General features: G+C 60.3%; 104 protein-coding genes, 3 tRNA genes, 3 rRNA genes and 3 pseudogenes (2 of these 113 cut by a window edge). 51 read left to right on the top strand and 62 right to left on the bottom strand.

What is annotated here, in order from left to right; translation table 11 throughout:
* The 7 genes from IF103_RS09220 to IF103_RS09190 all read right to left on the bottom strand — a co-directional run.
* Positions 1-1,447 carry the 5' portion of an efflux RND transporter permease subunit gene (locus tag IF103_RS09220; RefSeq protein WP_202676040.1) on the bottom strand. 1,052 nt of this gene lie to the left of the window's left edge, so only the first 1,447 of its 2,499 coding nucleotides appear in the window; its start codon is at positions 1,445-1,447; its stop codon lies off the left edge, out of view.
* Between the two features lie 3 nt (positions 1,448-1,450).
* Positions 1,451-2,512 carry a WD40/YVTN/BNR-like repeat-containing protein gene (locus tag IF103_RS09215; RefSeq protein ID WP_202676039.1) on the bottom strand — a complete coding sequence of 354 codons (1,062 nt, stop codon included), beginning with the start codon at positions 2,510-2,512 and terminating at the stop codon, positions 1,451-1,453.
* Positions 2,513-2,564: 52 nt separating this feature from the next.
* Positions 2,565-3,932, bottom strand: coding sequence for a DUF1329 domain-containing protein (locus IF103_RS09210; RefSeq protein WP_023379969.1), 1,368 nt, complete (start codon positions 3,930-3,932; stop codon positions 2,565-2,567).
* Between the two features lie 14 nt (positions 3,933-3,946).
* Entirely contained in the window at positions 3,947-5,617 is a 1,671-nt protein-coding gene (locus tag IF103_RS09205; protein WP_104881936.1) for a DUF1302 domain-containing protein, read from the bottom strand.
* 85 nt (positions 5,618-5,702) lie between these two features.
* Entirely contained in the window at positions 5,703-6,827 is a 1,125-nt protein-coding gene (locus tag IF103_RS09200; protein ID WP_027907048.1) for an FAD-dependent oxidoreductase, read from the bottom strand.
* A gap of 139 nt (positions 6,828-6,966) precedes the next feature.
* Entirely contained in the window at positions 6,967-7,314 is a 348-nt protein-coding gene (locus IF103_RS09195) for a Rieske (2Fe-2S) protein (protein ID WP_023379966.1), read from the bottom strand.
* A gap of 3 nt (positions 7,315-7,317) precedes the next feature.
* On the bottom strand, positions 7,318-8,259 hold the full coding sequence (locus tag IF103_RS09190; RefSeq protein WP_027907049.1) for a VOC family protein: 942 nt from the start codon (positions 8,257-8,259) through the stop codon (positions 7,318-7,320).
* Between the two features lie 277 nt (positions 8,260-8,536).
* On the opposite strand from IF103_RS09190, the gene IF103_RS09185 reads away from it, so the two are divergent.
* The 6 genes from IF103_RS09185 (at position 8,537) to IF103_RS09160 (ending at position 14,281) form a co-directional block, all read left to right on the top strand.
* A complete protein-coding gene (locus tag IF103_RS09185; RefSeq protein ID WP_023379962.1) occupies positions 8,537-9,475 on the top strand; it encodes a LysR family transcriptional regulator in 939 nt (312 codons plus the stop codon).
* Positions 9,476-9,655: 180 nt separating this feature from the next.
* A complete protein-coding gene (locus IF103_RS09180; RefSeq protein WP_027907050.1) occupies positions 9,656-10,813 on the top strand; it encodes an alpha/beta hydrolase family protein in 1,158 nt (385 codons plus the stop codon).
* A gap of 463 nt (positions 10,814-11,276) precedes the next feature.
* Entirely contained in the window at positions 11,277-12,182 is a 906-nt protein-coding gene (locus tag IF103_RS09175; RefSeq protein ID WP_104882596.1) for a LysR family transcriptional regulator, read from the top strand.
* A gap of 151 nt (positions 12,183-12,333) precedes the next feature.
* Positions 12,334-12,750, top strand: coding sequence for a nuclear transport factor 2 family protein (locus IF103_RS09170; RefSeq protein WP_104881939.1), 417 nt, complete (start codon positions 12,334-12,336; stop codon positions 12,748-12,750).
* Positions 12,751-12,882: 132 nt separating this feature from the next.
* Positions 12,883-13,644 (top strand): SDR family NAD(P)-dependent oxidoreductase, encoded by a 762-nt coding sequence (locus tag IF103_RS09165; RefSeq protein WP_027609281.1) that lies wholly within the window; start codon positions 12,883-12,885, stop codon positions 13,642-13,644.
* Positions 13,645-13,723: 79 nt separating this feature from the next.
* Entirely contained in the window at positions 13,724-14,281 is a 558-nt protein-coding gene (locus IF103_RS09160; RefSeq protein WP_104881940.1) for a flavin reductase family protein, read from the top strand.
* Positions 14,282-14,298: 17 nt separating this feature from the next.
* On the opposite strand, the gene IF103_RS09155 is transcribed toward IF103_RS09160, so the two are convergent.
* From IF103_RS09155 to IF103_RS09145, 3 genes are all read right to left on the bottom strand, one after another.
* Positions 14,299-15,198: a helix-turn-helix domain-containing protein gene (locus tag IF103_RS09155; protein ID WP_104881941.1), complete on the bottom strand. Its 900-nt coding sequence runs from the start codon at positions 15,196-15,198 to the stop codon at positions 14,299-14,301.
* A gap of 207 nt (positions 15,199-15,405) precedes the next feature.
* Positions 15,406-15,660 (bottom strand): Atu4866 domain-containing protein, encoded by a 255-nt coding sequence (locus IF103_RS09150; protein ID WP_104881942.1) that lies wholly within the window; start codon positions 15,658-15,660, stop codon positions 15,406-15,408.
* Positions 15,661-15,687: 27 nt separating this feature from the next.
* A complete protein-coding gene (locus IF103_RS09145; protein ID WP_019099091.1) occupies positions 15,688-16,425 on the bottom strand; it encodes an SDR family oxidoreductase in 738 nt (245 codons plus the stop codon).
* A gap of 295 nt (positions 16,426-16,720) precedes the next feature.
* On the opposite strand from IF103_RS09145, the gene IF103_RS09140 reads away from it, so the two are divergent.
* The 4 genes from IF103_RS09140 to IF103_RS09125 all read left to right on the top strand — a co-directional run bounded on the left by IF103_RS09140 (position 16,721) and on the right by IF103_RS09125 (position 20,021).
* Positions 16,721-17,152, top strand: a complete 432-nt coding sequence (locus tag IF103_RS09140; RefSeq protein WP_104882597.1) for a DoxX family protein — start codon at positions 16,721-16,723, stop codon at positions 17,150-17,152.
* A gap of 57 nt (positions 17,153-17,209) precedes the next feature.
* A complete protein-coding gene (locus tag IF103_RS09135) occupies positions 17,210-18,133 on the top strand; it encodes an NADP-dependent oxidoreductase (RefSeq protein ID WP_104881944.1) in 924 nt (307 codons plus the stop codon).
* Between the two features lie 247 nt (positions 18,134-18,380).
* Positions 18,381-18,977 carry a phage infection protein gene (locus IF103_RS09130; protein ID WP_202676038.1) on the top strand — a complete coding sequence of 199 codons (597 nt, stop codon included), beginning with the start codon at positions 18,381-18,383 and terminating at the stop codon, positions 18,975-18,977.
* Positions 18,978-19,106: 129 nt separating this feature from the next.
* Positions 19,107-20,021, top strand: coding sequence for an AraC family transcriptional regulator (locus IF103_RS09125; RefSeq protein WP_104881946.1), 915 nt, complete (start codon positions 19,107-19,109; stop codon positions 20,019-20,021).
* A 301-nt stretch (positions 20,022-20,322) separates the two neighbouring features.
* Here IF103_RS09125 and IF103_RS09120 read toward each other — a convergent pair whose 3' ends face one another.
* Complete coding sequence (locus IF103_RS09120) at positions 20,323-21,273, bottom strand: GlxA family transcriptional regulator (RefSeq protein ID WP_104882374.1); 951 nt, start codon at positions 21,271-21,273, stop codon at positions 20,323-20,325.
* A gap of 119 nt (positions 21,274-21,392) precedes the next feature.
* Between IF103_RS09120 and IF103_RS09115 the strand changes: the two genes are divergently transcribed.
* The 3 genes and pseudogenes from IF103_RS09115 to IF103_RS09105 all read left to right on the top strand — a co-directional run bounded on the left by IF103_RS09115 (position 21,393) and on the right by IF103_RS09105 (position 23,711).
* Positions 21,393-21,806 carry an MAPEG family protein gene (locus IF103_RS09115; RefSeq protein WP_046613773.1) on the top strand — a complete coding sequence of 138 codons (414 nt, stop codon included), beginning with the start codon at positions 21,393-21,395 and terminating at the stop codon, positions 21,804-21,806.
* Positions 21,807-21,835: 29 nt separating this feature from the next.
* A complete protein-coding gene (locus tag IF103_RS09110; RefSeq protein WP_104881947.1) occupies positions 21,836-22,525 on the top strand; it encodes a GNAT family N-acetyltransferase in 690 nt (229 codons plus the stop codon).
* A gap of 217 nt (positions 22,526-22,742) precedes the next feature.
* Positions 22,743-23,711: pseudogene (locus IF103_RS09105) on the top strand (LysR family transcriptional regulator).
* Between the two features lie 19 nt (positions 23,712-23,730).
* On the opposite strand, the gene IF103_RS09100 reads toward IF103_RS09105, so the two are convergent.
* A complete protein-coding gene (locus IF103_RS09100) occupies positions 23,731-24,192 on the bottom strand; it encodes a RidA family protein (protein ID WP_058133611.1) in 462 nt (153 codons plus the stop codon).
* Between the two features lie 208 nt (positions 24,193-24,400).
* On the opposite strand from IF103_RS09100, the gene IF103_RS09095 reads away from it, so the two are divergent.
* From IF103_RS09095 to IF103_RS09085, 3 genes and pseudogenes are all read left to right on the top strand, one after another.
* A complete protein-coding gene (locus tag IF103_RS09095; protein ID WP_084296595.1) occupies positions 24,401-25,087 on the top strand; it encodes a hydrolase in 687 nt (228 codons plus the stop codon).
* Positions 25,088-25,254: 167 nt separating this feature from the next.
* Positions 25,255-25,636 (top strand): annotated as a pseudogene (locus IF103_RS09090) (helix-turn-helix domain-containing protein).
* A gap of 299 nt (positions 25,637-25,935) precedes the next feature.
* On the top strand, positions 25,936-26,139 hold the full coding sequence (locus tag IF103_RS09085) for a hypothetical protein (RefSeq protein ID WP_104882600.1): 204 nt from the start codon (positions 25,936-25,938) through the stop codon (positions 26,137-26,139).
* A 202-nt stretch (positions 26,140-26,341) separates the two neighbouring features.
* Here IF103_RS09085 and IF103_RS09080 read toward each other — a convergent pair whose 3' ends face one another.
* Together IF103_RS09080 and IF103_RS09075 are read right to left on the bottom strand one after the other, a co-directional pair.
* Entirely contained in the window at positions 26,342-26,863 is a 522-nt protein-coding gene (locus tag IF103_RS09080; RefSeq protein ID WP_104882599.1) for a DUF2199 domain-containing protein, read from the bottom strand.
* Between the two features lie 182 nt (positions 26,864-27,045).
* Entirely contained in the window at positions 27,046-27,975 is a 930-nt protein-coding gene (locus IF103_RS09075) for a LysR family transcriptional regulator (protein WP_104882601.1), read from the bottom strand.
* A gap of 190 nt (positions 27,976-28,165) precedes the next feature.
* Between IF103_RS09075 and IF103_RS09070 the strand changes: the two genes are divergently transcribed.
* The 4 genes from IF103_RS09070 (at position 28,166) to IF103_RS09055 (ending at position 32,048) form a co-directional block, all read left to right on the top strand.
* Positions 28,166-29,512 (top strand): dicarboxylate/amino acid:cation symporter, encoded by a 1,347-nt coding sequence (locus IF103_RS09070; RefSeq protein WP_202676037.1) that lies wholly within the window; start codon positions 28,166-28,168, stop codon positions 29,510-29,512.
* A gap of 19 nt (positions 29,513-29,531) precedes the next feature.
* Positions 29,532-30,431, top strand: coding sequence for a L(+)-tartrate dehydratase subunit alpha (gene ttdA / locus IF103_RS09065; RefSeq protein WP_104884014.1), 900 nt, complete (start codon positions 29,532-29,534; stop codon positions 30,429-30,431).
* Positions 30,428-31,036, top strand: coding sequence for a L(+)-tartrate dehydratase subunit beta (ttdB, locus tag IF103_RS09060; RefSeq protein ID WP_028945996.1), 609 nt, complete (start codon positions 30,428-30,430; stop codon positions 31,034-31,036). The genes ttdA and ttdB overlap by 4 nt, the downstream gene beginning before the upstream one ends.
* A gap of 142 nt (positions 31,037-31,178) precedes the next feature.
* Entirely contained in the window at positions 31,179-32,048 is an 870-nt protein-coding gene (locus tag IF103_RS09055; RefSeq protein WP_104882603.1) for an isocitrate lyase/PEP mutase family protein, read from the top strand.
* A 448-nt stretch (positions 32,049-32,496) separates the two neighbouring features.
* Here the strand turns inward: IF103_RS09055 and IF103_RS09050 are convergent, their stop codons facing one another.
* The gene (locus IF103_RS09050; RefSeq protein ID WP_023379959.1) at positions 32,497-33,264 is read right to left on the bottom strand and encodes an IclR family transcriptional regulator; all 768 of its coding nucleotides are present in this window, start codon (positions 33,262-33,264) and stop codon (positions 32,497-32,499) included.
* A gap of 87 nt (positions 33,265-33,351) precedes the next feature.
* Between IF103_RS09050 and IF103_RS09045 the strand changes: the two genes are divergently transcribed.
* Positions 33,352-34,497, top strand: coding sequence for an MFS transporter (locus IF103_RS09045; protein ID WP_104881948.1), 1,146 nt, complete (start codon positions 33,352-33,354; stop codon positions 34,495-34,497).
* Positions 34,498-34,513: 16 nt separating this feature from the next.
* Positions 34,514-35,155, top strand: coding sequence for a site-specific integrase (locus tag IF103_RS09040; RefSeq protein WP_202676036.1), 642 nt, complete (start codon positions 34,514-34,516; stop codon positions 35,153-35,155).
* A 96-nt stretch (positions 35,156-35,251) separates the two neighbouring features.
* Here IF103_RS09040 and IF103_RS09035 read toward each other — a convergent pair.
* From IF103_RS09035 to thrS, 9 genes are all read right to left on the bottom strand, one after another.
* Positions 35,252-35,328, bottom strand: a tRNA-Pro gene (locus IF103_RS09035).
* Between the two features lie 100 nt (positions 35,329-35,428).
* Positions 35,429-35,785: a MerR family transcriptional regulator gene (locus IF103_RS09030; RefSeq protein WP_011533210.1), complete on the bottom strand. Its 357-nt coding sequence runs from the start codon at positions 35,783-35,785 to the stop codon at positions 35,429-35,431.
* Positions 35,766-36,068 (bottom strand): integration host factor subunit alpha, encoded by a 303-nt coding sequence (ihfA, locus tag IF103_RS09025; RefSeq protein WP_003250679.1) that lies wholly within the window; start codon positions 36,066-36,068, stop codon positions 35,766-35,768. Before ihfA ends, IF103_RS09030 begins: the two co-directional genes overlap by 20 nt.
* 4 nt (positions 36,069-36,072) lie before the next feature.
* Entirely contained in the window at positions 36,073-38,454 is a 2,382-nt protein-coding gene (gene pheT, locus IF103_RS09020) for a phenylalanine--tRNA ligase subunit beta (protein ID WP_202676035.1), read from the bottom strand.
* A 31-nt stretch (positions 38,455-38,485) separates the two neighbouring features.
* Positions 38,486-39,502, bottom strand: coding sequence for a phenylalanine--tRNA ligase subunit alpha (gene pheS / locus IF103_RS09015; protein ID WP_023379798.1), 1,017 nt, complete (start codon positions 39,500-39,502; stop codon positions 38,486-38,488).
* Positions 39,503-39,613: 111 nt separating this feature from the next.
* Positions 39,614-39,970: a 50S ribosomal protein L20 gene (gene rplT / locus IF103_RS09010; RefSeq protein ID WP_003250671.1), complete on the bottom strand. Its 357-nt coding sequence runs from the start codon at positions 39,968-39,970 to the stop codon at positions 39,614-39,616.
* Between the two features lie 28 nt (positions 39,971-39,998).
* Positions 39,999-40,193: a 50S ribosomal protein L35 gene (rpmI, locus tag IF103_RS09005; protein ID WP_003250667.1), complete on the bottom strand. Its 195-nt coding sequence runs from the start codon at positions 40,191-40,193 to the stop codon at positions 39,999-40,001.
* A gap of 60 nt (positions 40,194-40,253) precedes the next feature.
* Positions 40,254-40,805 carry a translation initiation factor IF-3 gene (gene infC, locus IF103_RS09000; protein ID WP_013972005.1) on the bottom strand — a complete coding sequence of 184 codons (552 nt, stop codon included), beginning with the start codon at positions 40,803-40,805 and terminating at the stop codon, positions 40,254-40,256.
* Positions 40,805-42,727 carry a threonine--tRNA ligase gene (gene thrS / locus IF103_RS08995; protein ID WP_023379797.1) on the bottom strand — a complete coding sequence of 641 codons (1,923 nt, stop codon included), beginning with the start codon at positions 42,725-42,727 and terminating at the stop codon, positions 40,805-40,807. Before thrS ends, infC begins: the two co-directional genes overlap by 1 nt.
* Positions 42,728-43,063: 336 nt before the next feature.
* Between thrS and IF103_RS08990 the strand changes: the two genes are divergently transcribed.
* Together IF103_RS08990 and IF103_RS08985 are read left to right on the top strand one after the other, a co-directional pair.
* Positions 43,064-43,369, top strand: coding sequence for a hypothetical protein (locus IF103_RS08990; RefSeq protein ID WP_023379796.1), 306 nt, complete (start codon positions 43,064-43,066; stop codon positions 43,367-43,369).
* Between the two features lie 150 nt (positions 43,370-43,519).
* The gene (locus tag IF103_RS08985; protein ID WP_023379795.1) at positions 43,520-43,732 is read left to right on the top strand and encodes a cold-shock protein; all 213 of its coding nucleotides are present in this window, start codon (positions 43,520-43,522) and stop codon (positions 43,730-43,732) included.
* Between the two features lie 75 nt (positions 43,733-43,807).
* Here IF103_RS08985 and IF103_RS08980 read toward each other — a convergent pair whose 3' ends face one another.
* Complete coding sequence (locus IF103_RS08980; RefSeq protein WP_023379794.1) at positions 43,808-44,125, bottom strand: I78 family peptidase inhibitor; 318 nt, start codon at positions 44,123-44,125, stop codon at positions 43,808-43,810.
* Between the two features lie 288 nt (positions 44,126-44,413).
* Between IF103_RS08980 and IF103_RS08975 the strand changes: the two genes are divergently transcribed.
* A complete protein-coding gene (locus IF103_RS08975; protein WP_023379793.1) occupies positions 44,414-44,626 on the top strand; it encodes a hypothetical protein in 213 nt (70 codons plus the stop codon).
* Here IF103_RS08975 and IF103_RS08970 read toward each other — a convergent pair.
* The 5 genes from IF103_RS08970 to IF103_RS08950 form a co-directional block, all read right to left on the bottom strand.
* Positions 44,598-45,572, bottom strand: coding sequence for a nucleoside hydrolase (locus tag IF103_RS08970; RefSeq protein WP_104882672.1), 975 nt, complete (start codon positions 45,570-45,572; stop codon positions 44,598-44,600). The genes IF103_RS08975 and IF103_RS08970 overlap by 29 nt on opposite strands.
* 60 nt (positions 45,573-45,632) lie before the next feature.
* The gene (locus IF103_RS08965; RefSeq protein ID WP_202676034.1) at positions 45,633-46,781 is read right to left on the bottom strand and encodes a PQQ-dependent sugar dehydrogenase; all 1,149 of its coding nucleotides are present in this window, start codon (positions 46,779-46,781) and stop codon (positions 45,633-45,635) included.
* A gap of 24 nt (positions 46,782-46,805) precedes the next feature.
* Positions 46,806-47,123 carry a hypothetical protein gene (locus IF103_RS08960; protein ID WP_023379790.1) on the bottom strand — a complete coding sequence of 106 codons (318 nt, stop codon included), beginning with the start codon at positions 47,121-47,123 and terminating at the stop codon, positions 46,806-46,808.
* A gap of 197 nt (positions 47,124-47,320) precedes the next feature.
* Complete coding sequence (gene speB, locus IF103_RS08955; protein WP_027907813.1) at positions 47,321-48,295, bottom strand: agmatinase; 975 nt, start codon at positions 48,293-48,295, stop codon at positions 47,321-47,323.
* 25 nt (positions 48,296-48,320) lie between these two features.
* Complete coding sequence (locus IF103_RS08950; protein ID WP_023379788.1) at positions 48,321-49,400, bottom strand: extracellular solute-binding protein; 1,080 nt, start codon at positions 49,398-49,400, stop codon at positions 48,321-48,323.
* A 101-nt stretch (positions 49,401-49,501) separates the two neighbouring features.
* Here IF103_RS08950 and IF103_RS08945 point away from each other — a divergent pair, with 101 nt between their 5' ends.
* Positions 49,502-50,395 carry a LysR family transcriptional regulator gene (locus tag IF103_RS08945; protein ID WP_104882674.1) on the top strand — a complete coding sequence of 298 codons (894 nt, stop codon included), beginning with the start codon at positions 49,502-49,504 and terminating at the stop codon, positions 50,393-50,395.
* Between the two features lie 81 nt (positions 50,396-50,476).
* On the opposite strand, the gene IF103_RS08940 is transcribed toward IF103_RS08945, so the two are convergent.
* From IF103_RS08940 to IF103_RS08930, 3 genes and pseudogenes are all read right to left on the bottom strand, one after another.
* Complete coding sequence (locus tag IF103_RS08940) at positions 50,477-52,912, bottom strand: TonB-dependent receptor (protein WP_023379786.1); 2,436 nt, start codon at positions 52,910-52,912, stop codon at positions 50,477-50,479.
* 122 nt (positions 52,913-53,034) lie between these two features.
* Positions 53,035-53,907 carry a FecR family protein gene (locus IF103_RS08935; protein WP_252189432.1) on the bottom strand — a complete coding sequence of 291 codons (873 nt, stop codon included), beginning with the start codon at positions 53,905-53,907 and terminating at the stop codon, positions 53,035-53,037.
* A gap of 4 nt (positions 53,908-53,911) precedes the next feature.
* Positions 53,912-54,418 (bottom strand): annotated as a pseudogene (locus IF103_RS08930) (RNA polymerase sigma factor); the annotation flags it as partial.
* 135 nt (positions 54,419-54,553) lie between these two features.
* On the opposite strand from IF103_RS08930, the gene IF103_RS08925 reads away from it, so the two are divergent.
* Positions 54,554-55,042, top strand: coding sequence for an LEA/WHy family protein (locus IF103_RS08925; protein ID WP_023379785.1), 489 nt, complete (start codon positions 54,554-54,556; stop codon positions 55,040-55,042).
* Between the two features lie 18 nt (positions 55,043-55,060).
* Here IF103_RS08925 and IF103_RS08920 read toward each other — a convergent pair whose 3' ends face one another.
* The gene (locus IF103_RS08920; protein ID WP_023379784.1) at positions 55,061-55,324 is read right to left on the bottom strand and encodes a hypothetical protein; all 264 of its coding nucleotides are present in this window, start codon (positions 55,322-55,324) and stop codon (positions 55,061-55,063) included.
* A gap of 127 nt (positions 55,325-55,451) precedes the next feature.
* Here IF103_RS08920 and IF103_RS08915 point away from each other — a divergent pair, with 127 nt between their 5' ends.
* Positions 55,452-55,772, top strand: a complete 321-nt coding sequence (locus IF103_RS08915; RefSeq protein WP_027907811.1) for an ElaB/YgaM/YqjD family protein — start codon at positions 55,452-55,454, stop codon at positions 55,770-55,772.
* Between the two features lie 6 nt (positions 55,773-55,778).
* On the opposite strand, the gene IF103_RS08910 is transcribed toward IF103_RS08915, so the two are convergent.
* On the bottom strand, positions 55,779-56,396 hold the full coding sequence (locus IF103_RS08910) for a MiaE family protein (RefSeq protein ID WP_023379782.1): 618 nt from the start codon (positions 56,394-56,396) through the stop codon (positions 55,779-55,781).
* Between the two features lie 154 nt (positions 56,397-56,550).
* Here IF103_RS08910 and IF103_RS08905 point away from each other — a divergent pair, with 154 nt between their 5' ends.
* Positions 56,551-57,414 carry a universal stress protein gene (locus IF103_RS08905; RefSeq protein ID WP_023379781.1) on the top strand — a complete coding sequence of 288 codons (864 nt, stop codon included), beginning with the start codon at positions 56,551-56,553 and terminating at the stop codon, positions 57,412-57,414.
* Between the two features lie 70 nt (positions 57,415-57,484).
* Here the strand turns inward: IF103_RS08905 and rrf are convergent.
* The 5 genes from rrf to IF103_RS08880 all read right to left on the bottom strand — a co-directional run bounded on the left by rrf (position 57,485) and on the right by IF103_RS08880 (position 62,628).
* Positions 57,485-57,600: ribosomal RNA gene (rrf, locus tag IF103_RS08900) — 5S ribosomal RNA — on the bottom strand.
* A gap of 130 nt (positions 57,601-57,730) precedes the next feature.
* A 23S ribosomal RNA gene (locus IF103_RS08895) occupies positions 57,731-60,622 on the bottom strand.
* Positions 60,623-60,855: 233 nt separating this feature from the next.
* Positions 60,856-60,931, bottom strand: a tRNA-Ala gene (locus IF103_RS08890).
* Between the two features lie 6 nt (positions 60,932-60,937).
* A tRNA-Ile gene (locus IF103_RS08885) sits at positions 60,938-61,014 on the bottom strand.
* 77 nt (positions 61,015-61,091) lie between these two features.
* Positions 61,092-62,628 (bottom strand): 16S ribosomal RNA (locus IF103_RS08880).
* The 16S, 23S and 5S rRNA genes sit together here with 2 tRNA genes alongside, the layout of an rRNA operon.
* 596 nt (positions 62,629-63,224) lie before the next feature.
* On the opposite strand from IF103_RS08880, the gene rhtA reads away from it, so the two are divergent.
* Together rhtA and IF103_RS08870 are read left to right on the top strand one after the other, a co-directional pair.
* Complete coding sequence (gene rhtA / locus IF103_RS08875; protein WP_023379780.1) at positions 63,225-64,112, top strand: threonine/homoserine exporter RhtA; 888 nt, start codon at positions 63,225-63,227, stop codon at positions 64,110-64,112.
* Between the two features lie 189 nt (positions 64,113-64,301).
* Positions 64,302-64,583 (top strand): hypothetical protein, encoded by a 282-nt coding sequence (locus tag IF103_RS08870; protein WP_023379779.1) that lies wholly within the window; start codon positions 64,302-64,304, stop codon positions 64,581-64,583.
* Positions 64,584-64,632: 49 nt separating this feature from the next.
* On the opposite strand, the gene IF103_RS08865 is transcribed toward IF103_RS08870, so the two are convergent.
* Positions 64,633-66,441, bottom strand: a complete 1,809-nt coding sequence (locus IF103_RS08865) for an aminopeptidase P family protein (protein ID WP_202676033.1) — start codon at positions 66,439-66,441, stop codon at positions 64,633-64,635.
* A gap of 224 nt (positions 66,442-66,665) precedes the next feature.
* Between IF103_RS08865 and IF103_RS08860 the strand changes: the two genes are divergently transcribed.
* Both IF103_RS08860 and IF103_RS08855 read left to right on the top strand, forming a co-directional pair.
* Entirely contained in the window at positions 66,666-67,775 is a 1,110-nt protein-coding gene (locus tag IF103_RS08860; protein WP_202676032.1) for a DUF3182 family protein, read from the top strand.
* Positions 67,759-68,529 (top strand): alpha/beta hydrolase family protein, encoded by a 771-nt coding sequence (locus IF103_RS08855; protein ID WP_202676031.1) that lies wholly within the window; start codon positions 67,759-67,761, stop codon positions 68,527-68,529. The genes IF103_RS08860 and IF103_RS08855 overlap by 17 nt, the downstream gene beginning before the upstream one ends.
* Here IF103_RS08855 and IF103_RS08850 read toward each other — a convergent pair.
* Positions 68,508-68,888: a hypothetical protein gene (locus IF103_RS08850; RefSeq protein WP_027907621.1), complete on the bottom strand. Its 381-nt coding sequence runs from the start codon at positions 68,886-68,888 to the stop codon at positions 68,508-68,510. The genes IF103_RS08855 and IF103_RS08850 overlap by 22 nt on opposite strands.
* A gap of 87 nt (positions 68,889-68,975) precedes the next feature.
* Here IF103_RS08850 and soxR point away from each other — a divergent pair, with 87 nt between their 5' ends.
* A complete protein-coding gene (soxR, locus tag IF103_RS08845; protein ID WP_027907622.1) occupies positions 68,976-69,428 on the top strand; it encodes a redox-sensitive transcriptional activator SoxR in 453 nt (150 codons plus the stop codon).
* Here soxR and IF103_RS08840 read toward each other — a convergent pair whose 3' ends face one another.
* Complete coding sequence (locus IF103_RS08840; RefSeq protein ID WP_023379773.1) at positions 69,429-70,409, bottom strand: GlxA family transcriptional regulator; 981 nt, start codon at positions 70,407-70,409, stop codon at positions 69,429-69,431.
* A gap of 82 nt (positions 70,410-70,491) precedes the next feature.
* On the opposite strand from IF103_RS08840, the gene IF103_RS08835 reads away from it, so the two are divergent.
* Positions 70,492-71,040, top strand: a complete 549-nt coding sequence (locus tag IF103_RS08835; RefSeq protein WP_023379772.1) for a cysteine hydrolase family protein — start codon at positions 70,492-70,494, stop codon at positions 71,038-71,040.
* Positions 71,041-71,059: 19 nt separating this feature from the next.
* Here IF103_RS08835 and IF103_RS08830 read toward each other — a convergent pair whose 3' ends face one another.
* A complete protein-coding gene (locus IF103_RS08830) occupies positions 71,060-71,623 on the bottom strand; it encodes a helix-turn-helix domain-containing protein (protein WP_023379771.1) in 564 nt (187 codons plus the stop codon).
* Positions 71,624-71,706: 83 nt separating this feature from the next.
* Between IF103_RS08830 and IF103_RS08825 the strand changes: the two genes are divergently transcribed.
* The 7 genes from IF103_RS08825 to IF103_RS08795 all read left to right on the top strand — a co-directional run bounded on the left by IF103_RS08825 (position 71,707) and on the right by IF103_RS08795 (position 78,865).
* Positions 71,707-72,657, top strand: a complete 951-nt coding sequence (locus IF103_RS08825; protein WP_023379770.1) for a DMT family transporter — start codon at positions 71,707-71,709, stop codon at positions 72,655-72,657.
* A 150-nt stretch (positions 72,658-72,807) separates the two neighbouring features.
* Complete coding sequence (locus IF103_RS08820; protein WP_027907624.1) at positions 72,808-75,723, top strand: monovalent cation/H+ antiporter subunit A; 2,916 nt, start codon at positions 72,808-72,810, stop codon at positions 75,721-75,723.
* Complete coding sequence (locus IF103_RS08815; protein WP_023379768.1) at positions 75,723-76,067, top strand: Na+/H+ antiporter subunit C; 345 nt, start codon at positions 75,723-75,725, stop codon at positions 76,065-76,067. The genes IF103_RS08820 and IF103_RS08815 overlap by 1 nt, the downstream gene beginning before the upstream one ends.
* The gene (locus IF103_RS08810; protein WP_023379767.1) at positions 76,064-77,743 is read left to right on the top strand and encodes a monovalent cation/H+ antiporter subunit D; all 1,680 of its coding nucleotides are present in this window, start codon (positions 76,064-76,066) and stop codon (positions 77,741-77,743) included. The genes IF103_RS08815 and IF103_RS08810 overlap by 4 nt, the downstream gene beginning before the upstream one ends.
* Positions 77,740-78,228: a Na+/H+ antiporter subunit E gene (locus tag IF103_RS08805; RefSeq protein WP_023379766.1), complete on the top strand. Its 489-nt coding sequence runs from the start codon at positions 77,740-77,742 to the stop codon at positions 78,226-78,228. The genes IF103_RS08810 and IF103_RS08805 overlap by 4 nt, the downstream gene beginning before the upstream one ends.
* The gene (locus tag IF103_RS08800) at positions 78,225-78,503 is read left to right on the top strand and encodes a K+/H+ antiporter subunit F (protein ID WP_023379765.1); all 279 of its coding nucleotides are present in this window, start codon (positions 78,225-78,227) and stop codon (positions 78,501-78,503) included. Before IF103_RS08805 ends, IF103_RS08800 begins: the two co-directional genes overlap by 4 nt.
* Positions 78,500-78,865, top strand: coding sequence for a Na+/H+ antiporter subunit G (locus IF103_RS08795; RefSeq protein ID WP_023379764.1), 366 nt, complete (start codon positions 78,500-78,502; stop codon positions 78,863-78,865). The genes IF103_RS08800 and IF103_RS08795 overlap by 4 nt, the downstream gene beginning before the upstream one ends.
* Positions 78,866-78,877: 12 nt before the next feature.
* Here IF103_RS08795 and IF103_RS08790 read toward each other — a convergent pair whose 3' ends face one another.
* From IF103_RS08790 to IF103_RS08730, 13 genes are all read right to left on the bottom strand, one after another.
* Positions 78,878-79,090: a hypothetical protein gene (locus tag IF103_RS08790; protein ID WP_023379763.1), complete on the bottom strand. Its 213-nt coding sequence runs from the start codon at positions 79,088-79,090 to the stop codon at positions 78,878-78,880.
* Positions 79,087-79,557 (bottom strand): hypothetical protein, encoded by a 471-nt coding sequence (locus tag IF103_RS08785; RefSeq protein ID WP_023379762.1) that lies wholly within the window; start codon positions 79,555-79,557, stop codon positions 79,087-79,089. Before IF103_RS08785 ends, IF103_RS08790 begins: the two co-directional genes overlap by 4 nt.
* A gap of 376 nt (positions 79,558-79,933) precedes the next feature.
* Positions 79,934-80,128 carry a hypothetical protein gene (locus IF103_RS08780; RefSeq protein WP_023379761.1) on the bottom strand — a complete coding sequence of 65 codons (195 nt, stop codon included), beginning with the start codon at positions 80,126-80,128 and terminating at the stop codon, positions 79,934-79,936.
* 180 nt (positions 80,129-80,308) lie between these two features.
* The gene (locus tag IF103_RS08775) at positions 80,309-80,713 is read right to left on the bottom strand and encodes a TraR/DksA family transcriptional regulator (protein ID WP_023379760.1); all 405 of its coding nucleotides are present in this window, start codon (positions 80,711-80,713) and stop codon (positions 80,309-80,311) included.
* A gap of 290 nt (positions 80,714-81,003) precedes the next feature.
* On the bottom strand, positions 81,004-81,777 hold the full coding sequence (locus tag IF103_RS08770) for an enoyl-CoA hydratase (protein ID WP_023379759.1): 774 nt from the start codon (positions 81,775-81,777) through the stop codon (positions 81,004-81,006).
* Positions 81,778-81,790: 13 nt separating this feature from the next.
* Positions 81,791-82,918 (bottom strand): acyl-CoA dehydrogenase, encoded by a 1,128-nt coding sequence (locus IF103_RS08765; RefSeq protein WP_023379758.1) that lies wholly within the window; start codon positions 82,916-82,918, stop codon positions 81,791-81,793.
* A gap of 8 nt (positions 82,919-82,926) precedes the next feature.
* Positions 82,927-84,120, bottom strand: a complete 1,194-nt coding sequence (locus IF103_RS08760) for an acetyl-CoA C-acyltransferase (RefSeq protein ID WP_023379757.1) — start codon at positions 84,118-84,120, stop codon at positions 82,927-82,929.
* Positions 84,121-84,132: 12 nt separating this feature from the next.
* Positions 84,133-84,900: an SDR family NAD(P)-dependent oxidoreductase gene (locus tag IF103_RS08755; RefSeq protein ID WP_023379756.1), complete on the bottom strand. Its 768-nt coding sequence runs from the start codon at positions 84,898-84,900 to the stop codon at positions 84,133-84,135.
* 13 nt (positions 84,901-84,913) lie between these two features.
* Positions 84,914-86,560, bottom strand: coding sequence for an acyl-CoA synthetase (locus IF103_RS08750; protein WP_104881960.1), 1,647 nt, complete (start codon positions 86,558-86,560; stop codon positions 84,914-84,916).
* Positions 86,561-86,688: 128 nt separating this feature from the next.
* Complete coding sequence (locus tag IF103_RS08745; RefSeq protein WP_202676030.1) at positions 86,689-91,236, bottom strand: NEL-type E3 ubiquitin ligase domain-containing protein; 4,548 nt, start codon at positions 91,234-91,236, stop codon at positions 86,689-86,691.
* 152 nt (positions 91,237-91,388) lie between these two features.
* Positions 91,389-95,906, bottom strand: a complete 4,518-nt coding sequence (locus IF103_RS08740) for an NEL-type E3 ubiquitin ligase domain-containing protein (RefSeq protein WP_202676029.1) — start codon at positions 95,904-95,906, stop codon at positions 91,389-91,391.
* 97 nt (positions 95,907-96,003) lie between these two features.
* Positions 96,004-97,026, bottom strand: a complete 1,023-nt coding sequence (locus tag IF103_RS08735) for an AraC family transcriptional regulator (protein WP_023379753.1) — start codon at positions 97,024-97,026, stop codon at positions 96,004-96,006.
* Complete coding sequence (locus tag IF103_RS08730) at positions 97,023-97,883, bottom strand: LysR substrate-binding domain-containing protein (protein ID WP_027907629.1); 861 nt, start codon at positions 97,881-97,883, stop codon at positions 97,023-97,025. Before IF103_RS08730 ends, IF103_RS08735 begins: the two co-directional genes overlap by 4 nt.
* 134 nt (positions 97,884-98,017) lie before the next feature.
* Between IF103_RS08730 and IF103_RS08725 the strand changes: the two genes are divergently transcribed.
* Together IF103_RS08725 and phnX are read left to right on the top strand one after the other, a co-directional pair.
* Positions 98,018-99,124: a 2-aminoethylphosphonate--pyruvate transaminase gene (locus IF103_RS08725; RefSeq protein WP_023379751.1), complete on the top strand. Its 1,107-nt coding sequence runs from the start codon at positions 98,018-98,020 to the stop codon at positions 99,122-99,124.
* A gap of 38 nt (positions 99,125-99,162) precedes the next feature.
* Positions 99,163-99,990, top strand: coding sequence for a phosphonoacetaldehyde hydrolase (gene phnX, locus IF103_RS08720; RefSeq protein ID WP_023379750.1), 828 nt, complete (start codon positions 99,163-99,165; stop codon positions 99,988-99,990).
* A gap of 48 nt (positions 99,991-100,038) precedes the next feature.
* On the opposite strand, the gene IF103_RS08715 is transcribed toward phnX, so the two are convergent.
* Complete coding sequence (locus tag IF103_RS08715) at positions 100,039-100,596, bottom strand: NADPH-dependent FMN reductase (RefSeq protein ID WP_023379749.1); 558 nt, start codon at positions 100,594-100,596, stop codon at positions 100,039-100,041.
* A 157-nt stretch (positions 100,597-100,753) separates the two neighbouring features.
* On the opposite strand from IF103_RS08715, the gene IF103_RS08710 reads away from it, so the two are divergent.
* On the top strand, positions 100,754-100,972 hold the full coding sequence (locus tag IF103_RS08710; RefSeq protein WP_023379747.1) for a hypothetical protein: 219 nt from the start codon (positions 100,754-100,756) through the stop codon (positions 100,970-100,972).
* Here IF103_RS08710 and IF103_RS08705 read toward each other — a convergent pair.
* From IF103_RS08705 to IF103_RS08690, 4 genes are all read right to left on the bottom strand, one after another.
* Positions 100,956-103,205 carry an Orn/Lys/Arg family decarboxylase gene (locus IF103_RS08705; protein WP_023379745.1) on the bottom strand — a complete coding sequence of 750 codons (2,250 nt, stop codon included), beginning with the start codon at positions 103,203-103,205 and terminating at the stop codon, positions 100,956-100,958. The genes IF103_RS08710 and IF103_RS08705 overlap by 17 nt on opposite strands.
* Before the next feature lie 108 nt (positions 103,206-103,313).
* Entirely contained in the window at positions 103,314-104,072 is a 759-nt protein-coding gene (gene dnaQ / locus IF103_RS08700) for a DNA polymerase III subunit epsilon (RefSeq protein WP_202676028.1), read from the bottom strand.
* A gap of 51 nt (positions 104,073-104,123) precedes the next feature.
* Positions 104,124-104,570 carry a ribonuclease HI gene (gene rnhA, locus IF103_RS08695; RefSeq protein ID WP_023379742.1) on the bottom strand — a complete coding sequence of 149 codons (447 nt, stop codon included), beginning with the start codon at positions 104,568-104,570 and terminating at the stop codon, positions 104,124-104,126.
* Positions 104,571-104,614: 44 nt separating this feature from the next.
* Positions 104,615-105,373 carry a class I SAM-dependent methyltransferase gene (locus IF103_RS08690; RefSeq protein ID WP_023379740.1) on the bottom strand — a complete coding sequence of 253 codons (759 nt, stop codon included), beginning with the start codon at positions 105,371-105,373 and terminating at the stop codon, positions 104,615-104,617.
* A gap of 83 nt (positions 105,374-105,456) precedes the next feature.
* Here IF103_RS08690 and gloB point away from each other — a divergent pair, with 83 nt between their 5' ends.
* From gloB to IF103_RS08660, 6 genes are all read left to right on the top strand, one after another.
* Positions 105,457-106,236, top strand: coding sequence for a hydroxyacylglutathione hydrolase (gloB, locus tag IF103_RS08685; RefSeq protein WP_023379738.1), 780 nt, complete (start codon positions 105,457-105,459; stop codon positions 106,234-106,236).
* Between the two features lie 100 nt (positions 106,237-106,336).
* A complete protein-coding gene (locus IF103_RS08680) occupies positions 106,337-107,764 on the top strand; it encodes a transglycosylase SLT domain-containing protein (RefSeq protein ID WP_202676027.1) in 1,428 nt (475 codons plus the stop codon).
* Between the two features lie 244 nt (positions 107,765-108,008).
* A complete protein-coding gene (locus tag IF103_RS08675) occupies positions 108,009-109,838 on the top strand; it encodes an extracellular solute-binding protein (protein ID WP_027907631.1) in 1,830 nt (609 codons plus the stop codon).
* Positions 109,835-111,676 carry an extracellular solute-binding protein gene (locus IF103_RS08670; protein WP_202676026.1) on the top strand — a complete coding sequence of 614 codons (1,842 nt, stop codon included), beginning with the start codon at positions 109,835-109,837 and terminating at the stop codon, positions 111,674-111,676. The genes IF103_RS08675 and IF103_RS08670 overlap by 4 nt, the downstream gene beginning before the upstream one ends.
* A 1-nt stretch (position 111,677) precedes the next feature.
* Positions 111,678-112,751, top strand: coding sequence for a microcin C ABC transporter permease YejB (locus IF103_RS08665; RefSeq protein ID WP_023379731.1), 1,074 nt, complete (start codon positions 111,678-111,680; stop codon positions 112,749-112,751).
* Between the two features lies 1 nt (position 112,752).
* Positions 112,753-113,568, top strand: the 5' portion of a protein-coding gene (locus IF103_RS08660; protein ID WP_023379729.1) for an ABC transporter permease. It continues 204 nt past the right edge of the window; the window shows 816 of its 1,020 coding nt (coding positions 1-816); the start codon lies at positions 112,753-112,755; the stop codon falls past the right edge of the window.

The raw sequence follows: 113,568 nt of genomic DNA, 5'->3' as shown, positions 1-113,568 counted from the left end.
GCTGGGTGACGAAGGCATTGTCGCGGTTGTAGCGCGAATCGGCGCGCAACTCAGGCGCCCCCGCGTCGAGGTCGCCAACCTTCAGGTGCAGGCTGACGGCATACCCACCAGCGGCCATCAACGCCGCCACGGCGATGCAGGCACCAGCCCAGCGACGCTGGGTGAACAGGTCAAGAAAACGCCACAACGCCTGCTTGCGCGCCCCACTCGCCTGCGCTTCTTCGGCGCGCAGGCTACGCCGCGCGGCTCGGGCACTGACTCCCACGTACGAGAGCAATACCGGCAGCAGAATCAGGTTGGTGAAGATCAGCACCGCCACGCCCAGGCTGGCGATCACCGCAAGGTCCTGGATCACCTGGATCTGGATGATCATCAGCACAGCGAAACCCACCGCATCGCACAACAGCGCGGTCAACCCAGCCAGGAACAGGCGGCGGAAGGTAAAGCGCGCCGCCACCAGGCGATGCATGCCGCGTCCGATGTCCTGCATGATGCCGTTCATCTTCTGCGCGCCGTGGCTCATGCCGATGGCGAACACCAGGAACGGTACCAGCACCGAGTAAGGGTCGAGCGCGTAGCCCAGCAGCGGCAGCAGGCCGAGCTGCCAGATCACTGCCACCAACGAGCACACCACCACCAGTGCCGTGCTACGCACACAGCGGGTATACCCGTAGAGCACCACGGCGGTAATGGCGATTGCCACGGCGAAGAACAGCAGGATCTGCCGCAGGCCGTCGATCAGGTCGCCCACCACTTTGGCAAACCCGGTGATGTGGATCTGCACGCCCTGTGCCTGGAAGCGCTCGCGGAGGGTCTCAAGCTCGTGGGCGAACGCTGTGTAGTCCAGCGACTGACCGTCTGGGGTCTTCTCCAGAAGCGGCACGTAGATGATGCTCGATCGCTGGTCGAAGGCCACCAACTGGCCGATCTCGTTGGAGCGCTCGACGTTGCGCTTGAGCGCCTCCAGGCTCGCGGCGGCGCCATCGTAGCCATCGGGAATCACCGGACCGCCCTCCAGACCTTCCTCAGTCACTCCGGTCCAGCGGGTGGAAGGGGTCCACAGGGATTTCATCGCGGCGCGGTCGACGCCCGGCAGCAGGTATACCGCGTCGTTGAGCTGCTGCAGGTTGTCCAGGTAATGCTTGTCGTAGATGCTGCCGTGCGGGTTGGCCACGGCGATGCGAACGGCGTTGCCCAGCCCGGCCAGTTCCTGGCGGTGCTCCAGGTAGTTGTGAATGAATGGGTGATCCTGCGGGATCATTTTCTCGAAACTGGCGTTGAGGGTCAGGCGCGAGGCCTGCCAGCCGAGCAGCAGGGTTGCCGCCAGGCACAACAGCAGCACCCAGGCGCGATGGTTGAACAGCGCGCGCTCTAGCAGCGAGCCGGACGTGCTGTCGAAGTCATCGAGACGGCCGCTGGACGGCGCAGGTGAATTCATCGCGTGCATGGTTCAGTCCGCCGTGGTGGAAACGTTGGAAGCCGCCAGACGGCGGGTACCCGCCATTCCGACGGCGACGATGGCACCGTCTGCCGCGAGGGTGGCGGCGGTCAGCGGCAAGCCGTCGGAGACCGGCACAGGCTGCGCGGCGAAGGTGTCGATGCCGCTGCGCAGGAGCATGCCAGCCTGGTTGGCGAGCAAGAGCTGGTCACCGACGACGCGTATGCTGTTGAGCGAGGCGGGAATCGGGTTGGCCAGCGCCACGAAACTGTCTGCGCCGTCATCGGAGGCGAACAACGAGCCGCGCAATCCTCCGACCAGCAGTCGCCCGCTTGGCAGAATGGCGGCCGCGAAGTAGCTGCCATCGTAAGGGCCTTGCAGCGGTTCGAAGTGGGAACCGCTGTCGCGCGAACTCAACAGCAGGCCCTGCTCACCGGCGATGTACAGGTCGCTGCCCTGGCGCGCCAGGGCATACAGGTGCAAGCCACGTCGATTCGGCAAACGCCCCATGGCGGACTGCCAGGTCCGCCCACCATCGACAGTGCTCATGGCCAACCCGTAGGCTCCCACAGCAAGGCCGTGGCGTGCATCGGCGAAGCTCAGCGCCAGCAGCGGCTTGTCGGCGCCATCGGCGAGCAGCCGTTGCGCGGCGGCCACGCGCTGCTCGTCCGCGGATGCTTGGGCCGCTTGCAACTCCAGCGTCGCGGCGCGCTTGCCGTCAAGCTGCAAGGTCCAGTGCTCACCGCCGTCGGCGCTGTGCAACACCACCCCAGCGTGACCGACCACCCAACCGTGACGTTCATCGATGAACTGCACGGCGGTGAGGCTGACACTCACCGGTACGCTCATGGCCTGACGCCAGGTGGCGCCGTTGTCATCGCTGAGCAACACCACACCACGCTCGCCCACCGCCACCAGGCGCATACCAACCCGTGCCACGTCCTGCAGCACCGCACGCAGGGCTTGTGGCCCATGCACCGCGGGCTGCGAGAGTACATCCACGCCACTTCCGGCGAACGCCGGAGGCAGCCAGCAACAGGCGGCCAGCAGCCAGCTGTAGAGCATCTTGTTCATCGCACGCAACCTTTTGTTCTTGTAGTGGGTACAGCCCAGGCGCAGAGCCTGTTCAGCGCACGCCCTCACCGGCCATGGCGTCGGCGGTGAACACCGAGTCCTTGTAGGGCGGCACGATGCGGTACTGCTCGCTCTTGCCGGCGAACAGGTCACCTGCGAACCAGGCACCGGAGAGCAGGTCGTAGAAGCCATTGGTGAGCGTCACCACGCCAGGCAGGTCGGGTAGCACCACGGGTGACGTCCAGACCACCTTGGCCAACTGGTTTCGGGCGTCATAGCGCTCGCCCAGCACCGCGGCCCAGGTGTCTTCGTCGAGGTAGTAGGTACTGCGCGGCATCACGTGACGCTGGCCGTTCTTGAGGGTCGCCTGCACTTCCCACACGCGGTGCAGTTCCCAGCGGATGGCATCTGGGGCCAGGTGATGCGGGTCGAGCAGCGCCTCGGCGCTGGCAGCGGTAAAGACCTTATTGGCGTTGTAGGGGATGTACATTTCCTTCTTGCCCACCAGCTTCCAGTCGAAGCGGTCGAGGCGCCCGTTGAACACGTACAGCTCATCGAAACTCATCACACCGGCGGTGGCCGGGGTTGGCGTGTCGCAGCAGGCGTTGGGCAGGCGACGCACGCGGCGCTGGCCCGGCAGGTAGGTCCAGACAGCCGCTTTGTCGGCGTTAAGGTTCTCCAAGCCGGTGATGGCCTCACCGGCGCGCAGGGGTGGGCCATCGTTGGTCATGCGGATCGACCAGAACACGCCCTTGTCGCCACTGCCGCCCGGCAGGTACCAGGGCATCTGCAGGTCGGCGCGCGAGTCGTTGGTCAGCACATGCTTGCCGTCGGCGGTGGTCAGGTACTGCTTGAAGCTGGCATGCCACGACGCACCACGCCAACGCAGCAGGTGATTCCACATGGCTTGCACACCGTCGGCGGGGATCGGGAACGGAATACCTCCGGCCGCCCCTGTCGGCATCGGTCCGGCAGGGCCGTCCACAAGCGTGCCGCTGGTGGCATTGGCGAAGGTGGCGTCGTACACCGATTGTGGTGCGGCAGCGCTACGGTGGGTCGGGTAGACGTCCAGCCGGTAGCTGTCCGGGTACTTCTTGAGCATCGCCTGGATGCCTGGGGTCAGCTTGTCGGCATATTGCGCCATGTTCTGTGCAGTGATGGTCAATAGCGGTTTTTCACGGGCGAATGGATCGCCGCGCTTGCCGCCTTCCTTGTAGCCGGGGTCGGCCTGGGTATAACCGCCGGTCCAGGCCGGGATGCTGCCGTCGGCGTTACCGGCGCGCTCGCCGCCCAGCGGCGTCAAGGTGGTCTTGAGCGTGGCGGCCTGCTCGGCGGATACCGCGGCACAAGCGCCATGGGCGAACAGCAGCGAGACACTCAGGGCAGTGAACAGGGAAACGACTTTCTTGTTGTGTTTCATCGTGAAGTCCTCGGTCAGAAGGTGCGGCTGACGGTGAAGGCGATGAAGTCGCGGTCTTTGAGCGACTGTTCGAAGGTGTAATGGTTGTCGGCATCGAGGAAGGTGTTTTCCGGGCCGTAGTAGTGCGTGTAGGTCAGACCCAGGTTCCAGGTATTGAGGTAGTTGCCCTTCAGGCCGATGTTCAGGTCGCCGCCGTGGTCAGCGCCAAAACCGGTGCCCAGCGCCATGGATGCACCGTTGGTGTAGCTCGCTCCGATCGGCACCGAGAGGTCGAGGCCGGGGAAGATCTGCCGGTACATCGGCTCGAATACCAGGCGCAGGCTGGTGGCATCGCGGTCGGCATTGGGGTCGACGGCATCGGCGTTCTTGCTCACGCTCATCACCCGGTTCCAGGCGATTTCGCCAAGGAAACTGGACTCGGCAGCGATGACGTTCGGCTCCAGGCTGGCCAGCCACGAGAAGTTGGCGTGCAGAGTGCGACCGGTGGCGTAGACCGGGTTGTCGTCGTTGTCGATGACCTCCCCCGCCGCCAATGCATGCTGGTTGGTGGAAGCCAACGGCTGGTTCCAGCGCGTAGACAACTCACCTGCGAGGTTGAAGTTGCCCAGCGTGGTGGAGAAGCTGGCGCCCAGCGCCTCGATGCCTTCTGGATACACCCAGTAGAACTCGCCCGCCTTGCCGCTGACTGGGTCGAGGTTGGCGAAGTTCGGACGCACGTTCAGTTGCGGCGACTTGTCATGGAAGCGAATGGCGTAGACGCCCCAATCGACGGTCTCGGTCCGCCAGCGCAGCTGCACCCCGCCCTGCCCCGAATCCTTGGCTTCCTTGTCGTTGCCACGGAAGAATGCCAGCGGCTGGCCGCCGGGAAACACCGGCGCCCCGACGAACATGCGTTCACCGCCATCACCGAAGAAGTCGTCGGTGGAGAAGTAGCTGCCAGCCGCAGGCAAACGGTTGGCTTCCCACTCGAACTGGTAGTAAGCCCCAACGGATACATCCGGTGTCAGTTGCAACTGGCCGGAGATCTGCTGCACGGGTCGAATCAGCTCCTTGAACTGGGTGTTGGGCACCGACAGTCCCTTGACTACGTCCACCGGCGCCATGCCACCGGCAATGCCGTTCATCCCATAGAACAGGCTCTCGCCCCATTGCATGGCGTATTGGCCAAGGCGCCCGGATACCGGCATGTCGCCGATCTCGGTCTTGCCGAAGATGAAGGCGTCGAGCAACTCGCCCTTGCGTCCATGCAACGTGCGGGTGTCGTCGGTGAAGGCGTCGTAGTCGACCGAATAGCTGTTGGCGCGGTTGGGGTCGTTGTTGTCGGTGCCTTGGTTGTAGACATCGTCGTACCAGGCCGCGCCGCTGACCCGTGCACCGACGTTGTCGTAGGTGATGTCCAGCTCCGACAGCAGATCGAGGCGGTTGGAGATCAGGCCTTTGTCGAAGTTGCGGTCGCCGTCATCCAGGTTCAGCGCAGTCTGGCCCTCGGTGAGTTTGCCGCTGGCATCCTGGGTGCGCCAGGCGGCGCTGTATTTGAGCGTGTTGTCCCAGCGCACCCGCAGATCGGGGTTACCGGTCTCGAACTCGAAGGCCTGGGCCTGGCTGGTGGCCAGCGCCAGAAGCGCCAGGCCGATGGGTTTCAGCGCCGGCAGGGGCCGTGGGGTCGCACCTTTGCGAGTCAACATCGGGGTTTCCTCTTTATTGTTCTTGTCGGTCGGTGTTGGCGGAGAATCCGGTGCGCCAGCACGGGGGCGCACCGATTGCAAGGCGTCAGATCGGTCGTGCGGTGACATCCAGCATGTGCTTGACCAGGCCGATGCGGTCGAAGGAGGCGTCACCCTGGATCTCTTTCTCGCCGGCCAGCAGGGACTTCTCGCTGATGAACTTGCAGCGCTCGAAACGTCGGCCCATGAAGCGCTGCAACTGGGCGTCGAGACTGCTGCCTGCGGTGAGCTCCTCAGCCAGCACCACGGCATCCTCGATGGCCATTCCCGCACCCTGCCCCAGATGCGGCGTGGTGGCATGGGCGGCGTCGCCGATCAGCAACACGCGACCGCGATACCAGGGCTGGTCGACGAACACGGCTTCCAGCGGCTTGTACACGACCTCGCGACTGTCGCCGATTTGCTCGCGCAGCTCACCGATCAGCCCGCCGAATCCGACCAGGCGCTGGCGCAGGCCATCGGCCAGGGTGGCCGGCTCCATCCAGGGGTTGCCCGGCTCATGGGAGGTGGTGAACAGGTACATCAGGTCATCGGCCAGGGGCACCAGGCCGGCATTGCCTGACGGCCCCTGGTAGTTGGCCAGGTGGTCGATACCGGCAGCCCGCGGGAAGTTGTAACGCCACACCGACTGCCCGGTAAAACGTGGTTGGTACTGGTCACCGAACAACAGCTCGCGAATCTTCGAGTACAGCCCGTCGGCACCCACAACCAGCCCATAACGCCCCTGGCTACCATCGGTGAACAGCACGTCCACCCCTCCGCGATCCTGTTCGAAACTCTCCACCGAGGTACCCAGGCGCACCTCGGTGCCGAGTTCGATGGCGGTTTCGCTCAAGACCTTGTGCAGAGCGCGGCGGGAGATGCCGACATTGGCCGGGTACTGGGGGCCGGCCAGTCGCTGCCCGGGAATGCGCGCCAGCTGTTGGCCCTGGGCGGTATAGATGGCCACGTCTTCGAACGCGTAGGCGGCATCGAGATAGGCCTCGAGCAGGCCCAGGCGATGCATCTCACGCACGACATTACTTTGCTGAATGATGCCGACGCCATAGACGGTCCACTCGGTCTTGAGCTCGACCAGGTCGACCGCAATGCCCTTGCGACGCAGGGCAATGGCGGCGCACAACCCGCCGATCCCGCCGCCGACGACCAGCACTTTGTTCACAGTATTCATGGCATGTCTCACGTCTTGTTCTTGTTGTCCGCCCCGTCATGGGTGGCGGTCGTTTCCTGTGCCTGGGCACAGCTTCACGGCAGCGCCGGGCTTTGACCAATCGTGTCCTGGGATGCGACCTATCGCGCAGCGCGATAGATCAGTGGCCCAACTGCTCCAGCGGCACTAGCAGCCATCCGCCCGCCTCGTGGTGTTGCAGCACGTGCAAGGCCTCGCCGCGGCAAGGGCCGTGGACACAGGTACCGTCGTCGGGCCTGAAGCGCGCACCGTGCGCGTAACACACCACCCACTGGCCATCGGCACTGAGGAAACGGTCCTTGCGGTACTCCAGAGGCCCCCGCAGGTGCGGACACAGGTTGCGATACACCCGGACCTGCCCCCGGTAGCGAAGGGCGAACAGCGTGTCTTCGCCCTTGCCCTTGGGGTCGAAGCCGCGGGCCTGGCCTTCAACCAGCTCTTCGAGCCGACACAGCGCCATACGGCCCATGGCTCAGGCCTTTTTCGGGGGTGGGCCGCCGGGGGCCCATTTCTCCCGCGAGGTGAACAGGAACAACTGCGAGTTGTCCGCGGACATCGGCGCCTGGCGCGCCGCCCAGGCGTCGTCATGCTTGTCCATATCGGCGTCGTATTCGATGTGGCACCCCAACGGGCTGTTGAAATACCAGAACCAGTTGGAGCCGAGCAGGTGCCGGCCTGGGCCCCAGAAACTGGTCCAACCGTTCTGCTGGAAGCGCGTGCCGGCCAGCAACACTTCGGTGCCGCTGCCCATGTGGAAGGTAAAGTGCTCGCAGCCTTGCATGTGCGGCGGTGTCTGGATCATGAACAGGCAATGGTGATCATCCATGCCCGCGCTACGCATGAACGGGCCGACCCCGGTGAAGCTATCGGTGGTGACGAAGCCCAGGCGGTCGCGGTAAAACGCTTCGCCCTTGGCCGCATCTGGGACGAAGTACACCACGTGGGACAGCGTGCGCGGCAGCGCAGGCATGTCCGGGGTGATGCCGAGCTGGTTGAGCGGACGCTGCGGGGTGCTGCCCGGGGCGTTGGTCAGGTCCGCTGGCGCCTCGAAGGTACGCCGGCAGGTCACCTGGAAAGCGATGGCGAACCCCAGGTCATCGAAGGTATGCAGCGCGCCGCTGGCGTCGCGGCGCACTTCCCGGTCGCGGCCCAGTTCGTCGGCGATCGCTTCGAGGTCGGCCGGCTCGGCCACGCCATAGACCGTCTCGCGCAGCGATGGGGTCGGCCCCAAGGCCGGCGGCAAGCTTTCGTCATCGCCGCGACGGATGACGATCGCGGTCCCGTCCAGCGCTTCAAAACGGCCGCCGTCGGCGTCCAGGTGGACGGTGTCAAGGCCATAGTCACGCAGGCAAGCGGCACAGGCCTGGATATCGTCGACGCCGAACACCAGCGCGTCGAGACCAAGAATGTTCATGGCTACCACTCCATTGAAATTGTTATTAGGCGAGGCAGAGCTGCCGTCAGTGGGTCGTGGACGGCGCATCGGCCGCTCGACTGGAGCGCAGGTTGCGCGGCGCTGGGGTGGCATGACCAATCGCGAGTCAGGATGCGAGGCATCAGCAATCGCGATACCTGCGCGCAGGCCCATGGCGCCTGGCGTTTGCTCGGTCAAAGGCGGCTGGCGCTTGACGTATCGGCAATGCAGCGAGAAGGTATCGCGAAAATAACTACAAGAGCCGAGAGCTATCACCATGCGCTTTCACCACCTGGATCTGAACCTGCTGGTTGCCTTGGACGTCCTGCTCGAAGAGCAGAACATCACCCGCGCCGCCGAACGCCTGCACATGACCCAGTCGGCCACCAGCGGCGTGCTGGGGCGCTTGCGAACCTTTTTCGAGGACGAACTGTTGGTGCAGGTCGGCCGCAAGATGCAGCCCACGCCCTACGCCCTGGAACTGGCCAAGCCGGTGCGCGAGGTGCTGCTTACCATTCGATCCTCGATCACCGCCAAGCCCGTGTTCGAACCGGCGAGCAGCAAGCGTCACTTTCGCCTGGTGAGCTCGGACTACCTGATCAGCGTGCTGTTCGCCCAGGTCATCCAGAAGCTTCACCGGGTGGCGCCGCACATCACCTTCGAAATGATCAGCCCCGGCGACAACAGCGCCGAGCTACTGATGCGCGGTGAGGTGGACATGATGATCGTGCCCGAGCGCTACCTCATCGACGGCCATCCAGCCCAACTGCTGTTCGAGGAGGACCACGTCTGCGTCGTCTGGCGCGATAACCCGGAGGTTGGCGAGCAACTGACGCTGGAGCAGTACATGCAAATGGGCCACATCTCGGTAGGCTTCGGCCGCAACCGGCACCTGAGCATCGAGGACTGGTTCATGAACCAGTACGGCTTCAACCGCCGCCTGGAAGTGATCACCAACGACTTCAACACCCTGCCCCAACTGCTGGTGGGCACCTCGCGGATCGCTACGATGCACCGCCGCCTGGCCGAGCTGTACGCCGGTTACCTGCCCCTACGCATCCTGCCGCCACCGGTGAGGATCCCGGTGATGCGAGAGTTCATGCTGTGGCACCGCAGCATGGACGGCGACCCCATGCACCGCTGGCTGCGAGAGCGGATCTGTGACTTCATCCAGAGCGCCGAGCGACAGCCACAAGCCCTGCGCGCCACCGCCTGATCCGTAACCATCGCCCCGGCTAGCGCAACGCAGCCGGGGCATCGCGTTTGGCGATACCTTGCATCCCCGATCACGATTGGCCTCGGCCTGTCTTGTCTGCGTAACGTGCTGTCGAACCGCGCCCTGCGTGCCTGCCGCAATAGGGGCGCCGGACTCAACGACCGCAGAAGGACAACAACAATGTTCCGTTACTTCCCCACCAATTACGTCTGGAACCTTTCGGTGGACCTGGCCATCGAGATGGGCGCCCGCATGGGCGAAATCGAGGTGATGTGCGCCCCGCTGCAAGAAGCCGCCAAGCAACCCGACGCCGCCGGTACCCAGGCCTTCCGGGAAACCTGGTCGAGCATGGCCGACAAACTCTGCGCCCTGGCCGAGGAAGACGAAGCCGCCGGCCGGCGCCTGTCCGCTGGCGAGAAGTACAACCGCGCCGCGACCTACTACCTTACCTGCGAACGCCTGCAGGCCCACGCCGCTCCAGGGCGCGCGGCGCTGTACCAGCGCTTTCTGGAGACCTTCGCCCGCGGCATCGACCTGTCCCGGGAAAACTGCGAACGGGTCCAGATCCCCTACGAAGGCAAGCACCTGAGTGGTTTGCTGGTTCGCGCAGAAGGCGTCAGTGGCCCGGCACCACTGCTGGTGCAGGTCAATGGCCTGGACTCGACCAAGGAGATGAAATACCGCGTCGGCCTACCCACCTGGCTGGCCAAGCGCGGCGTGTCGTCGTTGATCATCGACCAGCCCGGCACCGGCGAAGCGCTGCGTCTGCACGGCCTGACTGCACGCTACGACAGTGAGCACTGGGCCAGCCGAGTCATGGACTGGCTGGAAACCCGCGACGATGTCGACGCCAAGCGCATCGGTATGGAAGGTGTGTCCTTGGGCGGCTACTACTGCCCCCGCGCGGTGGCCTTCGAGCCGCGCTTCGCCTGCGGGGTGGTATGGGGTGCCAACCATGACTGGCGCGACGTGCAGAAGCGCCGACTGGAGAAAGAAGGTGACTTCCCGGTGCCGCATTACTGGGCGCATGTGCGTTGGGTCTGGGGTGCCAAGGACATGGACGATTTCATGCGCATCGCCGAGAACGTGCACCTGGATGGCGTGCTCGATCGCATCCGCGTTCCGTTTCTGGTCACCCACGGCGAGCAGGACTCGCAGATCCCGCTCAAATGGGCGCACCGCACCTACGAGCAACTGGTCAATAGCCCGAAACGCGAACTGAAGATCTTCACCGCGCGCGAAGGTGGCGTACAGCACTCAAGTTTCGACAACAGCATCAATGCCGGGCACTACATCGCCGATTGGGTCGCGCAGACGCTCGGCGGGCGCACTGCTTGAGGCTTTTCGTGGTGTTAGGCGCTGCGTTTTGATGCTGGTTGAAAACGTGGGGGCATAAAAAAATCCAGTCACCGTTAAGTGACTGGATTTTTTAGGGATTTTTGGTCGGGACGGAGTGATTCGAACACTCGACCCCTTGCACCCATGCGTGTAGCAGGCCATAAACCCTGTAAACGTTGGATTAACCTCGGCTCTCGCTGCAATCGACCGCTCATGGGTGTCTGCAAGCGTTTCCAAGCGTCACGCAAATTTCACGCAGAACACTGCTGCACATCTCCGGCGTTCTGCCGCCCCTTCTCCCCTGTCAGATTGAAACCCCGCCAGGCCCTTCATGCTCGAGCGCCCACAGCCGAGCAGCCTCGGCAAACTCCAGCCATAATCGGCCGAGGGATCGACTCACCTGTCGACATAGTGATGCGCCCCAAATAGCATGCCTTAGTCCAATATTCCCGAGCTGGTAAAAATGATCTCAGATCCTGGCACACCAACTCTAGACCAGCTGAAAGTTCTCCTGACGGTCGTAGAGGTGGGAAGCTTCGCCGGTGCTGCAAGGAAACTGCATCGTGCAACGTCAGTGGTGAGCTATTCCATTTCCAATCTCGAGATGCAGCTCGGCGTATCACTTTTTGACCGCAAGACGACACGTAAACCACAGCTGACAGAGGCTGGACGCACAGTGTTGGCCGAAGCACGAACGATCATCAACGGAGTCAATGGGCTACGATCGAAGGTGTCTGGACTGTTGCACGGTCTCGAAGCAGAGGTGCATCTTGCTCTGGATGTAATGCTGCCAGCGGAGCGGGTGGTCGATGCGCTTAGGACTTTTAGACAGGTGTTTCCAACTGTGGCCTTGCATCTACATATGGAAGCGCTAGGTGCGGTCACGCAACTAGTACTTGAGAAAAAAGCCGGCATTGGGATCAGTGGCCCCCTGGACACGGGGTGGGATGGCCTTGAGCGTGTCGGCGTAGGCAGTGTTGAATTAGTACCCGTTGCAGCCCAGGCGCACCCACTTGCCCTCGCCGGCCGCAACGAGCCTGGTGCGGCAAGAAATCACGTCCAATTGGTGTTGTCAGATCGCTCAACGCTTACCGGGGACAGAGATTTTGCCGTAGTGAGCCCCCGCACCTGGCGGCTCGCAGACTTAGGCGCAAAACACATGCTACTCAAGGAAGGCATTGGCTGGGGCAACATGCCCTTACCTATGGTCCAAGCGGACCTCAATGCGGGACATCTTATCCATCTCGATCTTCCTGATTGCAAAGGCGGCTCTTACGCGTTTGACGCTATCTACCGGACTGATTCGCCGCCTGGGCCGGCTGGGCTATGGCTCATCAAACGCTTTGGCCAGCAAGCCGAAGCTCTCTAGACTTGTCGAATAAGTCGTATAAACCGTTCGATATTCTTCTGGTTTTTAGCCAGCCAGGCCCCTGTTAGGCTGTTGCTCATAGACCAGACACGCGCGCTTCGGTGCCTGGGCCTCAATAATCGCAAGACTCCGGTACTACAAAGGTGAACCTATGTGTTCAGCAGCCGAGCTTCTTCAACACCATTTCGAAATGTTTGTTGATGACCATGAAAAGTGGAAATCCCTAATCGCTCCAGACATCGTCTGGGAGCTGCCCTTCGCCCCGAGTCTCGGTCACCCGGAGAAGCTGGTCGGCCGCGAGCAAGTGCTCAATCACGTCGGATGGTTTGTCGGAGCGGTGGAGTCGTTTCGATTCCACAATCTACGTATTCAGCAATTCGCTGATCCACTATCTGCCGTCGCGCAAGTCAAGGCACAGGGGATCATCACTGAGACGGGTAAAACCTACTCACAAGATTATGTCCTGTTCGTTAGCGTTCGTGAGGGTAAGCTGACACATATTCGTGAGTACTTCGATCCTGTCCAGGCGGCTTACGCCTTGGACTCCGCCGTGGTGATGCCGGGCTAGCGGCGCTGCCGAGTGCACGAAAGAAGCAAAACTCCGACAGGCAAAGCAAGGTCGCCAAGGAGTCGAATGTCAAAAAGAGAGAAATTGGCACCGTCGAAAGCGACAACCAATTCCTGACTTGGAGACATCAAAATGACTGACTTCATCCCAACCCCAAACGAAGTGGCAGGCAAAGTGGTGCTGGTAACCGGCGCGGCTAGCGGCATCGGGAAGGCCATCGCCGAGCTCCTTCACAGCCGTGGAGCGAAAGTCATTGCCGAGGATATCGACCCGAAAGTCAACGCACTTGAACGTCCCGGCCTGGTTCCTTTCGTCGCCGATATCACCGTTGACGGTTCTGCCGAGCAAGCGGTGGCGTTGGCGGTAGAGAAGTTTGGCAAGCTGGACGTCCTGGTCAATAACGCCGGTCGCATCCTATACAAGCCCCTCGTCGAAATGACCCGTGAAGATTGGGAATGGCAGATGCAAACCAACGTGACGGGGGCGTTTCTTCATTCCCGAGAGGCGATGAAGGAGATGATGAAGAACAAGAGCGGCGCGATCGTGAACATCGCCTCGTACGCGTCCTACTTCGCATTTCCAGGTATCGCGGCCTACACCGCGTCCAAAGGCGCCTTAGCACAGTTGACTCGTACCCAGGCGCTGGAAGCGATTGAGCATGGCATTCGGGTCAATGCCATTGGCGTGGGAGATGTGGTTACCAACCTGTTGAACCACTTTATGGAAGACGGTCGTGGGTTCCTGCAAGAGCATGGCAAGTCCGCGCCGATCGGTCGAGCTGCAGCACCGGAAGAGATCGCCGAGATTGTCTCTTTCCTGGCTTCCGAGCGCGCCAGTTTCATTGTCGGTTCGGTGGTCATGGCCGATGGCGGCATGAGCGTCCCGGTAGGTTAATCCTTCGCCTTGTCCGCGTTGTGCTGCATTGGCAGCACAACGCGTTTTCTTGCTACCAGACCTATTCAACGGAGCCGTCATGACCGCACTTCGAAAATCCGACTTCCCTCTCATCAACGTTCGCCAGCATCTGGAAACCGGGCCCATAGTGCTCGTGACCTCAGCCTGGAACGGCGAAAGAAACATCATGACCATGGGCTGGCACATGATGATGCAATTCGATCCAGCCCTTGTTGGCTGCTACATCTGGTCGGGGAACCATAGCTACGAACTCATCCGCAACAGCCAGCAATGCGTGATCAACGTACCCACCCTAGAGCTGGCGGACCAAGTAGTCGCGGTGGGCAACAATACGGGCAGTGCTGTGGACAAGTTTGGCCAATTCGGTCTTACCCCGACAGCTGCGACGCGGGTTGAAGCGCCGCTGATAGCCGAGTGTTATGCCAGCTTCGAATGCCAGCTGTATGACTCGACGCTGATCGACGAGTACGGTCTGTTCATCTGGCACGTGGTCAAAGCGCATGTAGATCGCTCGGTGGAACAGCCTAGAACGCTGCACTACAGGGGAGGCGGTCAATTCATGGTGGCGGGGGAAATCTTGGACTTTCGCCAGCAATTCCGTTCCCAGAACCTCTGACTGGCGTAGCCCACTCACTATTTACGGTATTGAGTGGGCGTGACGCCAACCTCACGTTTGAACACCTGCGAAAAATGGCTTGGGCTGCTGTATCCGATCTCCAAGCCTATATCGATCACGCTCCGATCCGTTTCGACCAGGAGCTGCCGGGCTCTTGCCATCCGCAGTCTGATAAAGAACTGCGACGGGGAATAACCAGCGGCTTTTTTGAACAGCCGGCTGAAGTGGTACTCGCTCATCCCAGCTATTTCGGCCAAGTGCCCGAGATAGAATTCCTCAGCCAGATTCGCCTCCATCGCCGACAGCACACGGCGCAGCTTGTAAGCGGGCAATGCATTGCGGCGCAAGATATCGTCCGCTGAGCTGTCCAGGTAGCTGCGGGCAAGGTGAATGGCGATGCACTGGGCCAGCCCCTGAAGATAAAGAGGACTAGTCCTGTGCCCCGTCAGCTCCAGGCGAACTTGCTCCAGTAGAACGGACAACCCATCGTCACGCCCGCCCGAGACTTCACGTAGTCGAACCGCTTTCACAGACCCACCCAAGACCTCATGGATGGCTTTTTCCAGAAGCGGGATGCCGAGGTAGATATGCATGACTTCAAATGGTTCTGCACCGACTACGTTCCAGCGCATCTCGTAAGGCTGTGTCGAGGTAGTCAAGAAGAAATCACCTTTGGTTACCTGGCTACATTGCCAGTCGCCATCAAGCTCACGTTCCTGAACGGCAGCATTCCCAGAGATGATCCACACGAGCAAGGGCTCAGCTACGGCGGGCACGATAAAGCTCTCTTCCTTACGCTCCCGGTTAAAGATCTGCACCAACATATCCCGATCGGCCAGAACGTCCGAGGCGGCAAGCCGCTCACCCCGAATGTAAGCCTCCAAACCATGGGCTGAAGTCCGGTCTATGACATCCATGGAAATCGTCACCTCAGTCAGTACGCGGGCTCAAACGAGCCATCTTAGGCATTGGTCTCACAGGGTGTACGTGAAGTTCAAGCCTAGGCTTTCAACAGTGAAGGCTGTTCGCGGAACTATAGGGGACGCAAAGAACCCGCTCTGGATGCGTGTTCTTAAAGGAAAAAATCAAAAAAAAGCCGGAATGTCTCCATTCCGGCCAGCCCTTCAACGCTCGGGATAGAGAATCATCCCTGCGTGATACAGCACGTTGCTGCGAAACTCCCCGTCGGCAGTAAATCCGGTGTCATCCACATACTCGATGTGATCACCCTCTAGCCAGTATCGACCTTGGTACGCGCTTTGTTGCCCTCCGCGGGCCTCGTCATAGCGACCGCCAGGCAGGAGCTCATGGCGAATGTGACCGTCAGCCGTCACCCACATGCCAACGTATTTGTCCTGATCTCCAAGTGGTTCACCCATGGCATTTCCTCGCTGTCGACCGGACATTCAGAATGGACTTGCGGTTGGACGCACGATCAGTTCGCTGACATCGACATCCGCGGGCTGTTCTACGGCGTAGGCGATCGCCCGGGCAATCGCCGAGGCTGGAATCGCGATCTTGCGGAACTCGCGCATCTCGGCACGCCCACCCTCATCGGAAATGCTGTCGGCCAGTTCGGACTCGGTGACCCCTGGGGCAATGACGGTGACCCGGATGTCACCTCCCACCTCCTGGCGCAAACCTTCGGAAATGGCTCGTACGGCATATTTGGTAGCGCAGTACACCGCAGCGGTCGGGCTCACCGCGTAGGCTCCAATCGAGGCAATATTGATGATCTGACCGGCGCGCTGTTCTTGCATGAGCGGCAGCGTTGCGGCAATGCCATGCAGGACGCCGCGAATGTTCACATCGATCATCCGATTCCACTCATCTACCTTGAGCGCTTCGAGTTTCGAAAGCGGCATGACGCCGGCATTGTTGATCAGCACGTCGACGCGTCCGTGCAGTTCGACAGCGAAGTCGATAAAGGACTGCATGTCATCCAGGTTGGTGACATCCAGCGCCAGGACATCAGCGACACCGCCTGCTGAACGAATCTCCCTGGCCAGAGTTTCCAGGCGATCGGTGCGGCGGGCGCCCAGGACCACGCGAGCGCCTTTGCTGGCAAGCAGGCGGGCTGTCGCTTCGCCGATACCACTGCTGGCGCCGGTGATCACGATGACTTTTTGTTCGATGCCGTGCATTTTCGTACTCCTGTTTCTGGCTTAAGAGGCCACCGCCGGCAAGCAGGTGGTGAAGCAAGAGTAAGAAGACTTGGCTGGGCTGGGTTATCCGATTCCTGCGGTCAACATGCACGATCCTGCGTAAGCGGTTGGCGTTTGACGTCATGCAATGCCAGCGGGCGAAAAGCAAACACGCTTGTCTATTTCATCGAACGTAAACAACGAAATTAAGCGGCTATTCAGCTATGTGCGGCTGTTCCAAACTTACTCCTACCAGCGCTCCATTCCGGAATGCTTACATCAAGGAACGTATGCCATGCCTCACGCCACCACCATTTCAAGCTCAGCCTCTCATCCTTCGGCTGCAACAACTGGTGCCGTTGCACTATTGGGTCGCATTTTTCTGAGCGCGATCTTCATCCTCTCAGGCGTATCCAAGGTAAGCGCGCCGGCCATGATGATCGGCTACATCAGTTCAGTTGGTCTGCCGTTTCCTTCCTTAGCGCTGGCGCTTGCCATTCTTGTAGAAATAGCCGGCGGTGTAGCTCTGATCGCCGGCTATAAAACCCGTGTTGTCGCAGCAGGGTTGGCGCTTTTCAGTGTCCTCACTGCGGTGATCTTCCACAGTGCTCTGGCCGATCAAAATCAATTCATTCACTTCTTCAAGAACATCGCGATGGCCGGCGGTTTGCTGCAGATCGTGGCCTACGGCGCAGGCCGCTTCAGCGTGGACGCACGTCGCCAGTAACTGACGCGCGCTGCCAAACATCGACTAGATAAACCATACCTACAGACGGGGAAGTTCATGAAAGCTATACAAGTGGCAGAGTACGGTCAGGTTGAGCAGCTTGAGCTGATAGAGCGTGAAGAGCTGGTGCCCAACGATGACCAGGTTCTGATTGACGTTGCCGGGAGCGGAATCAATCCGATCGACTGGAAGATTCTCTCGGGGGCCATGAAGCAGTTCATCCCAATGTCCTTCCCCTATACGCCGGGTGTCGAGGTTGCTGGCACCATTGCAGCAGTTGGAAAGAATATTCATGAATACGCTGTGGGTGATGAGGTGTTCGGATTCATTGGAATAGTCGGTGGTTACGCCACTCAGGCTCTTGCAACGCCCGACAGGCTTGCGCACAAACCCGATGGGCTATCACTTCTTCACGCCGGTGGAATTCCTGCCGCAGCGCTTACTGCTTGGCAGGCGCTGCACGAACACGCCGAAATCAAGCCAGGCCAGACTGTTTTGATTCACGGAGCTGCAGGAGGGGTGGGTAGTTTCGCGGTCCAGTTAGCACGGCTGGCCGGCGCTCATGTAGTGGCAACGGGCTCAGCCAGAAACCGAGACTACCTCCAATCACTCGGCGCCCATCAGTTCATTGATTACACCGCACAACAGTTCGAGAACATCGTCAGCAATGTCGATACCGTCATTGATCTGATCGGCGGAGAAACTCAGGATCGGTCCTGGACGGTGATCAATCGCGGTGGGGCGTTAGTCTCGCCTGTCAGCACACCCAACGTGCAGAAAGCTCTTGAGTACGGCGTAGTCGGCAAAAACTTCGCAACCCGGTCGGACGGGCGCCAGTTAGCGGAGATAGCGAAATTGTTTGCTGAGAAGAAGCTACACGCCGAGGTTGAGGTCGTTCCGCTTTCCAACGCGGCTGAGGCTTTGATGCTAAGCCGGGGGGGACATACTCGCGGCAAACTGGTGTTCGATGTGAATCGGTGATTAACCTCGAAGGCCCTACGCTCGAGTGAATCTGCCAGAAGGCGGCCCTGCGCAGGAATATGCAAAAGCCTCGCAGGAACCAAATAACGGCCTGCTTATCGCCACCGTAATCTGAGCCCAAGCAGAAAGCGAGACCGCTTCTGCCGCCGGCCATCAGAGCGACCGAGCCTGCAACAAACAGGAATCCACGTCACGCTTTGCACTGACAACCGGCAACGAATCCATCGCAAATTACGGAGTCGCTGTCATGAAAACTGTACATTCAATGATGATTGGAATTGCCTTATCTGCTGTCAGTGCAAGTTCGATGGCACTGCCGGCCAAAGAAATTGGCCGTTGGACCAATCAGACCTGCAAAGAAGTGATGGCCCCCCTTGTGGTGGAGGGTGGTGCGGATCGTCTCGATGACCGCCGCGTGGCCGAGGGTGGTGCGGATCGTCTCAATGACCGCCGCGTGGCCGAGGGTGGTGCGGATCGTCTCGATGACCGCCGCGTGGCCGAGGGTGGTGCGGATCGTCTCGATGACCGCCGCGTGGCCGAGGGTGGTGCAGATCGTCTCGATGACCGCCGCGTGGCCGAGGGTGGTGCGGATCGTCTCAATGACCGCCGTGTGGCTGAGGGTGGTGCTGATCGCCTGAATGATCGCCGCGTGGCCGAGGGTGGTGCGGATCGTCTCGATGACCGTCGCGTGGCCGAGGGTGGTGCGGATCGTCTCAATGACCGCCGTGTGGCTGAGGGTGGTGCTGATCGCCTGAATGATCGCCGTGTGGCTGAAGATGGTGCGGAACGTATTAATGCCCGTCGAGTGGCTAAAGTCGATACGGATCGTGCCACCTATGCCTGACGTATATAGCCCATCCTACCGAGAGCCCGGCCCGCCGGGCTCTTGCATTTGAAGGGTGTCTATTAGCATCTACCCAAAAGACTGCGGACCAATTTATTCTCTGCAATAGAACCAGCCTAACGGGAGGTAATGGCAGTGGATGATAGGAACGAAGAGCTGACGCGTCTGAGGGCCGAGCTAGCATCAACCATGCATCGTTATGCTCCCACCTACGGCGTGTTTCAGACGGGAATTGCTCCGCTGCATTTCATACGCAGTGATACTCCAACCGATGTGATCCACACTGTACATAAGCCGGGGCTATGCATCGTTGTGCAGGGCCGTAAAGAGGTGCAGTTGTGGGAAGAAAGCTATGTCTACGACCCTTTGAACTATCTGGTCGTCTCGGTAACCCTGCCTCTAGCGGGTCAAGTGACAGAGGCATCCTCAGAAAAGCCCTATTTCTGCATCCGCCTGGATATCGATCCGGCAGAAATCGCTCAGCTGATCGCCGACGTCAGTCCTATCGGCGTGCCGAGCCAACAGCCCCACCGAGGGCTATATCTGGATAAGATCGATAGCTCCTTGCTCGATGCGATGCTGCGATTGGTACGTCTGTTGGATGTGCCATCGGATATCCCAGCGTTGGCACCGCTAGCACTCAGAGAAATTTTCTACCGGCTGCTCAAAGGCCAGCAGGGTCAGCGTTTACATGAGATAGCCATAACGGATAGCCAGACCCACCGCGTCACTCGGGCCATTGAGTGGCTGAACAACAATTATGCACAGCCCTTGCACATTGATGAGCTAGCGAGCTATGTCAATCTGAGTAACTCGACGCTTCACCATCGATTCAAGGCTGTCACCGCAATGAGTCCTTTGCAGTATCAAAAACAACTTCGCCTGCACCATGCACGCAGGTTGATGATCTCAGAGGGTATGGATGTTTCTACAGCCGGATTCAAAGTGGGCTATGAAAGTCCGTCACAGTTCAGCCGTGAATACAGCCGGATGTTTGGGGCTCCCCCGAGCCGAGATATCGCGAAGCTTCGGTCTCTCGGGTAAGGTGCTGCCGAAGGCTTGGCTAAAACAACCCTGATGACGGATATCGAGCAGAATGTGCTGCGGTACCTTATCGGCCGCTGTAATGGGTCGATAGCGGACAGTCGTGACCGGCTGCCCTCGACCCGTAGCAGCCATTCGCGGAGGAGCTATCAACCAACAGGGGACGATATTGATTGCACACCAGACGCGGCAACCGTCGCCCCCCTTATCTCCACCAAGAGGATTTTTTGAGTGTGCCCGCAGCACCGTATCGACAACGTTCTCAACTGAGCCAAGCGAAGAGGACTCGCTCACTTTGAAGCTACTCCGCGCGAAGCTCGCGCACGCCACGTCCCAGCCTTCTACGCAGCAGATTTCGCAAAGTTGCCGCATCGGAGTAGCCGACAAGTTCGGCGATTACCTCCAGCTCTTGGCCTTCAGCCACGAGCTGCTTAGCCCGCTCCACGCGAAGGTCTTGGAAAAATGCTAGCGGGGATTTTCCCAGTACCGCTTCAGAGCGGCGCTGCAATGTACGTGGATGTATGTGCAGCGCTGCTGCTGCGTGTTGCAATGAAAACCCACTGGCGAGATTTGTACGCGCCCAGCGTTCGAAGCGCTCGATCAGGGGATCGGCGTGGGCCAGGTAATCGGGAATGATGTATTGCGCTTGCGATGAGCGCGAGTCAATCAGCAGGAAGCGCGCCACTTGCGATGCGAGTTCTGGGCTAGCCTGGCGCACCAGCCATAGCGCCAGGTCGAGATGCCCCATGGCAGCCCCTGCGGTAGCTACGCCGGCGGATGCGACCACCATGCGCGTATCATCGAGGTGCACGCTTGGGTAGCGCTGCCGGAACAACGGGGCCAACGACCAGGTTGTCGTCGCAGGTCGTGCGTCCAGTAACCCGGCGTCCGCGAGAATGAAGGTACCCAGGCACGCTGCTGCGATGCCAATGCCTTCTTCATGCCACCGGCACAGTTGAACCTTGGCTTCCATGACGTCGCGGCGACTCAGCGCTTGAATCAACAGTTCCGGTTGCTTGGTGTTCAGTGCTGGAACCACCACCCAGTCCGGGCGACGGGCTGGGGTTTCAACTGTTGCCTTCAGTCCCAGGGCGGTACGTATGCGCCTGCGCACGCCTATGAGCCTGATATCGAAAGGTTGCGCGCCTGGTTTGCCCGCTGCGGCCAGTTCATTAGCGGTGGAAAGCGTATCCATCAGAGCGGCGAGCCCGGTATCGAATACACCGTCGAGGGCAAGAATGTCGATCTTCATGTCGTAAACGATCCTAAAAATGTCATTTAAGAACATAGCCCAACCACCCCGGAGGGGACAGACTTTCTCCATTCCGGCTTCTTCCCGGCCTTGGCCAGGCCACCCCATCGAGCTCCACCATGAAACCAACCGCAGAACTCTTCTTCCTTACGCTAACCGCATTACTTACAGGCTTAATGTGGGCTCCCTACATACTCGCGAGAATTCGCACGCGCGGGTTACTGGTCACCATGGGCAACCCCGTCTTGGGCGTTGCTCCAGAGGCGGAACCGGAGTGGTCGCGGCGTGCTCGCCTAGCTCACGCCAATGCGATCGAGAACCTTGCAGTGTTTGCCCCCCTAGTCCTAGTGGCCGCGCTCTTGGGCATTAGTACCCCAGCGACGGTGTTCGCCACCAAGCTATACATGGCCGCGCGCGTTGCTCACTACCTCGTGTATTCAGCAGGCATCCCGGTGGTTCGTACGTTGGCGTTTTTCGCCGGTGTAGCAGCGATGTTGATATTCGCTTTCACGCTGCTCAGTCACCTGGCTTGATTTCCCATTCTGCTACCGGAAAAGACACCATGAATGCTACTTACAGTGCACTCGACAACCCTGTTTGGAATGCAGTGAGTAAGGTGCAGCGCCAACTCAGCCTGACCAATTCCCTCGCCTGTCGCTATTTGCCCGCAGTCGCGCCTTTCGCGGCCACTTCCACGCTGACTGCTGAAGCGTTCCAGCAGCTTCGCGAGCTCATGGGCCAGGATGATCAAGTTATCGTGCAGTCGCTCACCACTCTGCCCCCCACCGAAGGTTTGAACCTGACCAGGCTGGGTGTTGTCCGGCAGATGATTGCACTGGGAATGCCATCTGGAGTGCAGGAAGACAACCTGCTTAGACTAGGCAAGGGTGACGTAGGTGACATGCTACGCCTTGCTCAGTCGACGCGCCCGGGCCCCTTTGGCAAACGCACACTTGAGATGGGCAACTACCTAGGCATTCGCGACCAAGGCCGCTTAATAGCAATGGCGGGCGAGCGCATGCGCCTGGAAGGATTCGTCGAAATTAGCGCGGTTTGTGTGGAGGGCACCCATCGCGGCCAGGGGTTGGCGGGCCTCCTGATGAACGCACTGCGGAGGAATATTGTATCGAGGGGGGAGATCCCTTTCTTGCATGTCCTCGACGACAACAAATCCGCCCTATCTCTCTACCGCCGCCTGGGGTTTGAAGACCGGGAGGAGTTTCTTCTCTATCGTCTGGACCACTGCGCCTAGGGGAACGCTAGCGAGCATCGGATGCGCAGAGCAGAGCGTCCGCTTCTGGCCGGTAGCTGCCCCCTGTGAGGGGCAGCTATGGGTCGAAGGCGGACGCTCGCGATTGACTGCGTTCAAAATAAGCTGGCATATGTCTCGGATTGAATGAGTGTGACTTACTCCCAGAATGGTGGGCAGACTAATCCCCTTCTCGTATCATTGCTCCTCCTCATCTGGAATGATTTTCGTGAAGCCTTCACCTGGAAGTGTCTCGCCGACCCAATCGAATTCTAATGGACCGAAATGGGATGCCGGAGAAGCTGTAAGCCAGCTTTCCTGGGACGACTTGCGTATCATCAAAACGCTGAGTGACTGTAGCAACCGCGCGGCCACGGCCAAGAAGCTCGGCATCAATGTGTCCACCGTCTCGCGCCGGGTCGCGCAGGTTGAGAAGACGCTTGGGGTCGCGCTGTTCGATCATCGTAAGGCGGGTATCTGCTGACTGCCGAGGGTACCGAACTGCGTGCACTGGCCGAGCGCGTTGAACTGGACATCGTCAGTGTCACCCGCAGGGTTTCCCGCGCCGGCCAAGGCCCGCTGGGGAAACTGCGAATCACCACCAGCGACTCGCTGCTGCTGTACTTTCTAACGCCGATCATCGCGGACTTCAAAGCCCTCAATGAGGGGATCACCGTTGAGGTATTAGTCGGCAACCAGACGTTGAGTTTGGCGAGGGACGAGTCGGACATTGCGATACGTGCGACCAAAAAACCGGCAGATACCCTAGTGGGTCGCAAGCTCGCCAACATCGCCTGGGCGCCGTATCGCAGCGTCAAGCAGGCAGCGATTGCCGACCCCTTCGCTGAGGGGCAGTCGTGGGTATCCTACTCGGGAGGCCTGTGCGGATTGAAGGCAACGAGCTACGTCGAATGTCGGGTGCCCTCTGAGTTCATCTCCTACCGCACCGATTCCGTGGCGGCTGCGAGCGCGGCTATTGCAGCAGGTCTCGGTTTTGGCTTCCTCCCCTGCATGCTGGGCGACATTACCCCAGGATTGGTTCGGGCAGCTTCAGGATGAGCTATGGTTGCTTACCCACCAGGACATCAGGAAATCCTGGCGGGTGAAAGCATTCATGACGTTCTGCGCCGCTGCCGTGGCCGACCTCAAACCGCTGGTCGAAGGTCAGCAGGCCATCCCGGTTTCATAGCGGAAACCGGGAGCACCGTTCATTTGGCGTGGGCGCCGATGACAGCTCGACACACGATCTCAATCAGCTGGGGACGCTGGGCGAGCCGCGATACACCGATGATATTGCTGGCCGCCTGCGGGCGTTCTGTGCCGTAAGCTGCCTTACGCACCTTGCCGACGACCGCAAATGCAGCGTCCATGTCCAGCACATATAGCGTTTCCTCAACGACATCCTGCATCGTGGCGCCATACAGGGCGAGCAACTTGGCAATGTTGTCGTAGGAAACCCGCATCTGTTCGCCCATTGACGAAAAATCGCTCGGACGACCGTCAGCATCTAGTGGCGCCGGCGCTACCAGGTTGCCTTCTTCGTCATGGTTGAACTGCCCCGAGATGAAAATCTCGTTCCCGACTCGCCGCGCCTGCGGATAGCCGTAGCCCTCTTCCCATGGAACGCCCCAGTAGGCGGTGTCGTCGTTGAAAGGTCGTGAAGCGGCCATTGGATTCTCCTTGGCGAAAAATGGATCGACGTGATCCGACTGGCCGAGATCCTAGCACCGGATTGGACGCTACCTGTGGTGCAGTTTTGCTCCCTCAAGAGCGCAACAATGCGCCGCCGTTTCACTGAGTGTTTCGCTATCTTGTGCTGGCACTCGGCGACAACCCGCCGGGGAAACTCTCGCCACCGTTCAACAAAAGGGAAGAACAATGAGCAATCCACACACTGAAGTCCTGACCCCGCTCAACAGCCAACTGATCTTCATCGATCAGCAACCGCAGATGGCTTTTGGCGTACAAAGCATTGACCGGCAGACGTTGAAGAACAACACCGTGGGCCTGGCCAAAGCAGCCAAGATCTTCAATGTCCCCACCATCTTCACCACGGTCGAAACCGAGAGTTTCTCCGGCCATACCTACCCCGAACTGCTCGCGGTATTCCCTGATGCGCCGTTGCTGGAGCGCACCTCCATGAACTCCTGGGACGACCAGAAGGTTCGCGACGCGCTGAAAAAGAACGGTCGGAACAAGATCATTGTTTCGGGCCTGTGGACTGAGGTCTGCAACACCACCTTCGCACTGTCCGCCATGCACGATGCGGGCTACGAGATCTACATGGTTGCCGACGCTTCCGGCGGCACGACCAAGGAAGCACACGACTACGCCATGCAGCGCATGATCCAGGCGGGCGTAGTGCCAGTAACCTGGCAACAGGTGCTGCTGGAGTGGCAGCGCGACTGGAAAAACCGCGACACCTACGATGCGGTCATGGAACTGGTCAAAGAGCATTCGGGTGCCTACGGCATGGGCGTCGACTACGCCTACACCATGGTGCACAAAGCGCCAGAGCGTGTTCAGCACGGTCCTACCTTGGCGCCCGAGGCCGCATCGATCTGAGACCTGATCAGCCCCAAAGTTGATTTTATGCTCAACAAGCGGGGCCGGAACGAACCGATCCGGACGATCAGTCATGACGGAGTGTTTGAAGCTTCAGAAGATGCTTCACCGAATAGTGCCGCCCGGATCAATTCATCTTCAGATTTTTTCAGGACGAATTGATCTCCATGAACAGTGCTAAAGGCATCGTTATAGCCTCCGTCGCGATTAAGTCAAAGGGGGCGGCTTAAACCATGGCAAGTCAAAACGGCCAAGCAGCTGATGTTGGATCATCTGGATATCGGCATTTCGGTCACCGCACTTGCGGAAGCATGCGGACTGTCGCGCAGCTATTTCTCGCGCAGGTTCAAGGAATCCAGACAGGTCTCTCCTCAGCAGTGGTTGCGTGAGCAGCGGCTGAGGAAGAGTAAAGAACTGCTAGAGACATCGACGATGATGCTCGCCGAGATCGCCCTAGAGTGCGGCTTCTACGATCAGCCACATTTCTGCCGAGCGTTTATGAAATCCGAAGGCCTAACGCCTCAGGCATGGCAGCAACAGGTGGCTTAGCCGGAACTGTGTGCCGCTAAATTCGGCGTATACTGCCTTCGTAGATTTCGCTTGCTAGCTCTCCTTTCCGGCATAGATGTGGTACTAAGGTACTACGGTTCTCCAAGACAATTTCCTGAAGGACCGCTATGGGTCGAAAGCAGTCAGTCGTGAGCGACCGCTTCCGACCCACAGCTGCCGGTCAGCACCGGCAGAAATCGGCCAGAAGCTGCCCATCCGCTCTTCGAATGCTACGCTCTGCGGTATCCGAATGACCCTTTACTACTTCTACAACCGTTGCGTGTTTGTTGGAGATCTACATGGAAACCATCGCACGGGCATTGATCCTTGCCTGCAAACATATTGACGACCGGCATAAGGTCGAAAACGATGATGACGTAGCGGTGCTTGAGGCAATTGCTGCTGAACTGAACGACGCATCCAAAGCGGAAATAAATTGCTTGATTGAGACGGCGAAAAAGCTTGAAGTGGAAGCTTGGCCTGAAGAAATGGGAATTATCTAACACTGCGTATTCGATAGGTCATGAACTACAGCTTTTGGACGAAAGCGGTCCATGTCGGAGGTCTGCTTTGGGTCGAAAGCGGTCACCCACGACCGGCTGCATTCGACCCAAAGCAGCCCTTTGGGGTGGGTAGCTCACTACCTTGTTTCCCACGATTTTCGGCCACAGGCGATCCGTGCGAACTTAGTCAACGGCATACCTTTCACGCCGGGTGGAGAAGTGATTCAGCGATTTTCTGGGCCTTCGCCCTGGTGATTCCTTGAACCTGATCGGTCAACAAAGGGTGATCTTCACCTCTTCCCTGCTGCAACTTAAGAGTCGGACGAAGCCCTTCGGGCTGCAAATACACGTTCACCGCAAAGGGACCGCCCGGGGGGTAGCTCGGAATGTCGTTGGCCAACCACCCGAAAAAACCGTCGCCATCTGCCGGATCACTGCGAGTCTCTAAATAACGGCTATAGCTTTTTTCCGAAACCGACACCCAAACACCCCAAATAAAGGGTTCGCTGACACCGTGAATCGGGATTTCCAATACCGAACGGATGAAGAAATCCGTGCGTCCCTCGAGCGTAACTGTGCATAGATCATCATTGATCCAGCCACACGACGCCTTTTGCTCATCCGTCAACCACTGATAATACGCCGGTGCAGCGAAACCAAATGACGGAGACCCTTCATGGACCTCATCACAACACTCGCACCGATAGGCAAAAATCGCCGCCATTGTAGATCCTTAGCATTCCTTGGCCTTTAATGTACGGCAGCCTAACAAACAGAGCGCACTTCGGCTATGGGGCGATAGCTACCGGTCGAGAATGACCGCTATCGACCCTAAGCAGACGTTCGCCAAGGGCGGCTTCTGGCCAGAAGCAGTCGATGCTCTACAACAACAGGTGCGATACAGTATTAACGCGCCCAGGCAGCAAGACTATTTGCCTGCTGATCTGCCTTGCTCTTGAAAAAATCCCTGAGGTGTTCAATGAAGAAGGACACTTTGGCAGATAAATTCAGGCGCTCCAAGTAAACGGCATAGATGTCTGCCGGAGGCGTTTCATAGTCCCCTAGCACCTCCTCAAGCCTTCCGGATCGTAAATGATCAGCTAGGTTCCACTCCGCTCGCATGAGTATCCCATGCCCCTCCAAGGCCCAGTTCAAAGCGACCTCACCGTCATTGGTACTCAAGCCACCATGAACCTTTATGGACTCGATTTGCTTACCTCGACTCAATCGCCAAGTGCCAAATGCCACATCGTTTTGCCGCAACACTATGCAGTTATGCTTCATGAGATCACGTGGAGACTCCGGTCTGCCGAAGGTGTCGAGATAACCCGGTGTGGCACAGAGCCGTCGGCGGTTGGTGGCAATCTTTCGAGCAATCAGTCTGGAGTCCGGTAGCTCACCGAAACGAATGGCTACATCGATCGCGTCATCAGGAAGATGGATAGGACGGTCGCTTAGGTGCAGCTGGACCTCCACCTCAGGGTAACGCTTGGCAAAGGATGAAATTGCCGGCCCTACATGTGTACGCCCAAAGCCAAGAGGCGCATTCACCCGCAGCAAACCCTTCGGTTCGGCGCGGCTGCTTGAGACCTGCCTCTCCATCTCTTCAATCTCCCCAAGGATCCGTTTGGCATTAACCAGATAGGTCTCACCTTCCGCCGTAAGGCTGATGCTGCGTGTCGTCCGATTAAGCAAGCGCACCCCAAGGCGCTTTTCCAATTGCGCAAGACGCTTCGTCACTGCAGGTGGAGTGAGGTTCAGCTCGCGAGCGGTGGCCGCCAGACTGCCGGCCCCGATCAGCTGACTAAAGAAAGCAAGCTCAGACACCGGGTTCACAATTAACTCCAGGTAAACAATGAGTTTAATTTCATTGTATTACACCGTTCTGAAAAAACCATTACTTTAGGCCTGCGTGATTAACCACAAAAAATCTGGGCTATTAGCTGCCAGCCTGTGAGGTTTTCCTCCCGCTACGTAGCCCAGTCGCCACATAAATCCGACTCACAACAATAATTCGGAGACGGCAATGGCCAAGCGATTGGTAGGTAAGTTGTACGTGCAGGTTCTGATTGGGGTCTCGATCGGCATCCTGTTAGGCGTGTTCTGGCCGCAGGTCGGCGTGGACATGAAGCCGCTGGGTGATGCGTTTATCAAGCTGATCAAGATGGTGTTCGCGCCCATCATCTTTGCGACGGTGGTGCTGGGCATCGCCAAAATGGAAAACATGAAAGAGTTGGGTCGGGTCGGTGTGCGCGCCCTGATCTACTTCGAGGTACTGTCAACTTTTGCTCTCGTTCTGGGCCTGATTGTTGTCAATTTGGTGCAACCGGGACAAGGGATGAACGTCGACCCAGCCACCCTAGACACCCAGGCAATTTCCACTTACACCTCAGCCGCAGCCACTGGCACCGGCGGTTTCACCGACTTCCTACTCCATCTGATTCCCGGCAGCGTAGTCGACGCCTTTGCCAAGAATGAGATCCTGCAGATCCTGCTTTTCTCTTCCTTGCTGGGCATTGCCCTGGCAAATCTCGGCGAACGCGGCAAGCCGGTCGTTGACGTGCTGGAAGCCTTCTCCCACGGCATGTTCTACATCGTAGGCTTGGTCATGCGCGTCGCGCCAATGGCAGCCTGTGGCGCAATGGCGTTTACCGTAGGAAAGTACGGCTTGGGCTCAATCGCGTCGCTGGGCAAACTGATGGCGACCATGTACCTGACTTGCTTCCTGTTCGTGGTGATCATCCTCGGCAGCATCGCGCGGATGTCGGGCTTCAGCTTGTGGAAGTTTCTCAAGTACCTGCGCGAAGAACTGTTCACCGTGCTCGGCACCAGCTCATCTGAGTCGGTAGTCCCTCAAATGATGAACAAGCTGGAAAAGGTCGGAGTGTCTAAGCCTGTCGTCGGCCTGGTTATCCCTTCCGGCCTCACCTTCAATCCTGACGGCCAGTGCATCTATTACACCATGGCCGCGATCTTCATCGCCCAAGCCACCAACACTCCATTGTCCCTGATGGATCAACTGATCGTACTTGGCGTGCTGCTGCTCACTTCCAAGGGTTCGGCAGGGGTAACTGGCTCAGGCTTTATCACTCTCGCTGCGACCTTGGCAACCATGGACAACATACCGGTAGCGGGCATGGTGCTGCTGCTCGGCGTCGATCGTTTCATGTCCGAGGCTCGCGCTATCACCAACACCATCGGCAACGCGGTCGGAACGATGGCCATCGCGAAGTGGGTTGGTGCACTTGATAGCGACCGGATGAATCAGGTTCTGGATGGCAAGGCCTGCGCTGAACCAGAGAAAGAAGAGTTACAGGGGACGGCTCCAGTAGCTGCCGTCAGCCCTGAAAAAAAACACCTTGTGATGCACTGAGGAAATAACCGTGGATACCATAGATAAAGAAGCAGCCGTCTCATCGCTGACCGACACTCTGGCCAAGTTCACTGCCTATATTGGCAAACGCCTGCCCAAAGACGTGAAGGAAAAAACGGCCAAGCTGCGTGCAGCAGAAACCAATCCGCTGGCCATTGCCGTGTACGACTCGATGGCCGACAACCAAGAATACGCCGACAAGCTCAACCGCCCCAGTTGCCAAGACACCGGCGTTATCCAGTACTTCATCTCGGCCGGCGCGCGTTTCCCGTTGCTCGGTGAAATGGAAGGCATCCTCGAAAACGCTACCAAGGAAGCCACCATCCACGGGCCCCTGCGCCACAACGCGGTGGAAACCTTCATCGAGAAGAACACGGGCACCAACACCGGCTCGAAGATCCCCTGGCTGGACTGGGAAATCATCCCCGATGCCGACTACGCCATCGTCGACGTGTACATGGCCGGTGGCGGTTGCACGTTGCCGGGTTCGGCCAAGGTACTGATGCCAGGCCAAGGCTATGAAGGGGTGACTGAGTTTGTCTTCGATGTAATCACCTCCCGTGGTGTAAACGCCTGCCCACCTTTGCTTGTAGGCGTGGGTGTCTCCACATCGGTGGAGACCGCAGCACGCCTATCGAAGAAGGCCATCCTCCGCGAAGTCGACTCCAGCCACCCTAACGAAAGCGCGGCAATGATGGAAAAGCTGCTGGAAGAAGGTCTTAACGAAATCGGCATCGGCCCGCAGGGACTGACCGGCAACAGCAGCGTTATGGGCGTGAACATCGAGTCTTCGGCGCGTCACCCCTCGACCATTGGCGTGGCTGTGTCCACCGGTTGCTGGGCACACCGCCGCGGCAAGATCCGCATCAACGCCGACCTGACCTATGACATCCTCTCCCACGAAGGGGTAGTACTGTGAAAAAGATCATCAATACCCCTATCAGCGACGAAGATCTGGCCAACCTCAACGTCGGCGATGTGGTTTACCTCACCGGCCAACTGGTGACCTGCCGTGACGTCGCCCACCGCCGCCTCATCGAGCTGGGCCGCGAGCTGCCTGTTGACCTTCGTGGCGGCGCCATTTTCCACGCTGGCCCAATCGTCAAGAAGAAAGAAGACGGCAGCTTCGAAATGGTGTCCATCGGCCCTACTACCAGCATGCGCATGGAAAAATTCGAGAAGCAGTTCATCGAGCAGACCGGTGTCAAGCTGATCGTAGGCAAGGGCGGTATGGGGCCAGAGACCACCACCGGGTGCCTGGAGAACAAAGCCGTACACGCAGTATTCCCCGGTGGCTGCGCAGTACTGGCCGCCACCCAGGTCGAGGAAATTGAGCGTGCTGAATGGCAGGATTTGGGCATGCCGGAGACCCTGTGGGTCAACCGAGTGCGTGAGTTCGGGCCTCTGATCATCTCCATCGACACCAAGGGCAACAACCTGTTCGAGCAAAACAAGGCACGCTTCAACGAACGCAAAGGTGCGGTCATCGAGAAGATCAATAGCCAAGTTCGTTTCATCAAGTGACGAGCATGGGCAGTTCAGCGAATACGCCTGATCTGCCCGTCTTTCAACCGCTTAACGGCACTGATCGATAACTTCGAACACTCAACATAAATCCTGGCACGCCCTCAATTGACGCCTCATTAGATAATTTTAAGGGATCGCTATGCGAAACCGTTCCCATCATGATTTACGTAATGACTTCCGCAGAGTACTTCAAGGTCAAATATGTATTAGCACAGCTTCAGTGTTTGATCCCTTGTCGGCTCGCATAGCTGCAGACCTTGGTTTTGAAGTGGGGATCTTAGGTGGCTCAGTGGCATCTCTACAGGTATTAGGCGCCCCAGACGTCACTTTAATCACGCTGAGCGAGTTTGCAGAACAGGCTGCACGTATCGGGAGAGTAGCCCGTTTACCGATTATTGCCGATGCTGATCACGGTTATGGTAATGCCCTGAACGTGATGCGCACAGTTGCGGAGCTAGAGCGGTCTGGCGTTGCAGCGCTTACGATCGAAGATACACTCCTGCCTGCGCGCTTCGGGGGACGACCGGTCGAGCTTATAGCTATTGATGAAGCGGTAGGTAAAATACGTGCGGCTAAAGAAGCAAGAGTGGATGCGTCGCTAGCGATAATCGCCCGCACCCATGCAGGTGCCCAGCCTTTATCAGATGTCATTAAACGAACCCGGGCATTTGAAAGCTCCGGTGCCGATGCCATTTGCCTCGTGGGAGTGAAGGACTTTGAAAGTCTCGCAGCTATCGCAGACGGCCTAAGCACTCCGATCATGCTCATAACCTATGGTAACAGCGAGTTGCGAGATGCACCTGGCCTAGCAGACCTTGGCACTCGCATCGTAGTGGACGGACACACAGCCTACTTTGTAGCTGTTCAGGCAACGTTTGAAAGCCTGCGGGCACAGCGTAACCAAAATGATATTGTAAGTAGTTGCGCTGCTACGCTTGTAAAAAAATACTGCTTGCAGGAAGTTTACAGTGATCAAGCCGCAATGCTTATGCAGTTTCCCCGTACATAAGCAAACCAGAAGCCTTTTCTGGATGTCTACGTAGTGTGAGTAGCCTTACTATGGGCCAACCGACAGGGAGGCAAATAGCGAGAAAAAACCTTCATTCAGTAAATCAAGCAAGCTCATACTTCCGTTTGCTGGGCGATGGAAGCTACTGTAGCGTCTGACAAGCCTGCGCTACGGCGTTACCAACCGCCTATTTGATAGCTCGCAACGTTGCAGAAAGTGGTATGCAGACGGTTGCGAATGGCAGCTATGGGTCGAAAGCGGCCTAGGCTCTGTGTGAAAAGTCTTGAGACGAAGGTCAGGCAAGGCGAAAACAGCCGAGGAAGCGGAGTTTACGGGTTGTAAATGAGCATTCCGAGGCTGTTTTCAACGCAGCATCACCGAGTATCAAGGCTTTTCGTACAGAGCCTAGGGTGAACGGCTGCTCTCGACGAGACACCTCAGGGGATGTTCACACCCCAATCACCGCTTCAACTTCTGCCTTGCATTGAAGTAACGCCGCCTTCAGCGCTTCCAGATTGGTGTGGAAGCGCAGTGCCGGGACTGCCAGCGAGATGGCATAGTGCTCCGATAACCCGCTGCGAATTTGCACGCCGATACCGCAAACACCCTGGGCGTGCTCTTCCTGATCGATGGCCCACCCTTGTCGTCTGGCGACACTCACTTCCTCCATCAGCACATTGAGAGAGACGATGGTCGACGCTGTGCGACGTTCAAGGGGTGCCGTCAGCATCTGGGTCAAGAGCGCTTCCGAGAATGCGCTCAGCAGTGCTTTGCCATGCGCGGTGCAATGGATCGGAAATGCTGTTCCCACCGGAGAAACGACGCGCAGTTCCTGATCCGAGGGATATTGATCCACGGAAATGGCATGAAGCCCTTTGTACACGGAGACATCGACAGTCTCACGTGTACGCCGCCCGAGGCTCTCGACATAAGGCCGGGCAATCGCCACCAGATCTGTGTGGGCAGACGCCGCAAGCCGAACAAGTGCAGGCCCCAGACGAATCCCCGAGCTTCCGGTAATCACCATCTGCTGAGCTTCCAGCGCCGTCACGATGCGATGCACTGTCGTGCGCGGCAACCCGGACGCCTTGGCAACCTGGCTCAGGCTCAATCCATCGCGCTGATTTTCCAGCGTTTTCAACACCGCAGCGGCACGCGCGATGACTTGCTTTCCAGCACCCTCTCCCTCAGATGTCACCTCTTCCCCCTTTACCATTCGTCGATCCTCTCGTTGACATCGACAGGATAACCCAACATGCTCTGTTCCGTTATTCGGATATTTGTTCCACCAAACGGACACCCCATGAATCCACCACTTTCTCGATCAGGATCTCTCGTGCTACTGGCAGTCGCGTCGCTGACCATCATGGTCGGGTGCGTCATCGTCCCGGGACTGCCTACCATTGCTCACAAACTGGGCTTCGGTAGCGCTGCCAGTTGGCTGGTTACTGTCCCGTCGCTGGGTGTCATCGTCTTTGGGCCAATGGCGGGCAAACTCATCGACCGAATCGGGCTATACAAGAGTTTGTGCTTTGGCCTGTTTGCCTACGGGCTATTAGGCATGGTGGGCTTCATTTTTCACGGCCCAGCGATATTCGTAGACCGACTCCTTCTGGGAGGATCGACGGCCATGATCATGGCCGCCGGAACCGGGCTGATCTCGGAGTTCTACGAAGGCAATGCCCGGTTGAACATGATTGCCATGCAAGGCATGTCAATCGAGCTGGGCGGCGTGCTCTTTCTCTCTGCAGCCGGTCTTCTGGCAAACGTGGGATGGCAGTGGCCATTCGCGCTGTACCTGTGCGCGTGGGGGCTGCTTGTGCTGGTGCTGGTATGCGTCCCTCAGCCTTCCGTTACCAGGCACTCGACGGAAGCAGGCGAGATCACTCGTACCCCCTCGGTTGCGCTGAGGCTTGTGTATGCGTTAGCCACGCTCTCCATGATCGTATTCTTCAGCGCCATCATCATGCTGCCACTGCGGTTGCATGGCATTGGTCTCAATGAAGCCCAGGTCGGGTACTTTCTGTCTGGTGTGTCACTGGTTGCGGTGGGGGCAGCGGCCGTCATGCCCATTGCTGCCCGCAAGGCAGGCGAACACGGAACACTGATTTTCGGATTGGCTTTTTACGCGCTGGCGCACTTGGCGTTTGTGACCGCAGAGGACCTGACGTTGATGATCGAGGGCGGACTTTGCCTTGGTCTAGGATTTGGGCTCACCGTGCCATTGCTCAACCACATGACCATCGAGCTCAGTCATGCTGCCCAGCGGGGACGTAATCTGGCCTGGCTTTCTGTAGCAATCTTCGGCGGGCAGTTCCTTTCTTCGTTCATTGAGTTCGTGCCAGGGGGGCGATCCGATGGATTTCTGTGCGCAGCCGGCATGGCGTTGATCGCGTGTGCAATTGTGGCAGGTAGTGCCACCCGGCGCAGATTCAGACCCACTCCCTGAAGCGCTTGGCCTGCCCATGAACTTTTATTCCGACGCTAGGCTGGGCACCTATCGGGTATCGGCGTCCCAACGACGGAAAGATGCGGCTGCCCAGCTCAACACCGCTGCGCGGGGGTGGCTTGATAACCGAGTTCCTGGCGAAAGTAAAGTGACATTGGGAGAGCTTCTGAGCACCTATGAGCGGGATGTTCTCCAACCTCGGGTGCTTGCAAACGCTACGCTTGACCGGTATGCCGTCAGATTCAAGCAGATCAGAAATACTTTCGGCGAGCGCTCCATAGACCAGATCACTATCAGGATGATTGCCGAGTTCCTTGAGCCGCTGACCCCGCGGGCAGGCAACCAGGCGCGGGCAATTCTGATCGACCTATTCAATCATGCCGCTGCTAAAGGCCTGTGCCCGGACATTCCTGCAGCCAGCACAATTCCAAAAATCGTAAAGAAGCAGCGCAAGCGACACACGCTAGAAGGCCTGAAAGCAATCCGCGATGGCTCCCCGCGCTGGCTGAATGACGCCATCGATCTTGCAGTCATCACCGCGCAACGACGAGGCGACATTCTCGATATGAAATCCGAAGACGTGCGTGAGGGTTACCTGTATGTAGTACAGAAGAAAACAGAGAAGGCTGTGCTCCGAAGTCGAAGCCGACCTGGATAGTGGCGAGATCGCTAGGTAGGTTTGCGCTCATTTTGCGCAGTGCCGCGCATAAAAAAATCCAGTCACCGTTAAGTGACTGGATTTTTTAGGGATTTTTGGTCGGGACGGAGTGATTCGAACACTCGACCCCTTGCACCCCATGCAAGTGCGCTACCGGGCTGCGCTACGCCCCGACTCTATTCTCGATACCGCTGAGAACGATGAAGAATCTACCCTAACCATCTGATTAATGGAAGCTTTTTTTTCAAGAAACTTCCATTCGTCGGGTGCAGATCACTTCTTGAGCACGACCAGCACATCTTCCAATTCGGCAATCATCTGCCGAATCAGCTGCTTGTACTGGCTGGACTCGTCCTTTACCTCATCACTGGAAAGCCGCAACCGCGCCCCGCCAATGGTGAAGCCCTGGTCGTACAGCAGTGCACGGATCTGACGAATCATCAGCACATCTTGCCGCTGGTAATACCGCCTGTTCCCGCGCCGCTTGACCGGGTTGAGTTGGGGAAACTCCTGCTCCCAATACCGCAGCACATGCGGCTTCACCGCACACAACTCGCTGACTTCACCAATAGTGAAGTAGCGTTTGCCCGGTATGGGGGGCAGTTCGTCGTTATGGCTTGGTTCCAGCATAGGCCTCTACCCGGGCTTTCAGCTTTTGCCCTGGACGAAAGGTGACGACGCGGCGCGCGGTAATCGGGATCTCTTCCCCCGTCTTGGGGTTGCGGCCCGGCCGCTGCCGTTTGTCGCGAAGGTCGAAGTTGCCGAAACCTGACAACTTCACCTGCTCGTTCTCCTCAAGCGCGTGCCGAATTTCTTCGAAAAACAGCTCTACCAACTCCTTGGCCTCACGCTTGTTGAGTCCCAGCTCCTCGTACAGCCTTTCGGCCATCTCAGCTTTCGTCAGAGCACCCATACCGTTATTTCCTTAACGTGGTGTTCAACCTTTGTTCGAGCGAGGTGAGGATGTTCTGCAGGGTCGTGTTCACCTCATCGTCGTTAAGAGTGCGCGATGGATGCTGCCAGGTCAAGCCGACTGCCAGGCTTTTTCTATCAGGATCAATACCTTTACCCTGGTAGACGTCAAACAGCCTGAGGTCTGTCAGCCATTCGCCGGCATTGTTACGAATCACTTCAAGCACCTGACTGGAGGCCACGTCACGGCCGGCGATCAGCGCCAGGTCACGACGGGTTTCCGGGAACTTGGAGAGTTCACTGAACTTCGGCAGACGGCCTTCGACCACCTCACCCAGCACCAGCTCGAACAGGAACACCGGGCGATCCAGATCCAGGGCCTTGGCCAGCTCTGGGTGGATGGCGCCCAGGTAGCCGACCTGCTTGCCGTCGCGCTCGATCAGGGCGGTTTGGCCAGGGTGCAGGGCGGGGTGTTTTCCAGCGCTGAAGGTGAAGTCGTTCAGCGCTCCCGAGTAACCCAGCAGGGCCTCCACATCGGCCTTGACATCGAAGAAGTCGATGCCATCGCGACCGTTGGCCCAGCCTTCTGGCAGGCGGCTACCGGTGACCACGCCGGCAATCATCGGCTGCTGCTTGAGATCACCCAGCTGGCCAACGAAACGCAGGCCGCTTTCGTACAGGCGAACGCGGTCTTGTTGGCGGTTGAGGTTGTGCTGCAGCGCCTTCACCAGACCCGGCCAGAGCGACGCACGCATGGCAGCCATATCGTTGGAGATAGGGTTGGCCAGCAGCAGCGGCTCGACACCTGGGCTGAACAGCTCGAACAGTTTCGGGTCGATGAAGCTGTAGGTGATGGCTTCCTGATAGCCGCGAGCAACCAGCAGGCGACGCAGGTTTGGCAGCTCGCCACGGGTTTCCGGGCGGGCTTGCGGCGCCAGGCGCGCTTGCGGATAACGGACCGGCAGGTTGTTGTAACCGTACAGGCGGGCCAGCTCTTCGATCAGGTCGACTTCCAGGCTGATGTCAAAGCGGTGGCTCGGGACGTTGACGGTCCACTCCCCCTCTCCGCTGCGCGTGGTGGTCAGCTCCAGGGCGTTGAGCAGTTGCTCGACCTGGGCCGGGTCCATTTCCATGCCGAGCATCTGGGTGATGCGGTCGGCGCGTAGAGTGATCGGGGCGATGTTCGGCAAGTGCTGCTCGCTGGCAGCCTCGACCACCGGACCGGCTTCGCCACCCACGATCTCCAGCACCAGCGCAGTAGCGCGCTCGATGGCTTCGCGAGCCAGCTGCGAATCGACACCACGCTCATAGCGGTGCGAGGCGTCGGTGTGCAGGCCGTAGGAACGGGCTTTACCAGCGACAGAAATCGGCTCGAAGAAGGCGCTTTCCAGGAACAGGTCGCGGGTCTTCTCGGTGTTCACGCCGCTGTGCTCGCCCCCCATGACGCCGGCAATGGCCAGGGCGCGGGTGTGGTCGGCGATGACCAGGGTATCGGCCCGCAGGGCTACTTCCTGGCCGTCGAGCAGGACGAGCTTCTCGCCCTCTTCGGCCATGCGCACGCGGATGCCGCCGTTGATCTCAGCCAGGTCGAAAGCGTGCATGGGCTGGCCCAGCTCAAGCATCACGTAGTTGGTGATGTCGACGGCAGCGTCGATGCTGCGCACGTCGCTGCGGCGCAGGCGCTCAACCATCCACAGCGGAGTCGGCTTGCTCAGGTCGACGTTGCGGATGACGCGGCCCAGGTAACGCGGGCAAGCAGCCGGAGCACTGACTTCGACCGGACGCACTTCGTCGTGCGCAGCCGGTACCGCCGGCACGTTCGGGCGGGTAACCGGGACGTTGTACAGCGCACTGACGTCGCGCGCCAGACCGGCGATGGAAAGGCAGTCGCCACGGTTCGGGGTCAGGCCGATCTCGATGCTGGCGTCGTCCAGGCTCAGGTACTGGCGAATGTCTTCACCTACCGGGGCGTCGGCGGCCAGCTCCAGCAAGCCGTCGTTTTCTTCGCTGATCTGCAGTTCGGCGGCCGAGCACAGCATGCCGAAGGATTCGACACCGCGCAGCTTGGCTTTCTTGATCTTGAAGTCACCTGGCAACTCGGCGCCGATCATGGCGAACGGGATCTTGATGCCTGGACGTGCGTTAGGGGCGCCGCAGACAACCTGGAAGGTTTCCTGGCCGTTGCTTACCTGGCAGACGCGCAGCTTGTCGGCGTCCGGGTGCTGTTCGGTGGCGAGGATCTCGCCCACGACGATACCGCTGAACTGCCCGGCAGCGGGGGTAACGCTGTCGACTTCGAGGCCGGCCATGGACAGACGGGCGACCAGTTCGTCACGGGAGACTTGCGGGTTTACCCAACCGCGCAGCCACTGTTCACTGAATTTCATGCTGTTCTCCTGAAAATTGCGTCGGATAGGCCTAGCGGAATTGCGCTAAGAACCGCAGGTCGTTGTCGAAGAACAGACGCAAATCGTTGACGCCATAGCGCAGCATGGCCAAGCGCTCGGCGCCCATGCCGAAGGCGAAACCCTGGAACTCTTCCGGGTCGATGCCAGACATGCGCAGCACGTTCGGGTGCACCATGCCGCAACCCATCACTTCCAGCCAGCCGGTTTGCTTGCACACGCGGCAGCCGTTGCCAGCGCACATCACGCACTGGATATCCACTTCGGCGGACGGCTCGGTGAAGGGGAAGAACGACGGGCGGAAGCGCACGGCCAGCTCTTTCTCGAAGAACACCCGCAGGAACTCTTCGATGGTGCCCTTGAGGTCGGCGAAGTTGATGCCGCGGTCGATCAGCAGGCCTTCGACCTGGTGGAACATCGGCGAGTGGGTAATGTCCGAGTCGCAGCGGTAGACGCGGCCTGGGCAGACAATGCGAATCGGCGGCTGGCTCGATTCCATGGTGCGGACCTGTACCGGCGAGGTATGGGTGCGCAGCAGCATGTTGGCATTGAAATAGAAGGTGTCGTGCATCGCCCGGGCCGGATGGTGGCCTGGGATGTTGAGCGCTTCGAAGTTGTGGTAGTCGTCTTCGACCTCCGGGCCTTCGGCGATGCCGTAGCCGATGTGGGTGAAGAACTGCTCGATGCGCTCGAGGGTACGGGTGATCGGGTGCAGGCCGCCAGTGGTCTGGCCACGGCCTGGCAGGGTCACGTCAATGCATTCGGCGGCCAGGCGAGCGCTGAGCTCGGCCTCTTCAAAGGCGGCCTTGCGTGCGTTGAGCACGTCGGTGACGCGTTCCTTGGCGTCGTTGATCAGCGCGCCGACTTTCGGCCGCTCTTCGGCTGGCAGGTTGCCCAGGGTCTTCATCACCTGGGTCAGTTCGCCCTTCTTGCCGAGGAATTGAACCCGGATCTGTTCCAGGGTAGTGATGTCTTCAGCGCGTTCCACGGCCTCGAGGGCTTGGGCAACCAGCGCGTCCAGGTTTTCCATGTACAGACTCCAGATACGAAAATAGGGGAAGAGCTTTTGAAGGCTCTTCCCCTATCGATGACGTTTTACACCCGGCGCCGCAGCGCGCCGCCGGATGATTGTCGTGGGTACTTAAGCCAGAACGGCTTTAGCTTTCTCGACAATCGCAGCAAACGCCGCTTTTTCGTTCACTGCCAGGTCAGCCAGAACCTTACGGTCGATTTCGATCGACGCCTTTTTCAGGCCAGCAATCAGACGGCTGTAGGACAGACCGTTGGTGCGGGCACCGGCGTTGATACGAGCGATCCACAGGGCGCGGAACTGACGCTTCTTCTGGCGACGGTCACGGTAGGCGTATTGGCCAGCCTTGATGACAGCCTGCTTGGCGACGCGGAATACGCGCGAGCGTGCACCGTAGTAGCCTTTAGCCAGTTTCAGAATTTTCTTGTGACGCTTACGAGCGATAACGCCGCGCTTTACACGAGCCATGAGTAACTTCCTCTATCTTTGACCGAAATTAACGTACGCGCAGCATGCGCTCGACTTTTGCAACGTCAGACGGGTGCAGCAGGCTGGCACCGCGCAGTTGACGCTTACGCTTGGTCGACATTTTGGTCAGGATGTGGCTCTTGAAAGCGTGCTTGTGCTTGAAGCCGGAAGCGGTCTTCAGGAAGCGCTTTGCAGCACCGCTCTTGGTTTTCATTTTTGGCATGTTGGAACTCCGCATTCGATAAAATTACACATAATCATCAGGCCTGCCGTGCCCGGGAGATTACTTCTTTTTCTTGGGGGCGATGACCATCATAAGCTGGCGTCCTTCCATCTTCGGATGCTGCTCAACGGAGCCGTATTCGGCGAGGTCGGCTTCGACCCGCTTCAACAGCTCCATGCCCAGCTCCTGGTGAGCCATCTCACGGCCACGGAATCTCAGAGAGATCTTGGCCTTGTCCCCATCAGTAAGGAAACGTACCAGGTTGCGTAGTTTTACCTGGTAATCCCCTTCTTCCGTCCCTGGACGAAACTTGATTTCTTTGATCTGGATCTGCTTCTGGTTTTTCTTGGCTTCGTTGGCCTGCTTCTTCTTCTCGAAGAGGTGCTTGCCGTAGTCCATCACCTTGCAGACGGGCGGTTGCGCGTCTGCAGAGATTTCCACCAGATCCAGCTTCGCTTCATCAGCGATTCGAAGCGCTTCATCAATCGAGACGATGCCAATCTGCTCGCCGTCAGCGCCAATTAACCGAACCTCGCGTGCCGAGATATTCTCGTTGATCGGGGCTTTCGGTGCAGTTCGTTTATCGTTTCTCATTTCACGCTTAATAGTCATTACTCCGATTCTAGGCGACCGCGCTGGGCTACAGCGCTGTTGAGCAGCTGCGTGAATTCAGCCACCGGCATGGAGCCGAGGTCTTTGCCTTCACGGGTGCGTACGGCGACGGTCTGCGTTTCGACTTCGCGATCCCCTATAACCAAAAGGTACGGGACCTTGAGCAAAGTATGCTCGCGGATTTTAAAGCCAATCTTCTCGTTTCTCAAGTCCGACTTGGCACGGAAACCGCTACCGTTCAGGGCTTTTTCTACTTCGAGGGCGAAATCGGCCTGCTTGTCGGTGATGTTCATGATCACCGCTTGGGTTGGTGCCAGCCAGGCAGGGAACACACCCGCGTAGTGCTCGATCAGCATGCCGATGAAGCGCTCGAACGAACCGAGGATGGCACGGTGCAGCATGACCGGGCGCTTACGGTTGTTATCTTCGGCGATATAGCTGGCATCCAGACGCTCAGGCAGGTTCGGGTCGTACTGCAGCGTACCGCACTGCCAGTTACGACCGAGGCAGTCGCGCAGGGTGAACTCGATCTTCGGACCGTAGAACGCACCCTCGCCCGGCTGGTATTCCCACTCGAGGCCCGACTCGTTCAGCGCATCGGCCAGGGCGCCTTCGGCGCGATCCCACAACTCTTCGGAACCCACGCGCTTGGCGGGACGAGTCGACAGCTTCATGGCGACGTCGGTGAAACCGAAGTCCTTGTACACGTCCAGGGTCAGCTTGATGAAGTCGGCAGCTTCCTTCTTCACCTGGTCTTCGGTGCAGAAGATGTGCGCATCGTCCTGAACGAAGCCACGTACACGCATGATGCCGTGCAGCGCGCCAGACGGCTCGTTACGGTGGCAAGCACCGAATTCGGCCAAGCGCAGCGGCAGGTCGCGGTAAGACTTGAGGCCCTGGTTGAACACCTGCACGTGGCACGGGCAGTTCATCGGCTTGACGGCAAAATCGCGGCTTTCCGACGAAGTGGTGAACATGTTCTCGGCGTAGTTGGACCAGTGGCCGGAGCGCTCCCAGAGAATACGGTCGACAACCTGTGGGGTCTTGATTTCCTGGTAGCCGTTCTCGCGCTGGACTTTACGCATGTACTGCTCGAGTACCTGGTAAACGGTCCAACCATTGGCGTGCCAGAACACCATGCCGGGTGCTTCTTCCTGCAGGTGGAACAGGTCCAGCTGCTTGCCGATCTTGCGGTGGTCGCGTTTTTCGGCTTCTTCGATGCGCTGGATATAGGCGGCCAGCTGCTTCTTGTCGGCCCAAGCGGTGCCGTACACGCGTTGCAACTGTTCGTTCTTGGCATCACCGCGCCAGTAGGCGCCGGACAGCTTGGTCAGCTTGAAGGCCTTGAGGAAACGGGTGTTCGGCACGTGCGGGCCACGGCACATGTCGACGTATTCTTCGTGGTAGTACAGCCCCATGGCCTTCTCGTCGGGCATGTCCTCGACCAGGCGCAGCTTGTAGTCCTCGCCACGGTTCTTGAACACGTCGATGACCTCGGCGCGCGGAGTCATCTTCTTGATGACGTCGTAGTCCTTGTCGATCAACTGCTGCATGCGCTGCTCGATGGCGGCCAGGTCATCCGGGGTGAAAGGACGCTCGTAGGCGATGTCGTAATAAAAGCCTTCGTCGATCACCGGGCCGATCACCATCTTGGCGGTCGGGTACAACTGCTTCACCGCGTGGCCGATCAGGTGGGCGCACGAGTGACGAATGATCTCCAGTCCCTCTTCATCTTTAGGGGTGATGATCTGCAGGGTGGCGTCGTTCTCGATCAGGTCGCAGGCATCGACCAGCTTGCCGTCGACTTTACCGGCCAGGGTGGCCTTGGCCAGACCAGCGCCGATCGAGGCGGCGACTTCGGCTACGGATACGGCCTTGTCGAACGAACGTTGACTGCCATCGGGAAGAGTAATAATGGGCATGGCGCCTCCTCTCCTAGTGGTGACCCCTACCAAAGGTCACGTGGGTTGGGATGAGCCAGTACAAGATCCGACCTGCCTTTCCCTTGGGAAAGCCTGCCTCACAGTGGCAGAAACCTTTCGGCTTGCCAGGGGGACCTGAGTGACTGGAAAGTGAAAAAGATAAATGTAGGCGCCGTCAGGGCAGCCACAAGCCGGCCATGCTAGCACGCGGGTTGCACAGCAGGCAGAAATATTTGGGAATTACGCGGTTGTGGTGAACTAACGCGGAAAAAATCCTATCAGACCTTGGGAAGCAACCTACTCTTGATGAGACCTTAACCCAAGGAGTAACCGGTTATGCGACTTCACTCTCTTCTGGCCCTGGCGGCCGCTAGCGCCCTGCTGCTGCCTGTCGCTGCGAACGCTGGCAACTTCCCCCCTGGGAAGGAGGCTGGTTACATGGCCCAGTGCACCCAAGTGGCCAGCGGACAGGGCGTGGACGCTGCGACCGCGAAAAAGCACTGCGAATGCGGCGCGCAAGCCATCAAAAAGAATTTCAGCGATAAGGAGATCGAAGACCTGGATAGCAAGGACGGCGTTGACGCCAAGCTGATGCAGAAAGCGCAAACTGTCGTGCAGGCGGCATGCAAACCGAAGTCCTGAGCAAGCAATCAACACTTTGTTTGCCCTGGATCAGTATCCTGCGAAGGTAAAAGGCGCTAGATGCGCAGAATTAGACTATGATGTCGCCGGTGCTCCGTAGCCTCGGCCGCATTGCACCACTGAAAAATTAAATGTCTGGAGATTCACCCCATGTCCAATCGCCAAAACGGCACCGTCAAATGGTTCAATGATGAGAAAGGCTACGGCTTCATCACCCCAGCAGGCGGCGGCGACGACCTGTTCGTACACTTCAAGGCCATCGAAACCGACGGCTTCAAGAGCCTGAAAGAAGGCCAGACTGTTTCCTTCGTCGCCGAGCGCGGCCAGAAGGGCATGCAGGCTGCTCAGGTTCGTCCGGAGTAATTCGGACAGCTGAAAAAACCCGCCTCCGTGGCGGGTTTTTTTTGGGTGTCCGCCGGGCACGCTCGGCCCTGCCCCTTAACCGCAGTTGGCGCGGATGACTACCCCTCGCTCGTCGACATTAAGGTTCAAACGCTCGGAGCGATACTCCAGGGTGACCACGTCATGGGGTTTGAGGATGCGTGCCATTTGCGAGCCGCTGGCCTTTCGCGCCTGCTCGAGCAGTTCGGCGCTACCTGGCTTGCCAATGGCGAAATCGGCCCCACTGGCATCGCAGCGCCCATCGTTGCCAGCCGCCGCTGCCGGGGCACCGCCGCCCGAGTGACCGCCAGAGCTGCAACCTGCCAGGACGGACGCCAGTAGCAGGGTCGCCAGGGAAGCACGGGTACGGAACATGAATCCTCCTAAAATCAATCCGGGAACTGCCTAATGCGACAGCTTCACTCATAGTTTGTTGCAAAACCGCACAAGTCTGCCTGATCTCGCCAGTCGAGACGAAAAGCAATCGTGACTGAATTTTGCACCAGCCTCTTGGTTTGCCCGACATGGCCTTTTATTCTTAAGTCGCAGGGTGCTTGACGCAAAGTCATGATTTACTGCAAGAAGTGGAGCGCATCATGCCTCCTTCGAACGCCAGGGTCAGGTGTTCGCCTCTCCATACCGGGCCTTCAGCGAGAGCCTTCCATGAGCAGCCACAGCATCGACGCCGACATCAAGGTCAAATGGGCCGAGGGCCAGAGCGCCTACAGCCCTGGCACCCCGGAGGAGCTGCTTTTGATCGCCATCGACCTGCTGGTACGTGACCGCGGTGCCGAAGCAGCGCGCAGTTTCGTCGAGCAGGTCATCGAGCGCTACGCCCCACAGCCGGCTATCGCAATCTCGCCAGACGCTCACTGAGCAGATCGAACAGCCCCTGGGCGTCGCCTTGCGATACCCACATCACGTTTGCCGGACGCTTGAGCACACCGTACCAATCGGCGATGGTCTGGCCGAAGGTTGCGCCTTCACGGCTGTCTACCACCAGATGGACACGTCGACCACTGAACAGTTCTGGCTTGACCAGGTAGGCGATGACGCTGGCGTCATGCACAGGCCCGCCGGGCATCCCATACACGTCCATGTCGTGCTTGATGTAGGCGTTGAGTATATCCACCACCACTTGACTGGCACGGTTGTGGATAGCCGCCAACTGCCGCAGACGAGCATCGCTGGTGAGTAGCGTGTGGGTCAGGTCCAGCGGCAGGTAGGTCAGGCGAACGCCACTTGCCAGCACTACCTCGGCGGCGTGAGGATCGGCATAAATGTTGAATTCCGCCGTCGGCGTGATGTTGCCGCCGTTGAAGTGGGCACCGCCCATGACCACCACGTCCTTGATACCCTTGGCTATTTCCGGACGCTGGATCAGCGCAAGTGCCAGGTTGGTCTGCGGGCCGAGCATGGCCAGGGTGATGCTGTGAGGTTCAGCGGCGCCCAGGGTGTCGATCAGGTACTGCACGGCATTGCCCTGACTCAGGGGCTTGGCCGGCTCATGAACCGTCACACCACTCAAGCCTTCTTCACCATGCAATTCGGCGGCATGGACAGGCGCACGTACCAGTGGCCGGGCGGCCCCGGCATACACAGGGATATCCTCCCGACCACCCCACTCACAGGCCAGGCGAGCATTGCGCGAGGTCTTGGCAAGGTGCACATTGCCAGCCACGGTGGTGATCGCACGAATACTCAGCTCATCTGGCGATGCCATGGCCAGTAACAGCGCGACCAGATCGTCGGCCCCGGGATCGGTGTCGATGATCAGCTCACAGGGTGCGGCCCGAAGGCTGGTGATGGAGGTGGCAGGCATGAGACGACTCCCTGGAATGCATGCTTGAGCATAGGCACTCCTGCGACCTGCGGCTCGACCTCAATCTTCGTCCAACCCAACTTTCAGCAGCTTTCCATCCTTCTCATCGGTCAACACATACAGATAACCGTCCGGTCCCACCCGCACATCTCGAATCCGCGCCTTGAGCTGGCCCAGCAGCCGCTCCTCATGGACGACCTTGTCTCCCACCAACTGCAGTCGGATCAATTCCTGGGTGGCCAGTGCGCCGATGAACAAGTTGTGGCCCCAGGCTTGGAAGGTGGGGCTATCGTAGAACGCCATGCCGCTGATTCCGGGTGACTTCTCCCACACATGGTGCGGGTCGATCATGCCATCGACGTGCTTGCCCTCGGCTTCGGGGATCGGCAGCAGCGAATAGTTGATGCCATGCGTTGCGATGGGCCACCCGTAATTCTTGCCCGCTTGCGGGATGTTGATCTCGTCACCGCCGCGTGGGCCATGTTCGTGGGTCCAGAGTTTTCCGGTCCATGGATTGAGGGCAGCGCCCTGCTGGTTGCGATGGCCGTAAGACCAGATCTCCGGGCGCACGGCGTCCTGGCCGACGAAGGGGTTGTCCTTCGGCACGCTGCCGTCGGGCCACAAGCGCACGATCTTGCCCTGCAGCTTGTCAAGGTCCTGGGCGGTGGGCCGCTGGTTGTTCTCGCCCAGCGCGATGAACAGGTAGCCGTCTCGGTCAAACACCAGCCGCGAACCAAAGTGGTTGCCCTCCGACAGCTTGGGCAACTGACGGAAGATCACGGTAAAGTTCTCCAGTCGTGCACGATCCGCCGAAAGCTGGCCGCGACCGACGGCCGTCCCGGCCTTGCCGTCGCTGCCCTCCTCTGCAAATGACAGGTAGACGGTACGGTCCTTCCCGAACGCAGGCGACAGCGCCACATCCAGCAAACCACCCTGCCCTTCGGCCCACACCTTGGGCACGCCACTGACGGGTGGTCCAACCTTGCCCTCGGCATTGACGATGCGCAGATTGCCAGGCCGCTCGGTCACCAGCATGTCCTTGCCACCCGGTAAAAACGCCAGTGACCAGGGATTGCGCAGGCCATCGGCCACGGTATCGACGATCAACGGCCCCTCTTCACTGGGAAACTGCTGCTGGGAAGCGGCTTGGGCCAGCAGCGGGAATAACGCTGCGGCGGTCAGGGTAATCAGCCAGGTGGGTCGTGTCATGCAGGGTTCCTTCCGATGCGGGGCTCACGGCACGCGCTGGGTGTCGCGCGGTGGCCGAGTGGGTTCAAGGTTTGGCGCTTGCTGCTGACGCCGAAGGTTGTCGCCGTTACCGATGCCGCGGTTGTCCAGGCTGGGCGTTCGCTGAATGGGCACGGTCGAAGGCCCGCGTACCGGAGGCGCCGGCTGGACGCTACCTTGGCGGCTATTCGGATTGGCGCGCTGGATTGGGCTGTTGTAAGGGTTGTTGTTGCCAGCAGCGAGCTGCAGCGGCTGGAGGGGCGCCGCTTGCAGTGGCAAGCACAGCAACAGGCCGAGGCCCAAGGTTGGCATCGTGATGTTCATGCTTCACCTCCTGTACGAAAATGACGCGCCTCGAAGGTTGGATAGCCTAAGGCGCAAGGGGTTCGCGGCAAAAGTGTGAAAGCGGATGGAGTTGATTCGTGATGTTTCAGTATGGGCCTTTGGCGGCGCTGTACCTGACCGTTGCGACGCAAGGCCATCGGTCCTTTCCGATGGCCTGGTCGCCGGCCAGCCGACGCCTACAGACCCCGTGATGTGTCGGTGAGTTTGTGTCGCGCCGCATACAGGCAGAGCATTTCCATGGCCAGGGTTGCCCCCGCCAGGGCAGTGATATCGGCATGATCATAAGCCGGCGCCACCTCCACCAGGTCCATGCCCACCAGGTTGATGCCACGCAATCCACCCAGAATCTCGAGGGCCTGTACGGTGCTAAGGCCACCGCATACCGGGGTCCCCGTGCCTGGGGCGAAAGCTGGGTCGAGGCAGTCGATATCGAAAGTCAGGTATACCGGCCGATCACCGACTCGCTGGCGGATCGCTTCGATAACCGCCTCCGTGCCCAGGCGATGGACCTGGCGGGCATCGAGGATGGCAAAGCCCTGGCTGTCGTCATTGGTGGTGCGCAGGCCGATCTGCACGGAATGCGTTGGATCGACCAAGCCTTCGCGCGCAGCGTGCCAGAACATGGTGCCATGATCGATGCGCTTGCCATCTTCGTCGGGCCAGGTGTCGCTGTGTGCATCGAAGTGAATCAGCGCCAGCGGCCCGTGGCGCCGGGCATGGGCCTTGAGCAGCGGGTAGCTGATGAAGTGGTCGCCGCCCAGGGTCAACATGGCACACCCTGCTTCGAGTATCCGATTGGCATGGGCCTCTATGCTTTCCGGCACCGACTGTGGCGTCCCACTGTCGAACGCACAGTCGCCATAGTCGATGACCGCCAGGTGGTCGAAGGGATCGAACGCCCAGGGCCAGTGCCGTGCCCAGGCTTGCTGCACCGAAGCGGCACGAATCGCTCGCGGCCCGAAACGTGCGCCTGGGCGGTTGCTGGTGGCGGTGTCGAAAGGCACCCCGCTCACCACTACATCCACCCCACGCAAATCGCGGCTGTAGCGGCGCCGGGAGAAACTGGTAATGCCTGCGTAGGTGCTTTCAGCAGCAGTGCCGTACAAGCTGTCGCGGGTCATGGCCTGGTCATTGTTGGCGGCTTGGTCCACGGTGTCGCTCCTATGTCGTTATCGATTACTGCCCGCTGCGAAATGCCGTCCACAAGCGGTTGCGCTGGCGCAGGTCGGACAATGCCATGCTGCGGTCGGCGTACAGACGCTCACGCACCGCGGCAGGTGGATAGATATCCGGGTCGTTACGTACCGCGTCGTCCACCAAGGGGGTGGCGGCCTGGTTGGCGTTGGCGAAAAACAGCGTATTGGTCAGCGCGGCTACCGATTCTGGCTTGAGCATGAAGGCGATGAACGCCCGGGCAGCCTCCGGATGCGGGGCATCCTTGGGAATGACCAGGTTGTCCTGCCACACCAGGGTGCCTTCCCGCGGAATGCGGTAGATGAGCTGGAATGGCTTGCCGGCCTTGCGCGCCTGGTCGGCCGCCATGGCGGCGTCGCCGTTGTAGGTCAATGCCAGGCACACGCTGCCGTTGGCCAGGTCGTTGATCTGGCGGCCGTTGGCGACGTAGCTGATCGACGGCTGCAGTTGGTCCAGCAACTGGCGGGCGGCGGCAAGCGCGTTCTTGTCCTGGCTGTACGGGTCTTTACCGAGGTAGTTAAGGGCCAGGCCGATGACCTCCTGGGGTGAGTCGGGCATGGCGATCCCGCATGATTTGAGTCGGCTGGCGTACTCGGGCTTGAACAGCAGGTCGAGGCTGTCCAGCGGCACGTCACCCAATCGCTCGCGCACCGCTTCGACATTCACCCCCAGGCCCAATGTGCCCCAGGTGTAGGGCACTGCGTAACGGTTACCGGGGTCGGCCTCGGCCAGTTTTGCCAGCAGGTCCTTGTCGAGATTGGCATAGCCAGGCATTGCCTGTGCGTTCAAGGGTTGTAACGCACTGGCCTTCAGCGCACGCGCCAGCACCGTGGAAGATGGCACCACCACATCGTAGCCGCTCCCCCCCGTCAACAGCTTGGTTTCCAGCACTTCGGTGGTGTCGAAGGTGTCGTAGCGGACCTTGTAGCCGGTCTCGCGCTCGAAGCGCTCAAGGGTTTGCGGCGCGACATAGTCCGCCCAGCTGTAAAGGTTCACGACCTTCTCTTCTGCCTGCAGCGGCAAGGCCAGTACCAGGGACAACAGACACAACGATCGACGCATGACGAACACCTCGGCAAATGGGTGGATGCCGCCAGCATGCCAGCCGAGTTACATTGCAGGAATGGCAAGTTTGTAAAGCTGACATTCATCAGGAGCAATGTATGCTTGGCCAAGTGCAAGACCCCGACCTGCACCTGCTGCGGCTGTTCGTCACTGTAGTAGAGGCCGGTGGTTTCAGTGCCGCCCAGGGCGTACTTGGGCTCAGCCAACCCACCATCAGCCAGCGCATGGCGCAGCTGGAAACCCGCCTGGGCTATCGCCTGTGCAACCGTGGCAAGGGTGGCTTCCGACTGACTGAAAAAGGCCAGTTATTGCTGGATGCTGCCCGCGAATTGTTGCTGAACATCGAGCACTTTCGTCAGCAGGCCAATGGCGTTGGCGGAAGGCTGCTGGGGACTGTACGGCTGGGTTTGGCAGAGGGCCAGGACACGTCGGTGAGCCTGCGCATCGCCAACGCGATATCGCGCTTTCGTGAGCGGGACGAATCCGTCCAGTTGCAATTGATCAGCGCACCACCGGCAGAGTTGGAACGACTGTTGCTGGAGCAGCGGCTGGATTACGCCATCAGCTACTTCTCCGGTAACCAGGCAGCGTTCGATTACCAACCGTTGTTCGAAGAGCGCCAGCGCTTGTACTGCGGCAAGGGCCACGCGCTGTTCGCGGTGCCGCACGTCGAGCACGGACAGTTGCTCGAAGCGGACCAGGTTCGTCACCCGTATCGCTTTCTCAAATCAGGCGAGCCGTTTCAAAGCCACCGAAGCATGGCGGTGGCGGAGCAGACCGAAAGTGTACTGGCATTCATCCTGTCGGGCCGACATATCGGTTACCTACCGTGCCATTACGCAGCACCTTGGGAGGCGCAAGGTCTGCTGCGAGCGCTGGATCCGGCGCTGGATTTCCTTGTGCCGTTCACTTTGGCCTGGCATCGAGTGCAGGCCTGCGGGGAGGCGCAGGGCGCATTCGTGGAGGATCTGCAAGGGGCGTTCGTCTCATGAAACGATCAGTCGGCGCCTACAGGGCGCGTAAAGCACCTGTAGGCGCCGGCCGGCGATCCGGCCAGCACGCGCAAGCACCGGTTAGTAGGCCATGCTCCAGGTCAGGGTGTAGGTCCGGCCCCGTCCTTGGTAGTCATACAGGTAAGCTGGCCCATAAGTTGGTGAGTAGAACAATGTCGCTCGCTGCCCCCAGACCGTACTGTACTGCTTGTCCAGAAGGTTCTGGATACCCGCGCTGAAGGTGCCGAAACCGGTGTCCTGGCTGGCCAGCAGGTCGAAGGTCGTATACCCGTCGATCTCGTGGTCAGCGTCATCCTTCAAGCTGAATGCATGGTTGGCCTGCAGGCGTGCGCTACGGCCGTCACCTTTCCAGCCAACGAACGCAGTGGATTTGGACAACGATGCATATCGAGCGTCGCGCTTGTCCCAGCCGCCATTGGCGTCTTCTTCCTCGGAGCGGGTGAGGTGCAGGGTGCCGCCCGCCTCCCAACCGCTCTGAAAGTGCCGGGTCAACGCCCCTTCAAAGCCAAAGTCTCGGCTCTTCTGGTCTTCCACATCGATGGTCAGCGTCTGCGAGTCGACGTTGATGATCTTGTCCGACCAGATGTAGTACAGCGCTGCCTGGGCATCCCAATCCAGATCGGCGTAGCGCCAGCCGAGCTCGACCTGACGACTCTTGATACCCGCCAGCGGGTTGTCGGCCACGCTCAGGCCTTGCTTGCCGTAGTATTTGGCAGGGTCTGGCAGGTCGAAACCTTCACCGTAGTTGGTCCAAACCTGGTGGCCATTCTTGAAATCGTAGATGGCTCCCATGTTGTAAAGATTGACCTGGTAGTCATTGCTGCCGCCCGGCACGCCCTTGAAATCGCTGACATCCACGTCCATCTGCTGGCGTCGTGCGCCTGTGGACAGGGTCAGGTTATCGGTCGCATGCCAATCGAGCTGGGCGTAAACGGACACACCGTCGACCCGGTAGCTGGGGTAACGGTCCGCCTTGCTGGCTTTGTCCAGGTCCAGGCCACCGCTTTCAGACGAGGTCAGTGCATCGAAGGTGGTCTGCTGGGCATTGAAGCGCTCTCGGTCAAGGTCTACCCCGTAAGTGAGCTTGAGCGTGTCCCACTGCTTGGCGAACAACCCTTTGAGGCTGGTGACCTCGAAATTCTGCTGCGACGCGGCGAAGTACACGCCGCGCGAGCCGGTGGGAGTGGCGCGGTTGTAGTAAGGGAACGGATAGAAATTGTCGTCCTCCTTGCGATACGAAGCTTGCAGGTAGAAGTCCTGGCCTAGCACATCGGTGTGGTGGTAGTTGGCATTGAGTAGCAGACGCCGGGTGCGAGGTTCCAGGTCAGAGGAATAACCACCGCGCAGCTCGGCGTCTTCTAGGTCTGACGGTGCGTTGTAGTTGAGGTTGGGGAAGTAGATGCCGGTGCTGCCGTGGTTACCGGAATCGTAGTACTGGGCCAACAGGTCGAGGCTCTGCTCGTCGCTCAAGGTGAGCCCCAGGGTGCCGAGCACATCGAGGGTGCGGTTGTACTGCAAGTCGGTCTGAGTGTTGTCGATGAAAATCTGGTCGCCCGCACCGTCATAGAACGCCTCGTTCTGTTCGCCGGAAACTCCCAGGCGAGCCTTAACCCGCTCATTGCCGCCGCTGACCGACTGAGCGAAACGAGTGGCCAGGTCGTCGCTGTTGTTGAAGCCGCTGCTGGCGCCAAACTGAGTCTCGAAACGTGCAGGCCCCGGCTCGCCCTTCTTGGTCACGATGTTGATGATGCCGCCGGTGGCACCACCGCCATAGATGGCGCTGGCGCCGGACAACACTTCCACGCGCTCGACGTTGAACGGCGAGATGCTATCGAACTGGCGCGACAAACCGCGCGAACTGTTCTGGCTGACACCGTCGATCATCACCAACACGTTGCGCCCGCGCATGTTCTGGCCGTAGTTGGTGCGGCCTTCAGGGGCCAGGTCCAGGCCAGGCACCAACTTGCCGATGGCCTCCTTGAGACTGACGCCGCTGTCGATCTGCTCGCGCAGCTGCTGTTGGTCAACGACCCAGACCGTACCAGGAATTTCACTGATGGCAGTGCTGGTACGCGACGCCACGCTCACTTCGATGGGCTTGAGATTGATCGCCTGCGGCGCACCTTCGGCCCTGCGCAGGGTTACGGTGCGGACGTCGCTGAACTGCCAGGCCATGTCGCTTCCGGCCAGCAGCTGTTGCAATGCCTGCTCGATGCTGTAGCTACCCTGCAGTGCCGGGCTGGTGAGCCCTGCGACGTCGCTGGTGGTGTACAGCAGGTGCAAACCCGCCTGGTCGGCAAACGCGGTCAGGGCCTGGTCGAGGGCCTGCGCAGGGAGATCGAGCTGTACCTGTCGAGCTTCGACCCGGGCTTGATCGCGAGCGGAGTCGGCCCAGACCTGCAACGGGCTGGCAAGCATGGCCAGGGCGGTGCAGGACAGCAAGGCATGATGGAACCGACCGCCGCGGCGGTGCAAAGGCTTGAGCGTGAGTGTCACGAATAAGCTTCCAGACAAGTCGTAAATGAGAATGGGTTGCTGATCAGTCCCACTACGACGATCTGGCCTGCATGAACTTGCAGTGCTGAATGAAAAAAATTTCGATTATTTTTTCTGACGACTCAATGCACTACAGCCAGCCATGGCAGATAGGTGACCTTCAGGCCGTAACGCTGCTCGAGTGTGCGCAACAAAGCGTGAGGCTTGTCAAGATCGAAAACGCCACTGACTTGCAGTGTGGCCAGCTGGCTGTCCGACAACAGGATGCGACCCTGCTGGTAACGCTCAAGCTCTGCCAGCACCTGGCCCAATGGCTTGCCATTGAAAATCAGCTTGCCGCGCTGCCAGGCTGTCTGCGCGCTGGCGTCTGCCGATACCGGCACGAGCTGCCCCGCTACCCTTGCCTCACCTTCGGCCAGCACCACCCGGCCGTCGCTGCGCACGCTGAACACGGCGGTGTCGCCCCGCACGGTCTCATCGCCAGTATCGACAACAAAGGGGCGCACATCGTTGACCGTTTCGAACAACGCCTCGCCGGCCCGCAACACGACCCTGCGCTCATGATCGGTAAAGGCCACGGTCAAGGCGCTGGCACTGTTGAGCACCACCCGCGAGCCATCGGCCAGGGTAATGCTCTGCCGCTGCCCCACGCCTGTGTGATAGTCCGCCAGCCAGACCGGGGCCTGCTGCCAACCGCTGTAGCCCGCCACCAACAGCACCACTGATGCGGCGATGCCAGCAAACCAGTGGCGCTTGCGCGGTGCCAGCGACGCAATGAACGATGCGGCAGCGGAAGTGCCGCCGATATCCTCCCAGAGCGCTTGGGCCTCCCGCGCCGCCTCGGCATGGGCCGCGCTGAGCTGGCACCAGTGTTGATAGCGTGCGTGGTCTGCCGCACTGGCGTTGCCAGAATGCAGCAGCACCTGCCAGTCAAGGGCGTCGTTGGACAGGTCGCTGGTCGGTGGAGGCGCGGGCATGGCAAGGGCATCAGTCATGGTTGTGTTTGACCCAGTCACGGCAGTGGCGCAGGGCTTGGCCGATGTATTTTGCCACCATGCTCTCGGAAACGCCCAGCCGCTGTGCAATTTGCGCCTGGGTCAGGCCTTCGACGCGGTTGAGCAACAGGGCTTCGCGGGGTTTGCTGGGCAATTGCAGCAGCGCTTGGTCGAGTATCTGCAAACGCTCGCGGGCAAGCAGCGCCGCTTCCGGCGCGGGGGCCGGACAGGCAATCTCTCCCGCACCGTCACTGTCATCGTGGCGGGACGCGATACGCTGCTCACGACGCAGGGCATCGATCGCCAGATTGCCGGCCACGCGAAAGATGTAACTGCGCGCATGCAGAACCGGTATCGCCTGCTGATCGACCTGTACGAGCTTCAGATAGGTCTCCTGCGCCACATCGGCGGCCCGCTGCCGGTCGTTCATACGCCGGGTGAGAAACTGCAGCAGGTCGTCGTAGTGCTCCTGGAAACTTGCCAGCAGACCAGACACGGGAGACGTCAGCATTGAGTGAGAAGCAGCCAGTAAGAGAGATTATCGGGCGTTAATGAGAAACAGTATCTTTCATAAGGCCCGAGACTTTCAACGTCCTCGTGCATTTGCCACACTGCATGCTGATTTTCTAACGAAAAGGCCACCTCTATGCGTGACCGTCTTGTGCGCTGCGCCCGTTATGCACTGATGCTATTGATGGCGCTTGGGCTCGGTGCCTGTGCGCTGTTCCAGGCGCGCGACCCACTGAACATCAGCGTCATCGGCATCGAGCCTTTGCCAGGACAAGAACTGGAGATGCGCATGGCAGTGAAGATGCGCGTGCAGAACCCTAATGATGCATCGGTCGATTACGACGGTGTCGCACTCAATCTGGAAGTGAATGGCCAGCCACTGGCGGCCGGCGTCAGCGACCAGAAGGGGCACATCGGCCGATACGACGAAGCGGTGATCGTGGTGCCGGTCAGCATCACTGCGTTCTCCTTCCTGCGCCAGGCCTATGGGCTGCGCAAGCTGGACTCACTGCAAGGCCTGCCCTATGTGTTGCGCGGAAAACTGGCGGGAGGGTTGTTTGGCACGGTGCGTTTCACCGACCAGGGCAAGCTTGACCTGCCTCAGGGTGGCAGCCTTTATCGTTGAGTGCAGGATATCAGGCGCTCAACGATTGGCGCTGGCGGCGGCCATCAGCTTGTTGACCTCGCTGCGCACCATGTTTGCGTATTCCGGTGGCGACATGCTGTCAAGCTCGGCACGTACCCACTCGGCCCATTTGCCTTTGCGCCGGGGCTTTTCGGCAATCAGCCGCGCGGCCTCGCCCTTGGCTTTGCCGAGGTTGTTCTGCCACAGTTCGAACAAGCGGGCCTTTTCTGCCTCGATCTGCGCCCGTTCCTCGAAGCTCTTGTTGGCCAGATTGAAACTCATGGGGATACCTGCATGTGAAAAATGGTCGCTATCTTACACTGTAGGGGCGAATGATCGGTAAGCCGGCGCAACTTTCCCGCCGCACCGGCATCCATTATTCAACTCACCCATCGACGAGGATGTGTTCATGGCCCGGAAAACCGCCCTGATTACCGAAAGCGAACAAATCAAGGACCAAGTGTTCAGCGAGCTGCAGGCATTGATCGAAGAGTCAGAGAAGCTCCTCAACGACAGCGCCTCCCTGGTAGGCGAAGAGGCAGAAACCCTGCGCGCCCAAGTCAGCCTCAAATTGCGCCAGGCCCGTGAGTCTGCCAACCGGGTACGTGCCAAGGCCCAACCCGTGATGGATGCCACCCAGGACTACATTGGCGGGCATCCTTGGCAAACCGTTGCCATTTCCGCGGGCTTTGGCTTGGTCATCGGGTTGTTGCTGGGGCGGCGTTCTTGAAGTGGATCAGGCAGCCTGCGCCATGGGGATACCGCTGTGAAAGCGCAATTCCTGATCGGGTGAACTGATCAGTTCGACCTCTGCCTCGCGCACCAGCTCCACACGCTTGGCAATATCCGCCTCAGCACCGTACTGGTGTGCAAGCTTCAGGTAACCCTGATAATGGCGCGCCTCGCTTTTCAGCAGCCCGTGATAGAAGGTGCCGAGCTCTTCATCCAGGTGCGGCACCAAGGCTGCGAAGCGCTCGCAACTACGCGCCTCGATAAAGGCCCCGACAACCAGTGTGTCGACCAGTTTGACCGGCTCGTGGGCCCGTACCAGACGGCGCAGACCCGACGCATAACGCCCGGCGGAAACCGGCCGCAATGGCACACCACGACGCTTCATCAGACGCAGCACCTGTTCATGATGCACCAACTCTTCACGGGCCAGGCGCGACATCATGTTGATCAGGTCCAGGTGCGTGTTGTACTTGGCGATCAGACTCAGCGCGGTGCTGGCAGCCTTGAACTCGCAATTCTTGTGGTCGATCAGCAAGGTTTCCTGATCCGACAGCGCCGCCTCGATCCAAGCGTCTGGGGTGGGACAGCCGAGGAAAGCGTCGATTTCGGGGATCAGGGACATAAGCACACAACCACACAGGACAGGCAGGACCAGGAATTATACCGGCGGCGTCGGCCAACGCCAGTGGCTATGCTTGATGTACATCAAACGGCGGCGTGCGCGGCGCGGACTATAGTCAGGCACAGGTCGCCATCTTTGAAGGGAGCTAACGCCCATGCAAGCCGTCCGCAGCATCCTTGTCGTTCTAGACCCTGCGCATGCCCATAGCCGCGCACTGACCCGGGCCAAACTGATCGCAGGTGTGACAGGTGCCCGCCTGCACCTGCTGATGTGTGACAAGAATCGTGAGCACAGTGCCCTTTTGAGTTTGCTGCAAAGCCAGTTGCGCGATGATGGGTATATCAATGTCACCCATGAAGAGGCTTGGCAAGAAAGCCTGCACGAAACCATTATTCGGGTGCAGCAGGCTGAAGGTTGCGAACTGGTGATCAAGGAGCATCGACCGGATAACCCACTGAAAAAGGCGATACTGACACCCAGCGACTGGAAGCTGTTGCGTCAGTGCCCTTGCGCAGTGTTGATGGTCAAGAGCGAGCGGCCCTGGACCGGTGGAGTGATTCTTGCTGCTGTTGATGTCGGCAATCAGGACGAGGACCACCGTCGCCTGCATGCCAGTATCATCGATCACGGTTATGCAATCGCCAGCTTGGCCAAAGGGGAATTGCATGTGATCTGCGCCCATCCCTCCCCCATGCTTTCCGCTTCCGACCCCGCCTTCCAACTCAGCGAAACCATCGAGCAGCGCTATAGGGACGCATGCACAGCTTTCCAAGCCGAGTTCGATATCAGTGATGATCGCCTGCACATCGCAGAAGGCCCGGCGGATGTTCTAATCCCCTTCACGGAGGACAAGTACGACGCTGTCGTGACCATCATGGGTACCGTCGGCCGAACCGGCATAACCGGCGCTTTGATCGGAAACACCGCAGAGGTGGTGCTAGACGCGTTGAAAGGCGATGTATTGGTGCTCAAGAGCGAGGAAGCAACAGCCCACCTGGCGGAACTGGCGAGGGGTTGACACTGCAACCACCGCGCCGGAAAGACAAAACCCCTACCTGCTCACGCAGATAGGGGTTTTGCGAAATGAATCTTGACGATGACCTACTCTCACATGGGGAAACCCCACACTACCATCGGCGATGCATCGTTTCACTGCTGAGTTCGGGATGGGATCAGGTGGTTCCAATGCTCTATGGTCGTCAAGAAATTCTGTTGCCAGAATGTCGTGTAAACACTCTTGGCCAATTCGGATATGTGAATTTGTGGTCTTGCGAACTTTCGGTCGTTTCGTCTTCACCACCGCAATCTGCGTCAGCAAATTGCTTGGGTGTTATATGGTCAAGCCTCACGGGCAATTAGTATTGGTTAGCTCAACGCCTCACAGCGCTTACACACCCAACCTATCAACGTCGTAGTCTTCGACGGCCCTTTAGGGAACTCAAGGTTCCAGTGAGATCTCATCTTGAGGCAAGTTTCCCGCTTAGATGCTTTCAGCGGTTATCTCTTCCGAACATAGCTACCCGGCAATGCCACTGGCGTGACAACCGGAACACCAGAGGTTCGTCCACTCCGGTCCTCTCGTACTAGGAGCAGCCCCTCTCAAATCTCAAACGTCCACGGCAGATAGGGACCGAACTGTCTCACGACGTTCTAAACCCAGCTCGCGTACCACTTTAAATGGCGAACAGCCATACCCTTGGGACCGGCTTCAGCCCCAGGATGTGATGAGCCGACATCGAGGTGCCAAACACCGCCGTCGATATGAACTCTTGGGCGGTATCAGCCTGTTATCCCCGGAGTACCTTTTATCCGTTGAGCGATGGCCCTTCCATACAGAACCACCGGATCACTAAGACCTACTTTCGTACCTGCTCGACGTGTTTGTCTCGCAGTCAAGCGCGCTTTTGCCTTTATACTCTGCGACCGATTTCCGACCGGTCTGAGCGCACCTTCGTACTCCTCCGTTACTCTTTGGGAGGAGACCGCCCCAGTCAAACTACCCACCATACACTGTCCTCGATCCGGATAACGGACCTGAGTTAGAACCTCAAAGTTGCCAGGGTGGTATTTCAAGAATGGCTCCATGAGAACTGGCGTCCCCACTTCAAAGCCTCCCACCTATCCTACACAAGCAAATTCAAAGTCCAGTGCAAAGCTATAGTAAAGGTTCACGGGGTCTTTCCGTCTAGCCGCGGATACACTGCATCTTCACAGCGATTTCAATTTCACTGAGTCTCGGGTGGAGACAGCGCCGCCATCGTTACGCCATTCGTGCAGGTCGGAACTTACCCGACAAGGAATTTCGCTACCTTAGGACCGTTATAGTTACGGCCGCCGTTTACCGGGGCTTCGATCAAGAGCTTCGCTTGCGCTAACCCCATCAATTAACCTTCCGGCACCGGGCAGGCGTCACACCCTATACGTCCACTTTCGTGTTTGCAGAGTGCTGTGTTTTTAATAAACAGTCGCAGCGGCCTGGTATCTTCGACCGACATGGGCTTACGGAGCAAGTCCTTCACCCTCGTCGGCGCACCTTCTCCCGAAGTTACGGTGCCATTTTGCCTAGTTCCTTCACCCGAGTTCTCTCAAGCGCCTTGGTATTCTCTACCCGACCACCTGTGTCGGTTTGGGGTACGGTTCCCAGTTATCTGAAGCTTAGGAGCTTTTCTTGGAAGCATGGCATCAACCACTTCGTCGCCTAGAGGCAACTCGTCATCAGCTCTCGGCCTTGAGATCCCGGATTTGCCTAAGATCTCAGCCTACCACCTTAAACTTGGACAACCAACGCCAAGCTGGCCTAGCCTTCTCCGTCCCTCCATCGCAATAACTGGAAGTACAGGAATATTAACCTGTTTTCCATCGACTACGCTTTTCAGCCTCGCCTTAGGGACCGACTAACCCTGCGTCGATTAACGTTGCGCAGGAAACCTTGGTCTTTCGGCGTGGGAGTTTTTCACTCCCATTGTCGTTACTCATGTCAGCATTCGCACTTCTGATACCTCCAGCAAGCTTCTCAACTCACCTTCACAGGCTTACAGAACGCTCCTCTACCGCGTCATCAAAGATGACACCCGTAGCTTCGGTGCATGGTTTGAGCCCCGTTACATCTTCCGCGCAGGCCGACTCGACTAGTGAGCTATTACGCTTTCTTTAAAGGATGGCTGCTTCTAAGCCAACCTCCTAGCTGTCTAAGCCTTCCCACATCGTTTCCCACTTAACCATGACTTTGGGACCTTAGCTGACGGTCTGGGTTGTTTCCCTTTTCACGACGGACGTTAGCACCCGCCGTGTGTCTCCCATGCTCGGCACTTCCAGGTATTCGGAGTTTGCATCGGTTTGGTAAGTCGGGATGACCCCCTAGCCGAAACAGTGCTCTACCCCCTGGAGTGATACATGAGGCGCTACCTAAATAGCTTTCGAGGAGAACCAGCTATCTCCGAGCTTGATTAGCCTTTCACTCCGATCCACAGGTCATCCGCTAACTTTTCAACGGTAGTCGGTTCGGTCCTCCAGTCAGTGTTACCTAACCTTCAACCTGCCCATGGATAGATCGCCCGGTTTCGGGTCTATACCCAGCGACTAAACGCCCTATTAAGACTCGCTTTCGCTACGCCTCCCCTATTCGGTTAAGCTCGCCACTGAATATAAGTCGCTGACCCATTATACAAAAGGTACGCAGTCACCTAACAAAGTAGGCTCCCACTGCTTGTACGCATACGGTTTCAGGTTCTATTTCACTCCCCTCTCCGGGGTTCTTTTCGCCTTTCCCTCACGGTACTGGTTCACTATCGGTCAGTCAGTAGTATTTAGCCTTGGAGGATGGTCCCCCCATGTTCAGACAAAGTTTCTCGTGCTCCGTCCTACTCGATTTCATTGACAAGAGATTTTCGTGTACGGGGCTATCACCCACTATGGCCGCACTTTCCAGAGCGTTCCACTAATCTCAAATCAACTTAAGGGCTGGTCCCCGTTCGCTCGCCACTACTAAGGGAATCTCGGTTGATTTCTTTTCCTCAGGGTACTTAGATGTTTCAGTTCCCCTGGTTCGCCTCTTGCACCTATGTATTCAGTACAAGATAACCAGCTTGTGCTGGCTGGGTTCCCCCATTCAGAGATCTCTGGATCACAGTCTGTTTGCCGACTCCCCAAAGCTTATCGCAGGCTACCACGTCTTTCATCGCCTCTGACTGCCAAGGCATCCACCGTATGCGCTTCTTCACTTGACCATATAACCCCAAGCAATCTGGTTATACTGTGAAGACGACATTCGCCGAAAATTCGCATGTTGCTCAATTAAGAGCAGAACTCACAAATTTTACCTTAGCCTGACATCACACCAGTGAAAGTGCGTGCCAGTCTATCTATCACATATCCGAATTTTTAAAGAACGATCTGACAAAAGTCAGAAATCAACATTCGATCTGAATGCTCATTTCTAAGTTCTGATCAAGTAAGCGAGTGGTGGAGCCAAGCGGGATCGAACCGCTGACCTCCTGCGTGCAAGGCAGGCGCTCTCCCAGCTGAGCTATGGCCCCGCATATTGGTAGGTCTGGGCAGATTTGAACTGCCGACCTCACCCTTATCAGGGGTGCGCTCTAACCAACTGAGCTACAGACCTATATAGGGTCTTGATCGTCTTCGACAATGAATCAAGCAATTCGTGTGGGAGCTCATCAGCAGGCTGATGTCGTCGATTAAGGAGGTGATCCAGCCGCAGGTTCCCCTACGGCTACCTTGTTACGACTTCACCCCAGTCATGAATCACACCGTGGTAACCGTCCTCCCGAAGGTTAGACTAGCTACTTCTGGTGCAACCCACTCCCATGGTGTGACGGGCGGTGTGTACAAGGCCCGGGAACGTATTCACCGCGACATTCTGATTCGCGATTACTAGCGATTCCGACTTCACGCAGTCGAGTTGCAGACTGCGATCCGGACTACGATCGGTTTTGTGAGATTAGCTCCACCTCGCGGCTTGGCAACCCTCTGTACCGACCATTGTAGCACGTGTGTAGCCCAGGCCGTAAGGGCCATGATGACTTGACGTCATCCCCACCTTCCTCCGGTTTGTCACCGGCAGTCTCCTTAGAGTGCCCACCATAACGTGCTGGTAACTAAGGACAAGGGTTGCGCTCGTTACGGGACTTAACCCAACATCTCACGACACGAGCTGACGACAGCCATGCAGCACCTGTGTCAGAGTTCCCGAAGGCACCAATCCATCTCTGGAAAGTTCTCTGCATGTCAAGGCCTGGTAAGGTTCTTCGCGTTGCTTCGAATTAAACCACATGCTCCACCGCTTGTGCGGGCCCCCGTCAATTCATTTGAGTTTTAACCTTGCGGCCGTACTCCCCAGGCGGTCAACTTAATGCGTTAGCTGCGCCACTAAAATCTCAAGGATTCCAACGGCTAGTTGACATCGTTTACGGCGTGGACTACCAGGGTATCTAATCCTGTTTGCTCCCCACGCTTTCGCACCTCAGTGTCAGTATCAGTCCAGGTGGTCGCCTTCGCCACTGGTGTTCCTTCCTATATCTACGCATTTCACCGCTACACAGGAAATTCCACCACCCTCTACCGTACTCTAGCTCGCCAGTTTTGGATGCAGTTCCCAGGTTGAGCCCGGGGCTTTCACATCCAACTTAACGAACCACCTACGCGCGCTTTACGCCCAGTAATTCCGATTAACGCTTGCACCCTCTGTATTACCGCGGCTGCTGGCACAGAGTTAGCCGGTGCTTATTCTGTCGGTAACGTCAAAACAGCAAGGTATTAGCTTACTGCCCTTCCTCCCAACTTAAAGTGCTTTACAATCCGAAGACCTTCTTCACACACGCGGCATGGCTGGATCAGGCTTTCGCCCATTGTCCAATATTCCCCACTGCTGCCTCCCGTAGGAGTCTGGACCGTGTCTCAGTTCCAGTGTGACTGATCATCCTCTCAGACCAGTTACGGATCGTCGCCTTGGTGAGCCATTACCTCACCAACTAGCTAATCCGACCTAGGCTCATCTGATAGCGCAAGGCCCGAAGGTCCCCTGCTTTCTCCCGTAGGACGTATGCGGTATTAGCGTTCCTTTCGAAACGTTGTCCCCCACTACCAGGCAGATTCCTAGGCATTACTCACCCGTCCGCCGCTGAATCAAGGAGCAAGCTCCCGTCATCCGCTCGACTTGCATGTGTTAGGCCTGCCGCCAGCGTTCAATCTGAGCCATGATCAAACTCTTCAGTTCAATACTGCTTGGGTTTTTAAGAAACCCTAAACTTGGCTCAGCAATCTCAAATGACTATGTGATTTCTCGCATGGCCACTTGTGATGCTGATAATCTTTGTGACTATCAGTCCGTACTCACAAGCACCCACACGAATTGCTTGATTCGATTTGTTAAAGAGCGTTTGGCTAAGAGCGTTTCGTCTCAACCGAGGCGCGCATTCTACGCTTTCCTCATTTGCTGTCAAGCGTTTATTTTGAAGTTTTTTGCGAGAAACTCGTTTAGCTTCAAACACTTGACTCGCTGCGATCTCTCGTAGCGGGAGGCGAATAATACAGCATTTTAAAACGCTGTCAACCTTCTTGCCAACCGCCACCGACTTCGAGATCGAAGCCCTTCCGATACTACCTGAAAATTTAACTCTTTGATTAACAAAGCGTTTCTTTTTCGACCACGTCGGAAGAGGTGCGCATTATAAGGGGATTCGAAGGCCCGTCAACCCCCCCCTGTCGCAGAAACCCACACCCCCCCCTCATAGAGAAGCAATGCTTGCGGCCCGACCGATCAATTGCGCACTATAGTGCACATCACCCCTCTCCCAGGATCGCAACACAGCAATGAACACCCAATCCCGCAGTCTGGCCGCCACCCTTTTCCCGATAGGCCTGCTGCTTATTGCCATGGCATCGATTCAATCTGGCGCCTCGCTTGCCAAGAGCATGTTTCCGATCATCGGCGCACAAGGCACTACCACACTGCGGCTGGTTTTTGCGTCCGTGATCATGCTGCTCATCCTGCGCCCCTGGCGAGCACGCATTACCGCCACCACGCTGCGCAATGTGATCATCTATGGCATGGCGCTGGGCGGCATGAACTTCCTCTTCTATATGTCCCTGCAAACCGTCCCTCTGGGCATCGCCGTAGCACTGGAATTCACCGGCCCCCTGGCCGTGGCGCTGTTCGGCTCACGTCGAGCCATCGACTTCCTGTGGGTTGGCCTGGCCACTCTAGGGTTAGTGCTACTGATCCCTGCCGGCCATGGCGGCCAGTCGCTGGACCTTGTGGGTGCCGCCTACGCTCTGGGAGCTGGCGTGTGCTGGGCGCTCTATATTCTGTTCGGCCAACGTGCCGGCGCCGAGCACGGTATCCAAGGGGCTGCGCTGGGTGTAGTGGTCGCCGCCATCTTCGTGGCGCCTATCGGTATCGTCCACGCCGGCAGCGCCCTGCTGACACCTGCCGTGATCCCGCTAGCCCTGGGTGTCGCCATCCTGTCGACCGCCCTGCCCTATAGCCTGGAAATGATCGCACTCACGAAAATGCCCGCGCGCACCTTTGGCACCTTGATGAGCATCGAGCCTGCGGTCGCCGCGATGTCAGGGCTGGTGTTCCTGGGCGAGGTCCTGACATTCACTCAGTGGCTGGCCATCGCGGCGATCATTACTGCTTCGGTGGGTGCCACACTGTCGATGCGCAGGGAAGCGAATCCTCCTGTCGCCGCCGACTGATATGAGAAATATTTTCATTTGAGACAGGATTAACCATTGTGGGCGCCCGCCGTGCTGATTAAGCTGTCACAGAATCATCATGTTTACGCTATCTACTGAGCCGAACACGGACGCTGGGGACATTTCAGGAAGAATTGACGCAATTACGACAGGGCGACACCTGACAAGCCCTGCACAGTAAGGACAGGAATGAAACGTATTTTGGTCATCCTGGCCATCTTCGCTATTGCTGGATGTGCCGCCACAGCCAAGACTGAGGTCAAGAGAGGGAAGAAGGGCCTGCATATCAACTGCTCGGGGCTCTCCTCTTCATGGGACAACTGCTACAGCAAGGCCGCAAACTCGTGCAGCAAGCGAGGCTACAAAGTCATCGCGCGGTCCGGGGATACCGATGAAGAACCCGGGGATTACCTGTTCGGCATCAATCCCGCCGGCTATACCAGCCGCAGCATGATCGTCATCTGTAAATAAGGAAGGGCAGCCCAAGTGCTGCCCTTTTTCGGTCGTGCAGAGGCTCACGTCACAACGGAGTTGTTCGCGCCTCCAGCCAAGTCAGTGCGTCACCCTGCAACAGCGGCGCGAGGCGCTCACGAACGATTAGGTGATAGCCATTCAACCATTTGCGTTCCTCCTCGGTTAGCGACTCCGGGACAAGGCAACGTGTGTCGATCGGGCACAACGTCAAGGTCTCGAAAGACAGGAAGTCGCCGAACACACTCTTGCCCGCCTCACGGGTTGCCACCAAATTCTCGATTCGCACCCCCCAAGCACCCGGCCGGTAGGTGCCTGGCTCGATCGAACTGATCATCCCTGCCTGCATCGCAGTCTGCGGAGCCGCCGCCGCTTGGTAGGCAATCACCTGCGGACCTTCATGCACGTTCATGAAGTAGCCCACGCCATGCCCGGTACCATGGCCATAGTCGACCTGGTCAGCCCAGATCGGTGCACGCGCAATGGCATCAAGCAGCGGCGACAGGATGCCCCGTGGAAAGGTGGCGCGGGACAGCGCGATCATCCCCTTGAGCACACGCGTGCAGTCCTTTTTCTGTTCAAGACTCGGGGTACCCACAGGAACCATCCGGGTGATGTCGGTGGTGCCGCCAAGGTACTGCCCTCCGGAGTCTATCAACAGCAGGCCATCGCCCTCGATGACCGCATGGGACGCTTCGGTCGCGCGGTAATGCGGCATGGCACCGTTACCATTGAAGGCGGCAATGGTCGAGAAACTCAGCGAAACGAAGCCTGGACGACGTCGACGCGCAGCGCTCAATTTCTCATCGACAGTCAGCTCGGTTATCACCTCTTGGCCCTGCTGCGCCTCGAACCAGGCGAAGAATTCGCACAAGGCCGCTCCATCCTGCTCCATGACCTGCCGAATATGCCGCAGTTCCTCATCGCTCTTGCGCGATTTGCTAAGCGTCGTCGGGTTCAAACCTTCGATCAGTTGCACCCCTGCGTCCAGGTTATTCAACAGGCCGCAGGTCACGCGCGCCGGATCGACCAGCAGCCGGCTGCCGTGTGGCAGTCGCTTCAATGCCTCGTGGACCGCGCTGTAATCACGTACTTCGATGCCATCCACTTCAAGCACATGACGCAAATGCTCATCGAGCTTGCTGACCTCCACGAACAGAATTGCCTGGTCCTTGCCAATAAGTGCAAAGGCAACGAAGACCGGGTTGTATGAAACATCGCTTCCGCGCAAGTTGAACAGCCAGGCAATGTCATCCAAGGTCGCGATGAAATGCCAGTCTGCTCCCTTCTCCTGCAAGGCACCACGCAACTGGGCAAGTTTCTCGGCCCGGCTGACCGTGGCATAAGGAGGCAGGTGCTGATAGACCGGGTTGAAGGGCAGTTGCGGGCGCCCCTCCCAGACCTCTTCCAGCAGATCCTTGTCAGTGACAAGCCGCGCTTCGCGGGCTTTTAGCCGATCTTGAAGCTGTCGCGACGAAGCCAGAGCCATGACCGCCCCATCCACGGCCACCGTGCCATCGAACGGAATATGTTCTCCCAACCATTCCAGCGCCCCAGGCTTGCCCGGCATCAGCTTCATCAGTTCGATGCCGCTTCCGGCCAGCTCTTTCTCGGCCTGCTCCCAATAACGGCTGTCGACCCATACCCCTGCAAAGCCTGCAGTCACCACCAAGGTGCCCACCGAGCCGTCAAAACCCGACAGCCAACGGCGCCCCTGCCAATAACCGGGCAAGTACTCGGACAAATGGGGGTCGGCCGAAGGCACCAGCAGGGCATCGACACCCTCCCGCGCCATGACTTCGCGCACGCGCGCCAGGCGCTCCGGCACACTTTGCTCAATCGTGGTCTGAACGTTCATGCGCACTCCTGCGGACACATCTTGGTTATTCCAGGATGAGGATAATGGAACAGCAGCCACGGTGTCGCAATCGTGGCGTCGACTCACGGCATGCAATGCCCATGACGCCCTGTAGGAACGAGACACTTCCTACGATCGAGCGGGACCACCGATCAGTTCCGGCTGAACTTACCGCAAGCCACAGCTTCACAAACTCTATGTTCATCGCGCTCAGGCGGAAGCACATGGCACGTGTCACCGAGAAAACCACCGTGGTACTGCTCGACACCCGCGAGCACACCCCGGAACACGAACACAGCGTGCATCTGAAACTGGCCCAGGGCCTGGCCCAACTGCTGGGGTGCGAGACGGTCCTGTCCGACCTGCCACCGTCGCAACACGAGCAGTGCTACTACCTGCCTACCGAAACGCTGATCGACCCGCAACGGTACACGGCGCTGGGCATTCACAGCGCGCGTGACCTGTTTGGCGGTTTGGTCAGCCATCCCTACATGGCGACGAAGGCAATCTCCCATCCACTGCCGGCAAATGCCAGCTTCCCGCCCGGCTGGACCGACGACTTTGCCCGACAAGCCAGCGATGCGCTGCTGTGCGGCTACACCGTATTCAGCAAGTCCGATGCCCGCCGCGCAGCCCAGTTGTTGCTGCGCGACGGGCCAGTGCGGATCAAACCCGTCCTGTCGCGCGCCGGGCGTTGCCAGAAAGCCATCAGCGAACTGGATGGACTGGAACCGCTATTGGCCAGCATGGACGACAAGGATCTGGCACTTTGGGGTCTGGTGCTTGAGGAAGACCTGAGCGACATACAGACCTTCAGCGTCGGCCAGGTACAGGTCGCAGGCCACACCTGCAGCTATCACGGCACCCAGCAGTTGACCCGTGATCACCAAGGGGAAGAGGTCTACGGCGGCTCAGAACTGGTCGTGGTACGTGGTGATTACCACGCCTTGCTGCAACTGCCCCTGGAAGACCATGTGCGCCTGGCGATCCGCCAGGCCATGATTTACGAGGAAGCCGCAGAGCAGCACTTTCCCGGTTTCATCGCATCGCGGCGCAACTATGACATCGCACGCGGGAGCAATGGCCAAGGCCGCCTGCGCAGCGGCGTGCTCGAGCAATCGTGGCGCGTCGGCGGCGCCAGCAGTGCAGAACTCCTGGCACTGCAGGCTTTCGCCGACGACCCGGCACTGCAGCAGGTCTGCGCCTCGACCCACGAAGTTTTCGGGCAACTTGAACTACCCACTGACGCCACCCTCTTCTACCAAGGAAACGACAGTGAACTCGGACAACTCAGCAAATTCGCACGGATTCGCCACTATGAGTATTCAGAGTGAATCCGTTGATCTGCAGGTCGAAGGCGACAGCATAGCCGGCACTCTTGTCAGCCCCGGCAACAAGATGCCAGGCATTCTGTTCGTCCACGGCTGGGGCGGTAGCCAGCAACGGGACCTGGCCCGCGCCAGACAGATTACGGGACTTGGCTGCGTGTGCATGACCTTCGACCTGCGTGGCCACGAAAATACCGCTAGCCAACGCCTGACCGTCACGCGCGAGCAGAACCTCCAAGACCTACTGGTGGCCTACGACCGCCTGGCCGGCCACCCGGCCGTCGATAGTAACGCTATCGCCATCATCGGAAGCAGCTACGGAGGCTACCTGGCAACCCTGCTGACCTTGCAGCGGCCCGTAAAATGGTTGGCCTTGCGCGTACCGGCAATGTACTGGGACGAGGATTGGCATAGCCCCAAGCAAACCCTCGACCGCCAGCGCCTCAACGCCTACCGCCAGCGCCCGCTTGGCCCGGACGACAACCGCGCCCTGGCGGCCTGTGCAGCGTTTCGCGGCGACGTGTTACTGGTCGAATCAGAGCAGGATGACTATGTCCCTCATACGACGATGATGAGTTATCGCTCAGCGTTCGTCAGCGCTCACTCGCTCACCCACCGCATTGTCGATGGAGCCGATCACGCGCTTTCCAGCGAGGAGAACCAAAAAACCTACAGCTCGATCCTGACGGCGTGGATCAGCGAAATGGTGATCGGTGCACGCCTCGACCGCTACCCGCATTATGCCCCGTGGTATGCCTGACCCTCACCGATCTGGCAGTGCAGGTCTCCATCGGCGTCGCGTACCAGGCTGCACAATGCCTGGTAGGCGGCAAAGTTGACCCCCCGGGCCCGGTGTAGGCTCAACAGGTCGAAGAACGGCTCCTCGGCAAAGCACTCTGCAGCCGCTGCCCAGGCTTGGCGGGACTGCCATTGCAGACACTGCAGCACCCGACTGCCATCGTCGCTGGTCTGGATGCTGACCCCTTGCAAGTCTTTGCAACGCACAGCCAACTCTTCGCTGCGCACGACCAGCGCCTGGGCCAACGCTGCCTGATGCGAGGCGGGCACTTGGTATTCGATCATCTGAGTGAACCACAGGGTTTGCGGTGTGGCTGTCATCAGCAGTCTCCTTGTCGAGGGCACTTGCTACAAGATGTTCGGCAGGGTAAAACCTCCAGTTAACTCAAGGTCAAGAGCTTTTTTAGCATGCCAAGCAAGCCCCCTATCGCCGCTGACAAGCTGCTCAGTGTTGGCCAACTGGCGGCACGCAGCGGTGTCGCGGTGACGGCCCTGCACTTCTACGAGACCAAAGGGCTGATCCAGAGCACCCGCAACGCCGGGAACCAGCGCCGCTACTTGAGGGCGATGTTGCGTCGAGTCGCGGTGATCAAGATGGCCCAGCGCCTGGGCATACCTTTAGCCGAAATTGCCGAGGCCCTTGCCGAGCTGCCCAGCGACCACACCCCCACCGCCGAGGACTGGCGGCACCTCTCCGCACGCTGGCGCCAGGACTTGAATCGGCGGATCGACGAAATGATCAGGTTGCGCGACCAGCTCGATGGCTGCATCGGCTGCGGCTGCATGTCGTTGAAGGATTGCCCCTTGCGCAACCGTCAGGATCATCTGGCAGAAGAAGGCCCAGGGCCGCATCTGCCCTGATCAAGGCAACACGAATCTTCGCCGGTACTCGCTGGGCGTCAGGCCAGTGACTCGCTGAAACACCTTACGAAAGGCGCCCGGATCCTGGTAGCCCACGCCCCAGGCAATCTGCTCAACCGTACGCCGGGTGAATTCCAGCATCCGGCAGGCCTGCCCAACTCTCACTTGCTGGCAATATTCGGTCGGCCTGAGCCCCGTGGCGGCACGAAACCGCCGCAGAAACGTGCGCGCCTCAAGCCCGGCGCAGGCGGCCATGCTTGCCAGGTCGGCGTCGTGGGCTGCTCCGGCCTGGAGCCAGTGCTGAACCCTGAGCACAGCTTCGTCACCATGATCCAGGCTCGGGCTGAACAGCGCCCCCGGCATTGGCGTGGAAACCGGCTCGACCGACAGGTAGCGTGCCGTCTCGCACGCCACCGAGGCGCCAAGATAACGCTCAAGCAGACGCAGCCCCAGCTCAGTCCAGGCCATCAAGCCGGCTGACGTCATGATGTCGCCGTCGTCCAGCAGCGGCTGATTGGCCTCCACACGCACCTTGGGGAAACGCTGGGCCAAGGTATGCGCGTAGTTCCAGTGGGTACTGGCCGCGCGCCCGTCGAGCAGCCCGCTGGCGGCAATGAAGAACACCCCGATGCACACCGACGCCAATACCGTACCCCGGTCATGCCAGTGACACAGTGGCAAGCGGTGACGCTCCAGTACCTCAGGCACTGGCATCGACTCCAGACTCGGCGGAATGATCAGCACCCGCAGCCCATGCCCTTCGCGCCCCGGCTCATCGGCAATACAGCGCAATTGCCCGGTCTCGTCCAACTGCCAATGGCTGACACGCACGCGTGGCAGGTCGTCAGCCCCCAACTCGGCCGCCACACGGTTGGCAACGGTGAACAGGTCATCGAGGCCATGCACCGCCGCACGCTGTGCGCCAGGATAGATCAGCAGGCCGATCTCCAGGCTGCCAGGGTTGTCAGTTTTTGCCGCCATAGTGTCGTTCGCGCCAATCCTCAGGTCAGTGCGTACAGCCTATAACTATGGCCTGACAACGACTACTGCCACAGGAGGCAACATGAGCAAGCACGCCCTGATCATCATCGATATCCAGAACGACTACTTCCCCGGCGGCAAGTGGCCTCTCGACGGTGTCGAAGCCGCTGCCGACAACGCTGCACGACTGCTCGCCGCCGCCCGTGCGCGACGCGATCTGGTGGTGCATGTTCGCCACGAGTTCGAAAGCGCTGATGCACCGTTCTTCGCCCCTGGCTCGACCGGTGCGCACTTTCACAAGAAAGTCGCCCCCCTGGACGGTGAGCCAGAGGTGCTCAAGCACAAGGTCAACGCGTTCCTCGACACCTCGCTCAAGCGCACCCTGGATCAACACGGTGTAAAAAGTCTGACCATCGTCGGCAGCATGAGTCACATGTGCATCGACGCCGCTACTCGTGCCGCCGCCGACTATGGCTATGCAGTCACGGTGGCGCACGATGCCTGCGCGACGCTGCCACTGGAGTTCGATGGCAAGCAGGTTCCAGCGGTCGATGTGCATGCCTCGGCCATGGCCGCACTGGCATTCGCCTATGCCAAGGTGTTGAAGACCGACGACTTGCTGGGGCAGTGAAACCGGACCATACCTACGGTCAGATCACTACATTACGCACGAACCGCGTGGGCACGTTTCCATCATTGCGGTAGGCGTACCGACAGTTGCTGGGAAACACATGGAACTGGCCGACCTGCAAGCAGTGCTCGGCCCCTTCGATGATCAGGGTCAGTTGCCCTTCAGCCACGTAGATCTGCTCGCTCCACCCTTCTGCGTCGGCTTCGCTGACGTAGCACTCCCCCGGCGCGAGGGTCCACTCCCAGATCTCGACCTCTCGTCGGGCCGCACTGCTGGCCAGCAGCACGGCCTTGCTCTGCGGGTGCTCACCGGCCCAGGCCAGCTCTTCGATGCGGCTTGGGTCGCGGTGGTCAGGCGCCTGGATCAACGTGCTGAACGCCACGCCCAGCGCCTCGGCGATCAAGTCGAGGGTGGTCAGGCTGACGTTCTTTTCCCCGGCCTCTATCGCCACGAGCATGCGCCTGCTAACCCCGGAGCGCTCCGCCAGGGCACTTTGGCTGAGCCCCAGGCCGTTACGCAAGCGACGGACGTTTTGGCTCACGTGTTGAAGCACCGATGAACGGTGCGCGGAATCTTTGTGCACTATATTGCTCACTGGAAGAGGTTGCGCAGTATACTGCCCACTTTGCGGCGATTGTGCGCCGCCCCCTCCGAGTGCGCAAGACCATGAACCAGCCAGACACCGCCCCAAAGACGTCGTTATCTTTACGCCTGAGCAAGGCCGAACTGGTCCTGGTGTTCATCACCATGCTCTGGGGTGGCACCTTCCTGCTGGTCCATAACGTGATGACCGTCAGTGGCCCGATGTTCTTCGTCGGCCTGCGTTTTGCCGCCGCCGCCCTGTTCGTCGGCCTGGTATCGGCGCGCGCACTGTCGGGCCTGACTTTCACCGAGCTGAAGGCCGGCATGCTGATCGGTGTATCCATCATGCTCGGCTACGGCCTGCAGACCATGGGTCTGCAAACCATCAGCAGCAGCCAGTCGGCATTCATCACCGCACTTTACGTACCCTTCGTCCCGTTGCTGCAATGGCTGGTGCTCGGGCGTCGACCTGGCCTGATGCCGAGCATCGGCATCTGCCTGGCCTTCGTCGGCCTGATGCTGCTGGCCGGCCCGGAAGGCGGCGCCCTGCATTTCAGTGAAGGGGAACTGGTCACCTTGGTCAGCGCCGTGGCCATCGCTGGCGAGATCATCCTGATCAGCCGCTATGCCGGCCAGGTCGATGTGCGCCGGGTGACCGTGGTGCAGTTGGCCACCGCTTCGTTGCTGTCGTTTCTGATGATCGTTCCGACCCAGGAGCGCATTCCCGACTTTTCCGGGTTGCTGCTGGCCAGCGCCTTGGGACTGGGCGCGATGAGCGCGGTCATTCAAGTGGCCATGAACTGGGCCCAGCAATCGGTATCGCCGACCCGCGCCACCTTGATCTACGCGGGCGAGCCGGTCTGGGCCGGGATCGTCGGGCGCATCGCTGGCGAACGTCTGCCGGGCGTGGCGCTGATCGGCGGCGCTCTGATCGTATTGGCCGTGATCGTCAGCGAGTTGAAGGTCCGCCGCGGTGACGCGGCCGACCACGCCTCGGATGAAACCCTTCAGCACGAACGTGAAGGCAGCCGGTAAAGCGCGTAACAGCAGCTATGCTTTGTAAAAAACTGTTATAAAAAAACAGCTTGTCACACCGGTTTTGTACGATTCTGCGACAGCTTGCGTGTTGGTGATCAACTGCTCGGCACGTATGATCCTTGGCAAACCTCTCCAGAATAGAACGCTATGTCATTGATAGTGCTATTGCTTCTGCCGTTCGTGGGCAGTTGCCTGGCAGCCGTGCTGCCGCACAATGCACGTAACGCCGAGTCCATCCTTGCCGGGCTCGTAGCCTTGGTCGGTACCGTCCAGGTAGCACTGTTGTACCCGCAAGTCGCCCATGGCGGGGTAATTCGCGAAGAACTGCTATGGCTGCCAAGCCTGGGCATGAACCTGGTGCTGCGCATGGATGGCTTTGCCTGGCTGTTCTCGCTGCTGGTGCTGGGCATCGGCACCCTGGTGTCGCTGTACGCCCGGTACTACATGTCGCCACAAGACCCGGTACCGCGCTTCTTCGCCTTCTTCCTGGCATTCATGGGCGCCATGCTCGGTTTGGTGATTTCCGGCAACCTCATCCAGCTGGTGTTCTTCTGGGAGCTGACCAGCCTGTTTTCGTTCCTGCTGATCGGCTACTGGCACCACCGCGCCGATGCTCGCCGGGGGGCCTACATGGCGCTGATGGTCACCGGCGCCGGCGGGCTGTGCCTGTTGGTCGGCGCGCTGCTGCTCGGCCATGTGGTCGGCAGCTATGACCTGGACAAGGTGCTGGCCGCTGGCGAGACCATTCGCCAGCACGCGCTCTACCCGGTGTTGCTGCCACTGATCCTGATCGGCGCCCTGAGCAAGAGTGCGCAGTTCCCCTTCCAGTTCTGGCTACCCCACGCCATGGCTGCGCCCACGCCCGTGTCGGCATACCTGCACTCGGCAACCATGGTCAAGGCCGGGGTGTTCCTGCTGGCCCGTCTGTGGCCGGTACTCTCAGGCAGCGAAGAGTGGTTCTGGATCGTCGGCGGTGCCGGCGCGCTGACCCTGCTGCTTGGCGCCTTCGCCGCGATGTTCCAGAACGACCTCAAGGGCCTGCTGGCGTACTCGACCATCAGCCACCTCGGGCTCATTACCCTGCTGCTGGGCCTTAACAGCCCGTTGGCTGCCGTAGCGGCGGTGTTCCACATTCTCAACCACGCCACCTTCAAGGCGTCATTGTTCATGGCCGCCGGCATCATCGACCATGAAAGCGGCACCCGCGACATTCGCCGCCTCAGCGGCCTGATCCGCCTGGTCCCCTACACCGCCACGCTGGCCATGGTCGCCAGCGCCTCGATGGCCGGCGTACCGCTGATGAACGGTTTCCTGTCCAAAGAGATGTTCTTCGCCGAGACGGTGTTCATCTCCTCTACCGCCTGGGTCGAAGCCGCATTACCGGTGATTGCCACGCTGGCGGGCACCTTCAGCGTGGCCTACGCCCTGCGTTTCACCGTCGATGTGTTCTTCGGCCCAACTGCGCAGGACTTGCCGCACACCCCGCATGAACCGCCGCGCTGGATGCGTGCCCCCGTGGAACTGCTGGTGCTCACCTGCCTGGTGGTGGGCATTTTCCCAGCCCAGTCGGTCGGCCCATTGCTGGCGGCGGCTGCACTGCCGGTGGTAGGTGGAACCTTGCCCGAGTACAGCCTGGCCATCTGGCACGGCTGGAATGCCCCGTTGATCATGAGCCTGATCGCCATGAGCGGGGGCATCGTGTTGTACCTGCTGCTGCGCAACCAATTGCGTCGCGGTCGTTTCCCTTACCCACCACTGATCGAACGGTTCAACGGCAAGCGCTTGTTCGAACACGGCCAGGTCCGACTGATGCTGCTGGCGCGGCGCATCGAACGGCTGTTGACGTCCCGCCGCCTGCAGGCGCAACTGTTCATGCTGGTGCTGGCAGCCTTCCTGGCCGGGCTCACGCCGATGCTTTACAGCGGCCTGAGCTGGGGTGACCGTCCGAAGATCCCGGGTTCTGGCGTGTTCGTCGCCCTGTGGCTGATCGCCATCGCCTGCGCCATCGGGGCCGCCTACCAGGCCAAATACCACCGGTTGGCGGCGTTGATCATGGTCAGCGTCTGCGGTCTGATGACCTGCATAACATTCGTCTGGTTCTCGGCACCGGACCTGGCACTGACCCAGCTGGTGGTCGAAGTGGTCACCACCGTGCTGATACTGCTCGGCCTGCGCTGGCTGCCGCGCCGTATCGAGGGCGTCTCGCCGCTGCCCGGCAGCCAGGAGCGTGCGCGTCTGCGGCGTCTGCGCGACCTGCTGCTGGCGGTGCTGGTCGGCGCGGGCATGGCGGCGTTGTCATATGCCATGCTGACCCGGCCGACCCCCAACGACATTTCATCGTTCTACCTCAGCCGCGCCCTGCCCCAGGGCGGCGGGACCAATGTGGTCAACGTGATGCTGGTCGACTTCCGCGGCTTCGATACCCTGGGGGAAATCACCGTACTGGTCGCCGTGGCCCTGACCGTGTTCGCCCTGCTGCGCCGCTTCCGCCCGCCCAAGGAAAGCATGCAGCTGCCTGCACAACAACGGTTGCTGGCACCAGACGTGGTCACCGACCTGATCAACCCGCGTCATGCCGCCGATACCGCACTGGGCTTCATGATGGTGCCAGCCGTATTGGTGCGCTTGTTGCTGCCGATCGCCCTGCTGGTGTCGATGTACCTGTTCATGCGCGGCCACAACCAGCCAGGCGGCGGTTTTGTCGCCGGTCTGGTGATGTCTGTGGCGTTCATCCTCCAGTACATGGTTGCCGGGACCCAGTGGGTCGAAGCCCAGATGAGCCTGCGGCCGCTGCGCTGGATGGGTACCGGCCTGCTCTGCGCCACCCTGACCGGGGTCGGCGCAATGTTGCTGGGTTACCCTTTCCTGACCACCCATACCGCTCACCTGCACCTGCCCGTGCTGGGTGACGTGCACGTGGCCAGCGCCTTGTTCTTCGATGTCGGCGTGTACACCGTCGTGGTTGGTTCGACCTTGTTGATCCTCACCGCCCTGGCGCACCAATCGGTCCGCGCCTACCGCCCGGCCAACCCGTCGAAATCCAGCCAAGCAGGAGCCGCCTGATGGAAGAAGTCATTGCAATCGCCATCGGTGTGTTGGCCGCCTCTGGAGTGTGGCTGATCCTGCGTCCTCGCACCTATCAGGTGATCATGGGCCTGTGCCTGCTGTCCTACGGCGTCAACCTGTTCATTTTCAGCATGGGTAGCCTGTTCATCGGCAAGGAGCCAATCATCAAGGACGGCGTCACCCAGGACCTGCTGCACTACACCGACCCACTCCCCCAGGCCTTGGTACTCACTGCCATCGTCATCAGTTTCGCCATGACCGCGCTGTTCCTGGTGGTGCTGCTGGCCTCCCGTGGCCTGACCGGCACCGACCATGTCGATGGCCGGGAGCGTGAAGAATGACTGGAGCGAGCCAACTGATCGTCGCGCCCATCCTGCTGCCATTGCTCACGGCAGCAGTGATGCTGTTGCTGGGCGAGAAACATCGCCAGCTCAAGGCCCGCCTGAACCTGCTGTCCAGCATCAGCGGCCTGGCCATCGCCATCTACCTGTTGCTGTGGGTGCGCACCCAAGGTCAGGCGGAGTCCATTGGTGTCTACCTGCCTGGAAACTGGTCGGCACCGTTCGGCATCGTGCTGGTTGTCGACCACCTGTCTGCCCTGTTGCTGACCCTGACCGGGGTCATTGCTGTGAGCGCCCTGATGTTCGCCCGTGCCCGTTGGGACAGTGCCGGCGCCAGCTTCCATGCGCTGTTCCAGATCCAACTGATGGGCCTGTACGGGGCGTTCCTGACCGCCGACCTGTTCAACCTGTTCGTATTCTTCGAGGTGCTGCTGGCAGCTTCCTACGGTCTGTTGTTGCACGGCTCGGGCCGGGCACGGGTCAGGGCTGGCCTGCACTACATCGCCATCAACCTGTTCGCTTCGTCGTTGTTCCTGGTGGGCGCGGCGATGCTCTATGGCGTAACCGGCACACTGAACATGGCCGATCTGGCCCTGAAGATACCGCTGGTGCCCGAAGCCGACCGTGGCCTGCTGCATGCTGGCGCCGCGATTCTGGCCATGGCGTTTCTGGTCAAGGCCGGCATCTGGCCACTGAATTTCTGGCTGGTACCCGCCTATGCCTCAGCCAGTGCTCCGGTGGCGGCGCTGTTCGCCATCATGACCAAGGTCGGGCTGTACGCGGTGTTGCGCCTTTGGACCTTGCTGTTCTCCGGCCAGGCCGGGGCCTCGGCGCACTTCGGTGGCCAGTGGCTGGTCTATGGTGGCCTGGTGACGCTAGCGGTGGCGGCAGTGTCGATTCTTGCTGCGCAACGCCTGGAGCGGCTGGCTGCCCTGAGCATCCTGGTCTCCGCTGGTACGCTGCTGGGCGCGATCGGTTTCGCCCAGCCGGCCCTGATCGGCGCTGCGCTGTTTTACCTGGTCAGCTCAACCTTGGCCCTATGCGCACTGTTCCTGCTTGCAGAACTGGTCGAGCGTTCGCGCTCGGCCAACGAACTGCCCCTGGATGAAGAGGAAGATGCCATTCCGCCGCCGCTGGAGTCGCTGCACCCTCCAAAAGGCATCAACCTCGACGATGAACAAAAGGCCGTGATCGGCCAGATCATCCCATGGACCATGGCCTTCCTGGGCCTTAGCTTCATCGCTTGCGCACTGCTGATCATTGGCATGCCGCCGCTATCGGGCTTCATTGGCAAACTCAACCTGATCAGCGCCCTGTTCAATCCACAAGGGCTTGGCACTCCGAGCGAACAACCGCTGAGCGCGGCGGGCTGGGGGCTGGTGGCACTGCTGGTGCTGTCTGGCATGGCTTCTCTGATCGCCTTCTGCCGCGTCGGTATCCAGCGCTTCTGGAAGCCCGAGGAACGTCCTTCACCGGTACTGCGCCGCTTCGAATACCTGCCGATCGTCATCCTGCTTGGCCTGTGCATCATCCTGAGCTTCAGGGCCGAGCCTGTGCTGCGCTATACCCAGGACACCGCTGCCAGCTTGCAAGCACCCGATGCGTACATAGAAGCCGTGATGGCCGCACGCCCGATACCGGGCCCCACCACGCTCGACGGGCAGGTGCAACCATGAGCCGACTATTCCCTGCCCCGCTGCTGTCCCTGTCGCTGTTCGTGCTGTGGCTGCTGCTCAACTTATCGGTGAGCGCCGGCAACCTGCTGCTTGGCGCAGCCCTCGGCATGCTGGCGCCTTTGCTCATGGCCCCTCTGCGGCCTCAGCATGCCCATGTGCGACGGCCGCTGGTCATCGCCAGGCTGATCTTCCGGGTAGGTATCGATGTGATCGTGTCCAACCTGTTGGTCGCGCGCGGCGTGTTGCGCGCAGGCAAGCGACCACCCCGCTCGGCATTCGTGCACATTCCGCTGGATCTGCGTGATGCCCATGGCCTGGCGGCGTTGTCGATGATCACCACGGTCGTGCCTGGCACCGTCTGGTCAGAACTGGCCCTGGACCGCAGTGTGTTACTGCTGCATGTGTTCGACCTTGAAGACGAACACGCCTTCATCGAACACTTCAAGCACACCTACGAACGCCCGTTGATGGAGATATTCGAATGACAGGCCTGCTTGCCAATGCAGTCCTCGCCAGCCTGTTCATCTTTGCGTTGGCCATGGCCCTGGCGCTGATCCGGCTGTTTCGTGGCCCGTCCGCCCAGGACCGGGTCCTGGCGCTGGACTACCTGTACATCCTGGCGATGCTGATGATGCTGGTGCTCGGCATTCGCTATGCCAGCGATACTTACTTCGAGGGCGCGTTGCTGATCGCGTTGTTCGGCTTCGTCGGCTCGTTTGCCCTGGCCAAGTTCCTGCTGCGCGGCGAGGTGATCGAATGACGGACACCCTGGACTTGCCTCTGTGGCTTGAGCTTGTCACCGCCGCACTGCTGCTGACCAGCAGCCTGTTCGCCCTGGTGGGAGCCTTGGGCTTGTTACGCCTGAAGGACTATTTTCAGCGTATGCACCCACCGGCACTGGCTTCCACTATCGGCGCCTGGTGCGTCTCTCTGGCCTCGATCCTTTATTTCTCGTGGCTCAAGGAGGGCCCGGTACTGCACGCCTGGCTGATTCCGATCCTGCTGTCGATCACGGTACCGGTAACCACACTGTTGCTGGCCAGGGCCGCGCTGTTTCGCAAACGGATGTCGAAGGAAGCGGTGCCTGAGGAAATCAGCAGCCACAAAAATCACGACCACTGAGCAGACGCCTTTCTACCCCTCGCTCAGACGCTGCAATTCACGCCGTACCATCGCGGCATAGGGTGCTGGGCTCAGCTGATAGAGCTGGCCCGCTACCCAGGCCAACCAGGCACCCTGCATCCGCTCCCGCTGTGCCAACAGATGCTCGGCCTGCGCGGTGGCTTGCGCCTGATACCGCAGATGAAACTCGGCCCGGCTCTGGGGCGTAACGGCGCTTTCACTCATTCACTGGCCTTGAAGGTGGTCAACTCACCCTTACGCCATTTCGCAACCTTGCCGGTCACGGCCTTGAGCAATTTGCCCAGCCCTTCCTGAACTTGTTGCTGGGCGGCGAACACCAGCATCACGCCGTGGCCTTCGCGAAACACGATGCCTTCACCTTCAGGGACGGAAACGAACGCATAGTCACCTACGCCATAGACATTGAGCTTGATGTCACGAAAGCGCATCTCCAGCTTGCCGCCTTCGCGACTGGGCAATACCGCAGCCCGGAAGTGGTCACCCACCTTCAACTCCAAACGTTGCTTGTCGTCGACGACCAACGCACTGTCGGTGTCGATTTCAGCCATGTACAAACCTTCGGGGCTTTGCTCGGTGACATAGACAAAACGCCCCTGAAACAGTTTGACGAGCCTTGCGCGCAAGTCGCCCAAGGCAAACAGAGCGTGGGTATCAAGAGTACTGACTGCCAATGAAGTGATCCTCAAACCGTTTACATCCGCACTCACTCTTCGTGCAAGAGGCGCGGCCAATTCATGTCGATAGACAAAGATTAATAACGCAATACACGAGATGTCTGTGCCTGCAGACGCTGCTGCATGCAGGAATCGTTACTCTGACTTGCCAGATCTGGCCTAAGTGCAGGCTTTCGGCATATTCCCCTCGGGGAAGCGTAAAGTCTGACAGCAAAAATGCCAGAAAAGATGCGACAGATTGCGACAGGCCCCTCGGCAGAATGGGCGCTGGAATCTATCGGTGCATTACGTAGGCGGAAATATGCACGAAAACACCAAAATCCGTCGAGAGAAAAAGAGGTTTTTTCTTACGCCGCTGGGCGCAATATCCTACTTAGGCGGCTCGCCCCTTATCCAATTGCTGTAACCATGCCACCTGGCACTCGACCGCTTCGGCACGGCTGGCGAAGGCAGTGCCCCGGCGTTCGCCGTTGACCAGTACCACCCAGCACACCCGCCGCCCCTGCGCCTGCAACATTGCAGGTACGCCAGAGCCAATCATCACGGCTACATCGACTCGGCTATTCATCATTCCCTCCGGAATTTAATTAGCAACCTAACGATGAGCCCATGATACGCCTGCCAAGGTGCCGGAAAAAGCGCGCTTCAGCACAGCTGTATTGCGCCGATGGCAACAAATCTGTCGCAAACTACAGTCACGCAAAAAGCCCCAGGGATCGCTCCGTGGGGCTTGGTCAGACGCGTCGACTCAGATCTGGCGCTGGTGACGGTCGAGCTGCTCGTGACGCTCTTGAGCTTCGATGCAGTATTTGGTGGTCGGACTGATCAGCAGGCGCTGCAAGCCGATAGGCTCACCGCTGTCGTCGCACCAGCCGAAGCTTTCGTCAGCGATACGGCCCAGGGCCATTTCCAGCTGCGGCAGCAGGCGCTGGTCACGCTCGATGGCATTGACCAGCCAGTGGCGCTCTTCTTCGACCGAGGCCACATCGGCTGGATCCGAAGGGGTATCCAGGCTTTCGATGGTGGCGCGGCTCAGCTCGATGCGTTCATGGGTTTCGACTTTCATCGCCTGCAGCAAGGCAGTGAAGAATGCCAGCTGTTCAGCGTTCATGTAGTCATCGGCCGACATGGCCAGCAACTGTTCCTTGGTCATCGATTTCTCTATGAAAAATGTGCATTGGGCGATTCGGGTGCCGCCAGCGCCTTGGCGCGGGCAGCGGAATTCTTCAAGCGCCAACCGGCACTCTTTTACAGGGGGCGGCAGTCTAAGGCGCCACGTCGCCCGGAGCAACTGCAATCACAAGGGAATTTGACCGAAATGGCCTGGATTCCGCCCATCGGCAGATCCAGGCAGGGCCGACCCACGACCTTTGCCGGTCGTGGGCGGCCAGGGGAAGAGGCGCGAAAACCTCCCGTGGCGCCCAGGCCACGACAGGGTTGTACTCAACGGTCCTTGAACTGTGCTTCGCGCTTGCCGATGAAGGCCGCCATGCCTTCCTTCTGGTCTTCGGTGGCGAACGCAGCGTGGAACACGCGACGTTCGAAGCGAACACCTTCGCTGAGGGTGACTTCGAAGGCCCGGTTGACGCTTTCCTTGACCATCATGCTCACCGGGATCGATTTGCTGGCGATGGTCGCAGCCACCTTCAGTGCCTCTTCCAGCAGCTCGGCCTGTGGCACCACGCGGGCCACCAAACCTGCGCGCTCGGCCTCCTCGGCGCCCATCAGGCGGCCGGTCAGGCACAGCTCCATGGCCTTGGCCTTGCCCACTGCACGGGTCAGACGCTGGGTGCCGCCCATGCCCGGCAGTACGCCCAGGTTGATTTCCGGTTGACCGAACTTGGCGTTGTCGGCGGCCAGGATGAAGTCGCACATCATCGCCAACTCGCAGCCCCCGCCCAAGGCAAAGCCAGAAACAGCCGCGATGATCGGCTTGCGTCGATTGGCAATGCGGTCGGCATCGCTGAACAGGTCGTCGACATAGATCTGCGGGTACTGGAGCTCGGCCATTTCCTTGATATCAGCGCCGGCGGCGAAGGCCTTGGCGGAGCCGGTCAGGACCACACAGCCAATGTTGGGGTCACGTTCGAGCTGGTCCAGCGCCTGGTTGATCTCAGCCACGATCTGCGCGTTCAGCGCATTGAGCGCCTGGGGGCGGTTGAGGGTGATCAGGCCGACCTTGCCGTGGATGTCCAACAGGATGGTTTCGAATGCCATGCAGGATGCTCCTTCAAAGATTACGCGCAATGACCATGCGCTGAATGTCGCTGGTGCCCTCGTAGATCTGGCACACCCGAACGTCGCGGTAGATTCGTTCCAGCGGGAAGTCGCTCAGATAGCCATATCCACCCAGGGTCTGCAAGGCATCCGAGCATACCTTTTCGGCCATTTCCGAGGCGAAAAGCTTCGCCATCGAGGCTTCCACCAATGCCGGGCGCCCGGCATCACGCAAGGCTGCCGCGTGCAGCACCATCTGCCGGGCGACCGCAATGCGAGTGGCCATGTCGGCCAGGCGGAAGGCCACTGCCTGGTGCTCGATCAACGGCTTGCCGAAGCTCTGCCGCTCGTTGGCGTAGTCGCGCGCCACTTCGAACGCAGCCCGCGCCATACCGACCGCTTGGGAGGCAATACCGATGCGGCCACCTTCGAGGTTGGCCAGGGCGATCTTGTAGCCCTGCCCTTCCTCACCGAGACGATTGGCGACTGGCACCCGCACGTTGTCGAATACGATCTGGCAGGTGTCGGACGCATGCTGGCCGAGCTTGTCCTCGACTCGCGCGACCTGGTAGCCAGGTGAGTCGGTGGGCACGATGAACGCGGTGATGCCACGCTTGCCCGCCTCCGGGTCGGTGACGGCGAACACGATGACCACCCCTGCGTTCTGCCCGGAGGTGATGAACTGCTTGCTGCCATTAAGCACATAGTGGTCGCCTTCGAGCCGTGCACGGGTTTTCAGGCTACTGGCATCGGAACCGGCCTGGGGTTCGGTCAGGGCAAAGGCCCCAATCATCGAACCACTGGCCAGGGGGGCGAGGAATTGCTGCTTCTGGTGCTCGGTGCCGAATTTCAGGATCGGCACGCAACCGACCGAATTGTGCACACTCATGATGGTCGAGCAGGCACCGTCGCCGGCCGCGATCTCCTCCAAGGCCATGGCATAGGCCACATAGCCGGTGTCACTGCCACCGTACTGTTCCGGCACCAGCATGCCGAACAGGCCCAGACCGGCCATTTCCGCAATGGCCTCACGTGGATAGCGGTGGGCCTTGTCCCACGCCTCGGCAAACGGTTTCAACCGCTCCTGGGCGAAGTCTCGCACTGCGTCGGCGATCTGTTGTTGCTCATCAGTTACCAACATGGCTCACCTCAATACAGGCATTCGACGGCCATGGCAGTGGCTTCGCCGCCGCCGATGCAGATCGCTGCCACGCCACGGCGCAAGTTGTTCTGGCGCAGGGCCGACAGCAGGGTCACCAGGATGCGCGCGCCCGAGGCACCGATGGGGTGGCCCAGGGCGCAGGCGCCGCCATGGATGTTGACCTTTTCAGAGGGTAGGTCGAGGTGTTTCATGGCCGCCAAGGTGACCACGGCGAATGCCTCGTTGATTTCGAACAGGTCGACCTCGGCCAGGTTCCAGCCGGTGCGCTTCATCAATTTGTCGATCGCACCGATCGGTGCGGTTGGGAACAGTGCCGGCGTATCGGCGAATGCGGAGTGTCCATGGATGACCGCCAGTGGCTTGAGGCCGCGTTTGTCGGCTTCGGAGCGACGCATCAGCACCAGTGCGGCAGCACCGTCGGAAATCGAACTGGAGTTGGCGGCTGTCACGGTACCGCCTTCGCGGAAGGCCGGCTTGAGCTGCGGGATCTTGTCCAGCTTCGCCTTGGGCGGCTGCTCGTCATCCTTGACCAGGCGCTTTTCCTTACCCTCGGTGACCTCGACCGGGACAATCTCGGCGGCGAAGCGCCCGTTCCTGATGGCTTCCTGGGCACGGGTCAACGACGCGATTGCAAAGTTATCCTGCGCTTCGCGGCTGAATCCGTTGGCCTGGGCGCAGTCCTCGGCGAAGGTTCCCATCAGGCGCCCTTTGTCATACGCATCCTCCAGGCCATCCATGAACATGTGGTCGATGATCCTGCCGTGGCCCATGCGGTAGCCGCCACGGGCCTTGTCCAGCAAATACGGTGCGTTGGTCATGCTCTCCATGCCCCCCGCCACCACCACATCGGCGCTGCCGGCCAGCAGCAGGTCATGGGCCATGATGGCCGCCTGCATGCCCGAGCCACACATCTTGTTCAGGGTGGTGCACGTGGTGTGCTTGTCGAGCCCGGCGCCCAACGCAGCCTGGCGGGCCGGTGCCTGGCCCTGACCTGCCGGCAGCACACAGCCGAACAGCACCTGCTCGACACTGGCGGCATCGACCCCAGCGCGCTCGACGGCGGCGCGGATGGCGGCGCTGCCCAGTTGCGGCGCGGTCAGGCTCTTGAGTTCGCCCTGCAACCCACCCATGGGCGTGCGCACAGCGCTGACGATGACGATCGGATCGTTAGCAATGGTCATGTTCGGTTCTCCTTACTTGGCAGCCATGCGCAGCGCGCCGTCGAGGCGAATCACCTCGCCGTTGAGCATGCTGTTTTCAATGATGTGTCGGGCCAGCGCGGCATATTCCTGCGGCCGTCCCAGGCGCGGCGGGAACGGCACGCCAGCGGACAGCGAGTCGCGCACTTCCTGGGTCATGCCGGCCATCATCGGCGTTTCGAAGATACCTGGGGCGATGGTCATCACCCGAATCCCGAAACGCGCCAGTTCGCGGGCGGCCGGCAAGGTCAGGCTGGCGATGGCGCCCTTGGACGCGGCGTAGGCGGCTTGGCCAATCTGCCCGTCATAGGCGGCGATGGAGGCGGTGTTGATGATCACTCCGCGCTCGCCGCCCTCGTCCGGCTGACCTTCGGCCATGGCCGCGGCTGCCAGGCGCAGCAGGTTGAAGCTACCGATCAGGTTGACGTTGATCACCTTGGCGAAGCTGGCCAGGCCGTGCGGCCCCTGCTTGCCCAGCACTTTCTCGGCACCGACGATACCGGCGCAGTTGACCAGCCCGTGAAGGCTGCCGAAGGCGGCGACCGCCGCCTCCACCGCTGCCTTGGCGGCCTGTTCGTCACTGATATCGGCAACCGCGAAACAGGCATTGTCACCCAGCTCGCGGGCCTTGGCTTCGACGGCGGCGGCATTGAGGTCGACCAGCATCACCTTGGCGCCAGCTTCGACCAGCATCTGCGCGGTTGCAGCGCCAAGCCCGGAGGCGCCGCCGCTGACAATGAAGTGCTTATGGCTGATTTGCATGTTGTCTTTCCTTTCAGGCGCTGGCGCGGGTTGCCAGGTGCGCGTGTTGTTTGGCGATTTCCTGGTTGCGCAGGATGAAGCGTTGCAGCTTGCCGCTCGGGGTCTTGGGCAGCTCGCTGACGAATTCAATTTCGCGAGGGTAGGCATGGGCGTACAGACGTTGGCGCACATGCTGGCGCAAGGTTTCCTCCAGCTCCGGGCTGCCGCTGAAGCCCGCGGCCAGCACCACGAAGGCCTTGATCAGCTCGGTACGCTCGGGGTCCGGCTTACCGACCACGGCCGCTTCGATCACCGCCGGGTGTTCGATCAGCGCGCTCTCGACATCGAACGGGCCGACGCGGTAGCCGGAGGTGGTGATCACGTCGTCACTGCGGCCGACGAAACTGATGCTGCCGTCCGCGTTCAACTCGACGGTATCGCCGCTCAGGTAGTACTTGCCGACGAAGGCCTTGGTGGGCAGGCCGTGATAGCCGCCGAACCAGCACAGCGGCGACTGTTCGCGGTCCACCGCCAGAATGCCCGGTTGACCGGCCGGCAGTTCCAGACCTTGCTCGTCCACCACGACGATCCGGTGGCCAGGAATGGAGAAACCAGCCGAACCCAAGTGCACCGGGTGCTGCAATCCATGGTGATTGCACAACACCATGCCCAGTTCGGTCTGGCCGTAGTGATCGTGGATGGTCACGCCCAGCTCATCGGCGAACCAGCGGATCACCTCAGGGTTAAGGGGTTCACCGGCGCTGCTGACCACGCGCAGCCGGCCTTTGATCGGCGTGGAAAACTCGCTGCCCGCGGCGATCAGTAGACGGTAGGCCGTGGGCGAGCCTGCCAGGTTGGTGATACCTAGCTTGTTAATGACCCGCGCGCAGCTTTCGACGCTGAAGGGGCCATCGTAGAACGTCGTGGCATGGCCCAGCGACAACGGGCCGGTGACGGCGTAGTAAAGACCGTAGGCCCAGCCTGGGTCGGCCAGGTTCCAGAAGTTGTCGTCCGGCCGCAGGTCGATGGCATCACGCATGTAGCCCTGGAAGGCGACGATCGCGCGCAGCGGTACTTCAAGAGGCTTGGCCGGACCGGTGGTGCCCGAGGTGAACATCAGCAGGAACGGATCATCGCCGCTGCGCATGACAGGTTCGCAGTGCTGATCGGCAGCAGCCAGAACCTGATGGAAATCCAGTTCGCCTACCGGCGCTTTCACGGTAATGAGGGTCGGGCAGTCGTTCACCTCATCCAGCTTGCTGCGGTTCAGGCTGTCGGTGACCACTACACGAGCATGGGACTGCTCCAGGCGATGCTCGATGGCCTTGGGGCCGAAAGCCGTGAACAGCGGCTGGTACACAGCCCCCAATCGCCACGTGGCGAGAATGGTGATCAGCAGTTCCGGGGTGCGCGGCATCAGACCGGCGACCCGGTCGCCAGCCTGGACACCTTGTGCCTTGAGGACATTGGCAAAGCGTGCGGCCTGCTGCTGAAGCTGGTCGAAGCTGTAGCGTTCGCTTTGGCCGTCACGGCCTTCCCAGATCAGGGCGAGCCTGCCCCCGCCTGCATGTCGGTCGCAGCACTCGACACAGGCATTGAGGGCTTTGAGGTTGCCGTGCAGGGCGGTATGAGCAACCTGTTCGTAGTTGAACGAACGGACGGCCTCGGCGTAATCGCGCATCGTCAGACTCCTGGATTCTTATTGTTGGAGCGCACCATGGGTCTAACGATGTTGTCGCTGCCGACGTCACTCGGCAATGGCCAAACCGCTCAATCGGGATGAGCGGTTTGGCCGTTTCCAGCAGGATTTCAGTTGGCTGGATCCTGCACGCTCAACGCCTCGGCGCTCAAGCGCAGGACCAATCGATGAACGGCGTCGTCGAACGCTCGCTGGATGTGCGCGACACGCTCGGCGTCCTCGGTGCCCTCCTCCTCCAGTTGCTCCCAGAACGGCTGTTTGACCTGCTGGAACTCGGTGGCGTATTGACGTTCCAGGTGCGCGATCCAGAAATCCCGCTGGCTAATATCATTCAACAGCGCATCGGTCGCCGATGCCCAGCGCACTTCGGCTGCGGCATTGCTGAGCTGCATCGGGCTGACCCCGGCCAACTGCTCGAACTGCATGGTTTTCGGTTGTCCTGGAAGATTCAATGTGCGAGCCAGGCCTACGCGATAGGCTAGACTGATCTCGATCGCGTCCACCTGCGCTAACGCGAACTCCCTGGACTGCTCCTCGGGCCACCCAGAGGTACGCAGCCGGTCTACCTCCAAGGTCACCCGCCGTTCCACCTCTTTGCCGGCGATCATCGCAACCCGATCCAGCCTGAACAGTCCACAAGCCAGCTCGAGCAAGGCCTGCTCCTGCCCGCCTGCCGCCGCAGATTGCATCGCCTCAGCCAGCAATACGCGGACTTCGAGCGTGCTGAAGCACGAGATGACCTGGTCGACGCAAGTTCGCACGGCAGCCAGCTCGAACAATTCAGCCCGCAGGGCGGCGTTCTCGCTGGCTGCGGCGATCATCGCCCAAACCCGGCGCGACAGATCCTGCGGTACGTGCTGAAAGTCACTGGTCTGCGTCAGTTCTGCCAGCACTCGGAAGAACGCATCGCTATCGGGCTCGTCCAACAAATCATCCCATTGCAGGCTTCTTGCGGTTCTCGTCGCAGAGTCCGCGAGCTGCAGCCAGGCCGAGCGGGCCAAGCCTGGCGCTTCCGTTGGTCCCGGGGGCTCTACCTGCACCGGGTTGGCAGCGTACAAGCGCTCGCGCTCGGCGACTGGCAGCGCGTTGTTTTCCAACCTGATGGCAAGGCGTACATGCAACGGTGCAAGCAGCAAAGTATCAGGGAGCTGCGCGATCTGGTTGTCACGCAGGTCCGCCGCCTCAAGGTGCAGGCATTGCTCCAGCGCTGTGGGCACGCTGTGCAGATTGTTCCGGCGCAGGTTCAATTCACGCAGACGCGTCAACTGCCCCAGGCGCAAGCTGATCGAGCCTAGTCGGTTGAAGCCCAAATCCAGGGTGTCCAATTGGGTAAGGCCACTTAAAGCCTGGGCGCCCTCTTCGGTCATGCGAATCCGGTTACGCGCCAAGTGCAGTATGCGCAGCTGGCTCACCCCCCCGATACCCGCGGGCAGGCTGGTCAGGGCGTTGTTGCTTAGGTTCAACCCACGCAATCGGCTGAAAGACCCCAGGAAACTTGGCGGCACGTGTTCCAGTTGCAAACCGACCAGTACCAGGTCGGTGATGTGCGCAAAGTCGGTGTTGGCTGGCAGCGCGGGCAGACCTCCGATGTCCAGGCCAACCAGGGTCAGGCGACTGGCCGGTGCAGTGGTGCTCGAAACGCTGTCCTGTGGCCCTCCGAGACGCCAGCTGCGGCGCAGCTCCTCGGAGGCGAAACGACGTGCCCCCCGCTGACGCCCCGCTGGCACCTGCATCACCCATGTCTGCATTGCCCGATCGAGGGCAAGGTACTGCTGGTACTGCCTGATCATCACGGCATATGCAGTCTGCGGCGACTCCAGCAGGGTCGCCACATAGTCCTCCAGTGCTTGGGCACTGTGTGTCGGATACAGTGCGCCCAAGGACTCTAGCAACAAGCGTCGCGAAGGGTGCCGCGCCTCGTCATGCCCGTTGAGCGGATAACCCATACGCCCGTCTGGCAGACGCCGTAGTGAATTCCTCGTAGGTTTTATCTCCCGTGCGCCCAACAACTCGACAAGCGCCTTGTTGTCGGCCGGCAACCAGGCTCGTAGCGCATTGTTGATCTGTTCGCTGGCTTGGGAACCATCCCAGCCCAGGCGCGCCAGATCGTCTCGGGAGAGGTACCTGGCCAACACCTCGCCAATCTCGACAGGGTCGACCTGGTCGACACTCAGTTCGCGTCCTTGCAGGTCGTAGCATTTGAAGCCACCGGCCTGCCTTACCAGAACGGTGGAGATGCGCAGTGGATCATTCTGCGGATGAAGCCGCGCCAGCGGGCGTCCGACATCCGAACCTTCGCGCAGTTCGATGTCCACTGTCGTCGACAGGCGCGCATGCTTGCGCAACAACGCAAAGGCCAGCGCAACCGTGTCCGGATGATAGCTGCCCTTGAGGTACAGCCCTTCGCGGGCACGCGTCAGCCGCGCCAGCTGCAAATGCGCTCGGGCCCGCTCGGCAACGGGCAAAGGAATCCGCTGTTCGCTGCGCATCCAGCGGCGCTGCGTATCGGTTGCCTGCCTGAGTACGTCGAGCGCATAAGCATCGGGCAACCCTTTGAAATCTCTCGAAACCAGGTCCAGCAGAGGGTCCATGGCAAGGTATTTGCGCGAGAAGTGATCGAACAGCTGTTCGTGTACCGCTGCGCCCTCTTCGATCAATGCCACGCGTTGCTCCTGCGATGTCAGCCCCTCCTCGAGCCCGAAGTGCTCGACGCACCACTGGAACAGCTCGGGGTCAACATTCAGCCCTCGATCCAGTTGCTCGAGGAATTCGTCGACACGGGCGTCCACGGCAAAGCGTTCCAGGGTGTCTCGCAGTGCAACCGGGAGCGCCCGCCCCTCGACCAACAGGCCGCGCAGGTGGTCTTGGTCGACATCCGCGACCTTCAGTATCTGCCCGATACGCTCGGGGTCCAAACGGGTTGCCGGTGGCCACAGGCGCCCCAGCAAGAGGGGCGCTCCCTCCCATTCGAGCGGCCGCTCGGATGACAGCCGCCAACCGCGCTCTCCATTGAACGCCAGCTCCGGTCCGAAACCCGATTCGCGCCGTGGATGGCGCAACCGCCACGAACTGCGCCCCGGCACGGGAACCACCTGAAAATACTTGTTATCGTTGTACCACCACTGTCCCAGCGCGTTGGACAACAGGCCATTATCCTGCTCCAGCAAGTCATCCGGCGGTGACGGATCTTCGTAATGGCCGATCTCTGCGGACCATAATCGCGCCCGCCCCTCGCCATCCAGCACGGGCACCATCTGGTCGACGTTGGCGCTGCGTAGGAAGCCGCGGGCGGCCAACGTGGTCCCGGCCGCCAGCGCGGTGCCGATCGCCACTGACTCGACCACACCCAGCAGGTGTTCCAGGGCTTCGTGCTGATGGCCCTGTTTCCAGTCTTCGACCCCTTCGAAAACCTCGGACAGAATCTGCCCCACCCAGTGGGTCACCAACACGGCGCCGATCACCGGCACGAACAACCCGGCCAGGCTGACCAGGCCTATGCCGACGGACTCCAGTGTTCGCAGGTGCTCGGCACTGACGCGGGCGTCGACCTGTGCGGTGGGTACTGCCAGAAAACGCGCATTGTCGCGAATTCGCTGCAACTGCTGCTCGGCCAGCACCTTGAATATCTGCTCATCGATTGCCCCACACGCACAGCTTGCATCGGTCTGATCGTCTGCCAGGCGCTTGTTCAGCGTCGAGAGGTAGGCAGCGCGGTCCGCCATTGCAATCCGCTGAACGAAAGCTTGCCGATAGGCTGCATCGCGCAACAGGGCTCCCAGCGCCCAACTGGCTTGCTGCCAACTGCCGAATGCGCGCAGGGGGCACTCAGGATCGCCAGGCAAGTACAGAATCACACCTTCGATGATGAACGGCGGAACATCCCTGAACGCGGGGTTGAGGCGTTGCAACTCGAAAGCCAATGCACCGTCCACACGACAGCCAAGAACCTCCAACGCCCCTGCACGCACCCTATGGCTATGAGGGTGGGTCAACGGCTGACCAGCCGCGAAGCGCCGCAGCATGTTCACTTCATCGGTGGGCAGCTGCCGTTTCAGCGACGCCAACTCTACGGCCAGCCTCAATTGCGTGCGCTTGTCCTCGGCCAGTGCAGCCCGGTAGTCGGTGTCCAACACGCTGTCGAGATGCTGCTGATACTGTCGACCGACATCCAGCGTCCGGCAGATGTCCACCAGTTGCTCGCTGTCGGTGGTCAACACCCGCTCAGCCTGCCCCGTCGCTGGATCGGCGGGGTACACCAGAGCGGTGTGCTCGAAGAACGACTCGCCTTGCTTGAAGTTCTGCATCAGTTTCAGCACTGCCGGCGAACGCACGAAATACGCTTCGTGCAGTATCGGGCCTGAGGCATCGGCGACCAGCTTTCGACGCTCTTCACGCCATTGCGCCTTGCCCAGCTCTACGGTCAGAGAAAACGACGATTGCAGTTTCTCTTGCAGGCGTTGGGTGACGAATGTATCCAGCGGTTCGAGTCCTGCCAGTGCGACCTGCACCTTGTGCTGGCTCTGCACATGGTGCTCGAAGCAGGTCCGCAGGATTTGCACCTGGGCATACGTGGAGCTTCGGAGCCATTGCGGCAGGAGTTGTGCAATGAAAGCGTCGGTCGCGCGTTCTCGCGGCATATCTTGGGTGGTTTCGATCATGGTGGGTACTGCAGCGATTGATGGACCGCTCACACTGCCGCCACCCGAGGCGCGGCTGAACCGGGAAGGCTACCCACCGAAGCGGCGCTCGCCGCTGCACCCGATGGGTGGCATCCACTGCCTGGCCCAGGCAACGCCGGGCCATTGCGGTGTCATCCCAGTCGCGCCGTTTCGGACCTCAGTTCATGACGGGTCAGTGCCACCCGATGGCGATGCACTGCAGCATCGTGCGCGATCTGAAGGTCGTCCAGGGCGCGCGCGCGTTCGGCCGCTGTTGCCTGTGGATTTTCTGCGTGGTACCTGCCGATGCGAGCCCGGTGCGCCGACTCCAGCACCTGGAAGTCATTGGCGTGACGATTTTCCAGGTAGGACTGCCAGAAGCGGCGTTGACTCAGGTCTTCTGCCAGCTCCTCGATTCCTCCAACCCGTTCGATTCGTTGCCGGTCGCTGAATATCGATTCCTCGGTGATTCCCGGAAGGCTATCGCCATGCATCGTCTGGGGCTGCCCAGGCAAACTCAGCGCCTCTCTGAGCCGCACACGATAGAGCAAGTCGATATCCCGACCATCGACATCCGCCAGGTGCGTGGCACTCGGATCTGCCCGCCGAGCGATGGCCCGTTGCTCGTTCACTCGCACCGTCGCCTCGCGCGAAAGCAAGGCGATAACGTCCAAACGATAGAGGCCACGGCCCAGTGCGATCAGCGCACGCCCCTGCACGCCCTGCACCGCGGCCCGTTCCGCGCGCGCTTCGAACATGCGCACCTGCAAGCGGGTGAACACATCAGCGACACGATTGCGCACGGTAGGCACCTCATCCACCCACTCGAACATCCGCTCGCGCAGCGAAGCATGCTGTTGCAGTTCTTCGAGCAATGACCACACCTGGGTCGCCAGGTACCGGCGTGCCTGAGCGTAGTCAGAGACATACTGCAACTGACCCATCAGCTGAGCGAATGGTCCGCTGCCGCTGGCCCCCATCACGGCGTCCCATGTCGAACCTCGTTCCGACCTCGCGGATTCAGGCAAAATTCCGATCCACAAAGCGCGGATGTCGTCCTGGGACAATCCAGCCTGTGGGGCTTCCGGTATCGTATCGAGTGCGTACAGGCGTATCACCTGCCGGTTGCTCAACAGGTTGCGCTCCACCAAGAATGCCTGACGGAAAGATTGCGGCATCTGTAACGTCTCGGGAGCGACTTCGGCCAGCTGGTTGTCTCGCAAGTCCGCTAATTGCAAGTGTTGGCACAACTCGATGTACCCCGGCCAGAGGCTCAGCCGGCAATGCCGTACGTTCAGCTGAACCAGGTGCTGAAGCTGACCGAAAGGCACGTAGAGCACGCCCAGGGGATTGTAGCTGAGGTCCAACCGCATCAACTGGGGCAGGCTGGCGAGCGCCTGGAAAGCCGACAGGGTCATGCGAATGAAGTTACGCGCCAGGCGCAGGGTACGCAGCTGGGTCATGTGGGCCAGTCCGGTCGGAATGGCCAATAACCGATTGCCGCTGAGATTCAGGTTGTTCACGTTGACGAAACTGTGCAGGAAGTCAGCGGGCACCGCGGTGATCGAGCTGTCATTGATGGCCAAGGACGTCACATGATTGAACTGCACCTGCCCAGGCAACGCAGGCAGACTCGCCAACTCGCCAAGACTCAACGCCAGACGCAAGCCACCCGGCTGCCCGTCAGCGGCCGGCACTTGCTCGCCTTGCCCGCGCCAGGCGCGTAGCACGCGGTCCGAGAGCAGTTGCCGACTGGCCTGCCTTGTCGTGTTCAGCTCAGCCGAGACCCACCTGTTCAGTGCCTGCTGCAACTGCACATGATCATCCTGCAGCGCTGCCAGGCCTGCAAACGGCATGTCTTCACCGTGCAACAGGCGCTGCAGTTCCTGTTCAAGCTGGTCATCGTCCAGACCGGGAAACAGCTGGCGCAAACCATTGAGCAACGTTTGCTTCGATGAACCCTGCGCCGCGCCTTGGCCACGCCCGCTCAGCACGTAGCCGACGCGACCATCGGGCAGCCGTTGACCTGGGTTGAACCAGCGAGGCTGGGCAGGCCAACCGAGCAGTTCGATGCACCGGTCGTGGGCGTTCGGAAGCCGCGTGATCAGCAACTGACGTAACTCATCGGCTGGATCGTCGCCTAGGCCCAGCGCCTGCAATTGGGCCGACGACAGCACTGCCGCGATCGCTTCGAAAATGGTAGTCGGCGCCGTTCTCGAAGGTCTCCATGACTGCCCCTGGCCATCGAACAATTGAAAGTGCCTGCCAACGCGCACCAGGCTGATGCGCCCCGTTTTGGGACCCGCCGGATCGAGTTCGGCCAACAGACGCCCCGTGGGCGTTGCCTCGCGCACTTCCAGGTTCAGATCGGCCGGCCTTCCCGGCAGCTGGCGGAGCAAAGCAATCGCCAGCTCGTCGGTTTCCGCGCAGCTGGCGCTGCCAAGGTAAAAACCTTCCAGCGCACGGGTCAGCCGAGCCACCCGCAGCAAAGACCGCGCCTTGCTTGCCATCGCCAGCGACAAGCGCTGCTGCACAAGCGCTATCTCCAACTCGCTTCTGTCAATGCCGCTGAGCACCTGCGGAATGTAGCCTTTGGGAAGCCCGGGAAAATCACGCGACACCACGAGCGCCAGCGAGGAGCTCGACCGTGGCGCGTAGGCAAAGCTCTCGAACAGCCGCCACCGCATCAGCGGCATCTGCTCGATCAACCTCTCGCGCATCCCCTGCTCGGGACCGGCGACTTCATGTTGAGCAGTGCACCATGCCAGCAGATCTTCTTCATCCTGCCCCAGCGCACCACTGTTCAGGTGGCCGATGAAGGCCTCGATCCGAGCGTCAACTTCGAACCGGCGCAGCGTGTCGGCGAGGTTGATGGGTGCAGGTCGGCTCTCCACCAGCAAACCCCGCAGTTCATCCACGTCCATGCCGGCCACCTGCAGTATCTGCCTGGCCCTTTCAGCATCCACAGGGGACGCTTGCGGCCACAGGCAGTCCAGCATGCGCGCGCCATCGTCCCACTCGAGCGGTTGAGCCTGTTGCAACCGCCAACCGCGCTGACCATTGTGTTGCACGACCGGACCATAGGCGCTGTCACGCAAAGGGTGGCGAAGTCGCCATGGGCCCAGGGGATCGGGGCGATGCACTTCGTAGTAACGGGTCTGCACCCGCATCCAGCGGCGCTTGCCCTGGCCGTACAGGCCGTCCGGCTGCAGACGCCTGTCTTCGGGCATGGTTTCGTAGGGCGTCAAATCACCAGACCAGAGACGCTTGCGATGGGTATCAAGGGCAATCGGCTCAAGCGCATCCACGAAGGCACTGCGCACCACGGCCACGCCCGCGACCGTGGCAACCGTGTAGGCCAGGGCCTCTGCGACACTCAGCACATGCTCCAGGGCCTCGTGCTGATGGCCTTTGGACCAATCAACGGCGCCTTCGAACACGTCGGACAAGGTCTGCACCACCAACTGTCCAAGCAGCAGCGCCCCCACGACCGGGTTGAACAGGCCTACCAGGTTGACAAGCCCCATGCCCACCGACTCCCAACGCTGAATCCGTCGCCCAGCGGCGGCGGCATCGACCTCAGCCGTTGGCACCAACAATAGCCGCGCATCATCCTTGACCTGCTGCACCTGGGCCCTGGCCAAAGTGAGGAACGCATCCTCCACGATCGAGCCTCTGACCAATTGCAGGTCCGGTCGGGCATCCTTCAGGCGCAGATCAAGGGTCTGCAGGAAGGTTGCGCGATGCTCCAGGTGGACTTGCTCCGACAGGCACTGGCGCAAGCCCGGGCGCTGCAGTTCGCTGACCAGCTGCTCGTGCAACTGCGCCAGCGAAGTGAAGCGTCGCAAGGCTTGGTCGGGGGCGCTAGGCAGATAAAGCAGCACGCTTTTTATCACACCATCGAACTCGCGCAGCACGACTAACAGTGCATTGGAAAGCGTCTGCCCCAGCAGCTCGACATGATTGACACTGTGTGGAACCGGTTGCCCGACCGTGTGCGGAATGTGCGTTGCGATGTCACGTAGGGCGATTTGCTCCAACGCGGATATTTCCCCCCGCAGCGCGGCGATTTCGATGGCGAGGATGAATCCACTGCGCTTGTCTTCGGCCAGCAGATTCAGATTCTGCCCGCCATACACCTGTTCGACCTGGTCCTGGTATAGCTTGCCCGCGTCCAACGTCCGGCATCGCTCGGTGAACGCGTCGTCGGCGGCCACCAGCACATCATTGGCACCTTCCAGGACCAAGCCACTGCCCACGTAGAAGCGACTGTCCGCGGCAAATCCCTGCATCAGCTTCGATAGTGCGGGCGAATGGGTGTACTTGGGTTTGTAGACAAAGTCGGGCCACGCCAGCTGCCCCGCAAAATCGGGAGAAACCGTGACCCAGTGCAGATCGGACACCTGTGTGCCTGGAGGCAGTGCATCGCCTAGCAGGGCCTGGAACTGTCGCTCGGCAAACTGCTGCAACGGAAGCAGTTCATGGGTCGCTGCTCGCAACCGATCTTGGCTGGCCTGGTGCCTTTTGAAGCTATCGCGCAGTTTCCTGATCTGCCCGCGCGAGGCTCGCCTCAGCCAGTCCGGTAACTGGGCCTGGATGAAGTCATCGGTAGCGGTCGAAAGCCTTGCTTGTACGGAAGAGGCTTGCTGGGAAGGAGGGATAAGCGTCATGGTGGCTCCGATCTGGGCAGAAAGGGGCCATATGCTTGTACCTAACCCACTCTCAGCTGCAGCTGGAAACGCTTCGACACGCACGGCAGAGGTTGATTCATTCGCTCCCGTCTCGGGCTTGGATCAGCGCCCGATAGTGACCTGGGTTGCAGCCGAACCATTTACGGAAGGCCTTGTAGAACGAGCTGCTGTCGGCAAACCCCAGCCGTTCGGCGATATCGCCCAGGCCCGGCTCGACCTGGGCCAACCAGGCAATCGCCAGCTCGCGTCGTGCGCTGTCCTTGAGGCGTTGGTAGGTCTGCCCCTCCTCCGCCAGGCGCCGGCGCAGGGTTGCGCTGGACAAGCACAAGCCACGCGCCAGGCTGTCGGCATCCGGCCAATGTGCCGGGTCGATCTTCAGCAAATCGCTGCGGATGCGCCTGGCCAGGCTGGCCGGATCGCGGTACTTGACCAGAATGTTGCCCGGCGCTTCGGCAAGAAAGCGCTGCAGCTCCTGGGGCGTGCGCCTAAGCGGCAGGTCCAGGCAGTCGGCGGCGATGATCATGCGGGTACGCGGACGGTCGAATTGCAGGTTCTCGGAAAACATCACCCGGTAGTCGTCGCAGAACGGTGGCTCGGCACAGCGCAGGTCGATAGCCAGGATCGGAATCCGCCGCCCCGCCAGCCAGCAGGCCACACCGTGCACGATCATCCAGAAGGTGAAATAGGTGAACGCGCGCCGTGGCAGGTCACGGGGCTCGTTGACGACGATTTCGGCCAGGCTCTGCTGGCGTACCAGGCTCGGTTGCAGATCCTGCAGCATCAACGACAGAAAGCCCAAGGCAATTTCAAGCCCGGCACCGAGGCTCTGCTGAGCCATGGCTGCGCGGGTCAGAAAGGCAAGGCTGCCCATCGGCAAACCACGGGGGTCCATGGCGAAGAACTCATCGTTGCAACGTCGGGCAAGCAGCCGCCACAGCTTGGCATAGGCGTCGGCAGACACCCTCGCCTGCGCCAGCTCCAGTTGTTCCGGCTCGATGCCGGCGCGAAGCAGCAGGCCCACGTCAGGTGACCCAGCGGGGCATGTCTGCAACAAAGCCTCACGTACCAGTTGCATGGAGATCGTGTCTTTTTCGCTCATTGCCCATCCAACCCCAGGAATGCCTTGATCAAACGTAACTCGCGGCGGCGCTCCAGGCAGCCGACCATGTGCCGGTTGACCAGACCGTCGCCAGCTATGGGCCGAGCCACCACCCGAGGATCGTGGGCCACCTCCACCGATGAGACAATACCGATACCCAGCTCGGCCGCGACGGCCTCTGTCACCGCCTCACGACTGTCCAGTTCCAGCAGCACCCGGGGTTGCACCTTGGCTGCCGCACACGCCTGGTCAAACGTGCGCCGGGTGATCGAGCTGGGTTCACGCAGCACCATGATCTGCTTGTCCAGATCGGCCAGCGCCAGCTCACCCGAGGCATGCGCCCAAGGGTGGCCCACTGGCAACAGCGCACAAATCCGTGAATCACCCAGGCCCTGCAAGTACAGGCCATTGCGCGCCTCGACTTCGGTCAGCACGGCCACATCGGCATGCTCGGACAACAGCGCCGCCAGGGTTTCCTGGGCATTGCCCAGGCGCAGGTTGACCGTGATACCAGGGTAACGCGCGCGCAACTGCGCCAGCATGGGCATCACCCGGTGCGGACCGTCGGCAGCGACTTCCAGGCGCCCGGTCAGCAGTTGCCGATTGGCCTCCAGCATCACCTGTGCTTCTTCTGCCAGGCTGAACATGGCCCGGGTGATGGCTGCCAGGCGCGTACCCTCCTCGGTCAGTTCGACCCGCCGCGCCGTGCGCCGCAACAGCGTGATCTGGTAGTGCTCCTCCAACGCCTTGATGTGCCCGGTCACCGCTGGCTGGCTGATGAACAGACGCGCCGCGGCACGGGTGAAACTGCCTTCACGGGCAACCGCGTCGAATGCACGTAACTGGAACAGGTTCATATCTATCGGCCTGACTTATGACTGGCATAACAACAAACAATTTGATTGATAAAAGGGCGAATTGCAACCTAGCACCCGTAGTTTCAGCGCCACCTCTGTTGGCGGACCACCCGCAGCTTGTGAGGAACCACGGAATGAGCAATGCCCCGATTCTGCTGACCCCCGGCCCACTGACCACATCGCTCCGCACCCGCCAAGCCATGCTGGTGGATTGGGGCTCCTGGGACCGCGACTTCAACCAACTCACCGCCAGCGTCTGCGAGCAATTGCTGGCGATCATCGATGGCAGCGCCAGCCACCACTGCGTTCCCCTGCAAGGCAGCGGCACCTTCGCTGTCGAAGCCGCCATCGGCACCCTGGTGCCCCGCGACGGCAAGGTGCTGGTGCTGATCAATGGCGCCTACGGCCAGCGCCTGGCCAAGATCTGCAAGGTACTGGGCCGCACCTACAGCACTTTCGAGACCGCCGAGGACCAGCCGACCACCGCCGCCGACGTCGACCGCCTGCTGGCCGCCGACCCCACCGTGACACACGTCGCGTTGATCCACTGTGAAACCAGCACCGGTATCCTCAACCCGCTGCCGGAGATTGCCCAGGTCATCAAGCGCCACGGCAAACGCCTGATCATCGATGCCATGAGCTCGTTCGGCGCACTGCCGATCGATGCCCGCAAGATCCCGTTCGAAGCCCTGATCGCCGCCTCGGGCAAGTGCCTTGAAGGGGTACCGGGCATGGGCTTCGTGTTCGCCGAGAAAAATGCCCTGGCCGCCGCCGAAGGCAATGCCCATTCCCTGGCCATGGACTTGCACGATCAACACCAGTACATGGCCAAGACCGGCCAATGGCGCTTCACCCCGCCGACCCATGTGGTCGCTGCCTTGCACGAGGCCCTGTTGCAGTACAACGAAGAAGGCGGCCTGCCAGCACGCCACCAACGTTACGCTGACAACTGCAAGACCCTGCTCGATGGCATGGCAGCCATCGGCCTGCGCAGTTTCCTTCCGGCCGAGATCCAGGCGCCAATCATCGTCACCTTCCATGCACCGAACGACGCCCGCTACCAGTTCAAGGACTTCTATGAACGGGTCAAGGCCAAGGGTTTCATCCTCTACCCAGGCAAGCTGACCCAGGTCGAAACCTTCCGCGTCGGCTGCATCGGCGTGGTCGGAGCAGACGGTATGCAGGCCGCTGTCAATGCCGTGGCCCACGTGCTGCGGGAAATGGAAGTGCTGGACATCTGACCCGCCCAATCACCTCGAACTCCCAGGAACTCGCGCACATGAACTACAGCAACCCCACCCAGCTGCAAGCCGCCATCCTCGACTGGGCCGGCACCGTGGTCGACTTCGGCTCCTTCGCCCCGACCCAGATCTTCGTCGAAGCCTTCGCCGAATTCGACGTCCAAGTGTCCATCGAGGAAGCCCGAGGCCCGATGGGCATGGGCAAGTGGGACCACATTCGCACTCTGTGCGATGTCCCGGAAATCGCCGAGCGCTATCGCAAAGTGTTTGGCCGCACGCCCACCGACGATGACGTCACGGCCATCTATGAACGCTTCATGCCACTGCAGATCGAGAAGATTGCCGTGCACTCGGCATTGATCCCCGGCGCTCTGGACACCCTCACCGGGTTACGCAAGGATGGCCTGAAGATCGGCTCCTGCTCGGGCTATCCGAAAGTGGTGATGGACAAGGTGGTGGAGCTGGCTGCGCAGAACGGTTATGTCGCCGACCATGTCGTCGCCACCGATGAAACGCCCAACGGGCGTCCTTGGCCGGCCCAGGCACTGGCCAACGTGATCGCCCTGGGCATCGACGATGTAGCGGCCTGCGTCAAGGTCGACGACACCGTACCCGGCATTCTCGAAGGCCGTCGTGCCGGCATGTGGACCGTGGCACTGGTGTGCTCGGGCAATGCCCTGGGCCTGACCTGGGAAGGCTACCAGTCATTGAGCGTGGAAAAGCTGGAGCGCGAGCGCCAGCGTATTCGCTCGATGTTCGCAGGGTCGCGCCCGCACTACCTGATCGACACCATCAACGATCTGCCGGAGGTAGTTGCCGATATCAACCGCCGCTTGGCCAAGGGTGAAATGCCGCAGGCCTCCTGACTGGCTGTTGCGACCCCTATCGGCGTGACGACAGGGGTCCGACCCGCTTTACACAGCGCGATTCAACTTCACCCACGAGGCGAACTTGTCGATGAACCCCTGCAGGAACGGCCGGGTCTTGTCACTGAGCTTGCCGGCTTCATCGAACAGGCTCGCCGCCCCACCGATATAGGCTTCTGGCATCTGCATGCACGGCATGTCGAGAAACACCAGCGACTGACGCACGGCGTGGTTGGCACCGAAGCCACCGATGGCCCCCGGCGAGACACTCACCACCGCCGTTGGCTTGCCCGCCCATGCGCTTTGCCCGTAAGGCCTGGATCCCACGTCGATGGCATTTTTCAGGCAGCCAGGCACCGACCGGTTGTACTCCGGGGTAACGAACAGCACGGCATCGCTGCGACGAATTTCGTCACGAAAGTGTTTCCAGGAGTCAGGCGCCGTGGCCTCGACATCCTCGTTGTACAGCGGCAAGTCAGCGATTTCGACGATCCTCAGGGCAAGGCTGGACGGCGCCAGCTCCGAAAGTGCCCTGGCCACCTTGCGATTGTACGAATCCTTGCGCAAGCTGCCGACGACGACCGCTACCGAATACACCTGGCTCATGGCGATTTCCAACCTTTGCTGGGGAATGGGACGTTGTAGTTATAGATGACCGTTCCTCGGTTCCATGGTTTTTTTTCTTGGCCGCTAAAACTTACTGCGGGCCCGAGCGGTCTATGCCTGCAGACATTTCCCAGGCAATTCAGAGGTTTTCACCCAAATGGCAGCAGTAATGGTCGGTCAGTTCCACGCCCGTGACGCCGAAGGCCGTATCTATCCCGTGCATGAATTCCAGGAGTCCACGCTCCAGGTCGACGGCACCACCCTGGGCGCACCGATCACCACTTATCGCCTGGCCATCGGCGACCGGGTCAACCACCTGGGCGAAGACCGCTTCGAACTGGCGCGCACTGGCGTCGAGATCATTCGCATTCCTTGATGCAGTCCACCGTGTAGATGCCGTTCTCGTGCTGCAGCCCATGCACATCGGCGACGAAGCCAGGAAAGCCGCTGTCGAAAGCGCGGGCGAACACCAGGTAATCGAGAATCGAGCGGGTGGTTTCGGTAAAGCGTTCGCCCGGCATGATCAGGGCGATACCCGGCGGATACGGCACCAGCATCACCGCCGCGACCCGCCCCAGCAGCGCCTCGATCGGCACCGCTTCCACCTCGCCGCGCACCATGCGGTCATAGGCCTGGGCCGGGCTCATCACCACCTCGGGCAAGCGTGTGAACAAACGCTTGAACTGCTTGGCGGTAGCATTGGCGCGGTAGCAATCGTGCAGTTGGTTGCACAGGTCCCTCAGGCCCATGCCCTGGTACCGCACAGGTGCCACCGCCACGACACTGGGCAGGCAAGCGCTCAATGCCGTGTTGCCGTCGTAATGGCGTTTGAACTCGAGCAATTCGGTGAGCAAGGTGCTCCATTTGCCTTTGGTGATCCCCATGGAGAACAGCACCAGGAAGCTGTACAACCCCGTCTTCTCCACCACCAGCCCCCGCTCCCAGAGGAACTTGCTGACCACCGCTGCGGGAATACCATGCTCGCCCAGCACGCCGCCGGCATCGAGCCCTGGCATGACCAGCGTGACCTTGAGCGGGTCCAGCAGCACATAGTCGTCCGCCACTTCACCAAAACCATGCCACTGGGCGCCCGGCTGCAGCAACCAATCCTGTACCGCCAGGCGGTGGATGCCCTCGGCGGTCGTCGGCTGCCAGATACTGAACCACCAATCATCCGCTGCGATGTGTTCACGCAAATTGGCCAGGGCCCGGCGAAAACTCAGGGCCTCGTCGAACATTTCCTGCAACAGTGAACGTCCGGCGGGGCCCTCCATCATGGTCGATGCCACGTCCAGCGAAGCCAGGATGCTGTATTGCGGGGACGTGGAAATATGCATCATGAACGCTTCGTTGAAGCGGTCGCGGTCCAGCTGGCGCTGCGCGCCATCCTGCACGTGGATCATCGATGCCTGGCTGAAGGCGGCGAGCAGTTTGTGGGTCGAGTGAGTGCTGAACACCAGCGGGCTGTCCGCCTCACAGACAGTGCCCATGGCGTAGCGATTGTCGAAGAACTCATGAAATGCCGCATAAGCGAACCAGGCTTCATCGAAATGCAACACCTCGACGCTGGCACCCAGCGCCTGTTTGATCAACCCGGCGTGGTAGCACAGCCCGTCGTAGGTAGAGTTGGTCACCACCGCCAGCTTGATCCGGGCTCCACGGTCGCGCGCAAGAGGGTTGGCCTGGATTTTCGCCCGGATGGCCTCGGCACTGAACTCACTGAGCGGGATCGGGCCGATGATGCCCAGCTCGTTGCGCTCCGGGCACAGGTAGATGGGGATGGCCCCGGTCATGATGATCGCATGCACTACCGACTTGTGGCAGTTGCGGTCTACCAGTACCAGGTCGTCACGGCCAACCATGGCATGCCAGACGATCTTGTTGGCCGTCGAGGTACCATTGATCACGAAGAACGTGTGGTCGGCACCGAAGTTGCGGGCGGCGCGGGCCTCCGCAGCTGCCAGTGGGCCGGTGTGATCGAGCAGCGAGCCGAGCTCGGGCACTGAAACCGAGAGGTCGGAACGCAGGGTGTTTTCCCCGAAGAACTGATGAAACGCCAAGCCTACGGGGGTTTTGCGGTAGGCCACGCCACCGCCATGACCGGGGGTGTGCCAGGAATAGTTCGATTGCGCGGTATGCTGGACCAAGGCTTTGAAGAATGGCGGCAGCAAGCCATCGAGATAATTATGAGCGGCTCGGGCCACTTGCCGTGCCAGGAATGGCACGGTGTCTTCGAACAGGTAGAGGATGCCGCGCAGTTGGTTGAGCTCGCCCATGGCCTCGGCGGGCGCATTCTCCAACGTGACCTGCTCGCCCAGGGCGAAAATAGGCAGGTCCGGGGCACGCAGGCGTGCCAGGCGAATCAACTCGGCCATGTTCTGCAGCAGGTGGGTATTCTCGCCGACACCTTCGGCGGCGACCAGCATGCACGCCAGTCCGTGGTGAGTGGCGGCAACCAGACGGGCCTCGGCATGGTCGGCCGCGGCGAGGATGGCGAAACCGTCCTGGCTCAGCTCCTCGGCTATACCGCGTATACGCTCCCCGGCAACACTGTCGGCCTTGATTGCCCGGTGGACAATGAGAATGGGGAACTTGAGGTCCTTGTACATCAGCTACTACCCCCTTTCGAACAGGTCATGCTGTTCAGGGTAGTTGAGGATCTGGGCAGCCCCTGCAGGCGCCGGCTTGCCGGCAATCAGCCCGGTACGGTCAGCGAATTACCCGGCAGGCGTTTCCGTCAATACCTGCCACATCGCCGGCCCGCCCGCCGACTTGGCGATTGCCGCCAACCGCTCGGCATGGGCTTCCAGTTCCTCGGCAGTGGCCATGATCACCCGCCCCGGCGCGCGCCCGGTAATGCGGCGAATCTCGCTGCCAGCACCGCCCTGCCCCTGCTGATCGTTATCGCCACCATGGCCTGCCAGTGACAGGCTGGTTTGGCCACCCGTCATCGCCAGGTAGACGTCAGCCAGCAGTTCCGAGTCGAGCAAGGCGCCGTGCAATTCACGGCCTGAGTTGTCGATGTCGTAGCGTTTGCACAACGCATCGAGGCTGTTGCGCTGCCCTGGATGACGGGCACGGGCCAGCAACAGGGTGTCAAGGATGGTGCAGTGCTGGGAGATATCAGCGCGGTCGTGCTGCCCGAGCAAGGCGAATTCGTTGTTGATGAAGCCTACGTCGAACGCCGCGTTGTGGATGACCAGCGTGGCGCCCTGGATGAACTCGAAGAACTCCTCGGCCACATCGGCAAAACGCGGCTTGTCGACGAGGAAGGCATCGGTGATACCGTGAACGCCAATGGCGCCCTCGTCACTCTCGCGATCAGGTTGCAGATAGACGTGGAAGTGGCGCCCGGTCAGGCGCCGGCCGATGACCTCGACACAGCCGATCTCGATGATTCGATGGCCTTCGCTCACCGGCATGCCGGTGGTTTCGGTATCGAGAATGACCAGCCTGGTATCTTGCTGCTGCTCCACGCGGAGGGCTCCAACTTGCATCTATGACAAAGGGGCGGATTGTACCCCAGCTCAACCCTGGGTGCGCACTTCGTCGACGCCGCGGTTGGCCAATTGGTCGGCACGCTCGTTGCCGGGGTGGCCGATGTGACCGCGCACCCACTTCCAGGTCACCTTGTGACGATTGACTTGCTCATCGAGCTGCTGCCAAAGGTCGGCGTTTTTCACCGGTTCCTTGGAAGCTGTCTTCCAGCCCCGTTTCTTCCAGTTGACCATCCACTCGTTGATACCCTTCATGACGTACTGCGAGTCGGTGGTCAGCACCACCTCGCATTCGCGCTTGAGCGCCATCAGCCCCTGGATCGCGGCCATCAGTTCCATACGGTTGTTGGTGGTTTCGCGCTCGCCGCCCCACAGCTCTTTCTCGACGCCCTTGTAGATCATCAGGACGCCCCAGCCACCAGGGCCAGGATTACCCTTGCAGGCACCATCGGTGTAGATTTCGACGCTATCGCTCATGTACCACTCGTTTAAAATGCAGTGTGTCGGCCACGCGGGGCCTGTCAGGGCTCGTTGCGCTCGCGGTTGACCTTGGCCATCGGCAGTGGCAGCAACTTGCCCATGGGTTCGCGGCGTTGCTGACGCAGCGGCCGCAGGCCAACCACCATCTTGCGCGCCACCAGCAGGTACACCCCGCCACCGGCGCTCTGCCAGCCCCCGGCCACCCGTTCCCAGCCTGCCAGGCGTTGCTGCCAGGCGGGCGAGGCAAGCGGCGGACGATAGCACCCGAAGCGGCGTTTCTCCAGCGCGAAACCCAGCAGGTTGAGCCAGTCGCCCACTCGCGACGGCGAGATGCAGCGGGCCTTGCGCAGGGCGCCATGGCTGAAGAGATGACGCACGCCCCAACTGCTCCAGGGGTTGATACCGACGATCAGCAGGTGCCCGCCGGGGCGCACGGCGCTGGCTGCCTCGCGCAGCAGCCCGTGGGGCGACAGGCAGAAATCCAGGCCATGTTGCAGCACCACCACGTCGGCGGCGTGCTCGCCGAGCGGCCAGGCCTGTTCTTCGCAGACGATCTCCACACCCGGCAGCGGCGCGCCGAGGCGAACGTTGCGCTGAACCTGCGGCGCACTGGGGGGCGCATCGGCGCAGGGGCCGTAGTGCACCAGGAAGCCGCCAAAAAAGCGCCCCAGTTCTTCTTCGAGCAGTTTGTCCTCTTCCTCGAGCATCAGTCGCCCGAGTGGCCCGTTGAACCAGTCACGGGCCAGGCTGATCAGCTCGACCCAGTCCGGGTCGGCCTGGGCAAAGGCTTGGTCGGTCATTGCGCTCTCCCTCGAAGGTTCTCGCACCGCGCCATCGCGGCTAAGATGCCTTCATGTGCCGCTTGGCGATTCGGATCCGCACCATGATACAGATCGATGCTCTCCCCGCTTTCTCCGACAACTACATCTGGTTGTTACAGGATACTGCCAAACGCCGTTGCGCGGTGGTCGATCCTGGTGACGCCGGCCCAGTGGAGGCCTGGCTGACCAGTCACCCAGGCTGGGTGCTGGAAGACATCCTGGTCACCCATCACCATAACGACCACGTTGGCGGTGTCGAGCGGCTCAAGCGCCTGACCGACGCCCGTGTCTGCGGCCCGGCCCACGAGCGTATTCCGTGCCGCGACCTGGCGCTGGACGAGGGCGACCAGCTGACCGTACTGGGCGTGACCTTCCAGGTGCTGGCCGTGCCCGGCCATACCCTCGGGCATATCGCCTACTTCAGCGACCAACCGTCAACCCCGCTGCTGTTCAGTGGCGACACACTGTTCGCCGCCGGCTGCGGCCGCATGTTCGAAGGGACCCCAGAACAGATGCAACCGGCCCTCGCCCGCCTGGCGGCCTTGCCCGAGCGTACCGAGGTCTACTGCGCCCACGAGTACACCCTGAGCAACCTGCGTTTCGCCAGGGCCGTGGAGCCCTCCAACCCGCACGTTCTGCAGCGTTTCGAGGACGTTACCCGGCTGCGCGCCGACAATCGCATCACCTTGCCATCAACTATCGGCCTGGAGCGGCTCACCAACCCCTTCCTGCGTACCGCTGAAACATTAGTTAAACAAAAAGCAGACGAATGGAAGGGACATTCAAACCCCACGCAGGTCACTGTTTTTGCTGCCTTGAGGTCTTGGAAGGACACCTTCTGATAACCTCAAGATATATCGCAAACCGTGGTCAACGGTTGACCCGGGAGGGACCGGTTTCTAGAATCGCCGAAATTTTTCGCCCGGAAACCTGTCCCAGCCGATGTCTTCCCGTAGCCGCAGAACCTCTCATTCCGTCGCCCTGACGCGCCTGGCCAAAATCAGTGCGCTGGCCCTGGCCGCCACCTTGGTGGGTTGCCAGAGCACCCGTCAGCTCGACGAATCCGACAGCGTTCGCGCGCACAACTACCAGGCTCGGATCAAGCACAAGCCTTCGCCACTGGCGGTCAAGCCTGCCGACCAGGCACCCCAGGATGTGTGGGAGCGCATGCGCCAGGGCTTCGCCCTGCAGGACAACATCGACGTCAACCCGCGCATCGAGCAGCAGCGCCTGTGGTTCGCCAGCAACCCGACCTTCCTCGAAAGCGCTGGCGAGCGAGGCAGCCTGTACCTGCACTACATCGTCGAGCGGCTCGAAGAACGCGACATGCCGCTGGAGCTGGCGCTGCTGCCTGCCATCGAAAGTGCCTACAACCCGATGGCCTACTCCCGCGCCCATGCCGTCGGCCTGTGGCAGTTCATCCCGTCCACCGGTCGCCACTTCAACCTGCGCCAGACCAACTTCTACGATGGCCGCCGCGACATCACCGCGTCCACCAACGCTGCACTGGACTACCTGACCCGCCTGCACGACATGTTCAACGGTGACTGGCTGCTGGCCCTTGCCGCCTACAATGCGGGAGAAGGCACGGTCAGCCGGGCTATCGAGCGGAACGAGAGGCTTGGCCTGCCCACCGACTACTGGAACCTGCCGCTGCCACAGGAAACCCGCGACTACGTGCCCAAGCTACTGGCCCTGTCGCAGGTGGTGATGACGCCGGAGGCCTATGGCGTGAACCTGAACCCCATCGCCAACGAACCCTATTTCGAAGCCGTGGCGATCAACGATCGCCTCGACCTGTCACGGGTGGCCGCCTTTGCCAACATCGACGAAGACGAACTGATCCAGCTAAACCCGGCGTTCAAGAAGCGCATGACCGTCGATGGCCCCAAGCAACTGCTAGTGCCAACGGCCAAAGCGCAACTGCTGTCCGACAGCCTGAACAACCTCAAGCCAGAACAACTGGTCAGCCTGCAGCCGCGCAAGGCCGTGTTCGAGGCTGCGGTCGCCGAGGCCAAGGCTCCTGCGGCGCGCAGCTACCGGGTCAAGCGTGGCGACAACCTGGCCAGCATCGCCAAGGCCAACCGTGTTTCAGTGAAGGATATCCAGCGCTGGAACAAACTCCAGGGCAATCGCCTGCGTGCAGGCCAGGTACTGGCCCTGCGTGGTGGCAACGCGCCCAGCGCGGCGGGCAACCGTGTAGCGTCGTCGCAGAAGCGTTCCACCCAATACAAGGTGCGCAAAGGTGATTCGCTGTACCTGGTGGCCAAACGTTTCAACGTCGAGATGAAACACCTCAAGCGGTGGAACCCGCGCAGCGGGCATGCCCTCAAGCCAGGGCAGACCCTGACGGTTTACCTGTCGCACTGATGTGCATCGGGTTGCTTGGCAGCTTGTGGGCGCGGGTTAACCCGTGCGGCACGCGACGCGGTGCATGGCACCGGCTTCGCCGGTGATCGCCGGCAAGTCGGCGCCTACCGATAAACGCTGACTCGATGAATTGGCGGGCAATCGGCGGGAGCCGAACAGGCCTTCCGAGACACCCTTTTTCCAACCCCGCCAAGCTGTTACTGTAGCCCGACCAAAGCCCAACGCCTCTGGATCGGATGCCGAATTGATACGTCCCCTCCTGCTGTCACTCAGCCTGGCCTTGAGCTTTCCCGCAGTCGCGATGGTGAGCGAAAGCCACGGATACGCGCAGTTCGGCACGCTCAAGTACCCGGCCACATTCACCCATTTCGACTGGGTCAACCCGCAAGCGCCCAAAGGCGGCACGTTGCGGGCCATGGCATTTGGCACGTTCGACACGCTCAACCCCTACACCTTCAAGGGCTCCAGCCCGGTCACCACACCGAACTTCCTGCAATACGGCATTAGCGAGCTGAACGAACCGCTGATGATCGGTACCGGCCAGTACGACCCATCCGGTGATGAACCGACCTCCAGCTATGGCCTGATCGCCCGCTCGGTGGAATACAGCGAGGACCGCAGCTGGGTGGTATTCAACCTGCGTCCTGAAGCCCGATTCCACGACGGTCACCCGATCACTTCGGCAGACGTTGCGTTCTCCTACCGAACCCTGCTCAAGGAGGGCCACCCGATCTACCGCACCAATCTGCAGGAAGTGCGGCGGGTGGATATTCTTGGGCCGCTGCGTATCCGCTTCGTGTTCAAGCGCACTGGCAACCCCTTGCTGATCCTGCGTTTGGGAGAAATGCCAGTGCTGCCCAAGCATTACTGGCAAAACCGCGACTTCAAGGCCACAACCTTCGAGCCGCCGCTGGGCAGCGGCCCATACCGCATCACCCAGGTGCAGCCAGGCCGCAGCCTGGTGTTCGAGCGTGTGAAGAATTACTGGGGCAAGGACCTGGCGGTCAACCGGGGCAAGTACAACTTCGACCGTGTCGAGTACGAGTTCTACCGCGACGCCACGGTGGCCTTCGAAGCCTTCAAGGCCGGCGAATTCGACATCTATATCGAGCACCAGGCCAAGAACTGGGCGAACGGCTACAACTTTCCAGCGGTGCGCCGGGGTGATGTGATCAAGGCGCAAATACCCCACCGCATTCCGACCCAGACCCAAGGGCTGTTCATGAACAGCCGCCGCGCCACCTTCAGCGATGCGCAGGTTCGTCAGGCCCTGGGCCTGATGCTCGATTTCGAGTGGACCAACCGCGCCCTGTTCAGCAGCGCCTACCGGCGTTCGACCAGTTACTACCCCAACAGCGAGTTCGCGGCGACCGGCCTGCCCACCGGCAAGGAATGGCTGCTGCTCGCACCGTTCCGCGACCAGTTGCCAGATAAGCTGTTCACCGAGCCCTACAAGGTCAGCCACACCGATGGCCGCGGTATCAACCGCCAGACCCTGCGCCAGGCCCTGGCCCTGTTCGCCCAAGCCGGCTGGAAGCTTGACGGCCAACGCCTGGTGAACAACAAAGGCCAGCAGTTGCGCATGGAACTGTTGCTGGTTAACCCCAACCTTGAACGCATCCTGCAACCTTATGTCGAAAACCTGGCGAGCATCGGTATCGACGCGCGCCTGCGCACCGTGGACCGGGCCCAGTACAAACAGCGCCTGGACCAGTTCGATTTCGACATGATCCTGATGACCCTGAACCAGACCCTCAGCCCTGGGCTCGAGCAATGGCTGTACTTCCACTCCAGCCAGGCGACCACCAAGGGCAGCAAGAACTATGCTGGGGTCAAGGACCCGGTGGTCGACCACCTGCTCGACACGTTGCTCGCCGCCCGTACCCGCGACGACCAGGTCGCCGCCGCCCGCGCCCTGGACCGTGTGCTTTCGTGGCATTACTACATGATTCCCAACTGGTATCTCGACAATCACCGCCTGGCGTACCGCAACCGGTTCGCTTTCGTCGCCACACCGCCCTATACACTGGGCTTGAACAGCTGGTGGCTCAAGACTTCGGAGAAAGCCCAATGATGCCAACGCATCGACTGCGCCGGCTGGCAGGCAGCCTGTTGCTCGCCTGCCTGAGCCTACCGGCATTGGCCGCGCCACAACATGCGCTTACCCTTTACGACGAAGCGCCCAAGTATCCGGCCGACTTCAAGCACTTCGACTACGTCAACCCGGACGCCCCCAAGGGCGGTACCTTCCGTCAGTCCAGCTTCGGCGGCTTCGACAGCCTCAACCCCTTCATCAACAAAGGGGTCGCCGCCGACAACATCAGCATCATCTACGACACGTTGATGCGCCAGAGCCTGGACGAGCCGTTCACCGAGTATGGCCTGGTGGCCGGCAAGATCGAAAAAGCCCCGGACAACAGCTGGGTGCGCTTCTACCTGCGCCCCGAAGCCCGCTTCCATGACGGCCACCCGATGCGGGCCGACGATGTGGTGTTCACCTTCAATGCCCTGACCAAGCAAGGGGCGCCGCTGTACCGGCAGTACTATGCCGACGTGGCCGAAGTGGTCGCCGAAGATCCGCTGCGGGTGCTGTTCAAGTTCAAGCACGGGAACAACCGTGAGCTGCCGCTGATTCTCGGCCAACTGCCAGTGCTGCCCAAGCACTGGTACGAGGGCCGCGACTTCACCCGCGGCAACCTGGAAATTCCGCTGGGCAGCGGCCCGTACAAGGTGGCCGAGGTCAAGGCTGGCCGTTCGATTCGCTACGAGCGGGTCAAGGACTACTGGGCCAAGGACCTGCCGATCAACCGAGGTTTCTACAACTTCGACGCCATGACCTTCGACGCTTTCCGCGACAACACCGTGGCCCTGGAAGCGCTCAAGGCCGGGCAATTCGACTACTGGCTGGAAATGAGCGCGAAGAACTGGGCCACCGCCTACAACGTACCGGCGGTACGTGAAGGTCGCTTGGTTCGCGAAGAGCTGCCCAACGGCAACCCAACCGGTATGCAAGGCTTTATCTTCAACCTGCGCCGCCCGCTGTTCCAGGACGTACGCGTACGCGAAGCGCTGAGCCTGCTGCTGGACTACGAATGGACCAACAAACAGCTGTTCAACGGTGCCTACACCCGCACCGGCAGCTACTTCGAAAACTCCGAAATGGCCGCCCGTGGCCTACCCAGCGCCGATGAACTGAAGATTCTCGACCCTTTGCGCGGCAAGATCCCCGAGCAGGTCTTCACCGAGGCATTCCACAACCCGGTCAGCGATGCCAGCGGCGTGATCCGCGAGCAACAGCGCAAGGCATACCAGCTGCTGCAGGACGCCGGCTGGAAGATCGTCGACGACAAGATGGTCGATGCCCAGGGCAAGCCGGTGTCCATCGAGTTTCTGCTGGCACAGACCGAGTTCGAGCGTATCCTGCTGCCGTTCAAGCGCAACCTGGCCGACCTGGGCATCGACCTGAACATCCGCCGGGTCGACGTTTCCCAGTACATCAACCGCCTGCGCTCGCGCGACTTTGACATGATCGTCGGTGGTTTCCCGCAGTCCAACTCGCCCGGCAACGAGCAACGCGAGTACTGGACCAGCGCCGCCGCCGACAACCCCGGCAGCCGCAACTTCATCGGCCTGCGCGACCCGGCCATCGACCAACTGGTCGAGCAGTTGATCAACGCCGATTCGCGCCAGAGCCTGATCAACCATACCAAGGCACTGGACCGTGTATTGCTCTGGGGCTACTACGTGATCCCCAACTGGCACATCAAGACCTGGCGCGTGGCCTACTGGAACAACGTCGGCCACCCGAACGTGTCGCCCAAATACGACGTGGGCATCGACACCTGGTGGATCAAGCCCGAAGTCGCCCCGGCCACGCCGGATACAGCGGCCCCTGCCGATGAGGCCAACTGACATGCTGGCCTACATCCTGCGACGCCTGCTGCTGATCATTCCAACGCTGTTCGGCATCCTGATCATCAACTTCATCATCGTCCAGGCCGCCCCCGGTGGCCCGGTGGAACAAATGATCGCCAAGCTCGAAGGCTTCGAAGGCGCCACCAGCCGCATCGCCGGCGGTGGCGCGGAGGTCTCGGTGGCCGGTTCCAGCTACCGAGGGGCGCAAGGCCTTGACCCGGCGCTGGTCGCCGAGATCGAGCGGATGTACGGCTTCGACAAGTCGGCGCCGGAACGGTTGTGGATCATGATCAAGAACTACGCCCAACTGGATTTTGGGGAAAGCTTCTTCCGCGACGCCAAGGTCATCGACCTGATTGCAGAGAAGATGCCGGTGTCGATCTCGCTGGGGCTGTGGAGCACCCTGATCATGTACCTGGTGTCGATCCCCCTGGGGATCGCCAAGGCAGTGCGTCACGGCAGCCACTTCGACGTCTGGACCAGCTCGGCGATCATCGTCGGCTATGCCATTCCCGCGTTCCTGTTCGCCATTTTGCTGATCGTGCTGTTCGCCGGCGGCAGCTACTTCGACTGGTTCCCGCTCAGGGGCCTGACCTCGAACAACTTCGACGCGCTGTCCACCAGCGGCAAGATACTGGACTACTTCTGGCACCTGGTACTGCCGATTACCGCGCTGGTGATCGGCAACTTCGCCACCATGACCCTGCTGACCAAGAACAGTTTCCTCGACGAGATCAACAAACAGTATGTGATCACCGCCAAGGCCAAGGGCCTTAGCCGGTCGCGGGTGCTGTACGGCCATGTGTTCCGCAACGCCATGCTGCTGGTGATCGCCGGCTTCCCGTCGGCATTCATCGGAATCTTCTTCACCGGCTCGCTGCTGATCGAGGTGATCTTCTCCCTCGATGGGCTGGGGCTGATGAGTTTCGAAGCGGCGATCAACCGCGATTACCCGGTGGTCTTCGGCACCCTGTTCATCTTCACCCTGCTGGGGCTGGTGGTGAAACTGATCGGCGACCTGACCTACACCCTGGTCGATCCACGCATCGACTTCGCCAGCCGGGAGCACTGACATGGCCCTGTCCCCTCTCAACCGTCGGCGCTTCGAGCGCTTCAAGGCCAACCGCCGGGGCTGGTGGTCATTGTGGCTGTTCATCATTCTGTTCGGCCTGAGCCTGGGTGCCGAACTGATCGCCAACGACAAACCCATCGCCGTGCGTTACGACGGCCAATGGTATTTCCCGGCGTTCAAGCGCTACCCAGAGACCACCTTTGGCGGCGAATTCCCGCTGGAGGCCAACTACAAGAGCCCGTATATCCGCGAGCTGTTGGCCAAGAAAGACAGCCTGGTGCTGTGGGCGCCGATTCCGTTCAGCTACCAGAGCATCAACTACGACCTAAAGGTCCCAGCCCCTGCGCCGCCTTCGGCCGACAACTGGCTGGGCACCGATGACCAGGGACGCGACGTGCTGGCCCGAGTGATCTACGGTTTCCGCGTTTCGGTGCTGTTCGCCCTGACGCTGACCGTGCTCAGCTCCATCGTCGGCGTCATTGCCGGCGCCTTGCAGGGCTACTACGGCGGCTGGGTCGACCTGGCCGGACAGCGCTTCCTGGAGGTCTGGTCGGGCTTGCCGGTGCTGTACTTGCTGATCATCCTGGCAAGTTTCGTTCAGCCCAATTTCTGGTGGCTGCTGGGGATCATGCTGCTGTTCTCCTGGATGAGCCTGGTGGACGTGGTCCGCGCCGAGTTCCTGCGCGGGCGTAACCTCGAATACGTGCGCGCCGCCCGTGCCCTGGGCATGCGCAATGGCGCGATCATGTACCGGCACATCCTGCCCAACGCGATGATTTCGACCATGACCTTCATGCCCTTCATCCTCACTGGCGCC

The sequence above is a fragment of the Pseudomonas sp. SK2 genome (genome assembly GCF_016772395.1).
Lineage (GTDB): Bacteria > Pseudomonadota > Gammaproteobacteria > Pseudomonadales > Pseudomonadaceae > Aquipseudomonas > Aquipseudomonas taiwanensis.
The sequence above is the reverse complement of the archived record's forward strand: the minus strand, read 5'-3'. Positions and strand labels throughout refer to the sequence as shown.

What these genes read in the sequence shown, in the direction of transcription:
- IF103_RS08935 (WP_252189432.1), bottom strand. Translation starts at nt 53,907, where the DNA reads ATGACTGATGCCCTTGCCATGCCCGCGCCTCCACCGACCAGCGACCTG.
- IF103_RS08795 (WP_023379764.1), top strand. Translation starts at nt 78,500, where the DNA reads ATGACGGACACCCTGGACTTGCCTCTGTGGCTTGAGCTTGTCACCGCC.
- IF103_RS08805 (WP_023379766.1), top strand. Translation starts at nt 77,740, where the DNA reads ATGAGCCGACTATTCCCTGCCCCGCTGCTGTCCCTGTCGCTGTTCGTG.
- IF103_RS08910 (WP_023379782.1), bottom strand. Translation starts at nt 56,396, where the DNA reads ATGTCCCTGATCCCCGAAATCGACGCTTTCCTCGGCTGTCCCACCCCA.
- IF103_RS09180 (WP_027907050.1), top strand. Translation starts at nt 9,656, where the DNA reads ATGTTCCGTTACTTCCCCACCAATTACGTCTGGAACCTTTCGGTGGAC.
- IF103_RS09050 (WP_023379959.1), bottom strand. Translation starts at nt 33,264, where the DNA reads ATGGTAAAGGGGGAAGAGGTGACATCTGAGGGAGAGGGTGCTGGAAAG.
- IF103_RS09160 (WP_104881940.1), top strand. Translation starts at nt 13,724, where the DNA reads ATGACCGCACTTCGAAAATCCGACTTCCCTCTCATCAACGTTCGCCAG.
- IF103_RS09130 (WP_202676038.1), top strand. Translation starts at nt 18,381, where the DNA reads ATGAAAACTGTACATTCAATGATGATTGGAATTGCCTTATCTGCTGTC.
- IF103_RS08920 (WP_023379784.1), bottom strand. Translation starts at nt 55,324, where the DNA reads ATGAGTTTCAATCTGGCCAACAAGAGCTTCGAGGAACGGGCGCAGATC.
- pheS (WP_023379798.1), bottom strand. Translation starts at nt 39,502, where the DNA reads ATGGAAAACCTGGACGCGCTGGTTGCCCAAGCCCTCGAGGCCGTGGAA.
- IF103_RS08980 (WP_023379794.1), bottom strand. Translation starts at nt 44,125, where the DNA reads ATGTTCCGTACCCGTGCTTCCCTGGCGACCCTGCTACTGGCGTCCGTC.
- IF103_RS08690 (WP_023379740.1), bottom strand. Translation starts at nt 105,373, where the DNA reads ATGACCGACCAAGCCTTTGCCCAGGCCGACCCGGACTGGGTCGAGCTG.
- IF103_RS08800 (WP_023379765.1), top strand. Translation starts at nt 78,225, where the DNA reads ATGACAGGCCTGCTTGCCAATGCAGTCCTCGCCAGCCTGTTCATCTTT.
- IF103_RS08905 (WP_023379781.1), top strand. Translation starts at nt 56,551, where the DNA reads ATGCAAGCCGTCCGCAGCATCCTTGTCGTTCTAGACCCTGCGCATGCC.
- ihfA (WP_003250679.1), bottom strand. Translation starts at nt 36,068, where the DNA reads ATGGGTGCTCTGACGAAAGCTGAGATGGCCGAAAGGCTGTACGAGGAG.
- IF103_RS08730 (WP_027907629.1), bottom strand. Translation starts at nt 97,883, where the DNA reads ATGAACCTGTTCCAGTTACGTGCATTCGACGCGGTTGCCCGTGAAGGC.
- IF103_RS08770 (WP_023379759.1), bottom strand. Translation starts at nt 81,777, where the DNA reads ATGGCATTCGAAACCATCCTGTTGGACATCCACGGCAAGGTCGGCCTG.
- IF103_RS09215 (WP_202676039.1), bottom strand. Translation starts at nt 2,512, where the DNA reads ATGAACAAGATGCTCTACAGCTGGCTGCTGGCCGCCTGTTGCTGGCTG.
- IF103_RS09125 (WP_104881946.1), top strand. Translation starts at nt 19,107, where the DNA reads ATGGCAGTGGATGATAGGAACGAAGAGCTGACGCGTCTGAGGGCCGAG.
- IF103_RS08810 (WP_023379767.1), top strand. Translation starts at nt 76,064, where the DNA reads ATGACTGGAGCGAGCCAACTGATCGTCGCGCCCATCCTGCTGCCATTG.
- IF103_RS08855 (WP_202676031.1), top strand. Translation starts at nt 67,759, where the DNA reads ATGAGTATTCAGAGTGAATCCGTTGATCTGCAGGTCGAAGGCGACAGC.
- thrS (WP_023379797.1), bottom strand. Translation starts at nt 42,727, where the DNA reads ATGCCCATTATTACTCTTCCCGATGGCAGTCAACGTTCGTTCGACAAG.
- IF103_RS08775 (WP_023379760.1), bottom strand. Translation starts at nt 80,713, where the DNA reads ATGACCAAGGAACAGTTGCTGGCCATGTCGGCCGATGACTACATGAAC.
- IF103_RS08965 (WP_202676034.1), bottom strand. Translation starts at nt 46,781, where the DNA reads ATGACACGACCCACCTGGCTGATTACCCTGACCGCCGCAGCGTTATTC.
- IF103_RS09085 (WP_104882600.1), top strand. Translation starts at nt 25,936, where the DNA reads ATGGAAACCATCGCACGGGCATTGATCCTTGCCTGCAAACATATTGAC.
- IF103_RS09185 (WP_023379962.1), top strand. Translation starts at nt 8,537, where the DNA reads ATGCGCTTTCACCACCTGGATCTGAACCTGCTGGTTGCCTTGGACGTC.
- IF103_RS08990 (WP_023379796.1), top strand. Translation starts at nt 43,064, where the DNA reads ATGCGACTTCACTCTCTTCTGGCCCTGGCGGCCGCTAGCGCCCTGCTG.
- IF103_RS08735 (WP_023379753.1), bottom strand. Translation starts at nt 97,026, where the DNA reads ATGAGCGAAAAAGACACGATCTCCATGCAACTGGTACGTGAGGCTTTG.
- IF103_RS09100 (WP_058133611.1), bottom strand. Translation starts at nt 24,192, where the DNA reads ATGGCCGCTTCACGACCTTTCAACGACGACACCGCCTACTGGGGCGTT.
- IF103_RS08825 (WP_023379770.1), top strand. Translation starts at nt 71,707, where the DNA reads ATGAACCAGCCAGACACCGCCCCAAAGACGTCGTTATCTTTACGCCTG.
- rhtA (WP_023379780.1), top strand. Translation starts at nt 63,225, where the DNA reads ATGAACACCCAATCCCGCAGTCTGGCCGCCACCCTTTTCCCGATAGGC.
- rpmI (WP_003250667.1), bottom strand. Translation starts at nt 40,193, where the DNA reads ATGCCAAAAATGAAAACCAAGAGCGGTGCTGCAAAGCGCTTCCTGAAG.
- IF103_RS08960 (WP_023379790.1), bottom strand. Translation starts at nt 47,123, where the DNA reads ATGAACATCACGATGCCAACCTTGGGCCTCGGCCTGTTGCTGTGCTTG.
- IF103_RS09195 (WP_023379966.1), bottom strand. Translation starts at nt 7,314, where the DNA reads ATGGGCCGTATGGCGCTGTGTCGGCTCGAAGAGCTGGTTGAAGGCCAG.
- IF103_RS09175 (WP_104882596.1), top strand. Translation starts at nt 11,277, where the DNA reads ATGATCTCAGATCCTGGCACACCAACTCTAGACCAGCTGAAAGTTCTC.
- IF103_RS08975 (WP_023379793.1), top strand. Translation starts at nt 44,414, where the DNA reads ATGAGCAGCCACAGCATCGACGCCGACATCAAGGTCAAATGGGCCGAG.
- IF103_RS09200 (WP_027907048.1), bottom strand. Translation starts at nt 6,827, where the DNA reads ATGAATACTGTGAACAAAGTGCTGGTCGTCGGCGGCGGGATCGGCGGG.
- IF103_RS09120 (WP_104882374.1), bottom strand. Translation starts at nt 21,273, where the DNA reads ATGAAGATCGACATTCTTGCCCTCGACGGTGTATTCGATACCGGGCTC.
- IF103_RS08780 (WP_023379761.1), bottom strand. Translation starts at nt 80,128, where the DNA reads ATGAATAGCCGAGTCGATGTAGCCGTGATGATTGGCTCTGGCGTACCT.
- IF103_RS09210 (WP_023379969.1), bottom strand. Translation starts at nt 3,932, where the DNA reads ATGAAACACAACAAGAAAGTCGTTTCCCTGTTCACTGCCCTGAGTGTC.
- IF103_RS09155 (WP_104881941.1), bottom strand. Translation starts at nt 15,198, where the DNA reads ATGGATGTCATAGACCGGACTTCAGCCCATGGTTTGGAGGCTTACATT.
- IF103_RS09140 (WP_104882597.1), top strand. Translation starts at nt 16,721, where the DNA reads ATGCCTCACGCCACCACCATTTCAAGCTCAGCCTCTCATCCTTCGGCT.
- IF103_RS09070 (WP_202676037.1), top strand. Translation starts at nt 28,166, where the DNA reads ATGGCCAAGCGATTGGTAGGTAAGTTGTACGTGCAGGTTCTGATTGGG.
- IF103_RS09080 (WP_104882599.1), bottom strand. Translation starts at nt 26,863, where the DNA reads ATGGCGGCGATTTTTGCCTATCGGTGCGAGTGTTGTGATGAGGTCCAT.
- pheT (WP_202676035.1), bottom strand. Translation starts at nt 38,454, where the DNA reads ATGAAATTCAGTGAACAGTGGCTGCGCGGTTGGGTAAACCCGCAAGTC.
- IF103_RS09165 (WP_027609281.1), top strand. Translation starts at nt 12,883, where the DNA reads ATGACTGACTTCATCCCAACCCCAAACGAAGTGGCAGGCAAAGTGGTG.
- IF103_RS09190 (WP_027907049.1), bottom strand. Translation starts at nt 8,259, where the DNA reads ATGAACATTCTTGGTCTCGACGCGCTGGTGTTCGGCGTCGACGATATC.
- IF103_RS09150 (WP_104881942.1), bottom strand. Translation starts at nt 15,660, where the DNA reads ATGGGTGAACCACTTGGAGATCAGGACAAATACGTTGGCATGTGGGTG.
- IF103_RS08950 (WP_023379788.1), bottom strand. Translation starts at nt 49,400, where the DNA reads ATGCGTCGATCGTTGTGTCTGTTGTCCCTGGTACTGGCCTTGCCGCTG.
- IF103_RS08860 (WP_202676032.1), top strand. Translation starts at nt 66,666, where the DNA reads ATGGCACGTGTCACCGAGAAAACCACCGTGGTACTGCTCGACACCCGC.
- IF103_RS09055 (WP_104882603.1), top strand. Translation starts at nt 31,179, where the DNA reads ATGCGAAACCGTTCCCATCATGATTTACGTAATGACTTCCGCAGAGTA.
- IF103_RS08670 (WP_202676026.1), top strand. Translation starts at nt 109,835, where the DNA reads ATGATGCCAACGCATCGACTGCGCCGGCTGGCAGGCAGCCTGTTGCTC.
- IF103_RS09040 (WP_202676036.1), top strand. Translation starts at nt 34,514, where the DNA reads ATGAACTTTTATTCCGACGCTAGGCTGGGCACCTATCGGGTATCGGCG.
- IF103_RS09095 (WP_084296595.1), top strand. Translation starts at nt 24,401, where the DNA reads ATGAGCAATCCACACACTGAAGTCCTGACCCCGCTCAACAGCCAACTG.
- soxR (WP_027907622.1), top strand. Translation starts at nt 68,976, where the DNA reads ATGCCAAGCAAGCCCCCTATCGCCGCTGACAAGCTGCTCAGTGTTGGC.
- IF103_RS09145 (WP_019099091.1), bottom strand. Translation starts at nt 16,425, where the DNA reads ATGCACGGCATCGAACAAAAAGTCATCGTGATCACCGGCGCCAGCAGT.
- IF103_RS08745 (WP_202676030.1), bottom strand. Translation starts at nt 91,236, where the DNA reads ATGATCGAAACCACCCAAGATATGCCGCGAGAACGCGCGACCGACGCT.
- IF103_RS09135 (WP_104881944.1), top strand. Translation starts at nt 17,210, where the DNA reads ATGAAAGCTATACAAGTGGCAGAGTACGGTCAGGTTGAGCAGCTTGAG.
- IF103_RS08710 (WP_023379747.1), top strand. Translation starts at nt 100,754, where the DNA reads ATGGCAGCAGTAATGGTCGGTCAGTTCCACGCCCGTGACGCCGAAGGC.
- IF103_RS09110 (WP_104881947.1), top strand. Translation starts at nt 21,836, where the DNA reads ATGAATGCTACTTACAGTGCACTCGACAACCCTGTTTGGAATGCAGTG.
- IF103_RS08970 (WP_104882672.1), bottom strand. Translation starts at nt 45,572, where the DNA reads ATGCCTGCCACCTCCATCACCAGCCTTCGGGCCGCACCCTGTGAGCTG.
- IF103_RS08835 (WP_023379772.1), top strand. Translation starts at nt 70,492, where the DNA reads ATGAGCAAGCACGCCCTGATCATCATCGATATCCAGAACGACTACTTC.
- IF103_RS09170 (WP_104881939.1), top strand. Translation starts at nt 12,334, where the DNA reads ATGTGTTCAGCAGCCGAGCTTCTTCAACACCATTTCGAAATGTTTGTT.
- gloB (WP_023379738.1), top strand. Translation starts at nt 105,457, where the DNA reads ATGATACAGATCGATGCTCTCCCCGCTTTCTCCGACAACTACATCTGG.
- IF103_RS09030 (WP_011533210.1), bottom strand. Translation starts at nt 35,785, where the DNA reads ATGCTGGAACCAAGCCATAACGACGAACTGCCCCCCATACCGGGCAAA.
- IF103_RS09205 (WP_104881936.1), bottom strand. Translation starts at nt 5,617, where the DNA reads ATGTTGACTCGCAAAGGTGCGACCCCACGGCCCCTGCCGGCGCTGAAA.
- IF103_RS08755 (WP_023379756.1), bottom strand. Translation starts at nt 84,900, where the DNA reads ATGCAAATCAGCCATAAGCACTTCATTGTCAGCGGCGGCGCCTCCGGG.
- IF103_RS08725 (WP_023379751.1), top strand. Translation starts at nt 98,018, where the DNA reads ATGAGCAATGCCCCGATTCTGCTGACCCCCGGCCCACTGACCACATCG.
- IF103_RS08715 (WP_023379749.1), bottom strand. Translation starts at nt 100,596, where the DNA reads ATGAGCCAGGTGTATTCGGTAGCGGTCGTCGTCGGCAGCTTGCGCAAG.
- IF103_RS08820 (WP_027907624.1), top strand. Translation starts at nt 72,808, where the DNA reads ATGTCATTGATAGTGCTATTGCTTCTGCCGTTCGTGGGCAGTTGCCTG.
- IF103_RS08925 (WP_023379785.1), top strand. Translation starts at nt 54,554, where the DNA reads ATGCGTGACCGTCTTGTGCGCTGCGCCCGTTATGCACTGATGCTATTG.
- IF103_RS08915 (WP_027907811.1), top strand. Translation starts at nt 55,452, where the DNA reads ATGGCCCGGAAAACCGCCCTGATTACCGAAAGCGAACAAATCAAGGAC.
- IF103_RS08750 (WP_104881960.1), bottom strand. Translation starts at nt 86,560, where the DNA reads ATGCGCGATTACGCCGAGGCCGTCCGTTCGTTCAACTACGAACAGGTT.
- IF103_RS08760 (WP_023379757.1), bottom strand. Translation starts at nt 84,120, where the DNA reads ATGACCATTGCTAACGATCCGATCGTCATCGTCAGCGCTGTGCGCACG.
- IF103_RS08945 (WP_104882674.1), top strand. Translation starts at nt 49,502, where the DNA reads ATGCTTGGCCAAGTGCAAGACCCCGACCTGCACCTGCTGCGGCTGTTC.
- IF103_RS08705 (WP_023379745.1), bottom strand. Translation starts at nt 103,205, where the DNA reads ATGTACAAGGACCTCAAGTTCCCCATTCTCATTGTCCACCGGGCAATC.
- IF103_RS08815 (WP_023379768.1), top strand. Translation starts at nt 75,723, where the DNA reads ATGGAAGAAGTCATTGCAATCGCCATCGGTGTGTTGGCCGCCTCTGGA.
- IF103_RS08790 (WP_023379763.1), bottom strand. Translation starts at nt 79,090, where the DNA reads ATGAGTGAAAGCGCCGTTACGCCCCAGAGCCGGGCCGAGTTTCATCTG.
- IF103_RS08865 (WP_202676033.1), bottom strand. Translation starts at nt 66,441, where the DNA reads ATGAACGTTCAGACCACGATTGAGCAAAGTGTGCCGGAGCGCCTGGCG.
- IF103_RS08870 (WP_023379779.1), top strand. Translation starts at nt 64,302, where the DNA reads ATGAAACGTATTTTGGTCATCCTGGCCATCTTCGCTATTGCTGGATGT.
- IF103_RS09115 (WP_046613773.1), top strand. Translation starts at nt 21,393, where the DNA reads ATGAAACCAACCGCAGAACTCTTCTTCCTTACGCTAACCGCATTACTT.
- infC (WP_013972005.1), bottom strand. Translation starts at nt 40,805, where the DNA reads ATGACTATTAAGCGTGAAATGAGAAACGATAAACGAACTGCACCGAAA.
- IF103_RS08985 (WP_023379795.1), top strand. Translation starts at nt 43,520, where the DNA reads ATGTCCAATCGCCAAAACGGCACCGTCAAATGGTTCAATGATGAGAAA.
- IF103_RS08665 (WP_023379731.1), top strand. Translation starts at nt 111,678, where the DNA reads ATGCTGGCCTACATCCTGCGACGCCTGCTGCTGATCATTCCAACGCTG.
- IF103_RS09045 (WP_104881948.1), top strand. Translation starts at nt 33,352, where the DNA reads ATGAATCCACCACTTTCTCGATCAGGATCTCTCGTGCTACTGGCAGTC.
- IF103_RS08680 (WP_202676027.1), top strand. Translation starts at nt 106,337, where the DNA reads ATGTCTTCCCGTAGCCGCAGAACCTCTCATTCCGTCGCCCTGACGCGC.
- rplT (WP_003250671.1), bottom strand. Translation starts at nt 39,970, where the DNA reads ATGGCTCGTGTAAAGCGCGGCGTTATCGCTCGTAAGCGTCACAAGAAA.
- phnX (WP_023379750.1), top strand. Translation starts at nt 99,163, where the DNA reads ATGAACTACAGCAACCCCACCCAGCTGCAAGCCGCCATCCTCGACTGG.
- IF103_RS08765 (WP_023379758.1), bottom strand. Translation starts at nt 82,918, where the DNA reads ATGTTGGTAACTGATGAGCAACAACAGATCGCCGACGCAGTGCGAGAC.
- IF103_RS08850 (WP_027907621.1), bottom strand. Translation starts at nt 68,888, where the DNA reads ATGACAGCCACACCGCAAACCCTGTGGTTCACTCAGATGATCGAATAC.
- rnhA (WP_023379742.1), bottom strand. Translation starts at nt 104,570, where the DNA reads ATGAGCGATAGCGTCGAAATCTACACCGATGGTGCCTGCAAGGGTAAT.
- IF103_RS08740 (WP_202676029.1), bottom strand. Translation starts at nt 95,906, where the DNA reads ATGACGCTTATCCCTCCTTCCCAGCAAGCCTCTTCCGTACAAGCAAGG.
- IF103_RS08840 (WP_023379773.1), bottom strand. Translation starts at nt 70,409, where the DNA reads ATGGCGGCAAAAACTGACAACCCTGGCAGCCTGGAGATCGGCCTGCTG.